This is a genomic window from Bacillus sp. TE8-1 (assembly GCF_008368855.1).
In the GTDB taxonomy this organism is placed as follows: domain Bacteria; phylum Bacillota; class Bacilli; order Bacillales; family Bacillaceae_G; genus Bacillus_A; species Bacillus_A cereus.
Window position 1 is genome coordinate 1 of record NZ_QPET01000013.1, and the last position, 115,343, is coordinate 115,343.

The window sequence follows — 115,343 nt, forward strand, 5'->3', positions numbered from 1 at the left end:
TCATCTGTTTGATCTTTTAACACTTTAAATGGAATGCTGTACGCACCATCTGTAATTGTGTTAGAATTTGGTTGTTGATCTGGGTCAGGCTTTTGGTCGGGCTTCTGACCTGGATCGGTAGTTTCATTTGGATCTGGCTTATTAGCTGGGTCCTCTTTTTCATTTGGTTTTTCTACATGAATTGGTGTAATGCTATTTTGATCAAATGCAATACGAACGTCGTACTCATGATGATAATTTAAAAAATCAATATCTACTTTTACTTTTGCATTTAATACCTTTTCTACATCTTCTACATCAAATTCTACTACTCTTGTATCTTTTTCTTTATCTTCACTAATTACATTTGTCGCAACTAGCTTACCTGCTTTTTCTGTTTCAAACTTCGTAATCCATGAACTATTCGTTAATGTAAAGGATACTTTCTTTTTCCCATCCTTCACTTTTAAAGTTCCCGGACTTACTGAATATTGATTCATCATCGATTCTTCATCTGATGTATCTTTTAAAACTTTGAAGCCAATTGAATATTCACCGTCAGCCAACTTGGTAGCTGCTTGAACTGCAAGTGGTTGTAATGTTGATACGAATGTAAATATCATTAAAAACATAGCAACAATAATTTTTGTATACCTGTTCAATGGAACGACTCTCCCTTTTGAAAATTATTTAATACTGTTCCCATCAAATACAAAGCGAATATCATACGAAGCATTATAATTAATAATTGGAATATTAATTTTCACCTTGCCATTTAGTTTTTTTGACAAGTCAGCAACTTCAAATTCTACAACTCTAGTATTATCTTTTTTGTTTTCACTTAACACGGTTGTTTCTACAAATTGACCATCTTTTTCTACTTGGAAACTTTTAATAGAAGCACTATCTTTCACTTTAAATAAAACATATTGTTTTCCATTTTTAACTGTTAATGTTGCTGGGCTTTCAAAATAACTATTCATTCTAGACGATTCATCTTTATCGCCTTTCCATACAGTAAAAGCAATATTATATTTTCCATCAGCTAGTTTTGTAGCAGCCTTTGCATCTTGTAAACCTAGTGTTGCGATAAATGTAAATAAAACAGCAAATACGGCAATAATCATTTTAAATTGTTTAAACATATATTCATCACCCTTCAAAAGATTTATTTACTCAATTTCACTTTACGAATTAAGAAAGCACCTGAAATAAGAATTAACGCTGCAAACAATCCAATACGTGCTTCATCGCCTGTTTTTGGGTTATCTGTTTTTTCAGCTTTTCCATTTTCATTTTTTGTTTCTTTATTCACTTCTTTAGCTGTTTCCTTACTCTCTACTTTTGTTTTCTCTTCTTTTACTTGTGTATCTGTTTTCGCTTGATCATTATTTTTTGTTGTAGCAGCTACGCCATTATCGCCACCTACAGCTTTTACATTTGCATCAAAAGCAAAACGAATTGTGTAGTGGTGGTCATAGTTTGCATTTGGTACAACAACATGAATTTTTACAGCTGCCGGTTTGGATAAATCATCTACTTTAAACTCTACTGTTCTTTTATCTGCCGATTCATCTTTACTAACAACTTTCGCATCAACAAAATTCCCATTCTCTGGTGCTTTAAATTCTGTAATCCAAGCACTATGATTCATCGGAACTTGTACTCTCATCTCACCGTTTTTCACTATTAATTTTGCCGGCTTTTCAAAATAGTCATTTGCCATTGAAGCTGAATCATTTTCCGCTTTTTGAATTACGTAATTAATATCGTAAGTACCATCAGCTAGTTTTGCTGAAGCATTCCCGTATGGCATTACAAGAAAAGCTAGCATACATACGAACGTTATAATAAAAGCGGGTAATACAGAAACCTTTTTCATTTTTCTTGTTTCCTCCTTGGTTATCTTTCATTTCACTTTTTCTGAAAATGATAATTATTCTCAATTCATAAGAAAAAAAATAATCTCTTCTACCTATTATTTAATTAGCATTCTTTTATGTAACATAAGCGTTATTGATTATCATTCTCATTGGATATTAAAAATAATATCTCACCCTATTCCTTATACGAAGGCATAGAAACTGAGAAAAAATTATAAAACGTATTTATTGATTATCATTCTCAATGTAAGTCAAAAAAAATAAACTTTCTCTTCTCCTCTTCTTTCACCTCTTCCCATAACAACACTATAGTTATAGAAACCCCGTTTCCCTCACTTCCCTTCCAATATTTCCACAACTAAGTCAATCTTAGCCTACTCATAAATTTTTTGTCAACTATATTACGTATAAAATTTTTAATATCTAAATTTCTCTATATGCGGCTTTTTTTACAAAAAAAGAGACTTTCTATTATAGAAAGCCTCTTTTCTCTATTTTTCTACAGCAATTTCCTGCTTTTGAAACTTAGAAACTATATAACCAAATCCTATACCGAATATGCCTGGAACTAACCAACCAATTCCTACACTATATAATGGAATCTTATCTAAAATAGGTGCTAGCGCTGCAATTTGAAGATTTGCATTGTGTAACCCATCAAAGAAACTTATTGCAAATGCTCCTACAATCCCACCCACATACATCGCTAATGGAAGACGAACGTAGTTTTCAACAAGTGATAATACGATAAGTACGATTCCAATTGGATAAATTGCGATTAAGATTGGTAATGCTAATGCATTTAACTGAGTTAACCCAAGGTTTGCTACCATAAATGCTAATACACAGAAAATGAAAACGACTTTTTGATAAGAAAGCTTTGGTAATAAAGAAGAGAAGTAATCACCACAAGCTGCAACAATACCTACAGAAGTTGTTAAACATGCTGCTGTAATTGCGATCCCTAGTAATAAAGTTCCGTAGCTACCAAATAAATGATTCACGACATTTGTTAAAATAATTCCTCCGTTTGCACCCATTCCAAGTGACACACTAGAAGCTCCAAGATAAGCAAGTGCTAAATACACAAGTAGTAGACCAAGCGCTGCAATAAATCCTGCAAAGATTGTTACTTTTGCAATACTGTTTTTATTTGTAATTCCTTTTTCTTTTAACGCATGAATTACAACATTTCCGAATACCAGTGCTGCAAGTCCATCTAAAGTTAAATATCCATCAATAAATCCTTTAAAGAGAGGAGCACTATACGCTTCTGTCGGTGCACCAAATTCTCCAATTGGTGTAATAAGTGCTTTACCTACGATAATTGCAATAACAGCTAATAATATTGGAGTTAGCACCTTACCAATACGACCCACTAATTTCGAAGGATTTAAAGCTAAATAGAAAGTGACTGCAAAGAAAATAAATGTAAAGATAACAAGTGGATATGACTGACCAGCTATCTCACTTGGTAAAAACGGTGCAACACTCATCTCATAAGCTACTGTTCCTGTACGCGGCACACTTACGAATACGCCTAAACATAAATAAATTGCAGTGATAAAAACAAGTGCGAATATAGGATGTACACGTCCTGCTAGTTCATTAATATCTCCCTTTAAAGCTATAACAATTACTCCTAATAAAGGTAGTCCAACGCCTGTTACGATAAAACCAAACAGCGCGATCCATACGTCCGTTCCAGCACCTTGTCCTAACGCTGGTGGAAAAATCATATTACCTGCACCGAAAAATAGTGCAAATAACATTAAACTTATTGCAAACATCTCTGAAAACTTTAAAGATGATTTCATTTCTACTAACCTCCTAAAATAATAAATTAACAAAATATTCTGAACTAAAATCCGTCACATATCCTCTTTCAAGCATACTTCCCCGTAAAAGAACGCAAAAAACACCCGTCCCTAACAAAGGGACGAGTGTTGAAATCGTGGTTCCACCCTTATTCTAATAAAATGAATTCATAACGAAATAAGCTCATTTTATAGCTCGTGTAAATTGATAACGGTTTTATCCGCCAAGAATTACAATGCATCATGTATGCAGTTCACTCTTGAAGTTTAGAGGTGGTAAGCTTGTCTTTTCGTATTAGGAAGCTCACAGCCTAAGGCTTCCCTCTCTGAGAATCGTAAAATACAACTCATGTCCTCATCATTACTTTTATAAAATATCTTGTCGAAACTTGTTGTTTTTTATTATATGGGCTATTTTTTAAAAAATCAATAGTTTTATTTTTTCTGACAAAAAAATATAGGGAGAAAATTTTTCCTCCCTATAACTGCCCTATTAAAATTTCTAACTCTTCAGCTGTAACGCTCCGCCACTTTCCAACTTCAAGCTCATTTAGCTCTATATTCATAATGCGTACTCGCTTTAGCTTTATTACAGTAAATCCGAAAGCACGACTCATTCTACGAATTTGCCTGTTCATTCCTTGCGTTAAAACGATACGAAATGTTGATTGATCGACTCTTGTCACTTTGCACGGCTTCGTCATTCCATCTTTAATCTTTACACCGCTGGACATCTCATTAATAAACCAGTCCGTAAAAGGTTTATCGACTGTGACAACATATTCTTTCTCGTGCTCATGATCACCGTGTAAAATTTGATTCGCAATGCCGCCGTCATTCGTTAATAAAATAAGTCCTTCCGATGCTTTATCTAATCGCCCAACTGGAAAGATTCGCTCTGGGTAATTGATATAATCAATAATATTATCTTCAATATGATCGGCTGCTGTACAAGTAATTCCGATTGGTTTATGAAATGCGATATACACCTTTTCTTTCTCTTCTTTCGCAATAACCTGTCCATCAATCGTTACAACATCACCATCGCTCACAAGTGCACCGTGCGTACATATTTCGCCATTAATAGCCACGCGTCCAGCTTTAATAAGGCGGTCTGTTTCACGTCTTGAGCAGGATTTTGCTTCGCTTATGTATTGGTTGATTTTCATGTTTTGTTCCTTTTCACATATATTAAAAGCGTCAATCTATGGCAATATCATTCTGCCACGATTGACGCTTTTTCACTTCGCAAAAACAACTAAATAAATAACCCCAATCACCAAAAATATTCCACAACAAGCTAACAATACTTTTGCAAGTTTGTCCATAAACATATAATGGTTTCCCCTTTGTTTCGTTGTTTTCTATTTTAATTCGACAACTGTTACGCCTAGGCCTCCCTCGCCCATGTCACCGTAACGGAAGGTTTTTACACCGCGATGCTTCTTCAAGTAATCTTGTACACCTTGGCGAAGTGCTCCTGTCCCTTTACCGTGAATGATTGATACGCGAGGATAGCTTGCAAGCTGGGCATCGTCTAAGTATTTCTCAACGCGCGCCATTGCATTTTCAAATCGTTCACCACGAAGGTCAAGTTCTAATGAAACGTGATAGTCTCTACCTTTTACCGTTGCAACTGCTTTTTTCTCTGTTTGCTTCGGTGTGTTAATGTATTCCATATTAGATTCTTTCACTTTCATCTTCAGAATACCGATTTGTACGCTCCACTCTGTATCGCTTACTTTTTCAAGTAGTTGACCTTTTTGACCGAACGTTAATACTTTCACTTCATCACCTGCACGTAACTGTTGTTTCGGTGCAGTATTTTTCACATTTACTTTTTGTTTCTTAACAAGCTCTGGCGCTGCGCCTTCTAGACGACTCTTCGCTTCAATTAGCTCGTGGTCTTTCACATTTGCAAGCTGTGCTTTACGCAATTGACGAAGTTCTTGAATAATGCCTTCTGCTTCTTTCTTTGCAGCTTCGACTTTTTCTTCTCCTTCTTTTTGCGCTTTTAATAATCGTTCATCGCGATCTTCGTTAAATTCAATGATTTGACGTTGTAACTCACGATGAAGTTTCTCAGATTGTTTGCGAAGCGCTTCTGCTTCGTTCCAGTCACGCTCTGCGTTCTTCTGGCTTTCTTCTAACTTCGCAATCATATTTTCAATTTTATTCGTATCTGTACTAATGTGATTGCGTGCTTGCTCAATAACGCGATCAGATAATCCAAGACGTTTCGAAATTTCAAAGGCATTACTACGGCCTGGTACACCGATTAATAATTTATAAGTTGGACTTAATGTATTTACATCAAACTCAACACTCGCATTAATAACTTGCTCACGGTTATATCCGTATGCTTTTAATTCTGGATAATGCGTCGTTGCAACAACGCGAGCACCGCGATTACATACTTCATCTAAAATTGAAATGGCAAGTGCAGCCCCTTCTTGCGGGTCTGTTCCAGCACCTAATTCATCGAATAAAACTAAACTTTCAAAATCAGCTTTTTCTAAAATATCAACGATGTTCACCATATGTGAGGAGAACGTACTTAAACTTTGTTCAATCGATTGCTCATCACCGATATCAGCAAAGATATTTTTGAATACACAAATCTCTGACTCATCCATTACTGGAATGTGAAGGCCAGATTGCGCCATTAACACACAAATACCAACTGTTTTCAGCGTAACTGTTTTACCACCTGTATTCGGTCCTGTAATAACAATTGTCGTGAAATCTTTACCTAACATAATGTTATTTGGCACGATTATTTCTGGATCGATAAGCGGATGGCGTGCTTGTCTTAAGTCCATGTAACGCTCGTTATTTACAATCGGCTTTGTCGCTTTAATTCGCTTCGCATAAAAAGCTTTCGCAAAGATGAAATCAAGATTTGCAACTACTTCTACGTTTGATAAAACGATATCCGCTTCTACTGCCACTTCTTCTGTTAACATTAATAAGATGCGTTCGATTTCTTGTTTTTCTTTCACACGTGCTTCTTGCAGTGCATTATTTAATTCTACAATGACTTGTGGCTCAATAAATAACGTTTGTCCAGAAGCCGATTGATCGTGAACAATACCACCATATACGCCGCGATATTCTTGTTTTACTGGGATTACGTAACGTTCGTTACGAATCGTTACAATCGAATCAGACAACATCTTTTGCGCGTTTGAAGAGCGCGTCATATTTTCTAACTTTTCACGAATACGACTTTCCGCAGTACGAATTTGAGTACGAATACCACGCAGTTTATCACTTGCGCTATCGACTACTTCACCGCCGTCACCGATGCAATTTGTAATTTTCTTTTCTAAATCATATAAAGATACAATTTGAGCGACGTGAGTTTCTAAAATCGGAAGCTCGACACCGTTATCAGCCATATCTTCAATGAAGCGTTTCATATTACGACTACCATACATCGTATTTGCAATATCAAGTAATTCATTTGGACTTAACATACTCCCAATTTTTGCACGCTTCACATTTGAGCGAATATCCGTAATACCACCTAATGGTGCACTACCTTTTAAACGAATAACTTTCGCTGCTTCATCCGTTGTATCTTGCATTTCTACAATTTCTTCAAAATCAGTGCTCGGCACTAAATGCTTCACTTTGTCACGACCAAGTGAAGATGCTGTATGTTCAAGTAATTGTTCTTTTACTTTATTGTATTCTAATACACGCAACGTTCTTTCTAACATGTTGCAGGTCCCCCTTGTATTACTTATTACGTTTAATATAGTCTAATAAACGTTCAATATCCCACGTGTTAATCACGTTATCTTTTTGAATCCAACCTTTACGTGCTGCTGCTACACCTGTTTCCATATCTTCTAACATTTCAAGCGTATGAGCATCCGTATTAATCGCTACTTTCACACCAGCATCTTGTGCTTGTTTTAATAATTTCGCGCTTAAATCTAGACGGTTCGGATTCGCATTTAATTCTAAAACTGTATTTGTCTCTTTTGCTAGTTCAATTAATAAATCTGTATCTACATCATAACCCTCACGACGCCCGAGAAGACGTCCTGTAGGATGGGCAATCATTGTGACATGTTTATTCTCAAGTGCAGTACGTAGACGCTTCATAATCGTTTCACGGTCTTGTGAGAAGCTAGAGTGAATCGCTCCAATGACATAATCTAATTCTGCTAATACTTCATCATCAAAATCAAGCGAGGCATCTGGTAAAATGTCCATTTCAATTCCGCGTAAAATTGTAATGTCTGGATACTTTTCATTCATACGTTCAATTTCTTTCGCTTGCTCACGAAGACGCTCTTTCGTTAAACCGTTCGCCACTTTCAAATATTGCGAGTGATCAGTAATCGCCATAAACTTATATCCACGAGCACGGCACGCTTGTACCATTTCTTCAATAGAAAAAGCACCGTCACTCCAAGTTGTATGCATATGTAAATCACCTTGTATATCGGAAAACTGAATTAAGTTCGGATACTCTTTAATTAATTCAATTTCTTTTCCATCTTCACGCACTTCTGGCGGAATAAATGGCAAACCGAAATGAGCAAAGAAGTCTTCTTCAGTCTCAAATGTTTTCACTTCACCTGTTTCCAAGTTCTCTACACCGTACTCACTAATTTTCTCGCCTTTATCTTTTGCGATTTGACGCATTTTTACATTATGGTCTTTTGATCCTGTGAAATGGTGAAGAGTTGTAATAAACTCTTCTGGTTTTACTAAACGGAAATCAATTGAAATATCATATTCATATTGAAGACGGACAGAAACTTTCGTATCTCCACTTGCTATTACTTCAATCATATTATCAAATTGTAGTAAATGCTCACGTACCGCTGCTGGTTCTGTCGTTGCAATGATAAAATCTAAATCTTTCACTGTTTCACGAACACGGCGCAAACTACCAGCGCGAGAGAAACGAATTACTTCAGCAATATTCGACAATTTCTCCTCTATTTCCCCGGCAATAGGCAATACCATCGCAATTGGTAAACGCTCTGGACGAGAGCCTACTTGATCGATTGCTTCTAATATTTTCTCTTCTGTCTTCTTACCGAAACCTGCTAAAGCTTGTACTTTATTTTCCTCACAAACAGCTTTTAGCGATTCCATATCAACAACACCAAGTTCTTTATATAACTTAGCTACCTTCTTACCACCAAGTCCTGGTAGTTTTAATAACGGCAATAAGCTACTTGGTACTTCTTTTTCAAGTTCTTGTAATACTTCAGATGTTCCCGATTCTATATATTCTTGAATAACGGCTGCTGTTCCTTTTCCGATGCCTGGAATCTTTGTGAAATCTTCAATTTCAGAAAGACTACGATCATCACTTTCTAACGCTGCTGCCGCTTTACGAAATGCAGATATTTTAAATGGATTCGCGCCCTTTAATTCCATAAAAAGCCCGATTGTCTCTAATAATTTGATCACTTGTTTTTTATTTACTTTCATCATTGTCCCGCCTTTCTTTCATAGAAAAAAACTTCTCTTTCCGAAAAAAGAGAAGTTATACTCTGCTACCTGTCTGCCATAGTTCCTTCACCTTTTCAGAGAGAATCGGTGTATCGTCTACAATTATTTTGCTAATTGATGATTGTTGTAATGGTGTTTGTAATTGTTCAATCGGAAGAATGTTCCCAATGATAATTAAGACAAACAAAATAATATATACTTCTAAAAATCCGAGGATTGCCCCCGCAAACGCATTTACTTGCTTTAAAACCGGTATTTCTGCAAACATATTTAACAAATTACCAAGTAATGAAAGTGCAATTTTAGTGATAATAAACAATATGATAAACGCAAGCGCTTGATAAAATACTGTCTCAATATTATTTGCATCAATCCATTCTGGAACAGATACGTTTTTATCAAATGGATACGGAATAAATTTCGCAAGTGCTGGCGCTAAATCTTTACAGTACCAGTATGCAACAAGGTATGCGATAATAAAGCTTGTTAACTTTACAAGTTGCAGAATAAACCCTCTGCGTAAGCCGAGGAAAAATCCCATAACAAGCAGTAAAATGATAATAATATCAATCATGTTATTCCATTCCTTTTTTTGTCATACTTTCTTTCAATTTCTCATGTTCTTCTTTTAATTTTATGTAATCGTGTATGACGTTTACCGCCGTCAATACCGCTAGTCTACTCGTGTCAAGCGAAGGATTCTTGGCATTGAGTTCGCGCATTTTATCATCCACAATCGCTGCTACCATGCGGATATGACTTGTACTTTCATCGCCAACAACTGAATATTGCTGACCATAGATTTCTACATTAATTCGACTTTTCTTTCCCTTTTGTTGTGACAACTCACCGGCCTCCAATCACGTACAGAATCCTAAAGTTTATCATACCATGAACCTTCATAATATGGAAACAGAAAGAACAATCCGATATGATAAAAATAACAATATAAAAAAAGGGGCGACCATTATGTCAAATTCTATCGTAATTCAAACAAATTCTACAGTAATTGAAGACATGAAACAACAATATAAACATTCGCTTAGCTCAAAAACTCCGCAAGGCGGAATCTTCATGGCAAAGGTACCATCTTGCACGATTACAGCGTATAAATCTGGAAAAGTAATGTTCCAAGGAGGCCGCGCTGAAGCAGAAGCTTCTCGTTGGCAAACTGTCTCTCAAACACCGAAAACAGCTGTAACAAAATCTGTCGATTCCCATCGTTATGCGCCTCCTGCTTCCATCGGTACAATGTCTATTGTAGGGTCTGATGAAGTTGGTACGGGAGATTTCTTTGGACCGATGACAGTCGTTGCTGTATATGTGGATGCAAAGCAAATTCCACTACTAAAAGAACTTGGTGTAAAAGACTCTAAAAACTTAAATGACGATCAAATTACTGCCATTGCGAAACAACTTCTACACGTTGTTCCTTACAGCTCCCTTGTCCTTCATAATGAAAAGTATAACGAGCTATTTGATAAAGGAAACAACCAAGGTAAGTTAAAAGCTTTACTACACAATAAAGCTATTACAAACTTATTAGCTAAAATGGCACCTACAAAACCTGAAGGCGTCTTAATCGATCAATTCACACAACCTGATACATACTATAAATATTTAGCAAAACAAAAACAGGTACAGCGTGAAAATGTTTATTTCGCTACGAAAGGTGAAAGCGTCCATTTAGCAGTAGCCGCTGCTTCTATTTTAGCTCGCTACTCATTCGTAAAACAATTTGACGAACTAAGTAAAAAAGCTGGTATGCCACTTCCAAAAGGTGCTGGTAAACAAGTTGATATCGCCGCTGCTAAATTAATTCAAAAAGTAGGTAAAGAAAGATTACCTGAGTTTGTAAAACTGCATTTTGCTAATACAGAGAAAGCGTTTCGCTTATTGAAATAGTATCGACAAAAACAGGGGCTTACAAACTCCTGTTTTTTGTTTCATGTGTTCTCGATTCAATGTAATTGCATTTACTATTTTCCTCTTCTAACTATATCGCTAAATTAACTCATTTTTAGTAATTCCCCTATAAAAAAGGAGAGCCGCCAAGACTCTCCCTTTTTTATATTAGCTTCGTTTCTGCTTCTTATTTGATGAAGATACTTTATGAGAACCCGTTTCATGTGTTGTTGTCCCTTGTCCTTCCACTTCTGGAGAACCTAGGATTGATCTTGAATGGTCTTTTCTCACTTTTTTACTCATTGCACTCACCCCCAAGGTTACTTTTTACTTAAGGGTAAAAAACTATTCAACATAATAATCTGAACATATACTCGCTACTCTTTTACTCTCGTGTTTGGTTTTCGCTTATGTCCCATAGACGCTTTGCTGCATCCTTATCCAAGGCAGCTTCAGACATTTCCCCTACTTGTTTATCGGCATAGTAATAACCACTCTGATTAGTAAATCCAGTTGATTCTGCTAGCCATACTAAAGTTTCAGCACCTTTCTCCGGCGTACGGGAGAAAGGTTTCATTGCTGCCATAGTTAAGCGAGCAGCTAGACCATTATCCTGGTTAAAATTTGTATTCACTAGCCCCGGGTCAAAGCTATAAGCACTAACACCCGTTCCCTCCAACCGCTGTGCCAATTCAGAGGTGAATAAAATGTTAGCTAGTTTTGTTTGTGCATAACGCATTGTAGGACCGCCCATGAACTTCTTAATACCGCGATACAGTTGTTCTGCATCTAGATCATCGAAATCAATTCCCTTTTTAGCCATTTTATGACCGTGAGATGCAGTGGTAATGACGCGAGCAGGAGCACTTTCTTTTAAACGCTCCAACAACAAATCTGTAAGTAAGAATGGACCTAAATGGTTTACCGCCCAGGTCATCTCCAAACCGTCCTCTGTAATTTGTCTTGTTTGAAATAAAGCACCCGCATTATTTACTAATATATCAATTCTCGGACATCTTTCTAAAATATTGGTAGCTACCTGGCGTATAGATTGTTGGGAAGACATATCAGCGAAAAATATATCTACCACTGCATTCCCATCCGTTATATTTTCAAGTTGAGTCATAACATCATTCGCTTTTGCTTCATTACGTGCAATGATTCCTAGCTTAGCACCGCTTTTTGCAAACACCTTAGCTGCCGCTAATCCAATACCACTTGTTGCACCAGTGATTACTATATACTTGTCACGCAATGTCCACTTTGTATGACTTGGAATTTCCCCCATTGTATAAAAACCCCTTCCCTATATAAATGTCGCATTCATTTTACTTATATATGAAGTGGGAATTGAACTATGAACAACATCTTTTCTAGTCGTGAAATACTTTATAAAGTTCAGGTTGCAATTACAACCTTTCTCAATAAAAAAAGCGAGAGCAGTTGCTCTCGCTTTTTTTATATCTTAAAACTCAGAAGAACCTGGAGTTCTTGGGAATGGAATTACGTCACGGATGTTAGCCATACCAGTGATGTACATTAGGAAGCGCTCGAAACCTAGACCGAATCCAGCGTGTTTTGTACCGCCGTATTTTCTAAGTTCTAAGTACCACCAGTAGTCCTCTTCGTTCATACCTAATTCTTTAATTCTGTCTACTAAAACGTCCATTCTTTCTTCACGTTGGCTTCCGCCGATTAATTCGCCGATGCCAGGAACTAGAAGGTCAGTAGCAGCTACTGTTTTACCGTCTTCATTTAAACGCATGTAGAATGCTTTAATGTCTTTCGGATAGTCAGTTACGAATACAGGGCGTTTGAAGATTTCTTCTGATAAGTATCTTTCGTGCTCTGTTTGTAAGTCAATTCCCCATTCTACTGGGTATTTGAAATCAGCACCTGATTCTTGAAGCACTTTAATTGCTTCTGTATAAGTGATGCGACCGAAGTCAGAGTTAATTACGTTGTTCATGCGCTCAAGAACTGTTTTATCAACGAAGCTGTTGAAGAATTCCATTTCTTCTGGTGCATGCTCTAATACGTATTTCATTGCATATTTCAGCATATCTTCTGTAAGATTCATTACGTCCCCTAGTTCAGCGAATGCAATCTCAGGCTCAACCATCCAGAACTCAGCAGCGTGGCGAGTTGTGTTTGAGTTTTCCGCACGGAATGTAGGTCCGAATGTATATACATCACGGAATGCTAATGCATAAGCTTCAGCGTTCAGCTGTCCACTTACTGTTAAGTTTGTTTCTTTACCGAAGAAGTCTTTTGACTCATCAACTTTTCCGTCTTCACCTTTTGGTAGGTTATTTAAATCTTGCGTTGTTACGCGGAACATTTCGCCAGCACCTTCTGTATCACTACCAGTGATGATAGGTGTATGAACATGTACGAATCCACGCTCTTGGAAGAATTGGTGAATCGCAAATGCTGCGATAGAACGTACGCGGAACGTTGCAGAGAATGCATTTGTTCTTGGACGTAAGTGAGCGATTGTACGTAAGTATTCAAATGTATGACGTTTCTTTTGAAGTGGGTAATCAGAATCTGATAAGCCCTCGATATCAATTTTTTCTGCTTTAATTTCAAATGGTTGCTTCGCTCCAGGCGTTGCGATTACTTTACCTTCTACTTTAACTGAAGAGCTAAGTGGAAGTTTTGCAATTTCTTTGAAGTTCTCTAATTCTGTATCGAAAACGATTTGAACGCTTTTGAAGAAGCTACCGTCGTTTAATTCGATGAAACCAAATGCTTTTGAATCACGTAAGTTACGAATCCACCCTGATACTTGTACTGTTTGATCTGCATACTTTTCTGTATCTCTATACAGACTTTTTACTAATGTGTTTTCCATAGTGAAATTCTCCTTTGCTCATATATTTAAATACAAAAAAACCTTTCATCCATAAAGGGACGAAAGGTTAAACTTCGCGGTACCACCCAATTTGTCATAAAGACCAACTTTAACTCGTATGTAATACATACTTCCCGGTTTATAACAGGCCGGATTCCCGTCTAAGTCTACTCTTGAATACAAGATTCAATTTCGGTTAGCAACTCCAAGGTGTTCTTCACATATACCGCCTCATCAGGCTCTCACCGTCCCTGACTCGCTTTGGATTATAGTATATACTACTTTTCCTTATCATCGTCTTTCATTTTGTTAAACTAAAATTAATGTACTACATTCGAGAGAAAGATGCAAGGTGTCGGAAAATATATGAGCGATTTTTGTAATATATCGACTTACCGATAGTATCCGACAACTAACCCAATAAAAAAATTGCCGGAATGAATCCGGCAATTTTCTAATTACTTACGTAACTCCGCACCGAATTTCTCTTCTACCGTTGTTAGTACACGGTTATGTGCTTCTGTTACTTCTTCGTCTGTTAATGTACGTTCTGCATCGAAGTAAGTCATAGAGAATGCAAGTGATTTCTTGCCTTCTTCCATTTTTTCACCTTCGTATAAGTCAAATAGTGTTACGTCTTTCAGAAGTTCTCCGCCAGCTTCAGCAATGACTTGCTTCATTTCACCAGCTTTTGTTTCTTTTGTTACTACAACAGCCATGTCACGTGTCATAGATGGGAAACGTGGAATTGCTGAGTAGTAAGTTTCTTCAGCGTCTGCACCGAATACTTTTACAAGAGATAATTCAAATACGAATGTATTTTTCACATCTAATTGTTTTTCTGCTTCTGGGTGCAATTGACCGATGAAACCAATTACTTCGCCATCTAATACGATATCAGCTGTACGGCCTGGGTGCATACCTTCACGTTTTGCTGGTGCATATGTGATTTGGTTTGCAACGCCAAGTACGTCGAATAGTCCTTCTAGTACACCTTTCACAACGAAGAAATCTACTACTTTCTTCTCACCTTGCCATGCATGGTGAAGAGCAAGACCTGTCATAACACCTGCAAGATGTTGTTCTTCTTTCGGAAGTTCTCCTTCTTCTGTCGGTAAGAAGATAGAACCTACTTCGTATAAAGCAACGCTGTCGTTTTTACGAGCGACATTGTATGAAACTGCTTCTAGTAATTGCGGTACTAAGCTTAAACGAAGTTGGCTACGTTCTTCACTCATTGGAAGCGCAAGACCTACAGGCGCCTTTTCGTTTGGCTCAACCATATATTGTTTCGCTTTGTCAGCGCTTGTTAATGAATACGTGATTGCTTCATATAAACCAGCACCCTCTAAGAAGCGGCGTACTTTACGACGTTTCGTTTGTGCTGATGTTAATTTACCACGAGTCATCGTTCCAGAAGGTAATGTAACTGGAATGTGGTCATAACCGTATAGACGGCCCACTTCTTCTACTAAGTCTTCTGAAATTGTAATATCAGGACGACGTGCTGGTACATTTACATGGAATGTTCCTTCTACTTCTGTGAATGGGAATTTCAAGTTTGTGAACATTGTACCCATTTCACTCGCAGAAATATTTGTACCTAATACACGGTTTACTTTTTCAGCAGTAACAGATACTGTACGCTCTTGTACTTGTAAGTTGTCAGCTTCTACTACACCTTCAAGTGCTTCACCGCCAGCATATTTCGCCATTAAAGCAGCTGCGTGTTGAATTGCTTCAAATGTACGTGTTGGGTCGATTCCTTTTTCGAAACGTGCACTTGATTCACTACGAAGACCTAAGTCTTTTGATGTACGACGTACTGTTTGACCTGCAAAGTATGCAGACTCAATTAGAACGTTTACTGTCTCATTTGTAACTTCAGAATCCGCCCCGCCCATTACACCAGCAACAGCTAAAGCTTTCTTGCCGTTTGTAATTACAAGGTGGTGGCTTTGTAATGTACGCTCTTGATCATCTAACGTTTCAATTTTTTCGCCTTCTTTTGCAAGACGAACAACGATTTCTTTTGAACCTAATCTATCGTAATCGAATGCATGTAAAGGTTGACCGTATTCCATTAAAATGTAGTTTGTAATATCAACTACGTTGCTAATTGGACGAATGCCAGCTGCCATAAGACGAGTTTGCATCCACATTGGTGATGGACCAATCTTTACGTTTTTAACCATTTTTGCAATGTATAATGGGTTTTCTTCTTTCGCTTCTACACTTACAGAAATATAATCAGAAGTTTTTTCTGCTGTTTCTTGTAAGTCGATAGCTGGAAGTTTTACTTCGCGGCCATAAATAGCAGCTACTTCATATGCAACACCTAACATGTTTAAGCAATCTGCACGGTTTGGTGTTAAGCCAAGCTCAAGTACTTCATCGTGTAAGTTTAAAATTTCAAGTGCATCTGCACCAACTTCAGCGTCACTTGGGAAGATAAAGATACCATCTGCGTATTCTTTTGAAACTAACTTTCCATCAATACCAAGCTCTTGAAGAGCACAAACCATACCGTGAGAAGCTTCACCGCGTAGTTTTGCTTTTTTGATTTTGAAGTTACCAGGAAGTACAGCTCCAACTTTTGCAACTGGTACTTTTAAACCTTTTGCAATGTTAGCAGCTCCACAAATAATTTGAACTGGCTCTTCTTCACCGATATCGATTAAGCATTTGCTTAATTTATCAGCTTCTGGGTGTTTTTCACATTCTAATACGTGACCAACTACAACACCTTTTACACCTTTATTTAATACTTCAACGCCTTCTACTTCAATACCACTTTTCGTGATTTTGTCTGCTAGTTCTTGTGCTGTTACATCTTTAATATCTACATACTCTTGTAACCAACGATATGATACGAACATACTTATCCTCTCCTTCCCTTACGCTCGTTTGAATTGTTGTAAGAAACGTACATCATTTGTATAGAAATGACGAATGTCATCTACTCCGTATTTCAACATTGCGATACGCTCTGCGCCCATACCGAATGCGAAACCTTGATATTCTTTTGAATCATAACCAGCCATTTCAAGTACGTTCGGGTGAACCATACCTGCGCCTAGAATTTCAATCCAGCCAGTTCCTTTACAAGTGCCGCAACCTTTGCCATGACACATCATACAAGAAATATCCATCTCTACAGATGGCTCTGTGAATGGGAAGAAACTTGGACGAAGACGGATTTCACGATCTTCACCGAACATCTTTTTCACGAATACTTGCAGTGTACCTTTTAAGTCACTCATACGAATGTTTTTATCAATTACAAGACCTTCAATTTGCATGAACTGATGTGAATGCGTCGCATCATCGTCATCACGGCGATACACTTTACCAGGACAAATAATTTTGATTGGGCCTTTTTCTTTATTATTTTCCATCGTACGTGCTTGCACAGAAGATGTATGTGTACGTAGTAACGTTTCTTCTGTAATGTAGAATGTATCTTGCATATCACGCGCTGGGTGATCTTTCGGTAAGTTTAGTGCTTCGAAGTTGTAGTAGTCTTTTTCTACTTCTGTTCCTTCAGCTACTTCATAACCCATACCGATGAATACATCTTCAATTTGTTCAACAACAGCTGTTAACGGATGGTGGCAACCTGTTTCAACAGGACGACCTGGCAATGTAACATCAATTGTTTCAGTAGCTAGTTTCGCTTCGATTACTGCTTTTTCTAAGTTACTAATTTTGTCTTCTAGACGCGTTTGAATCGCTTCACGTACTTCATTTACTAATGCTCCCATACGTGGACGCTCTTCTGCTGATAATTTTCCCATGCCGCGTAATACTTCTGTAATTGGGCCTTTTTTTCCTAAATACGCTACGCGTACATCGTTTAAGCCCTTTAGCTCTTTCGCTTCTTCAATAAGCTCTAACGCTTTTTGCTTTAGCTCTTTTAAACGTGCTTCCATTTTGGAACCCTCCTAATTTTAAAAATAAAAAAACCTCGCTCCCAAAAAGGGACGAGGTAAATTCGCGGTACCACCCTAAATTGACAGAACAAGTCTGCCCACTCATTAGTTATAACGATCAATTCTGACCGGAACGCCTTTACATATACATGGTCCTGGCGTCAACTCCAGAGGTGAATTCACTTCCGTCTACCATAAGAATGCTTTCAGTCTACGGCACTCTCTCCCTATATGGCGATTTTGTAAGTTACTCTTCTCTATCAACGTTTTTCGTTATTTAACTTTATAATATAATGTACTTCAACTTATTATAAGAAGTTTTTTATTTGTTCGCAACCGGGCTTTGCAAATAATACGTTAAAATCCCTGCTGCAACCGCAACATTTAATGATTCTGCCCCGCCGTAAATCGGAATATACAAGTTTTGATCCGTTTTTGCAAGAATTTCTTGGCGTACGCCATTTCCTTCATTTCCTACAATTAATGCAAAACTGCCAGCCGGCGTTACTTCACCATACGGAACTCCATTTTCAAGAGCTGTTCCATATACAGGAACGTTATTTTCTTTTAACTTGTCTACCCATTCTTCTAAGTTCCCTTTTACAATTGGTAAGTGGAAAATAGAGCCTTGTGTAGAGCGGAGTACTTTACTATTGTAAACATCAACACAACCTTCTCCAAGCACAACAGCGTGAATACCAGCTGCATCAGCTGTACGAATAATTGTTCCTAAATTCCCTGGGTCTTGCAGGCCATCTAATAAAAGGAATTTCCCATCAGTAAGCGCTACTTCTTTCTCATGCTTCTCACAAACAGCAAATACACCTTGCGTCGTTTCTGTTTCACGAAGTATTTTTACAATCGCCTCAGGTACGATGTACATTTCCACATCATTAACTGTCCAATCTTTCGGAAGGTCTGTCTGATCTGAAACGATAAGTTCTGTTACAATTCCTGTCTTCAAAGCTTCCTCGACTAAGTGGAATCCTTCTACAAAAAATAAACCTTTTTTATCGCGTTCTTTTTTCGTTTGCAGCTTTTTCCACTGCTTTACACGCGGATTTTGTACTGAATCAATGTTTTTCATAATATGTATTTCCCTCTCTTCTTGTCTTATCATTATAGCCTATTTTTCATACATATTTACATAAAAAAGAACAAAAACTAACGTCAGTTTCAATTCTGAAGAAGAGGTGAAAGCAATGAGTTTTAATTTACGCGGTGCCGTATTAGCGAATGTATCTGGAAATTCACAAGATCAATTACAAGAAACAATCGTCGATGCAATTCAAAGCGGCGAAGAAAAAATGCTTCCAGGTCTTGGCGTTTTATTTGAAGTCATTTGGAAAAACGCTGATGAAAATGAAAAGCACGAAATGTTAGAAACACTAGAGCAAGGATTAAAAAAATAAGCAATTTGAAAATCACCTTTGCATAAGCTAAGGTGATTTTTTTGCAGAAATTTTTTTTCTTCTCCTAAACATTTCTACTTTACTAACGAACTATGATGGAGTACAATGTTCAAAATACATTTAAACCGATCGATTTTTCTTCATATACACCATAAGATAAAAGGAGTGAATGTTTTATGCACCGTATTACGCTTGAACAAATTTTTAAACACCACATTACACAAAAATACGTAAACCGTTCTGGAATGGTCCACGCGATCGCTGTCGCTTACCATGCGTTTCACCTAGCCAAAAAGCATCACGCCTCAGTCGATGCTGCCACAAAAGCTGGCTTCCTTCATGATATCGGACATCATACGTGGTACACAGGCGGCGAATGGGATTATGACTTATATAAAAAGAATGATATCCATGCAATTAAAGGCGCTGAAAGAGCACATAAATTACTTATTAGATTAGGAGAACATCCAAAACTAGCAAAAGAAATTTCTATTGCAATTCTTCTTCATACAGATTCTTTCTTAGTGGAACAAGAAATTGAAAGAACATCTCTTCAAAATATTATTAAATGGGCAGACGAAGCAGATGAAGAACCGGGCGGAGCGCATCATTATCGAACAATTTCTTATGAAAAAGCACTTAAAGCAATTCAGCAATTAGATCGATTGGTAGAGCGTGAATTGCAAATAGAGCAAGCAAAATTGAATAACAAGACAGAACATAGTTATCAATGAGAAAGAGGCATCACTACAGGGTGATACCTCTTTTATTATTTTATGGAAAATACACCTTTATATGTAATATTTAAATATTACGCCTGAAAACAAAATACCTTATAATTAAATATACAAATATAAAGAGGTGATTCTACATATGCAACCCGCTACACAACTTTCTAATGAACAGAAATACTCTATGTCATGGGGACAATTTATTAGCTCCGTTGTATTCGCTTTTTTCGGAACCGGACTTATTACTGTGTTCCTCGCAATGCCCTTAACAATTTATACAGCCGGTCTTACAGATAAAAAACAAATTGCCCTGTATGAATCTATCGTAAATACTGCAAGTATTGTATTACAGCTAGCCGTGTTGTTATTCTTCATTTTTAAATTCGAACCCGCAAAAAAATTACTACTACAATCATTTAACTTTAAAGCACTGAGAGAATGGCGTACATACGTATACTTACTTCTTTTCTTCGCTATAAACATTTTACTCAATTACATCTTGTTAAATTATGTGTTCCAAGACGCAACAAAGCAGCAATCTTCCGCACTAAGCTTAGACGTCTTTAAGCAATATCAAATATTATTACTTCTGGGCTTTGCAATACTCACACCCATTTTTGAAGAACTTATTTTCCGTGGTTTTATACTTCGCTTCTTCTCAGAACGCTTTCCATTTTGGATTGCAGCCATCGTAACAAGTTTCTTCTTCGGTATCGCTCATACATACTCACTTGGGGTAATGGTAATTACTTTCTTTATGGGATTATTAATGGCCATTTTATGTAAAAAAACAAAGTCCATTATTCCAGCTATGTTATTTCATATTATGAATAACATGTTGGCATTCTTGAGTTAAAAAGAGGTATCATCGCGATACCTCTCTTTACTCTTTTATCATAACTTCAAACTCTTCTGCGGTTAGCGTTTTTGATAATCCGTATCGTTATTACCCATTCCCTTCAATTTATATATACTCATTAATAATATCCAAAATAAACCTCATGTAGTAAAATATAACTTAATTCACATAAAGGAGTTTACATATGTTCAGTATTATTTGGATGCTTTTCACGCCACTTCTCTTACTATGCGGGATTGCTGGTGGTATTTTTTTAATAGTAACGGGGATTAAATATCGGAAATTACTCGTTGGTTTAATGGGGCTACTTAGCCTATCCTTTGTCACACTACCTTTTGTTCTTTTAAGTGTAGGGATTCATATCGATACAATTTTCCCGATTCCAACTGCTCTTTACTGGACCCTATTTTCTTTAACTGGATTATTAGCAGGGGTAAGTGGAGTACAAGCCAAAATTAAAAGTATACGTAATATGGGATTCATTATTTTTACCATTGGAATATTAGGTGTTATCTTCTGGGAGCTCATGTCTGTAGGTGATTCATTCTATATATAATATTTTTTAGCAACCTACAAATCGGAGGTAATACAGAAGTGTTTGGAATATTAACTTGGATGATTTTAGCTCTTACTTTAATGTTATGCGCATTTATCGTTGGTATTTTTTTAATTATTTATGGTATTAAATGTCATAAATCACTTACTATTATAGCTGGTTTCATTAGCATATTACTTATCGTTGTTCCTATCGTTTGTATAGGTTCTGGAATAGATTTAGAGGGGATGGTTCCAATTTCGGGAACTTTATATTGGTGCTTCTTCTCTTTAGCTGGACTATTAGCTATTATAAGCGGCAGGCAAATATCGAGTATTTGTTCTATGGGGATAATTTTGTTTCTAGCAGGGCTGTGCTCCGTAACTGGTTATCATTTTTTATATCTCACTCTTTAAAAAGACAAAAAAGCAGGGAAATTAATTCCCTGCTTTTCTATTTGGTTTATTGCCTGATGGTAAGAAGAACGATAACACCCAAGCGATACCTGCTAGTATCGTTGCGATTAAGAAGGCATCGTTAATACCGTTAATTGCAGATAGCTTTGAAATTTGTCCATATAATAGTTGTGTGCTCATCGCGTCTCCTGCTTGAGCTGATCCAGCTAAGGCCGCTAAGCTTTGACCCATGCCGTGTACTTTATCAACTAAAATTGGGTTTGATGTTGTTAACATGTTGCCGTAATCAGCTACGTGAGCAGTCGTTTGTTGCGTCATAAGTGTAATTAAAATCGCTGTTCCGATTGAACCCGCTACTTGTCTTGACGTATTTTGCGTTGCTGTACCGTGAGAAATTAATTTCATCGGTAGCGCGTTCATACCAGCTGTCATAATTGGCATCATAATGAATGACATACCAATTGAACGTATAATATAATCCGTCATAATAACGCTATACGGTGTATCCATCGATAATTTTGTAAATTCATATGTCGCATACGTCGTAATTGCCAATCCAATTATCGCTAATGGACGAATGCCATATTTATCGAACAATTTACCCGCTACTGGTCCCATGATCCCCATAATTAATGATCCTGGAAGAAGTAGTAAACCAGATTCAATTGGCGTAAAGCCACGAATGTTTTGCAGATATACTGGAAGCAATAACATACCTCCGAATAATGCCATCGTAACGATTGCGTTAATTACTAAAGTAAAAGTAAATACTGGATATTTAAATACTTGTAAATCAAGCATTTTATTGTCCGTTGTTAACTCTCTCCAAATAAATAACGCTAAACCAATTACACCGATAATAAGTGAAATAACAACTTCTGCACTAGTCCAACTATTATTTCCAGCTTCACTAAATCCGTACAATAAGCTTCCTAGTCCAATACTTGAACTAACCACACCGAATATATCTAATTTCGTTTTAGACACTGGCTGAGCTAGTGTAAAGAATTTTAAAGATAGGAACGTAATAATTAAACCGATAATAAACATCGCATAGAACATTAAGTTCCAGCTATAGTTTTCAATCACCCAACCTGTTACAGTTGGTCCGATAGCTGGTGCTAAAATCATTGCTACACCTAGTAATCCCATCGCCGCTCCGCGTTTATGAGGCGGGAATAACGTCATGAAGATATTCATACCAACCGGCATTAAAATACCCGCACCAACAGCTTGAATTACGCGACCTGTCATCATCATTGTAAAGTTTCCTGAAGTAGCACAAATGATAGATCCTACCGTGAAGAATAACATTGCTGCTACGAATAATTTACGATACGTAAATCGTGAAACTAAAAAGGCACTAATCGGTACTAAAATACCATTTACAAGCATGAAGCCTGTAATTAACCATTGTGCTGTTGAAGTTGATACATTAAATTCATTCATTAACGGAGGTAATGCAACATTAATGATTGTTTGGTTTAAAATAGAAACGAACATGCCTAGAATTAATACAGCTACAACTGCTTTTACGTTCACATTCTCTACAGGCATAGACATTTGTTTTTTCGGCACTTGTTTTACTTCTTCTTGCTTTCCTGTTTCTAACTCAACTACATTAGAAATTTCCGATTCTTGCTTTCGTTCAATTTCTTTCTCTTCTGTTTCAACTTTACTTACTTCTATTTTACTTACGGCTGGGACTTGTTCTTCTCCCATTTTCGTTTTTTTCTTTCGTAAAAGACGATTTACAAGGAAGAAGACGATTATACAAAATAGTGCATATCCTGCAATTACAATTGAGGACATCTCATCTCCCCCTTACTTATGAATACGAACTGTCACATTCATGCCAGGAACAATATTTACTGATTTGCTATGATCTAAAGAAATTTTAACTGGTACTACTTGTGTTACTTTCGTATAGTTCGCTGTTGCGTTGCTTGATGGCAACATAGAGAATGTATTCGCTGTTGTTAAGCCAACTTGTTCTACTTTTCCTGTTAACGTTGTATCTGGGTATGCATCTACATACACATCTACATCTTGACCTTTTTGAACATCATCAACATCTGTTTCTTCAATGTTTGCTGTTACCCATAAATTGTTCATATCAAATGCATAAGCAATCGGGCTACCTGCTCCAACGAAAGCATTTGTTGTCGCGTTTGATTGTACAACTGTTGCATTTTGCGGAATTGTTACATCTACTGTTTGTTCTCCATTAGCTGCCGCTACAGTAACAGTACCTAATTTATCGTTCTCATTATAATTTTTTCCTACTTCAGCTTTCCAGTCAGTTAGTTTACCTGCTACTGGTGAAGCAACCGGAATTACCTTTCCATCAATCTTTGCATTGTCTGTTTTTAAGTAATTTTCCGTTTGATTGTAATAGTAATAACCGCCAATACCGCCGCCAACTAGTACAATTAATGTGATAATGTTGATAATTACCATTCTTCGAAACTGATTCATTGCATTCCTCTCCTTATATCGCATATAATTTTTTTCTAAACTATTTATGTCCTTATTGTTTAGATTGTTTAATTGTTAATTATATTAACCTTTTAACAAAAAAATCACACCATCTGCAGCGTAAATCGAAACTTCTCTACCTGCGAGCGGTGCTGATTTCTGAAGGACTATCGTTTATAATTATAAATAATTATTTTGAATCTACAACCGACAATTTACGTATGAAATGTTGCTTAAACAACAATATAATACCAATATGTTGTTTAAGTATAGAAAATTAAACGAGGAGAAGGAAAATGTCTATTAAAAATACAAATGATCCACGTGTAAAGCGAACGAGACAACTCATTCAGGATGCTTTTGTCGCTTTAGTAGGCGAAAAAGGCTTTGAAAATGTAACTGTGCAACATATCGCAGAACGCGCTCCTGTAAATCGCGCTACATTTTATAGCCATTACCATGATAAATATGACCTATTAGACAAAAGCATTGAAGAAATGTTAGAGAAGCTAGCAGAAGTAATTAAACCGAAAAATAGAAATAAAGAAGATTTTCAACTTACATTTGATTCACCTCATCCTACATTTTTGGCTTTATTCGAACATATCGCAGAAAATGTAAACTTTTATAACGTTATGCTTGGGGATAAAGCTGCCGGAAACTACTCTTATAAAATGATGAAAACAATACAAGTGCATTTAACATTAAGCTTGTCTATTTCACAACCAGATGATGAAGATCTTATGGTTCCTCGTGATATTTTGATTAGTTATGTGACAGGGGCTCACATCGGAATGATTATGTCATGGTTAAAAAAAGGAATGATATATACCCCACATTTTATGGCGATGCAATTAACTCGTTTAATTATTTTAGGTGCTCATACTGCAGCGGGATTAGAACGGCCTTTTTAAAACATAAAAAAGCGAAGGAGAAGCTCCTTCGCTTTTTCTATTAATTAAATGTAATGTTATGTACAGCCTCTTTATCAAGACGTTTAATAACTTCTACAATTAACTTCACTGCATTTTCATAATCATCACGATGTAACATTGCCGCATGAGAATGGATATAGCGCGTTGCAATTGTAATTGCCATAGAAGGAATACCATTTACAGCAATGTGAATCGCACCCGCATCCGTTCCTCCGCCTGCTACTGAATCATATTGATACGGGATTTGTAATTCATCAGCAACATCAACTACGAAATCACGTAAACCTGTATGTCCAATAACAGAAGCATCATATAAAATGATTTGTGGTCCATCGCCCATTTTACTTTGTGCTTCTTTTGACGTTACACCCGGTGTATCTCCAGCGATACCAACATCTACTGCGAACGCGATATCTGGTTTAATATAATTCGCAGATGTTTTTGCGCCACGAAGACCAACTTCTTCTTGTACAGTTCCAACGCCATATACAACGTTTGGATGCTTTTCATCTTTTAATTGTTTTAATACGTCAATTGCAATTGCACAACCGATTCGGTTATCCCATGCTTTTGCAAGTAACATTTTTTCATTCTTCATCACTTGGAATTCAAAGTAAGGTACAACTTGATCTCCTGGTCGTACGCCCCACTCCATCGCTTCTTCTTGGCTAGAAGCACCGATATCGATGAACATGTCTTTAATTTCAACTGGCTTTTTACGAGCTTCTGGAGGTAAAATGTGCGGTGGTTTTGAACCAATTACACCTGTTACATCTCCTTTACGCGTTACAATCGTCACGCGTTGCGCAAGCATAACTTGTGACCACCAGCCACCAACCGTTTGGAAGCGAAGGAAACCTTTGTCATCGATTTGTGTAATCATAAATCCAACTTCATCTAAATGACCTGCAACCATAATTTTCGGGCCGTTTTCTTCCCCTACTTTTTTCGCAACTAAACTCCCTAAATTATCAGTAGAAAGTTCGTCCGCAAACGGCTCGATATATTTCTTCATTACTTCACGTGGTTCACGCTCGTTACCAGCAATACCACGTGCATCTGTTAATTCTTTTAGCATTGTCAATGTCGCGTCTAATTTTGTCATTGCCAACACCCTCCTTTTTCTTCAGTCAATTCATTATACAATAATTAAATTGAAATATTCAAAAATTAAATTAGTATCCTTGTGTTTGACGCTGATGATTTACTTCATTTTTATCTAAATATGCTTTTTCAATCTCTTCTTGTTCAAATTCAAGTGCTTGTCCAAGTCGAAGATAGCTCGTAAATAATTCAATATAGTTTGTAATAGATGGTTGATCTGTAAAACGAATTACTTTCGCATATGTGTCTAAGAAAATTTCCACTTGTGTTTTATTCGTCTGTGCACATTTATAGAATAGGAAGTTTTTATCAATACCTAAATCAATTCCGATTGATAAAATAAAATGCAAACCATCTACGTATTCTTCTAATATTACTTCACGTTCTGATGCTGGTTTGTTGCTCCAATATTTAAAACAACGTGTTTCATTTGCAAGTTCTCCAATTTCTACAAGAAGAGCTAACATTTTTTCTTTTAATAATTTTTTCGGTTGTAAGTCATGTTCTTTTGCAATACGGTCATCTAATTCTTTTTGTAATTTAAATAGTTGTAGTAAGTCCATTCTATTGTCCTCCTCCAACATCGCATTTTACGCAACAATGTTGTTTCATCTCAAAGTTCATTATTATGTTTCAGTTCTTATGAATAAGTCAGCTATCTAACTCTTTATAAAATAGCTTGTCCTTAATTTACAAATACGTTTCAGTCATCGCTCTTAAATTGTTCATCTGATGAAAGTTCCATATCATCTTTCCATTATAGCAGTGTCGTTTCAGCTAGGAAAGATACTCTTCTTTCCAAACGGGCAGAATTGAAAAAAGCCAGGAGTATTCTCCTGACTTCATATGTATATTCTTCTATACTGCTATAACTTTTATATTGATTTTGTCATATTGATAACAACATAGCCGTTAATCTTTAGAATTTCTTTCACTTCTAACTTCTATTTGAATACAAATAAAAAAACCTTAGAAGAAAATTCTTCTAAGGTTTCAACTAATTAATTAGTTAATGTTGTTTTTTGCAACTGTTGCTAATTCAGCGAAAGCTTTTTCGTCATGAACAGCTAAGTCAGCAAGCATCTTGCGGTTAACTTCGATGCCAGCATTTTTAAGACCGTGCATTAAGCGGCTGTAAGAAAGACCATTCATACGAGCTGCTGCGTTGATACGTGTAATCCATAATTTACGGAAGTCACGTTTCTTTTGACGGCGGTCACGGAATGCATACATTAGAGATTTCATAACCTGTTGGTTAGCAACCTTGAATAATGTATTTTTTGAACCGTAGTAACCTTTTGCTAATTTAATTACTTTTTTACGACGTTGACGAGTAACTGTACCACCTTTTACTCTTGGCATAATATTACCTCCTAATTGTTCTATATATCAGCCGAACTTATTTTAAGTTGTCAAGCATTTGACGAATGCGTTTGAAGTCACCAGCGCTTACTACACCAGCTTTACGTAGTTTACGTTTAGCTTTTGTAGATTTGTTAGCGAATAAATGGCTTGTGTAAGCGTGAGAACGTTTCAGTTTACCTGATCCAGTCTTTTTGAAACGCTTTGCAGCGCCGCGATGAGTTTTTTGTTTAGGCATAGGTATTTCCTCCTCTATCTATTACTTATCGTTTTTCGGTGCTAAAACTAAGAACATACTGCGTCCTTCCATTTTAGGCTTAGATTCAACTGTACTAACTTCAGCACAAGCTTCTGAGAAGCGATCTAAAACACGTTGACCGATTTCTTTATGAGTAATGGCACGTCCTTTAAAGCGAATTGACGCTTTAACCTTGTCGCCTTTCTCTAAAAACTTGATAGCATTACGAAGTTTTGTGTTAAAGTCGTGTTCATCAATTGTTGGACTTAAACGAACTTCTTTCATGCTAATTACTTTTTGATTTTTGCGCTGCTCTTTTTCTTTCTTCTGTTGCTCAAAGCGGAATTTACCGTAGTCCATAATGCGGCATACTGGCGGTTTCGCATTTGGAGCAACTAATACTAAATCAAGATTAAGATTTGCAGCTAAGTCTAAAGCGTCATTACGAGACTTGATTCCAAGTTGATCGCCATTTGCGCCAACTAAACGTACTTCACGTGCACGAATTTGCTCGTTAATCATCATATCCTTGCTAATAGTAAGCCACCTCCAAGGTTTTCTCAGAACATATTTTGTAGTCATAGAACCCGAACAAAAAAAGTGCGGGCATACGACACCCACACTTGTAAAATCTTAAGTAAGAAATACATTTACCTGTTAACTGCGAATGCGTCCATCAGGTGAGAAGCGGGTGCTTCTACTTGTTCCACAAAACAATATTCTATTATCCTTGATGAGTTTATCATAGGACATGACGTCTGTCAAGAAGACGCGATGTGTTTTACTAACAACAAGAAATATTGTAACAAACAACTAACATACTTGCAATACTTTTTTATGATAAGTGTTACATGGTTATTTTTTCTAATTTTCCTCAAGTATATTACATAAAAAAGCCGCGGTATACCGCGGCTTTTTCTTATCGTTTTCCTTCTACTTTAATCATGTCAACAAAAGCATCTAATGCGATTGTTTCTGATTTTTGTTCACCATATTTACGTACGTTTACGCCGTTTTCAGTTACTTCATTGTCACCTACTACAAGCATGTACGGAATTTTTTGCATTTGTGCTTCACGGATTTTGTAACCGATCTTCTCTTCACGAGTGTCTAATTCAACACGGATACCAGCACGACGCAATTCGTCTTGTACTTTCTTCGCATAGTCTAAATGTACTTGCGGAGAAACTGGAATTACTTGTACTTGAACTGGAGCTAACCATGTTGGGAATGCACCTTTGTATTCTTCAATTAAGAAGGCTACAAAACGTTCCATAGTTGATACAACACCACGGTGAATTACAACTGGACGATGTTGTTTACCGTCTTCACCAACGTATGATAATTCAAAGCGTTCTGGAAGCAAGAAGTCTAATTGTACAGTTGAAAGTGTTTCGTCTTTTCCAAGAGCAGTACGAACTTGAACGTCAAGTTTTGGACCGTAGAATGCCGCTTCACCTTCAGCTTCATAGTAATCAAGACCCATTTCATCCATAGCTTCTTTTAACATACCTTGTGCTTTTTCCCACATCTCATCATCCGCATAATACTTTTTAGTATCTGCTGGGTCGCGGTAAGATAGACGGAATGAGTAGTTCTCTAAACCGAAATCTTTGTACACTTCTAGAGTTAAGTTTACAACACGTTTTAACTCTTCTTTAATTTGATCTGGACGAACGAAAATATGCGCATCGTTTAAAGTCATTCCGCGTACACGTTGTAATCCAGATAACGCACCTGACATTTCATAACGGTGCATTGTTCCAAGTTCCGCAATACGGATTGGTAATTCACGGTAGCTGTGAATATCATTTTTATAAACCATCATATGATGAGGACAGTTCATTGGACGAAGAACTAATTCTTCGTTATCCATTTCCATTGATGGGAACATGCCATCACGGTAGTGGTTCCAGTGACCAGAAGTTTCATAAAGCTCTCTGCTTCCTAGTACTGGAGTATATACGTGATCATAGCCTAAGCTTGCTTCTTTATCAACGATATAACGCTCGATAATACGACGAATTGTTGCACCCTTTGGTAACCAAAGTGGTAAACCTTGTCCTACTTTTTGGCTATTAGTAAATAGTTTTAATTCTTTACCTAATTTACGGTGATCGCGCTCTTTCGCTTCTTCAAGCATACGTAAGTGCTCATCTAATTCCGCTTTCTTAACGAATGCAGTACCGTAAATACGTTGTAGCATTTTATTATTGCTATCGCCGCGCCAGTAAGCACCTGCAACGCTTAATAATTTAAACACTTTAATTTTCCCTGTAGATGGAAGGTGAACACCACGACAAAGGTCGAAGAATTCGCCTTGCTCATAGATTGAAATAACTGCATCTTCTGGAAGATCGTTAATTAAATCTAATTTCAACTCATCGCCGATTTCTTCAAAGCGACGAATTGCTTCTGCACGTGGTACTTCATGACGAACGATTTCTAAGTTCTCGTTCACGATTTTTTGCATTTCTTTTTCGATTTTCTTGAAGTCTTCAACTGTAATTGCTTCTTCCATATCAATATCGTAGTAGAAGCCATTTTCAATTACTGGACCAATGCCGAGCTCAACCTTAACATCTTTATATAAACGTTTTAACGCTTGTGCTAAAAGGTGGGCTGTTGAATGGCGTAAAATATATAGGCCATCTTCAGAATCTAATGTAATGATAGAAACTGCACCATCTTCTTCGATTGGTGTAACAAGATCGATCATCTCATCGTTTAATTTTCCAGCTACAGCTTTTTTCTTTAAGCCTGGGCTAATAGAAGCTGCGATTTCTTCAGTTGTTACGCCTTTTGGAAACTCCTTCACAGCTCCATCAGGGAAAGTAATTTTAACTACATCTGCCATCACTGGTCACTCCTCTTTTTCTCAAAATAAAAAACACTCATCCCGTAAAAAGGGACGAGTGTTGAATTCGTGGTTCCACCCTTGTTCCAATTAACATAATTGTTAATTGCTCAAGTTCAACATAACGGTGTTGTCCGTTAGCAATTACTAGAAAAACCGTTCACTGCTAAAGTTTAGAGGTGGTAAGTAATAATCCCGTACTAGGAAGCTCACACCCTAAGGCTTCCCTCTCTGAAAATCGTAGAAAACTACTCATGTCCTCATCATGACATTTCAATATATTTCATTTATGTAGGTAATTATATGCTCAAAAACTTAGAAAATCAAGGGCGTTACCTTTATTTTTTAAATTTTTCACATTGCGCTCAAAATCATGTAATCCATGTAATTGGACCCGTTCTTGGAACACATTTCGCAAAGTAATTATCATATTATGGTCTTGTTCTTTCGTATATAAATAAATCTTTTTGGGCGAAATAGAAAGAAGCGGCGCAATTACTTTCGTATCAATATATACATCATTTTGCTTTAATAATTCCTCATCTATATATTGGACCAACTTCTCCTGTTTTAAACGTCTACCTTTATCATCATAAAAGATAAAGCTTTCATCAAAAATAAGATGCATGCAAGACAAACGTGATTTACGGCTACTTACTTGTTGCCGAAGCGTCTCAATGAACATTTGGTATTCTTGCTCCATCTTATATTCATCAATTGCCACTTCCGCAAGTTTAGCCACCATTTCCCTATATGTACGAAGACGAAAACGGATATATGATGAAAACGAGAATGAGAGCGGATCACAAAGCCAATTATTTAAAGAAGACTTAATATATGACTCAAATGCGTTACGCGTTAAATCCTGAGCTACACCTTTTCTTCTTCCCTTTAAAATCTCATGTGCCATGTGCAATATTTGATGACACTCTTCTTGTTCTTCATAAAAAAACTTTTCTTTTAAAATCGTATAAATCCACTCATTTTGTTTCACATTCACAATGAAATACACCATTACTGGCAATAAGATCTTTTCAATATAATTCGATTCACGTACTGGTATGTGAATCACCACTTTTTGTTCCTGTAAATACACACTCGTTTCCTTATATAATACTTCCGCTCTTTTCAGCAATTGTCTATATACGTGCATAGCATCATTTTTTTCTTCGAAGCAAATTTCAATCACTTTTGTCCCCCCTTTTATCCCCGCTCTAAAGGACTGTATCTATACGTTACAAATCCTATAAGAGTCCGTTCCGCGTGAAGTTCACTCTTAGTAGAATTACATTTCCTATCGTTAGAAAATCCACTCAATATGGCTTGCTAATTTTATATATATTAAGGGAGGGAGAAAAAAATGATACAAGCTACTATGAATTTTTATTGTATACTTTACTTATCAATAAAAGGGGGTATCCGAATGTTTGAATATAAATTCGTAAAAATCGAATTACATTGGGGGTTCACTCGCTCAAAACCAGCTGAAGACTACCAAGAAATTATTCAAGAACATGCTAGAAATGGCTGGAGGTTCGTACAGATTATTGCCCCTACGATTGGCAGTTCTGGACAACCTGAATATTTCGACCTCATATTTGAAAAGAAAATATCACTATAATACAAAAGAGCAAGCTTCTCAGCTTGCTCTTTTACTTATGACGACGGTTTTTCCCACCAATCGGAATTGGTTTCGCTAAATATTTAATTCGTTCCATAATACGTGCTGCCTTCATTTCTTCAGCCTCGCCACGCTGCGTATACGTTAAATGGTGTTCCAGTTGTTTAAAATCAAAATTAGACGTAAAGAACGTCGGTAAGTTTTCTAACATACGGAATTGTAAGATTGCACCGAGTACATCGTCACGGACGAAGCTTGACATCGCTTCTGCCCCGATATCATCTAACATTAAAACTTGTACGCGTTTAACCGCATCAATCTTCTCACCAATCGAATTATCTTGAATTGAACTTTTAATTTCACGTAAAAATTCCGGGAAGTATACGAGCATCGAACTTATTTTCTTTCGAGCAAGCTCGTTCGCTATTGCTCCTAACAAATACGTTTTTCCTACACCAAATTTACCGTACAAATATAAACCTTGTGCTTTTTTACCTGGTTCATATGTACTTAAAAATTCATTCGCTGCACCAATCGCATCGATACGTGCATTTAAATCAGAAGGATCTAAGTTTTCCATAGTTGCCTGTAAAATATCCGTTGGCATATATACACTTTGAACAAGTTTTTCATATTTCTTTCTCTCGTCATGCGCTACTTTTCTAACGCAGCGATCGTATTGAATATCAATCATCTTCCCTTGAATAACAAGCTTTGGCTCGTACCCTTGTAGCATATTTTTACATGAGCCTAAATCCGGACAATCCACGCAACCTACACTTTGTCCAATATATTCATATAACTTCACAAGACTGCGCTCAATCATAGAAGTCGTTACTTCACCCTTATGTTCGTCTATAAATTCTTTCACACGCGGATGCGCCATTACTTCTGCCTTTAATACTTCATATCTATTTTTAAAGTTTTCATTTTCCATTAATTTTGCAAATGAATTTTGAATATGCTCCATTTTCTCACCTCAAAGAGCGTTCATTCTCTTCTATTAATCACGCTTATATTTTTTTAACACTTCTTCTAGTCGTTTTCTTTCATCTTCTAGCGTACTTGCATCTTTTTCTACACTTACATCTTTCTTCTCTGTTTCTTTCTCTTGTTCTTTCGGCTCTTCTTCCTTAAGCCAATCTGGCACCATTTCTTTCCGCACCGTTTTCTTCGCCGTACGGCCTTTTTTCTTCGTCTCAGCCCACTCTTGATATTGACGGTTCTCTTCTTTCGCTAACGCCATCGCGTCCGCTACTGTACCGACCTTTTTACGTGCCCAATGCCCAGCAATCTTCTCGACATACGTTTTCGCAAGTTTCATATCTGAGCGTAGCATAACGTAATAAATAAGTACATTCACAACTCCTGGTGTCAATTTTTGATTAATCATGACATCTTCAACGATCTGCAAGTCCGCTTTCGTTGCCTCTGCACCACCAGAAATCTCTTTCAATAGTTGTTTTGGTGAGATTTCCTCTAGCTGCTTTATTAGCATCTCCTCTTGCGATGAAGGCTCTTTCTCTTTCATCGTACGTGCAGCATGAGGCTGTACTCTTTCACTTAATACCGGTAATGCTTGACCATTTTCAAATTGATACCAATCGCGCGCTCCTTTTCTAAGCCTTTCCATATCAATTGTTTGCATCTCTGTCACTGCACCAAGAACGATATTTTGCATCGATAACACATCTACACCATACACGTAAGCAAGTGTTATAACGCAGTCTCTCACTTGATCTGTAATCGCCTTTTTAGGAACAAGAGCGGACAATCCATCTACAAATAAAGAGAAATCAAAGAAATCATTCCAAACTTTCGGAGCGTCTCCCTTCTCGTTACTTGGCATAGTTGTCGTTTTTGGAATACGAAGGTCTTCTTGCGCATGCTCAAGCTGTCCTGGATTAAACGAACCAAACACATCATTGAAAGAACGCGTAACATTTTCATAAGAAGCAAAATCAAATTCTTCTTCTAAGAAATATTGCTTTACTTGATTATATTTTGTCCTGCTCAATCGATTGTATAAAAAGATACTTAAAACAATATCATCAAAAAACTGCTTCGGAGATAAAGGTGGTTGCAACTCATATATGAACATTCGAATATCTTTTTCTTTCTTAATATATACCTTCAAAAGCCCAATTGCCTCTAACTTTACTCGTTCCTCATATACTTCAGGAAGTTGCATTTGCATAGTCACCATAAGGGAATGATGCGTATTCTCTTTTCCAAATACACGATCTTGCTCAAGCTCTCCCCATAGTGTCATGTATAAGCTAAAAGCTCTACTACCTATTAACGGCTGATACAACATCGTTAACACTTTTCGGTCGTAATTGTGCAGTAGTCCTTTCGCACTTACTTTATAACGATCAATCGGCAATAGCTCCATCCATGACTGTTTTTCCATTCTTGCTTTTCCTTTCTCTCATCCAATCTATCCTCTACTTCATTCGTTCTATCTTCATTATATAAATTCTTAGTGAAAAAGAGCTATTAGCTTGCGCTTCTAGCTCTCTTATCCTATTACTTACGGTATGTAAAGAGAATAAAATACAACTTCTACTCTCTTTCTTTTTGCAGTATATCTTTTAATTCTTCAATAAATACATTTAAATCTTTAAATTGACGATATACAGAAGCAAAACGTACGTAAGCAACATCATCAATATCGCGAAGTTCTTCCATAACAATTTCACCAATCATATCACTTTTCACTTCTGATATACCTAAATTACGCAGTTCACGTTCCACGCTTTGTGTTACTTCTTCTAATTGTCTTAAAGATACTGGTCTTTTTTCACACGCTTTAATTAAACCGCGTAAAATCTTTTCTTTATTAAACTCTTCTCGTGTGCCTTCTTTTTTTACAACGATAAGAGGTGACTCTTCTACCCTTTCAAAGGTCGTAAAGCGACTTAAGCAGCTTTCACACTCTCTCCTTCTTCGAATAGAGCGCCCCTCGTCTACCGGACGCGAATCTAACACTCTTGTACCATTATGAGAACAGGATGGACAACGCAATTCATTCACTCCTTTACACTATACTCTTTATTTTTCTCTACTCACTTCACCTAAAATATATATACAATATTATATAACTCATTCTAACTCTCTTACCACTTTAAGTTCCAGCGCATCACTTTATCATCTCATCCTTAAAAATAAGATGGTATATAGGGCACTACCTCATTTGCAAGAGTCCAATTTATTCAACTAACGAGTACGTTATATTTTCCCTTTTTTATAAACTAAAAAAGAGGTGCATTATACACCTCTTTACATTTTAAATCAATTATGTTCTTTTTTAAAGAGCTTTTGTTTCTCTCTGCTTAATTTCGAAGCTACCAGTGCCTCGAGGAAGCTCGATGCTCTCACGCGTTTTCGCGTTTAAACCCTCTGCAATATATTCTGCAGCAACATTTGGATCAATACGATCCCCACAAGTATAAACATCAATACTTGCGTAACCGTGCTCCGGAAAGCTATGAATTGTTAAATGTGATTCTGAGATAATTACTACTCCACTTACACCTTGTGGTGCAAATTTATGGAAAGCAACCTCACGCACTTCAGCACCAGCTCTTAGTGCTGCATCCACAAATAATTGTTCAATATACGGCATGTCATTAAGCTTGTCGAAATCGCAATCCCAAAGTTCAGCGATCACGTGACGACCCATCGTATCCATAGTATCCATTCTACAGTTCCCCCTTGTAAATTTATTCTAACTGTTCGAATTGAAAACTAATTTGCAATTTGGCTTGCTCCACTACCACGGGGGAAAGTTAGTCCAGAGAGGTCCTAACCCTTTAAGTAGTGACTACGTACCTCAGCTCTTAAGTTTACGAGTGTTAGTATACTTTGTTTATTTTCATTTTGCAACAACAGTTTTTTCGATTTTCTGTCATATTTTCCTCTTTACTTTTCCCTAAAAAAAATAAACGATTCACAAATGCAGTAATCACAACGTTTCGTGGTATGTCCACTTTTTAAAATATACTCATATAATTTTTTTCCTTTTCAGAAAAAATTAAAAAAAGAGGGCAAATATTGCCTTGCCCTCTCCTCCCTTATTCACTTAAATGTGTTGCACATTTTCTTGTTTCGCTAACTCTTGAACAACTAACGTTACAAGATCTACAACACGACGAGAGTAGCCCCACTCGTTATCATACCAAGCAAGTACTTTCACTTTACGATCACCCATTACCATTGTAGATAAACCATCGATAATAGCTGAGTGTGTATTTGTATTAAAGTCGATAGATACTAAAGGCTCTTCGCTGAATTCTACAATACCTTTTAACGCACCGTTTGCAACAGTTTTGAATGCATCGTTAATAGCTTCAACTGTCACATCGCGTTTTACATCTACTACTAAATCAACAAGAGACACGTTTGGTGTTGGTACACGAAGTGCCATACCATGAAGTTTTCCGTTTAAATGTGGAAGAACTTTTGCTAGCGCTTTCGCAGCACCTGTCGTTGTTGGAATGATTGATTGTCCGCAAGCACGTGCTCTTCTTAAATCTTTATGTGGGTTATCAATATTTTTTTGGTCATTTGTATAAGCGTGAACTGTCGTCATTAAACCGTTTTCAATTCCAAACTGCTCATCTAACACCTTCACAACAGGCGCTAAACAATTTGTTGTACAAGATGCATTTGAAATAACAGTATGTTTTGTAATATCTAATTGGTCTTCGTTCACACCAACTACAATTGTTACATCTTCATTTTTACCAGGCGCTGTTAAAATAACTTTTTTCGCTCCAGCTTCAACGTGAAGAATTGCTTTTTCTTTTGAATTAAATTTACCAGTTGCTTCAATTACAACTTCAACACCTAAATCTGTCCAAGGCAATTCCTTTGGATCGCGGTTGTTTAAAAGGCGAATCATTTTTCCATCAACTAATAAGTGATCTTCAAATGCTTCTACTGTTCCGTCAAACTTGCCATGAACTGTATCATATTTAATTAAGTGTGCTAACGTTTCAGATGGATAGCTTGCATTGATTGCTACAATTTCGAATGCGCTTTCTTTTATTGCTTGACGAAATACCATTCTCCCAATACGTCCAAATCCATTAATTGCCACACGAGTCATAATATGTTATCCCCCTTGAATGCGTTATACTATTTATCTCCAATCCCAATAATAGTATAACACAAAAAGGGGATATGTCACTAAGCATTTTCATTAATTTCACAATTTTTTAGTCAATAATGTTCCACTTCTTTAAAATTACCTGCAATTGTGTTTTCGTTCCCATAATTGTGCCATCATTATTTATCACTTCATCTGCATTTTCCACTTTTTCTTCTAACGGCATTTGAGATTGAATACGAGCTGTTGCTTCTTCTTCTGAAAAGTTATTTCGTTTCATTAAACGTTCTAATTGCGTATGCGGCTTAACCGCTACAACTAAAATGCGGTCAACGAGACTTGTTAATTTGCTTTCAAATAAGAGAGGAATATCTAACACAACCGCTTGCATACCTTCTTTTATGTACATTTCCTTTTGCCTATTCATTTCCTCACGCACTGCAGGATGAACAATTTTATTTAACTGCAATCGTTTTTCTTCATTATAGAAAACGACACTTCCTAGTTTTGGACGATCTAATTCTCCATCTTCTTGTAACACTTCCGTTCCAAATACTTCTACTATTTTGTTATATGCTGGTTTTCCTCGCTCTACAACTTCTCTTGCGATAATATCTGCATCAATAACTGGTATGCTCAGTTCACGAAACATTTCTGATACTGTACTTTTTCCGCTTGCAATGCCTCCCGTTAATCCAATTACTACTGTCATAATAATCCTCCTCATAATAAAAGGCGCGAAACTAATGTTCCACGCCCATACTTACATTTTCCAAATTCCAATAATGATGAGTAATACTCCAGGCAGGAATGTAAATTTTTGTAACCACTTCATATTTGATAAAACCGTTCCAAGTTTCATTCCAATAAATAAAAACAAAGAACTCATAACTGCAACTAATATCGCCATCATAGCGGGTGCATACCCTAATAAAGATGCACCAATTCCGGCACCAAATGAATCTACAGAAAGAGCTATACCAAGAAGTAATGCTTCTCCTGCAGAAATGGTGCCTGATTTATCAAAATCTGCAACAGTCGGTTTCCGTAAAATTTGAATCACTAGGCCTAGCGAGGCAATCTCTAATTTCCAGACCTTCTCCTCTTGCTTCGGTTCTTCTTTTCTCTCACTTCGAAAAAATTGATATAATACCCAAATCCCTATTCCAATAAGAACAAGCCCACCGATACGCGTTGCGATAACAGGTGAAAATACTTTCGCGATCATATGTCCAATTCCCATTGAAACAAGCATAACAGCCGCTGAACACATTCCGATAATTATAATTGATCTTAGTGGAATTCTTACGCTTCTTAAACCATATGTTAGCCCTACACTACAGCTATCTAAGCTTAATGTAAAAGCTAATAAAATAAGAGATAAATAAAGGTACATCGGTAAGCTCCTCCCTTATACATAGCTCTGCTGTATGTATATGACAAATGCCTATCCGATGTTATCTCTTTTCTATATTCTAGGCTGACAAATTGGGCAGTAATGCGTTCCTCGCCCGCCAACAACTGTTTTTTCTAATATCGTGCCACAAGTTACGCACGGCTCTCCCTTTTTCCCATATACATTTAGGAGTTCTTGGAACGAACCAATTTGCCCTTGTGAGTTGATATACGTCCGAATTGTACTTCCGCCACGCTTTACTGCTTCGCCTAGCGTTGTAACGGTAGCCTCATAAATTCGCTCAATTTCTTCTACTGTTAAAGACGAAGCTTCTCGTTCTGGATGAATTTGAGAACGGAATAAAACTTCATCTACATATATATTTCCAAGCCCTACTAAAAGACGCTGGTCCAGTAGCACAACTTTTATTTTACGATTTGTCTTTTGTAATCTTTCTTGTAAATACTGCGGTGTCATTTCAGCATCAAATGGCTCCGGACCTAAGTCAGCAAGAGGCATTTGGTTCATTTCTTCACCTTTCTTAAAGAGATGCATCGTACCAAACTTTCTCACATCTTTATAATGTAATTCCGTTCCATCTGTAAATAAGAAACGGACGTGCGTATGTTTATCAATCGGCTCATCCTCTTGATGTAATAAAAACTTACCTTCCATACGCAAATGTGAAACAATGACATAATTCGTTACATATAAAAGCAAAAACTTTCCTCTTCGCTTTATATTTTCAATCTTCTCGCCTTTTAGCATTTCTTTAAAGATTTCTGCATCATCCGGTCGTTTCACTATTTTTGGATAAGTAACAATAACATCTTCAATCGTTTTTCCTGTTACAAGATTTTCAAGTGTCCGTCTGACGTTTTCAACCTCTGGTAATTCAGGCATTTCATCACTTCCTTATTTTGCGTCGTACCAAGTTGGACCGTAAGAATAATCAACTTTCAGCGGAACTGCAAGTTCAATCGCATGTTCCATTACTTCAGGTACAAGCTGCTCTAATTTTTCGATTTCTTCTTTTGGTGCTTCAAATATTAATTCATCATGTACTTGCAGAAGAAGACGCGCTTGTAATCCTTCTTCTTCTAAACGATCTGCCATAATAATCATCGCTTTTTTAATAATATCTGCTGCAGTACCTTGAATTGGTGTATTCATCGCTGTACGCTCAGCGAAGCTACGCAAGTTAAAATTACGACTCGTAATTTCTGGAATATAACGGCGACGATTTAATAATGTAGCTACATATCCTTTTTGTTTCGCATCTTTTACGATGTCCTCCATGTATTCTTGTACACCAGGGAAACTTTCTAAATACTTTTCAATAAATTCCGCTGCTGCTTTTCTTGTAATTCCTAAGTTTTGTGAAAGACCATAATCACTAATACCATACACAATTCCGAAGTTAACAGCTTTCGCTTGTCGTCTCATATTTGAAGTTACTTCATCTTTTTCAACGCCAAATACATCCATAGCTGTTTTCGTATGAATATCCATGTCATGTTGGAACGCTTCAACTAGCCCTTTATCATTTGCAATATGAGCTAATACACGCAGTTCGATTTGTGAATAATCAGCCGCATACATAATCCATCCTTCTTCTGATGGAACAAATGCCTGACGAATCTTTCTTCCTTCTTCTAATCGAATCGGGATATTTTGCAAGTTCGGATCCGTTGAACTTAATCGACCTGTTTGCGTTAACACTTGATTAAAGCGAGTATGAATTTTAGATGAATCTTCATGTACAACTTTCAGTAAACCTTCAATGTAAGTTGAATTTAGCTTCCCTAATTGACGATAATGTAAAATATTTGGAATGATTTCATGGTGATTCATAAGCTTATCTAGTACATCAGCTGACGTAGAATAACCTGTTTTCGTCTTTTTAATAACCGGTAAGTTTAAGTTCTCAAACAGAATAACACCAAGCTGCTTCGGTGAATTAATATTAAATTCTGTTCCCGCAAGCTTATAAATTTCCTGTTCCATTTCCTTTAATCTACCCGCAAGTTCTTCTCCCATATTACGAAGACGCTCTGTATCAACTTTTACACCCTTTACTTCCATATCAGCTAATACACGTGCAAGCGGCAATTCTAACTCTGTAAACAGTTCATATTGCTCATTCTTCTTTAACTCTTCAACGAATGTTTGCTTTACATCATATAATACATGCACTTTACGAGCCACATGCTCCGCGACTACCTTTAACTCTGGAACAGCACGTTTCGCACCTTTTCCGTAAACTTCTTCATCTGATTTCACAGCATGCGTTTCTTTCATTTTCGCTACAGTACGGAAATCTTTATCTGTATCAGCCGGGTCAAGTAAATAAGCAGCGATTAATAGATCAAAGTCAATCCCTTGCATATCTATCCCATTCCATTTCAGTGCAACGATTGCACGCTTCGCATCAAATGTATGCTTTCTCATTTCTCCATCTGCAAGCCACTCTTTAAAAGCATCTGACTTAAGAGCAATGTCTGTCTGAATAAAGTAACATCCATTTTCATTTTGAATACCGAAACCTTGAATGTCTGCTTTATGATAGTTATCTTCTTGTACTTCAACGATAAGCGCACTATCTTGCTGAAGCATTTCTTCTGTAACTTCTTCCACAATATCAAATGTAATATCATCTAATTCAGCTGGAGCTGTTTCTTCTGGCGTAACGCCTAATTTATTTAAAAGAGATGTAAATCCTAAACTCTCGAACATTGGAATGACATCACTTGCTTCATATCCTTTATACACCATATCATCCACATGAACTGTAATCGGCGCATCTGTAATAATAGTTGCAAGATCCTTACTCATAAGAGCTTGTTCTTTATTTTCTTCCAGTTTTTCTTTTAATTTCTTCCCACTTACTTGATCTATATTTTCATACACCGCTTCAACCGTTCCAAACTGTGTTAACAATTTAATTGCCGTTTTTTCACCAACTCCTGGTACACCCGGTATATTATCTGACTGGTCTCCCATTAAACCTTTCATATCGATAATTTGCTTTGGTGATAAGCTGTATTTTTCAAATAAAGCTTCTTTCGTATATTCATCCACTTCTGTAATCCCTTTTCGCGGAATACATACAAGCGTGTTATCAGAAACAAGTTGAAGTAAATCTTTATCTCCTGAAATAACTTTTACACTTGCCCCTTGCTCACTCGCTTCTTTCGCTAACGTTCCCATGATGTCATCCGCTTCATAATTTTCTAATTCATAACGCGGTACATTGAACGCATCCAGCATCTCACGAATAAACGGGAACTGCTCTGATAATTCAGGTGGAGTCTTTTGACGTCCTCCTTTATACTCACTATACGTTTTATGACGGAACGTTGTTTTGCCTGCATCAAACGCCACTAACATATGAGTTGGCTTTTCTTCCTCTAATATTCTCATTAACATCATTGTAAAACCGTAAATTGCGTTCGTATGTATACCTTTGTCGTTATTTAAAAGCGGTAGTGCAAAGAAAGCACGATACGCGATATTATTACCATCTACTAATACGACCTTTTTTTCCAAAATTGAAACCTCCCCATACAAATTTGAAATGATTTTTTTCACAGAAAAAAACCGTTCCTTTCCTCTCTCTATATTAACATGACTAATAGAGAGAAGAAAAATAACGGCTATTTTCTTTCATATATAAAACAGACTTATATTGGCATAAAGGGAAGTGACGAGAACAGCTTAACTATTCTCGTCCAAAATTACTCCTTGGATGAAGGGGTTTTCATGTATTATATTAACAGAGCTTTATTAATATTTAATTAAGCCATTGTTAATATATTGTAAACATCCTTCATCCTATTTTTCAGTTGCTGATTTCGGTAAAACAACTGTAAACGTTGTCCCTTCTCCAACTTCACTATCTACTGTAATCGTACCTTGATGCGCCTCAACTAAATGCTTTACAATCGACAATCCAAGGCCGGTACCACCAGTATTTCTACTTCTTGCTTTATCCACCCGGTAGAAACGTTCAAAAATACGCGGAATTTCCTCTTTACTAATACCAATTCCAGTATCCGATACTTTTATATAAGCATTATATTTATCTTCCGCTAACTCTACTGAAACAACGCCTCCAGCCGGTGTATATACGATTGCGTTATTAATTAAATTAATAAAGATTTGTTTCAAACGACTTGGATCTCCAATAACAGAGGCACGTTTTAATACATTCACTTGTAAAGAGATTTCTTTTTCTCCTGCTTTATTATCAAGTACCATATGAATATCTTCAAGCAGCCCCTTCATATCAACGGTTCCCATATTTAATTTAAATCCTTGTTGTTCGATCTTCGACAAATCTAATAAATCTTCAATTAATCCTTGCATGCGCTCACTTTCTTTTAAAATAATGTGCAAGAAATGTTCGCAGAATTTTTTATTATCCATCGCTCCGTCTAAGAGTGTTTCTGAAAAACCTTTAATAGAAGTAATCGGTGTCTTTAATTCATGAGAAACATTCGCTAAAAAGTCTTTTCTCATTTGTTCTAATTTCTTTAACTCTGTTATGTCATGGAATACGAGAACAATCCCTTTCCATTCATGGTTTGTCCCGATAATCGGCGCTCCATATACTTCGAAATGCTTCCGTTCAATTCCAAGTGGCAATAACATTTGTTTACGCACTTTCACTTCTGTCATAAAGATTTCTTCTACAAGCTCAATAATTTCTGTATGATGAAACGATTCATAATATAAGCGATCTAAATATTCTTCATCTGTTACGTGGAAAGTTTCCTTATAAGAGCGGTTTACAAGGTTTATATATCCTCGGCTATCAATTAAAATCATTCCACTTCCCATATTTTCAATTAACGTGTGCAGACGATCTTGCTGCATTTCTTGTTCAAGTGTCATCTCTTGTAAATTTCGTGCTAAAATATTAATCGCTTTACTCAGCATTCCTGTTTCATCCGAATGACTTTCGTATGCACGTGCTTTATAATTACCCTTTGCCAATTCAATTGCAACTTTCGTAACCGATTCAATTGGCCTAATATATTGCCCTGTAATTTTCATACCTAAAAATACAACTACGAGACAAGCAATGACAAATCCGATAATTAATAATCCCCACGTTTTTTGATGTACGTCTCTTAAAGGATCAATTATACTTTTCACCAAAATGTATCCTTGTTTTCCTTCTACATCTTGAACGAACACCGCATGATAAAATTCATTCTTTCGATCCGTTTCTTTCGTAATTACTTTACTTCGTTGTTTTGCCACTTCCGAAGAAAGTTCTTTAATCGTCTCTGGACTAAATGCCAATTCTTGTCCTTTTCTATATTGAACTTTCTTTTTTTCATCCAAAAATACGATAGAAGCTGGTATTTTTTCTTCTAACTTTTCAAATACGTATGGATTTTTTAAGACATTATCAAAACCTTGCTCTTCTGCTAACGTCGCAACATACTCTGTCTCTTTTACCATTCTCTCTTTAGCATGATCTATATAGTAGTTTTCAAACACAGTTTCTAGTAATAAACCTAGTCCAACTAAAATAAATACAATAAGAGAAACAAATGTAAAAAGAAGCCTGGAACGAAATTTATTCATTCCCTTTTGGCTCCTCTAATTTATATCCTAAACCACGTATCGTTTTAATGTACGTCGGTTTTTTCGTATTTTGTTCAATTTTATCGCGCAAATGGCTAATATGAACATCAACAATTCGTGTATCACCAGCAAAATCGTAATTCCATACAGCACTTAGTAATTGATCACGTGTCAACACGCGACTTTTATTTTTCGCAAGATACACAAGTAGTTCAAATTCTTTTGGTGTTAATTCAAGCTTTCTTCCTTGGAAATAAGCCTCATAAAACTCCGGTAAAATTTTAAGTTCTGCAATTGTGATGCTATCTTCATCTGGCGCTTCTGCAACTTGTTCTTCTTGTTGTAATTTCGTACGGCGCAAAATCGCCTTCACACGAGCAACAACTTCTCTTGGACTAAATGGCTTTGTCATATAATCATCCGCCCCAAGTTCAAGGCCTAGCACCTTATCAAACTCATCATCTTTTGCCGTTAACATTAAAATCGGCGTCATAACGCGCTGCAATCGTAATTCTTTACACACTTCCATACCATCCATTTTCGGAAGCATTAAATCTAATATAATTAAATCTGGGCGTTCTGTTGTCGCTTTTTGAAGCGCCATTTCTCCATCCATCGCTGTTATAACTTCAAACCCAGCTTGTTGTAAATTAAATTCGATTAAAGTTAAGATAAATTCCTCATCATCAACTACTAAAATACGATTGTTCATTCTTTTCCTCCAAGTTATAGACTTGAAACCTTCTTCATCCTAGTATTTTCCCCGTTATTCTCATCATACTAGAAAACAAGGTCCCTCTCAATATAATTGTCTATTCATGGAGATCGTTTGTGTAGAATTGAGAAAATAGAAGTAATTACAATTCACCTGCAACTACACAGGATTTTGCCAAACTTTATAGATTGCTCTCTCTTCTTTAAAGCTCACTTCCGTATGAACTATAAAATCTTAATTTTATGCTAGGAAAAACGAAAGAGCATACGCTATTTTATAATCTGGTGTTTCATATCCATCAAATACTCTCCCGTACATTCCATTCGCAACCCGGTCTGCCCACACTTCAGCTTCTCTTACCGTTTCAAAGATCACGTCTTCTCTTTTCCACCTTACCTAAAAAACCATTCCTTTAATTGACTTCAATTACCGATGAGTATATTATTAATCTTAATATATAAATTAATAATATACGGAGATCTATTATGCGACTAATACTATCCATTCTATCTTTAGCAGTCACATGTATCCTTGCTTTTAACGCTCCGAGCTGGGATACGATTAAAACGGGGTGCTCAGAATTTGCTGAAGGGTTCAAAGAAGGGTTCTTCAACTAAAAATAGCGCTAGCATCCTTATGAAAGGTATGCTAGCGCTATTCATATTTTCATCTTTTAAAAATTATCTAATGCTTTTTCCATAATAGAAACAGATTTAAAAGGTGGCGTTACTGTTAATGAACCTTTCACAACAGTTTCTCCTTTTTCATCATGAGCAGATACAAGCATATCAATTGTATGTTCCTCCTCAGAAACAGCCACAACTTCAAAGTGGATTTGTAACGTTTCATAATGGTGAACATGTTTCACGAATGTAAGGTCCTTTCTCGTAATATGACTTCCTGGACCCGGTAAATATTTCGTAACCGCCGTTGTAATCATTCCCGTTAGCATAATGCTTGGTACAATCGGCTTTTCATACGGAGTTTGGGATGCGTAATCATGCTGAATATATAATGGATTGGCATCATTCGTTAACCCTAAGTACAATAACAAATCTTTATCCTCAATTTTTTCAGTGATAGATAATTTCTCTCCTACTGTAATTTCATCCATTTTACGACCAATTTGAACTTTTTTCTTTAACATGTTACAACCCCCTCCGATTTTTTCACCTTATTATCCTACTAAAAGCGATACCTTATCCGAAATTTACTATGATGAGGGCAATGTATAGTATAAATCTACAGTTTCATTATAGGATATTACAAATGATAGCGTTTTCATATTATTTCAAAAAAACAATTCGGTAAATAGTAGAAAAAGATTCGGAATCCCGAATCTTTTTCACTACTATTCAATTATTAAACAAGAACTTTCATTACATTACGTACAGATTCTACAGAGCGATCTAACGCTTCTTTTTCATCTGCAAGAAGTTCTAATTCAATAATTTTTTCAATTCCGTTACCACCTAGAATTACTGGCACCCCTAAGTAAAGGTCACTATAACCATACTCACCTTCAAGGTACGCAATAGCTGGTAATACACGGCGTTGATCTTTTAAGATTGCTTCTGTCATTTCAACTAAAGAAGCTGCTGGTGCGTAATATGCACTACCGTTTCCTAATAAGCCTACAATCTCACCGCCACCTTTACGTGTACGTTCTACGATTGCTTCTAAACGCTCTTTCGGAATTAACGTTTCTAACGGAATACCGCCTGCATAAGAATAACGCACAAGAGGTACCATGTCGTCACCGTGTCCGCCAAGTACAAATCCTGTAATGTCTTTTACAGAAAGATTTAATTCTTGTGCGATGAATGTACGGAAACGAGCTGTATCTAATACACCCGATTGGCCGATTACACGCTCTTTCGGGAATCCTGCTTCTTTAAATACAGAATATGTCATTGCATCAACTGGATTTGTTAACACAACAATAATTGCATTTGGTGAATGTTTTGCAATGTCGCGCGTAATACTTTTCATAATTTTAGAGTTTGTTGCTACTAAGTCATCACGGCTCATACCAGGCTTACGTGCAATACCTGCTGTAATAACGACAACGTCAGAATCAGCAGTATCTGCGTAATCAGATGTTCCAATAATGTTAGCATCAAAACCTTGTACTGGGCTCGCTTCTAACATATCTAACGCTTTCCCTTTTGTTGGATTTTCCAGTTGTGGAATGTCCACTAATACAACATCTGCAAGTTCTTTTTGTGCTAATAAGAATGCCGTTGTTGCTCCTGTAAATCCTGCACCGATGACTGAAACCTTCTTGCGTTTGATTGTCATAATTTACCCCCCGCTTTAATTATGCGTTTTTGATTATCGCTACATCCATGTTTTTAATAAGTTCATTAGCGAACTCAGAACATTTCACTTCTGTTGCACCTTCCATTAAGCGTGCGAAATCATAAGTTACTACTTTTGAAGCAATTGTTTTCTCAACAGAAGCAGTTACTAATTTCGCAGCTTCGTTCCATCCTAAGTGTTCTAATAATAATACACCTGAAAGAAGAACAGAAGATGGGTTTACTTTATCTAAACCTGCATATTTTGGAGCTGTACCGTGTGTAGCTTCAAAGATAGCATGTCCAGTCACATAGTTAATGTTTGCACCAGGTGCAATACCAATTCCACCTACTTGTGCAGCAAGTGCATCAGAGATATAGTCACCATTTAAGTTCATTGTTGCAACAACATCGAACTCACGTGGACGAGTTAAAATTTGTTGTAAGAAGATGTCTGCAATAGAATCTTTTACGATGATTTTTCCAGCCACTTCAGCGTCTGCCATCGCTTTATTCGCTGCATCTTTACCATCTTTTTCAACGATACGATCGTATTCAGCCCAAGTAAATACTTTGTCGCCGAATTCTTGTTCCGCTACTTCGTAACCCCAGTTTTTGAAAGCACCTTCTGTAAATTTCATAATGTTTCCTTTATGAACTAATGTAACAGAAGAACGTTTTTCGTTAATTGCATATTGAATTGCAGCACGAACAAGACGCTTTGTCCCTTCTTCTGAAATTGGCTTAATACCAATACCAGATGTTTCTGGGAAGCGGATTTTATTAACACCCATTGCTTCTTTTAAGAAAGCAAGAACTTTTTCTGCTTCTGGAGATCCTTGCGCATATTCAATTCCAGCATAAATGTCTTCTGTATTTTCACGGAAAATAACCATATCAGTATCTTCCGGACGTTTTACAGGTGAAGGAACACCTTCAAAATAACGAACTGGACGTAGACATACATATAAATCTAATTCTTGACGAAGTGCTACATTTAGAGAACGAATACCACCGCCAACTGGAGTTGTAAGTGGACCTTTAATCGCGATTAAATATTCACGAATTAAGTTTAAAGTTTCTTCTGGTAACCACTCGCCTGTTTGGTTGAATGCTTTTTCCCCTGCAAGCACTTCTTTCCAAACGATTTTCTTCTCACCATCATAAGCTTTTTCAACTGCTGCTTCTAGTACGCGAGATGCAGCTGTCCAAATATCAGGACCAATTCCATCTCCCTCGATAAACGGAATAATCGGATTGTTTGGTACATTCATAACACCATTAGTTACAGTAATTTTTTCACCTGTCGTCAATGTGATAACCCCCATGTTTGAAATTTCATATGTATGAAACTGAGGGAATAACCCCTCAGTTCAAACCGTTAGTCAAATTAAAATATTCTAATCATTACATCTTTCCGAAAAAATCAGACTTTTGAAAGCGTATTTTCACTATCAAAATAGTGTTATTCGCTTATCGTTGTGCAATTGGAACATACACTTGATGCGTTGGTCCATTATAATCAGCACGCGGACGAATTAAACGGTTGTTTTCATATTGTTCTAGAATATGAGCTAACCAGCCTGACATACGGCTAATTGCAAAAATAGGTGTAAATAAGTCATGGTCAATTCCTAAACAATGGTATACAGAAGCTGAATAGAAATCAACATTTGGTGGAAGACCTTTTTCTTTTGTTACAATGTCTTCAATTTTGATAGACATATTATACCATTTCTCTTCTCCTAAAAGCACGCATAATCTCTTAGACATTTCACGTAAGTGTTTTGCACGTGGATCACCCTGCTCATACACACGGTGGCCAAAGCCCATGATTTTCACTTTATTTTGAAGAGCATTATGAATATATGACTCTACATTTTCTTCTTCACCAATCTCAGTTAACATCTTCATTACATTCTCATTTGCCCCACCGTGAAGAGGACCTTTTAATGCACCGATTGCTGCTGTAATACCAGAATATACATCTGAAAGTGTAGCTACGCAAACACGTGCAGTAAATGTAGAAGCGTTTAACTCATGATCTGCATGAAGTACAAGCGCCTTATCAAAAGCTTCAATTTCAACTTCATTTGGCTCGCGATCATTTAACATGTACAAGAAGTTTGCAGCTAATGATAAATCCTTTCTTGGCTCAACAATATCTAAACCTTTACGGATTCTCGCGTAAGCAGCAACTAAAGTTCCGACTTGCGCCTGTAATTTAACCGCTTTCAAATAATTGGACTTTTCATCCATAATTTCAGCGCTCTCATCGTATAATGATAGCATGGAAATTGCAGTTCGTAAAACAGACATCGGATGTGCAATTTTTAAATCTACTTGTTTCAAATATGTTAAAATCTCACCTGGAACTTTATAGTATTCTGATACAATTTCATTAAATTCCGCTAGTTCTTTTTCATTAGGAAGCTTGCGGTGCCATAATAAGTACACTACTTCTTCAAACGTAGCATTCTCAGCTAAATCATCAATATTATACCCAACATAAGTTAATGTATCATCAATAATAGAGCTCACAGATGATGTTGTTGCTACTACCCCTTCTAAACCTCGAATAACAGTCATGACATTCTCTCCTTTTCCTGAAAATTCTCCCAACCTTGCTCCTTATATCTATTTGCTCCCCTTATGAATTATGAACGCCCGTTCACTCTTTAGGCAAGCAAAATGCACGATCATGCAAATTTGTTGCGATGTTCCCCTCTTATTGTCCATTGTCTACATGGAAAGCATGAGCGTGAATGTCTCCCCGAATCCTCACGCTCAAACCAACAAGTTAGTGAGGAAAATACATTCCGAAGAGTTTTATGATAAAAACAACATAAAACAATATCATTATAAAATTGTTTTATGTTATTTTTATTTTATCTGGTGTAAAGTCTCTGCTGTTATGTAACTTTTCAAAGTTTCTAATCCTATTATAAACAATTATCTGACTTTTGTGAACAGAAAGAATTCAAAAATTTTATATTACTATAAAATTTCTTATTTAAACATTTGTATAATACTCATAACCGCATAGGCAATTCCAGCCCCAATTAACGGACCAACAGCAACCCCATTAAATAGCGCAACCGCTATAATTGTCCCAAAAACAAGCGCAGTTGTAATGTGGGGATCCGTTGTCAACAATTGTACGCCGCCTTTCGCTAACAAAGCGACCGCTACACCTGAAGCTAAAGCAATCCACGCATAATAAGATTTTGCCGCTTCTCCAAGTTGTTTAAAACCTATTTCCCCCGTCGCAATCGGTACGAGCACCGCTATTGTAATGACCGTTACACCTAGGTTAATTCCTTTCGTTTGTAAATAAGGAAAGACCTTATCTCCTAAAAACGTAAACTTCAATAAAAATAACACACCAATAGCCACAGTAAGCGATTGGTTTTTCGCAATAAGTCCTATAATAAGTAGTATGAATAAAAATAACGTTGACTGACTAATCATGTTTGCACTTCCTTTCTGAAAATAATGAACTCATTTCCAAACAAAAATACCTTTAAACCTATCGTTATACATGCTATATCGATGCCTATTCAACATGAATCACTTCATTTTTTATGTATTTTAAAATGACAAACTGAGACTTTCACCATCAAAATTTAAGCGTGTATACATTTTAAAAAACAGGCGTCTCTTCTTTCTTTTCTAATTAGAAACAGGTAAAATAAAAAGAAGAGAAAATGAAGTTTTTACCATATAGTAGAAGCATCAACACCAAGCTTTCACAGTCACTCACATACTGAAAAAGCAGGAAAAATCCATCATTCCACTATAACATAAAGTGAAACTTTAATCAGTGGGGCATTTTCCACTGATTATTAGTTGAACCAATCGGGCTTTTACGGGCAGTTTATCTCCAGCTAACTCCTTTGATCCAGCCGCACTTCGGGTAGGAGATTTACTGCCCGTTAATGCGGGGTAAAGTGAAACTTTAATCAGTGGGGCACACTCGTTATAAGTTGAACGAATTAGGATAATCCAAATTGGAATGGGAGGTATACATCTTTGAACCGAAACTTACTATATATGATATTGCGACTCATATTTGTCATTGTAGCAACGGTAGCTGGGTTCTATGTATTACTATACATGTCAGGGCTTATCTATCCTTTTATTATCGCTTTTGCATTTGCTTATTTGATTAATCCTGTCGTCAATTTCCTTAATCAAAAACTACAATTTCCTCGCGCACTAGCAGTACTCGTTAGCTTAATTCTCGTATTTGGAGCTATCGTTGGACTTGTTACATATCTTGTGACTGAAGCAATATCTGCCACAACATACTTACTACAACTTGTTACAGTAAAGTTTCCAGATATCGTTACATTCGCTCAGCAATTTGCACTTAATCATATTATGCCTCTCTACGATGATTTAATCTCTAAATTTAATCATCTTGGAGAACCACAGCGCTATACAATTACACAAAACATTCAAAACTTAGGAACAGAGGCAACAACACAAATGAAAGAACTTTTAACCGCCATTATAAGCGGGTTAACGAATTTCATTAGTGCACTGCCAACAACTTTAACTGTCCTTGTATTCATTTTATTAGCCACTTTCTTCATTAGTTACGATTGGCACCGTCTTGCTCAGAAAGCAAGAAAATTGCTACCGAATCGTGTACATGGCTATGGAAAAACTATTTTTGTCGACTTAAGAAAAGCTTTGTTTGGTTTTGTGAAAGCACAACTTACACTCGTATCTATGACAACTGTCATTGTACTAATTGGGCTTTTAATATTACGCGTACCATACGCCATTACTATCGCGATTATTACAGGAGTTGTAGATTTACTACCATATTTAGGAACAGGCGCAGTCTTTGTTCCATGGGTTATATACGTATTTTTCACTGGCGATACCGCATTCGCCATTGGTCTTCTCATTTTATACATCGTCGTGATTGTCCAAAGACAAATTATGGAGCCGAAAGTACTTTCATCTAACATCGGTCTCGATCCATTAGCAACACTCGTCGCTCTATTTGTCGGCTTTAAACTTTTTGGGTTTTTAGGATTAATCATCGGTCCAGTCACCTTAGTACTACTCAATACATTACACAAAGCTAATGTCTTCCATGACTTGTGGAAATATATTAAAGGTTCACCTTCAAAATAACAGTTTCTAATTCATACACAACAAAAAACTTACATGTAATCAGTGGGAAATTCCTACTGATTATTCCTTGTACTTATTTTTCATGCTCATTACATAAAACAAGAGAATTGCACTCAAAAAAGATAATTCTCTTGTTTTTTTGCATAAAAACCGCATATTTTGTGGCGCTTTTACATATTTATTCTATTTATTTTATAATTATGACTTACATTTATTACTTTTTATGTAAATGAATAAATATACAAAATAACATAAAATAAGACTTCAACTAACAATCTCCGCCTTTTTATATGAATTTTTTACACCAATTATTCCTTTATATACGAAAGCAAAACTTTAATTTAGCAGCGTTTCCCTCCATCTTATTCATCTAAATTAATAGCACTAAAAAATCGCAAATTTAATCGAAGTACAATAAGAATTCAAACGAAAATTATATAGCAAATATAATAAGCGGATGTTTTGTTCATCCTCACTCATCGTTCGCCTCACATCAGACACTTACGAGCAGCCCAGCTTCGAGATAGAAATCCCCCTACAAATAGCGCGGTAAAGCAAAGCTTCAATCAGAAAATCCCTCTCCTCTTACAAGACAAAAAATAGCACTTAGATTTCTACAATCTAAGTGCTATTTCTGAATAATAATAGTAGAATTCTTTCTAAATTTCCATTCCATCCACTTCATAACAAGCGGCTTCAATAAAGCTCTCGTAATAGGGATCACGCAGATAAACCCTAGCATATCTGTCACATACCCAGGAAGCACTAAGAGAATACCTCCTACAAATACAAAAATACCATCTAGTACCGCCTCACCTGGCATTTCCCCTCTATTCAACTTAGATTGAATCTCTCCAAGCACTTTAAACCCTTGTCTTTTCGCCAAATACACACCTACAACACCTGTAAATACAATCATAGCGAACGTAGACCATAAACCTATTACATGACTTGATCCAATTAAGACCGTAATCTCAATCGCCGGTATTAAAATAAACAAGAATAGTAACCACTTCATAGTTCTACACCTCTCTCACATCTCACTTTTAACGTCCTCACAACGCCTATATACATCATATGAAATGTAGATACCCTTTTCATATTAAAACTCATAACAAACAGCTTTTAAAAGCAATTCTAGGCGCTTTAAGCTAATTTTATCTCGTTTTTGTGTAAAAAAAAGAGAAGGACTCCGATCCTTCTCTCCGTATTACTTATAGCACTTCCGCATGTCCATTATAAACAATTCCGCGTGCTGCATCAACTGTTACTTCTTGGCCATTTTTTAAAGTTGCTGTTACGCCGTTTACACCAACGATAACAGGAATACCGATTGATACGCCTACAACAGCTGCATGGCTTGTTAAGCCACCTTCTTCTACAACTAAAGCTGCAGCTTTTTCGATTGCAGGAATCATATCTTTATCAGTGCTTGTGGTAACAAGGATATCACCTTCGTTTACGTTCGCTACAGCTTCAGCAGCTGTTTTCGCTACAACTACTTTACCTTTTGCAGCTTTACGACCGATTCCTTGTCCTTTAGCAATTTCTTCACCAACAACGTGGATTTTCATTAAGTTTGTTGTACCAGTTTCAGCAACTGGAACACCAGCAGTAATCACTACAGTATCTCCAAGTCCGATTAGACCTGCATCCATACCTGTTTGAATTGCTGTATCTAACATTTCGTCAGTTGAAGCTGCGCGCTTCTCAGCCATAAATGCTTGTACACCCCAAACAAGCGCAAGACGACGTCCTACTTGCTCGTCAGATGTTACAGCTACGATTGGAGATTTTGGACGGTATTTAGAGATCATTTTCGCAGTATATCCACTTTCTGTTGGAGCTACGATTGCAGCTACATCAAGAGCAAGTGCTGTATGTGCAACAGATTGGCTAATTGCATCTGTAATTGTTGGAGTGAACTCTTTAATACGTTTTTTGAACATATCTTCATATTGTAATGATTTTTCAACACGTACCGCAATGTTAGCCATCATTGTTACTGCTTCTACTGGGTATTGTCCAGCAGCTGTTTCACCTGAAAGCATGATTGCATCTGTACCATCGAAGATTGCGTTAGCTACGTCACTTGCTTCCGCACGAGTTGGACGTGGGTTGCGTTGCATAGAGTCTAACATTTGTGTCGCAGTAATAACTGGTTTACCTAACACGTTACATTTTTTGATTAGACGTTTTTGTACTAATGGTACTTCTTCTGGTGGAATTTCTACACCCATATCACCACGAGCTACCATTAAACCGTCAGAAACTTCTAAGATTGAATCGATGTTGTCGATACCTTCTTGGTTTTCGATTTTCGGTACGATTTGGATGTATTGAGCGCCATGCTCTTCTAATAATTCACGGATTTCTAATACGTCAGACGCTTTACGTACGAATGAAGCTGCGATGAAATCAACTTTTTGCTCGATACCGAAGATGATATCTTTTACGTCTTTTTCAGTGATACCAGGAAGCTTAATGCTTACGTTTGGTACGTTAACACCTTTTTTATTTTTTACAGTTCCGCTGTTAAGAACTTTTGTACGGATGTTTCCATCAGCTTTTTCGATTACTTCTAGTTCGATAAGACCGTCATCGATTAGAATGCGAGAACCTGGGTCTACATCGTCATAAAGACCAGCATAAGATACAGAGAACTTCTCTGCAGTACCTAATACTTGCTCAGTAGAAAGAACTACTTCTGCACCTGTTACAAGCTCAGCTTGTCCGTCTACGAAGTCGTGAGTACGGATTTCTGGACCTTTTGTATCAAGTAAGATACCAACTGTTTTACCAGTTTTCTTTGAAGCTTCACGAATGTTTTTAATACGAGCTCCGTGCTCTTCATGGCTACCATGAGAGAAGTTTAAACGAGCAACGTTCATACCTGCTTCAATTAATTGCTCTAATTTTTCAATACTTTCACTAGCAGGACCTATTGTACATACAATTTTAGTTTTACGCATATTGCACCTCCGAAAATTATGAAACCGTTCCCAAATATCCGACATTACGCCGATTAGATGGATAATTCTTTAGATAATTGATACATATCTTTATCGATTGTATGCTTTTGAGCTAACGCTTCGATAATATCATGATCAACAAGTTTGTTATCTTGAATACCTACACAACGTCCACCTCTACCAGCAATTAATAATTCAACTGCTCTTGCGCCAAGACGACTTGCTAATACACGGTCTTGTGCACTTGGTGATCCGCCACGTTGTACGTGACCTAATACAGTTACACGAGTATCAAAGTTTGTTGCTTCTTCAATGTGCTTACCAATGTCAATTGCACTTCCAACACCTTCAGCTACAACGATAATACTGTGTTTTTTACCACGTTCACTACCACGCTTCAGACGAGCGATAACATCATCCATGTCATACTCTTCTTCTGGAATTAAGATTGTTTCTGCACCATCAGCTAAACCAGCCCATAATGCGATATCACCAGCGTGACGTCCCATTACTTCGATAACATATGTACGTTCATGAGATGTAGCTGTGTCACGGATTTTATCAATTGCATCAATAACAGTGTTTAAAGCTGTATCGAAACCAATTGTGAAGTCTGTTCCAGGGATATCATTGTCGATTGTACCTGGTACACCAACACATGGGAATCCTTGTTCAGTTAATTTTTTAGCGCCTTGGTAAGAACCATCTCCACCAATAACAACAAGTCCTTCGATACCATGTTTCTTTAATTGCTCGATACCTTTTAGTCGTACTTCTGGGTCTTTAAACTCAGGACATCTTGCTGTATATAATTTCGTACCACCGCGGTGGATAATATCGCCAACAGAACCAAGTTCTAATTTTTCAATGTGACCAGAAATTAATCCAGCGTATCCATGGTAAATACCATATACTTCAATATCATGGAAAATCGCTTTACGAACAACTGCACGAATGGCAGCATTCATACCAGGTGAATCTCCACCACTTGTTAATACACCAATACGTTTCATTTGTACTCACCTCATAAAGATTATTTGCCTTATAATAAAATAACACGAAAAAATATAAAAACACAATGGAGAAGATGTGTCTTTTCATAATAAAAACGTGCATTCGCGAAGAGGAACGCACGCTTTTCTTATTTTATCCCAATGGAAGCGTTTGAAAACGAAACTTGCCCAATTTTCATATATTTTTCATAACGTTTTTCGATTAATTCATCTTTCGAAATTCCGTTTAATTGTTCAAAAGTTTTTCTAATCATTAAGTCTATATTTTCTGACTGTTTTAAAAGATTACGGTGAGCTCCACCTTTTGCCTCTGGAATAATTTCATCAATTACACCTAATTCTTTCAAATCTGCTGCTGTAATTTTCATTGCTTCTGCAGCTTCCTTTGCTTTTCCTGCATCTTTCCAAAGAATTGCCGCTGCACCCTCTGGTGTAATAACAGAATAAGTGGAATTTTCTAGCATATGAATGTAATCTCCTACTCCAAGACCTAGCGCACCACCACTACCGCCTTCACCGATAACGATACAAATAACTGGTACCGTTAAACCTGCCATCTCAAATAGGTTGCGGGCAATAGCTTCACTTTGTCCACGTTCTTCAGCTGCTTTACCAGGATAAGCTCCCTTCGTATCGATGAAACAAATAATAGGACGATTAAACTTTTCCGCTTGTTTCATGAGACGCAGTGCTTTTCGATATCCTTCTGGATGAGGCATTCCAAAGTTACGGCGAATATTTTCTTTCGTATCTTTTCCGCGCTGATGCCCAATTACAGTTACAGGCATCCCTTTATATTTCGCAATGCCGCCGACAATCGCTGCATCATCGCCAAATAGACGGTCTCCATGACATTCGAAAAAATCAGTAAATAAGTGCTCAATATAATCGAGCGTTGTCGGTCGTTCTGCATGACGAGCAATTTGAACACGGTCCCATACTTTTAGATTGCCGTATATATCTTCCTCTAAATTTTCTAGCTTTTCTTCCAAAATACGAATCTCCTCACTGAAGTCCATCTGGCTGTTTTTCGTATAGTCTTTCAGTTCACGAATCTTATTTCTTAGCTCAACAACTGGTTTTTCAAATTCTAGCTCTGCCATACAGCCAATTCCCCTCCTTGATGAACTTCTAAAATCTTGCGAAGCGATTCTCTCATATCATCACGATGCACCACCGCATCTAATTGACCATGATCTAGTAAGAATTCTGCCGTTTGGAAATCTTCCGGTAGTTTCTCACGCACCGTTTGTTCAATTACACGTCTACCAGCAAATCCAATAAGTGCACCTGGTTCTGCAAGATTATAATCACCAAGTGAAGCGAAACTCGCTGAAACCCCGCCCGTCGTTGGGTGAGTCATAACAGAAATAAATAACCCTCCTGCATTACTATGCTTTTTCAAAGCTACGCTTGTTTTTGCCATTTGCATTAAACTTAATATCCCTTCTTGCATACGGGCACCACCCGAAGCAGTAAAGATAATAAATGGAACTTGTAAGTCGTACGCCTTTTCAACCGCACGGGCGATTTTTTCTCCTACTACAGAGCCCATGCTCCCCATTCGAAAACGAGAATCCATTACTGCAACAACAACAAGCATGTCATCAATTGTTCCTTCACCAGTTACAACCGCTTCGTTCAATTCAGTCTTCTTACGATCGCTCTCTAGTTTCTCTTCATAACCTGGAAACTCGAGTGGATTTAATGAAACCATTTCTTTGTCATACTCACGGAATGACCCTTCGTCCAATATACTATCAAGACGTTCCCATGCATTCATAGGATGATGATATCCACAATTCACACATACTTTTAAATTTTTTAGAAGTTCTTTCGTATACATGATTTTTTTACATTCCGGACATTTTGTCATAACGCCATCTGGTACATCTTTTCGTACTTGTTCTGAAGGTATTGCAGCGTACTTTTTCTTTTTCACGAATAAATCTCTTAGCACAATTTGACCCCCTTCGTTGAGAGCTAAGGTTAGCGTAAGAAGAAAATGGGGCTAACACCAAAGTTTGATGTTAGCCTTATCTTCTCAATCTGTCTAATAACCTCACTCTTTACGTTTAACTTTAACCGCTAAGCGGTAGAATGTTTGTCATAACGTGTCATGGTCATTTCGACAAATTTTATACATTACGAGTGAAACTGTATATTCTCTACTAATTCATCGTAAATTTTTAGTGCATCATTTTCTTGTTTTTCTTCCAAAGTAGCATAAAGCTTTCTATACATATCGATAGAATCTCTTGAAACTTTACAAGAAAGAGTTGCTACGTAATCATTTACGATCATCCAAATGCGATATAGTAAATAATTATCGACTTGTTCAATAAGTGTTTTAAAGAACGTTTGATGAAGCGTTGGGACTGAGCTTTCATTTCCTTCAAGTACTTGGTGTAATCTACTTAGTACTTTAGAAAACGTTTCTTTCGGTAAATTACATACAATTCGAATCATATCTTTCTCAAGTAATCGTTTCGTTTGTAATAAATCACGAATTGTTTTCTCATCTTGCAGTAAGAACGGAGCAATTAATTGTACAAGACCGTTATCATAAAAGTTTCGAATAAACGTCCCTTCACCACGTCTCGTTTCAATCAATCCTACCAGTTCTAAAGCACGCAATGCTTCTCTTACAGAGGAACGTCCTACGTTTAAGCGTGAACTTAACTCGCGCTCAGACGGCAAACGATCCCCCGCCACCAAACCATCCTCTTCCATAATGGAACGGATTTTTTTTACAATTTCGAGATATACTTTTGTATTTGATGATGTCAATGGAAATTCCTCGCTTATTCTTTACCAATCAGCGCTAATTGTTTTGTTTTTTCAGCGATCTCATTTGGATCTACTTGACGGCGAGCTACTCCTGTCTCCATTGCTGCTTTTGCAACGTAAGCCGCTACTTGAGGCGCTACACGCGCGTCAAATGGTGCTGGAATGATATAGTCTGCATTCAACTCATCTTCTGCTACAAGCTCAGCAATAGCCTGTACAGCTGCCATCTTCATTTCTTCGTTAATTTGTGTCGCATGTACGTCAAGTGCACCGCGGAAAATACCAGGGAACGCCAGTACATTATTTACTTGGTTCGGGAAGTCAGAACGACCTGTTCCAACAACAGCTGCGCCCGCTGCTTTTGCCAATTCTGGCATAATTTCTGGAACTGGATTTGCCATTGCAAAAATAATCGCATTGTCATTCATTGTACGAACCATCTCTTCTGTTAATGCACCTTCTGCAGATACACCAATGAATACGTCCGCACCTTGTACAACATCAGCTAAAGAACCTTCTATACGATTCTTATTTGTATATTTTGCAACTTCATCCTTCACCGGATTCATACCTGTAGGACGACCATCATAGATTGCCCCTTTACGGTCACACATAATAATGTCGCGTACACCATAGCGATATAAAAGTTTAATAATTGCAATACCTGCTGCACCTGCGCCATTTGCGACAACTTTAATGTCAGACATTTTCTTTCCAACTAATTTCAGTGCATTTACAAGACCTGCTACTGTTACGATAGCTGTTCCGTGTTGATCATCATGGAAGATAGGAATATTTGTTTCTTTTTTCAAACGCTCTTCAATAATGAAGCAGTTTGGTGCTGCGATATCTTCTAAGTTAACGCCGCCAAAAGTTGGCTCCATTAATTTTACAGTTTCAACAATTTTATCTACATCGTTTGTATTTAAGGCAATCGGGAATGCATCTACACCAGCAAAGCTCTTGAATAATACAGCTTTACCTTCCATTACTGGAAGAGATGCTTCAGGTCCAATGTTACCAAGACCAAGTACAGCCGTTCCGTCTGTCACAACTGCTACCATATTTCCCTTCATCGTATATTCATATACCTTACTTTTATCGTCATAAATTTCTTTACAAGGTTCTGCAACCCCTGGAGAATATGCAAGACTTAAATCTTTTGCATTTTCTACTTTTACTTTTGATACAGTTTCTAATTTTCCTTGATGCACTTTATGCATGTGAAGTGCTTCTTCACGAAGTGTTGACAAACTATCCACTCTCCTCAAATTATTCTTGCTGATATCAATTTCTCCAAGTGGTCTGACCACGAACACTACTACTATAATAATCGAAGTGTAGGGAAATTGTCCATTATATTTTCACAACTACATTTTCTTCCCCGACAATTTCACGAAGTGCTCCTAAACATTCTTCACTTGGATGAATCGATAAACTCCGAGATAATTGTACCATTTTATGTTCCTTTTCATAATAAATTAGTACTTTCGCAAAACCTGAATAGTCGAACAATATTTTCGTAACCTGATTTAAAAGCTTTTTCTCATACTGAGACGGCAATTTCACGTAAACAGATGCGTCTTTCTTTTCTTCATAAACACCCATTTCCTCTAGCGGATATAGTCCATTTACAATCCATTGCAGCTTATGATTTCTTAGCTCAATCGTACCGTCAACTAAAACAATTGCTCCTTCTTGCAACTTATCCGAGAAATGTATATACGTTTCCGGGAAGAGGACCGCTTCCATTTCATCATTTTGATCACAGAATGTAATAAATGCCATCTTTTGAAACTTTTTCGTACGAATCACTCTCACACTTGTTATATACACAATAGCTCTTTGTACTTTTTTCTTGTGTCGCATCGCCTGAGCGAGAGATGGAATTTCTAATTCTTTTGCTAACTTCACATATTGCGCTGTCGGATAACTTGATAAATAAAAGCCAAGCGCTTCCTTCTCTTTATTTAGTTGTTCAATAAAAGATAACTCTTCTCCTTGTACATATTTTGATTTTGGAACAGCATCTCCTAAATCACGTGCGAGATTCGCGTACTCTAACGCCCCTTTAATACTTTTCCATAAATTCGTTCTCGAAACACCAAAATCGTCAAAACATCCCGACCAGACGAAAGCTTCTAAATTACGCTCCGTTACGAACTTTGAAGGCATACGAAGACAAAATTCAAATAAATCTTCGAACATTTTTTTCTCTCGTTCTTCTAATAATGCCGTCACTGTAGCCATTCCAATATTTCGGATCGAAAGTAAACTGTAACGTATCGCATTCCCTTCTATTTGGAAGTTGTAGCCACTCCTCTGAAGAGACGGTGGCAAAACGTGAAAACCTTTCCGCTTCGTTTCTCGTATATACTGTACAATCTTATCTTCATTTCCAATTGCGCTTGATAATAATGCCGTCATAAATTCCAGCGTATAATTCGCTTTCAAATAGGCAAGCTGATATCCGATCATACTGTAAGCTACAGCGTGACTTCGGTTAAAACCGTAATTCGCAAATCTTACAATTAAATCATAAATTTTCTCTGCGGATGTCTCATCATAACCATTTCGCAAACATCCTTGGACGAAATGCTTACGTTCCTGATCTAAAATATCACGATTTTTTTTACTCACCGCACGGCGCAGTAAATCTGCTTCTCCGAGCGAAAAACCAGCTAACTTCGATGCAATTTGCATAATTTGTTCTTGGTATACAATGACGCCGTATGTTCTTTCTAAAATTGGCTTTAAATCCGGATGTAAATATTCAATTTTTCTTTTTCCATGTTTCGATTCAATAAAAGTCGGTATCTGTTCCATCGGTCCTGGTCTGTATAACGAGTTAACAGCTACGATATCTTCAAACTCATTCGGTTTTAACCCGCGAAGTACATTTCGCATACCACCCGACTCAAGCTGGAATACACCTGTTGTATCCCCTCTCCCTAATAATTGGAACGTCTTTTCATCTTGAAGAGGTAAGTTTCTTATATCGATTTCTTTCCCTGTTTTGTTCGCGATAAATTTTATAATATTTTCAAGTAACGTTAAATTACGTAATCCTAAAAAGTCCATCTTAAGCAACCCAAGTTCTTCTAGCGCATCGGCTGGATATTGCGTAACATAAACATCGTTATGTCCTTCTTGAATTGCTACACTTCCTGTTAGCGGTTCTTGACTCATAATAACACCAGCCGCATGAATAGACGTATGACGTGGTAAACCTTCTACACGTTTTGCGATTTCAAATACACGCTCATGCAGAAGATTCCCTTGTATAAACTCACGAAGTGATTGTGATTCTTCATATGCATCTTTTAACGTTATACCAAGCTTTGACGGGATAAGTTTTGAAAATATATCAATATCTCGCGGCGGAAGCCCCATTACGCGGGCAATGTCTCTAATTGCCGCTTTTGCTGCAAGCGTACCAAACGTTACAATTTGCGCAACACGGAGCTGACCGTATTTATCTTTCACATAGCGAATCATCTCATCACGTCTTACGTCTGGAAAATCAATATCAATATCGGGAAGCGTCACACGTTCAGGATTTAAAAACCTTTCAAATAATAGATCGTATTCAATTGGATCAATATCTGTAATTTCTAATACGTATGAAACGAGTGAACCAGCTGCCGATCCACGACCTGGTCCTGTTAGAATATGATTTTCATGTGCATACTTCATAAAATCCCATACGATGAGGAAATAATCACTAAATCCCATACGAGAAATAACATTTAATTCATGATCCAAACGCTTTATATGCACTTCTTTCGGTTCACCATATCGTTTCCGCAAACCTTCTTCACAAACACGACGCAAGTATATATCACTCGTTTCATTAGACGGAACAGGAAACTTCGGAAGTTGATTTACATGGAACGGTATTTCTACTTGGCAACGCTCTGCAATTTTTATTGTATTTTGGATTGCTTCCGGCGCATGGGAAAATAGTGCTTCCATTTCATCCGATGACTTTAAATAATACTGATCTGTTTTCAGCCTCGGCCTATCTGGATCAGTCATTTTCGTTCCACTTTCAACAGATAGTAAACATTCGTGAACAAGCGCGTCACTTTGATTAATATAGTGCACATCGTTTGTTGCAACGACTGGAATATTAACCCTACTAATAAATTCAGGTAGTTTCTCTTGTAAAAGCAACTCATCTTGAATCGCATGATGCTGCAAACTCATATAAAAATGGCCAAACATATTTTGATACGTGCGAGCTACTTCTTCAGCCTGACTCTCATTGTCTTCTAGTAATAATTGCTCAATTTCGCCATCTTTACCTGGTGAAATTGCAATTAATCCTTTCGCATAATGCGCAAGCCACTTCTTAGGAATACCTTCTTTGGACTTTGTCATAATACTGCTAGAAATCTTTAATAAATTTTGGTAGCCTATTTCATTCTCAGCAAGTAATACAAGCGGATAAGACCTTTCTTCTTCTTCACTAAAAATAGAAGCGGTTAATCCAATAACAGGCTGTATACCATGTTTCTTACATGCTTTATAAAACGGAATAACGCCATACATAACATTTTCATCCGTAATAGCCAGCGATGAAAAACCGAGTTCTTTCGCCCTGACTACAAGCTCATCAATTTTACAAGCACTTTTTAATAAACTAAAAACGGTTTGACATTGTAAATGCACAAACTTCACTGTTGTACCCTCTCTTTACCTATTTGACTACTTTTATTATAGGTGATGAGGAAAGCGGAAATCAAAACATACTTCTTATACTTTGTCCATATATATGAAGAAGAAAGGGGAATGACGATGGATGTAAGAGAACATACTTTTTTCTCTCTGCTTATTATTAGTTATTTTATTGCCTTTGGGGTTATACTTGGCGGTTCATTAATTGGTGGATTTGGTGCGTTTCTTATCGGAAAACCAGCTCTAACTTACATTAATCAATTCGCCCAAAATTTAAGAATTTGGGCACTCGTTGCAGCAATCGGCGGAACATTCGATACCTTTTATAGCTTTGAAAGAAGTTTCTTTGGCGGAGATATGAAAGATATCGTAAAGCAAATTCTCCTTATTTTTTTCGCAACTGGTGGTATGCAAACAGGTCTCATTATTATTAAATGGCTAACGCAGGAACATGTATGAGAGTACCAAGTGCCAATACAGCAAAAAGATGGTACTTAGTATTAGCTGGGGCTGCTGTTGGAGGCGTGTTGAGCTGGTTTATTTTTTTGTACATATACGGTGTTTTTCAAGAAGAACAAGCTAGTAAAATAGCAGAACAAAGAGAAATTATAGAAAAACAAGAAGCAAAGCTCCACGTCCTTCTCGAAGATCAAGAAAAATTGAACACTGAAAATAAACGGCTCTTAACCATTCAAGAGATTAAAATAAAACTTATCAATCGAGAAAAATACGATTTAGACAATCTCACACTCGAAAATATGACTACATCTATCCATAATGACCTCCAACATCTTTTAACGAAAAACATTCAAAGTATCGCAAAAAATAAAGACCTACTTAAAAAGGTAATCGAAAATAAAACGTACAAACATTACGATCGGCTATACCGTTTTAAAGTCGATACAATATCTTTTGATACAGTGCTTGAAATTAGCATTACTATAGAGAAAGAAAAATAAAGAAGGAGGGCTTTAGCGCCGCTCCTTCTTTTCGTTCTAACATATAGTCTCTTATTTACAAATCTCACGTAAATCAGCAAAAAGACGATCCGCTTCTTCCCAAGAAGATGCCTTCGCACCAGAAGCCATCGGATGCCCCCCGCCGTTATATTGCATTGCTAATTTGTTTATAACTGGTCCTTTTGAACGAAGACGAACACGAATTACGTCGTCTTCCTCTAAAAATAGAACCCACGCCTTTAATCCATCAATATTGCCAAGCGCTCCAACAACACCAGATGCTTCAGAAGGAAGTACATCAAACTCTTCTAATACTTCTTTCGTTAATTTAATGTAAGCTGCTCCTTCTTCTACCATCGTAAAGTTTTGTAAAATATAACCGTTTAAACGAGCAATTTTTTCTTTTGTCTTATACATCTCATTGTATAAATCTGTGAATTTCACACCCATGTCAACAAGCTCACTTACGTAACGAAGTGTTTTTGCTGTCGTATTCGGGAATAAGAAACGACCTGTATCTCCAACAATTCCTGCTAAAATAAGGCGGGCTGCTTCTTTTGTTATTTTTAATCCTTTATCTTTTCCATAGTTATAAAACTCATAAATCATTTCACTTGTAGAACTCGCTGTCGTATCTACCCACGTAATATCTCCATATGGATCTTCATTTGGATGATGATCAATTTTAATTAACATCTTCCCTTTTGTATAGCGTTGATCGTCAACACGTTCTTGATTCGCAGTATCACAAACAATAACAAGCGCATTTTCGTATACACTCTCTTCAATATCATCCATTACTCGTAAGTATGCTAGTGACGGTTCATTGTACCCAACCGTATAAATATTTTTCTCTGGAAACGATTCTTGTAGAATTGTACCAAGACCACCCTGTGAACCTAACGCATCTGGATCCGGACGCACGTGGCGATGAATAATAATTGTATCAAACTCTTTAATTGCTCCTAAAATTTGCTCATGCATATGTATAATCTCCTTTTTAATCAACTTCTTCACTTTATCCTCCATTATAACGGAAAGTATTTCATACATGCGAACAATTGCTTTATAATAAAAGTTAGAAAGTTTAGATATTTCTTTTTCTTTTCTATTATTTTTCACAAAGCGATGGGAGTGTTCATTATGCCAGTATTAGTCTTCTGTATTATCGTCTCATTTATGTTGTACCTCTTTTACAAAACAAAATACTTTCGTACAAACCGCCCAATGGAGAAAGGTTGGCTCTCAGGAAAATCCGCAATGGCACTCGGTTCATTCGTTTTATTTTTCGGGATAAACCAATTCTTTTTAGAACTTTCAACCGCTCGTATTATCGTTGGTGTTTTATTCGTTCTATTTGGTAGTGCAAGTGTATTTAACGGGTTTCGCCAATACAAACATTTCTTGCCATTAGCAGTTAAAGAAGCTGAAGTCTATGAAGCAACGTAAAAAAGCATCAATATTGTGATGCTTTTTTACGTCCCTTAACTTTCAAAATCATATACGCAACAAACGCAGATGGTATATTAAATGGGTTCCCTTGTACGTGAAAATGTAATTGTTCTTCTCCAAAAGACATTTTTTCATATAGCTCTCGCTGAGATAATCCTGTCTTTTCCTTTTTTTCATGTAAACCTTGTAAATATAAATATTGAATCGGTATCATTACAAGAAAGTAAAATAGTGCGATACTACCAAAAAAGAGTACGGCTGACGACATAATGCATACCACCTCTCACGATTCCATTTTCTTACAATATAATCATAACACAATATACAACTGAATTGAATTATTATTCCGTCTTTTCTCACATTACTTTTCCACTCCATCCCATACATATTTCACTAAAACTCCCATCTAAAATCATGCCTTTCAAATTTAAAACAACAAAAAAAGATGGAACAAATCAAAACGATTTGTTCCATCTTTTTATTTATCGATTAACTGAACCATAAGTAATGCTTTTCCAACAACATTACCTTCATGATGCACCTCTACATCGACCTTACCAAATTTACGTCCAATTTCTAATACTTTCGGATGAACAGATACAACATTATCAATTTGAACCGGCTTTACGAAATAAATCGTTAAGTTTTCAACAATTAAATCGCTTTTCTTTTGCGCACGAATGACGCGATTTGTCGCTTCTGTCACAATTGTTGCAAATACACCGTACGATAACGTCCCGATTGAGTTCGTCATTTGCGGCGTCACCGAAAATTGATATAGATGCTCATTCTTCGCTTCTTTTGGTGTCATAAATTGATTCGTTACAATATCATCAATGGTTTCTCCAACTTGTGGCTGACGTTGAATCATTTGCAGTGCCTGAAGTACATCTTGACGGCTAATAATACCTTGCAGTTTGTTTCCTTCCTCAACGACAGGAAGTAATTCAATTCCTTCCCACACCATCATACGTGCCGCAGCTGCGACAGACATTTTACCGTTCACTGTAATTGGGTGTTTTGTCATTACTTTATCAATTGGTGTTTCTTTCGCTACTCCGATCATATCTTTTGAAGTTACGATTCCTAGTACTTTGTTACTTTCATCGACAATTGGATATCTTCCGTGCATTGTCTCTTCGTTATATGCATGCCATTGCTGTACTGTATCACTCGGCTTTAAATATAACGTTTCTTCAATTGGCGTTAAAATATCTTCAACGAGTACAATTTCTTTCTTAATAAGTTGGTCATAAATTGCACGATTAATTAACGTTGCGACCGTAAATGTATCGTAGCTACTTGAAATGATCGGCAGCTTTAATTCGTCTGCTAATTTCTTCACATGATCTTCCGTATCAAAGCCGCCCGTAATTAATACAGCGGCTCCAGTTTCTAGCGCTAATTCATGTGCATTGGTACGGTTACCAATAATGAGTAAATTCCCAGCTTCTGTATAGCGCATCATCGCTTCTAACTTCATAGCTCCGATTACGAATTTATTTAATGTTTTATGTAGTCCTTCTCTGCCCCCAAGTACTTGACCGTCGACAATGTTAACGACTTCTGCATATGTCAGTTTTTCGATATTCTCTTTCTTCTTTTGTTCAATTCGAATTGTTCCGACACGTTCAATTGTACTAACATATCCTTTATTTTCTGCATCTTTAATTGCACGGTAAGCGGTCCCTTCACTTACACTCAAATCTTTCGCAATTTGTCTTACAGAAATTTTATGGCCTACTGGCAGGCTATTAATATGTTCTAAAATTTGGTTATGCTTGGTAGCCAAATGGTTTCACCATACTTTCTTTTCCCTAAATTCTTCATGTGTTGTACTTTCAGTATACTATATTTTCAAAACTGTTACACTCTCTCTTTGCATACCTGTACTATTTTTTTTATAACAAAATGACTCTTACATTCCACCAGTCATTCTATTACAACAATGTAATGCTATTGTCATCTCATTCGATAGTTCGTCCACTTAATTGCCTATACAATTAAGACAAGAAATAAAACAAAGGAGCGAACACATGATGAAAAAATTTTTAGAGGTTGTAGGTGCTGTATTTTTAGCTTTCGTAGATGGGAAAAAAGTTGCAATGGAATTGAATGAAACACCTGAACAACCACGTACCAAAAGAAAAGAATCACCAAAACAAATACAAGCATTAAAAGCTGTCCTACACACGTAAAAAACCCTTCACTTTTCTTTTCAAATGAAGGGTTTCTTTTCTATAGTGTAATACTTTCTCCAGCTTCTAATACTTTCCCTGTACAATTTTGTAGCTTTTCTACAAATTGATATGGATCTTGTTCAATAACTGGGAACGTATTGTAATGCATCGGTACAACAGTTTTCGCATTAATCCATTTTGCCGCTAGTACAGCATCTTCTGGTCCCATTGTGAAATTATCACCAATTGGTAAAAATGCTAGATCAACTTTATTTAATTCCCCAATTAACTTCATATCAGAGAATAGTGCAGTATCTCCTGCGTGGTATACAGTTTTCTCTTCTGCTGTAAATAAAATACCTGCTGGCATACCTGTATATGTAATCGTCTTATTTTCTTCATCAATATAACTAGAGCCGTGGAATGCTTGTGTAAGCTTCACTTTTCCGAAGTCAAATTCATGTGAACCACCAATATGCATCGGGTGTGTATTTACACCTTGCCAACTTAAAAATGTTGCTAGTTCAAATGGCGCTACAACAACTGCATTATTTTTCTTCGCAAGTTCTACTGTATCTCCAACATGATCACCGTGTCCATGCGATAAAAGAATTGCATCCACTTTTACATCTTCAGCTTTTAAATCTGTTTTCGGATTACCTGTTAAAAACGGGTCAATTAAAATAACTTTTCCATTCGCCTCAATTTTCACAACTGAATGTCCATGATAAGATACTTTCATTATTACATTCCTCCCCTATTCACATTCTCACTTTTTATTCTACATGATTTTTCAATTCCCTGTCTTTTCTAACATCTATTTACTTGTCATAACGCTTTCTTCCGAGTTAAAGTTATATTTGTAATTAAATATCTCGGGGGTGCCAATCGATGAATGCTAGATTAGAAAATTTAATGCAATGGCTAAAAGAAAAAAACGTAGAAGCTGCGTTCTTAACTTCTACACCGAACGTCTTCTACATGACAAACTTCCACTGTGAACCACACGAAAGATTACTTGGTATGTTTGTATTCCAAGAAAAAGAACCTATTTTAATTTGCCCTAAAATGGAAGAAGGTCAAGCACGTAACGCTGGCTGGGCACATGAAATTATCGGATTTACTGATACTGACAGACCATGGGATATGATTGCAAAAGCAATTAAAGACCGCGGCATCAATGCAAATGCAGTTGCAATTGAAAAAGAACATTTAAACGTAGAGCGCTACGAAGAATTAACGAAATTATTCCCAAATGCAGCTTTCAAATCAGCTGAGGAGAAAGTTCGCGAACTTCGTTTAATTAAAGATGAAAAAGAACTTTCTATTTTACGCGAAGCAGCTAAAATGGCGGACTATGCTGTTGAAGTTGGTGTAAATGCAATTAAAGAAAACCGCAGCGAGCTAGAAGTATTAGCAATTATTGAACACGAATTAAAAACAAAAGGCATACATAAAATGTCATTTGATACGATGGTATTAGCAGGTGCGAACTCAGCTCTTCCACACGGTATTCCTGGCGCAAACAAAATGAAACGCGGCGATTTCGTACTATTTGATTTAGGCGTAATCATTGATGGTTATTGCTCTGATATTACACGTACAGTAGCATTCGGTGAGATTTCTGAAGAGCAAACTCGTATTTACAACACTGTACTTGCTGGACAACTACAAGCAGTTGAAGCATGTAAACCAGGTGTTACACTTGGCGCAATCGATAATGCTGCTCGTTCTGTTATCACAGATGCAGGTTACGGAGACTTCTTCCCGCACCGACTTGGTCATGGACTTGGAATTAGCGTACACGAATATCCAGATGTAAAAGCTGGTAACGAGTCTCCATTAAAAGAAGGTATGGTCTTCACAATCGAACCTGGTATTTACGTACCAAACGTAGGTGGCGTTCGTATTGAAGATGATATTTACATCACAAAAGACGGATCAGAAATTTTAACGAAATTCCCGAAAGAGTTACAATTTGTAAAATAATAAAAAAGGCAGCGGGAGTGCTGCCTTTTTCTATTTCCCTACTATTTCAAATTTCTCTACAATCATTTTTGCTGGATAACTTTCAAGTATTTGAGAAAACCATACTTTTATTTTATCCCCTGTTTTTAACTGTTTATATGTGTCTTTGTCCTTAAAGCTCAAGACTATATGTGCTGGATGCTCTTTATTCATTTGTTGTTCTATATAATGTTGCAACTCTACTTTTGTTTCAAACGTTTTATCATCGGCAAAAAACACCGTGTCATTTCTTAATATAATATACCCTTCTTTTACCGTTACTTGCTCTACTTGTTTTGTATCACACGCTGATAATACGACTAGAAATACACTTAAAAACATAACAATTTTCATATGCCTATTCATTTTTAACCCCTTACTCTAGGCTATTTCAAATTTAGCACCATCTTCTCCTCATACTTATCATCCCATTTAATCACAACTTCTATAGGTTCATCTTTAGAGATAGGCGCGCAACTTACACAAGAAGACTTCATTTCAATCTTTGCTCCTCTATGAACTTCTGACGTTTGTGTCATTGTACTAAAGGCTCCATTAATAGCAATCTCTAAGTTTTTAAATTCTGCCTTTCCATCCCCGCCCTTATATTGAAACGTAAACATCCCATCTTCACTGTCATCCTTAATATGCCCTTTATATTGTCCAGTCCAACTTTTGCTCTCGCTAGAAAAAGTACATACGAAATGGAACAGCTTCCTAAAAAGAAAATACTAATGAAAAAGAATAATGCTCTCTTCATAATGCCACCCTCCATTCAAAAGCACTTATTTATTGTCTATTTCTTCCTCTTATTATACTATTAAAATACAGAATTTTCTAAAATAGGAGGTTTATATGTTACAACAACAGTTAGAAGAAATTCGTAATAATCATTACGTAATGGATACAATTAACATGGATTCTTTAATTTCCAATATGCTTAAACATATCGGTGTTACCGATAGCTATTTAAGGGACAAACTTATTTGCTCTACTTTTTACCATCTCATCAAAAAGGACTACCTTTCACACACACAATTACAGAAACTATTATTAGAAAGCATCAGTGACAAATATTTATTGTATAAGATTCATTCGGATGACGAAGATGCGGTATTTACCCGTGCATTTACAACATTATTAATTGCACTCATTATTGATACCGATACAAATCATAATTTCTTATCACAGAATGATATTTTAACTGTAAAAGATCAATTAATTCTATATATGAACAACGAGCATGATTTCCGCGGATATGTGCAAGACCACGGCTGGGCACATAGTATCGCTCACGCTTCTGATACATTTGAGGCGCTTGTTCGTAGTCCTAAACTGGAAACTTTATATTATGAAGAAATATTACAAACTTTATTAAACAAAGTTTGTGTCCATTCTATTTACTACAAATATGAAGAAGACGAACGTCTCGTTTATCCGATTGTCGCAATGCTACAAAATGGTCTAAAGGAAGAGGTACTCCTATTAGCCCTTCATGAATTAGTAGCTCAATTACCCGTCAAAAAACAGACATTACATACTGAATCGTACGAGTACCTATACGGAAATATAAAATCTTTCTTACGTAGTTTGTTTTTCCGACTACGCACACTGTCTATATGTGAAGAAACCGAATGCAAAATTGAAAAATTGCTACAAGAACTTCCAAAATATTATTAAAAAAAGAAGGCCACTCAAAAAGTGCCTTCTTCTATTTCACTAATATTTAATTGAAATTTCACGATCCAAACTGAGAAAAGGTGGACAAGAAGCGCAAACGCCATACATGCTCCGCTTAAAAAAGTTAGTATAGGATGCGAATACACGTGCCCCAATCCATAGGATACCGCCACGAAAAACATTGTTATGTAAATATAAATTGCTCCATGTATTTGCCTCATATAAACCTCCTTTTCCCATATTATAACATAAATTTTCTGATTATTCACATTAATTACTTGTAATCAATATTTCTCAACTGTTACACCTCTTACAGCAGCCTTAATATACGGTGACCCTTGTAAACTTTGTAAATCCTCTGTTTTTCCTGTTACGACTACACCGTATATTGGTAAGTTTTTTGGTTTTGTGTTTTTTATTTCTTTATCCCGCATTAACGGGCAGTAAGACCCCACATCAAAATTCAGCGGAAGCAAAGAAGTTAGGTTGGGGGCGAACTGCCCGTAAAAGCCCGATTGGTGAGGGCTGATAATCAGTGGGGGATGACCTCACCACTGATTAAAGTTTCACTTTATAGTTTATCCTAATAGATTCTCGATATCCCTCTTTATTTTCACTTAAAGATATCCAAATGTAGCTTTTATAAATTGTTTCATAGTAAAAAGCACATCCATTTTGATGCGCTTTTCTCTGAAATACTATTCTATTATTTCATCGCGTCCTTCACAACATCTTGAATCATAACGACTTCTGTTTTCATATCAACAGAGGGTGCTTCTTCATCAATACACTCATACCAAAATTCCAAGTGCTTTTTATCAATTTCATAATGAGAATTTTCGACAAGAGCCCCGCCTTCTCCTTGCACAGAATACCAATATAAGTACTCTTCTCCATCTCTTATTTCCCGGAAAATTGTCTCAACGTACATCTTTTCGTCGTTTAATGTCAAAAGTACTTCTTTCATATTGTCATTCAGAAGCTGCATCCATTCATTTACTCGATGACTCTTACCAGGCTTAACTTTAAATCTCGTTAATTCTACATTCATTTTTCTTCCCCCGTTTTCTTACGTACAAACAAACTGTATTCTATTGGATGATAAAAACTTAATTTACTAGCTAATTTTCGCGAAGGAATATTGTCTACATAACAATCCCAGCTCGGTATAATATCATTTTGCATGCAATGTTCAATGAACCGTGTTGCAACAGCTTGAGCTAATCCTTTCCCTTGATGCGCTTCATGTGTTGCAATATCTATTTCAGCATAACCATTCCCGCTAAATATCGAGACACATTCAGCTACAATTATCCCATCTTGTTCTATACAAAATCCAAAACCACCGTTTAAAAACGTTTCTTTTGATCCCCAATATTCTTTGTAGTACTCCTCTGTAAATTCACTGCTTCGTTCTATATCTCTTCTATCAATACGCTTCACTTCATATGTATTTTTGTTACAATCTCGTTTTCTCTCTTCAAAGGTTTCGCTTTGAAATTTCATTCGCGGAATGTTTCGAAGTACATGACTAAAACGTTCTTCTATCATCATTTCCCACTCGTTACTCGAAGAGAACAATGTAAATCTCTTCTCTGTTTTTTCAATAGCCTTTTTTATAAAAGAAAATAAATCTTCGTTATAATTTTGATCATCAGTATCACCAAATAAATAATAAATACCGTTAGCTGTACGAATTAGTCCTGCTGTTAATTTCTCGTTTGCAAAAATCTCACCATCTATCACTTGATCACATACCGCATAAGCAAACGTCGTCGTTTTTGTATGACTTTCTAAAATCGGAAGGATTTTTCTATACTCGGCTACGGATAATTTTTTCATAATTGCTCCACTATAATCGTATCAGCCTCTATATGTTCAAAACAAAGATTTACCGTTCTCTTTAATGCTCTCGTTCTATGAATCGTACATGCTGGAATTAAAATAGAATCATTTGGCTTTAAAACCGCCGTTTCTCCATCTTCAAAATCAATAAGTAACTCTCCCTCTAGCACAATAAATAATTCATCCGAATTAGAATGATAGTGCCAATCATATTCACCAGTAAATACAGCGATTCGTAAGCAATGACTGTTTATATTTGAAACGACGAAGTTTTTATGTTGATCTTTAATATCCTTTGTTAATTCTATTAAGTTCACAGTCTCCATCTTTCGTCCCATCCTTTCATTAGTCGTTCTTCTAAAAAACTAACTTAATCTCCACCACCTCCGCAATCTCCTCCACCATCACTTGAGCTACTACAGTCATTGCTACTGTAGTCACCGAATCCACTTGATGAGCTTGAAGCGTATGAAGATTTTTTGCTTCTTTTTCTATCTTTTTTACTTTCATGACTAGGCCATACTTTATCAAATAATATAAAGAATAAGATTCCTTCTACCATAACAAGTAGAACACCTAAGGTACTTTCAATAACATTGGGGGTTATCCCCAAACTTTTAAATATCCCACATAAATACAAGCAAAAAATCACATACAAGAACATACAAATATACCGAAATGTTTTCTCTATCGTAATGACTACTTTTTGTGAAAAAGGTATGTTCTGTTCCTGTTTTTTCTTTATATACCTTTGTCTCTTTGCCTGTTTTTTCTTCCTCTTTTTGCTCCCCATCGAATCCCCTCTTTTTATTATATAATTCTAAATTATCATAATAAAAATCGTTTTACACCAATAAATAACAATTATTCACATGTTATTTCTCCATATAAAAAAGACCCTCCTCACGAAAAGGAAGGTCTCAAATGTATTTCTATTATGATAAAGCAGGAGCTTTTTCAAGAAGCTCTTTTGCATCAGCGTATTGTAAGCCGTGAGCTTCCGCAACTGCTTCGAATGTTACATAACCATCTAATGTGTTAATACCTTTTAATAATGCAGTGTTGCCTAAGCAAGCTTCTTTGTAGCCCTTGTTAGCAATTTGTACTGCATATGGTACTGTTACGTTTGTTAATGCAAGAGTTGACGTACGTGGAACTGCACCTGGCATATTAGCAACTGCATAATGAACAACGCCATGTTTTTCGTAAGTTGGGTTGTCATGAGTTGTAATACGATCAGTTGTTTCGAAAATACCACCTTGGTCAATCGCGATATCTACAACGACAGAACCTGGTTCCATTGATTGAATCATTTCTTCAGTTACAAGTTTTGGCGCTTTTGCACCCGGAATTAATACCGCTCCAATAACAAGGTCAGATTCTTTAACAGCTTCTGCAATGTTGTATGGATTAGACATTAATGTTTTTACTTGGTTACCGAAAATATCATCTAATTGACGAAGACGTTCTGCACTTAAGTCAATGATTGTTACATCTGCACCTAAACCTACTGCAATCTTAGCTGCGTTTGTACCAGCTTGACCACCGCCGATGATTGTTACTTTGCCGCGTTTTACCCCTGGAACGCCTGCAAGTAAAATACCTTTACCGCCTTTGTTTTTCTCAAGGAATTGTGCACCGATTTGTGCAGACATACGACCAGCCACTTCACTCATAGGTGCAAGTAATGGTAAAGAACGATTGTCTAATTGTACTGTTTCGTATGCGATTGATGCAACTTTGTTATCGATTAATGCTTTCGTTAATTCTGGTTCTGGAGCTAAGTGTAAGTATGTGAATAAGATTAAGCCTTCACGGAAATAGCCGTATTCACTTGCTACTGGCTCTTTTACCTTCATAACCATATCTTGATTCCATGCTTCTTCAGCAGTTTCTACAAGTTTCGCACCAGCTTGTACGTATTCTTCATCTGTAAAGCCAGATCCTAAACCTGCTCCTTTTTGAACAAAAACTTCGTGACCATTTTGTACTAAATGTACTGCTCCCGCTGGCGTCATTGCCACACGGTTTTCATTGTTCTTAATTTCTGTTGGAATACCGATACGCATGATTAGTTCCCCCTTGAGTTATGAAATGACCCCTGAATCATTTTTTAAAGCGCTTTCTACGCTCTTATATTTTAACATAATATCTCAATATTTGACAAAAAAATAACACGAGTTTTCCGATAGATTTAATTTTATATTAAAGGACAGTATTATCCGCACCTCTCAGCACAATGGATAAACTGTCCAATTATTCGAAACTTCATCTTATTTTATTCTATCGATGTCTATGAATAACATCCACTGCACCAGTCACTTCAATAATTGTACCGGTAATCATATCGGAATCGTCCTCACATAAAAACGAAATGGTTCTTGCAATATCTTCACCTGTTCCAGATCTACCAATCGGTGTGTTATGCTCTTTCAGCTGACGTGCTTCTTGAATAGTTGCTTCTTTCATATCGCCTATAATATCACCAGGACATACCATGTTCGCAGTAATACCATACTCCGCTTCTTCATAAGCAACTGTTTTCGTTAATGAAACAAGTCCTACTTTCGCTGCGGCAAAAGCTGAACGATAAATCCATCCCGGTGCACTATCCGCCCCTTGAAATCCGTAATTAATAATACGGCCAAAGTTCTGTTTTCTCATGACCGGAACGACAAGTTTTAATAAATGAAATACCGCTGTTAAATTTCCCTGAATCATTTCATTCCATTCATCTTCTTCATAATCAACTAACTTTTTTCGTTCAAATACATATGGACCAGCATTATTAATTAAAAAGTCAATTTTGCCAAAACGGCTCATCGCTTCTTCTACTATTTTATGTAAATCTTCCTTTTTCGTGACATCAGCTTGCACGAATTGTAGACGCTCTTCCACATCTTTATATGTTTCTTTCATCGTTTCCATAGCCGTGATATCGCTATGGTACGTTACTGTTACTGAATAGCCTTTAGCCAATAACTTTTCTGTTACTTGCTTTCCTAAACCTTTCGTACCGGCTGTAATGAGCGCATGTCTCACAAAACTGCCCCCTTTTAAATTGCTATACTTCATATGTAACAAGTTCTCGCTCCAATTACAACTAAAATGAATTGAAACAGAGTTTTCAAAATTCTGTAACGTTTCTGGCAAGCACGTTACCAAAATTTGTTTTATAATTAAGTTGTAAACAGTTATAAAACAGATTGGGAGGAATTTACTATGAATAATACATATACAAATATTTTAATCGCGGTGGATGGTTCTAAAGAAGCAGAAAAAGCCTTTAAAAAAGCAATTCAAGTCGCAAAACGCAACAATGCAACATTAACAATCGCTCATATCGTTGATGTAAAAGCATACTCAGCCGTAGAAGCTTATAGCCGTGCAATTGCGGAACGTGCAAATCTATTTGCAGAAGACTTATTAGAAGACTACAAAAAAACTGCGCTTGAAGCTGGTCTTGAAAAAATTGAAACTGTATTAGAATTCGGTAATCCTAAATCAAAAATTTCAAAAGAAATCGCTCCAAACCATAAAGTAGATTTAATTATGTGTGGTGCGACTGGTTTAAATGCTGTTGAGCGTTTCCTAATTGGTAGCGTCTCTGAACATATTATTCGCTATGCGAAATGCGATGTCCTTGTTGTTCGTGGTGATGAAGAGCAAGGTGAGCTTTAATTTATAGATAAAACACCAAGTCCACATAGGCTTGGTGTTTTTCATTTTATAAACTTCACTATAAACACAAGACACGCTACGACAACAACGGTAATTGCCAACACATAAGGCGGAAGAAACTTCAAAGACCATAATGCCATCATAATCGTCGCGATCGTTAAGTACGTTTGCTTTGCACCTTCTATCATTTTTTTACGAAATAAGAAAACATACAAATAACCAATTGGCGGCGTAATAAAGCAAAGAACGTATATGATTTTTGATTTTAAATACCACTTTTGTTCTCCAAGTTTCTTTATATCCCCTTCTATTCTCTTATGCTCTTGTTCTTTCGCTTCTTCTACAAGCGGATTTTCCTCTTCTCCTCGCTTTTCTTTCATATAAGGAAGAAAGTGCATAAAAAAATAGTATGCGAATACGAATGCTCCAAATCCAATATTTACTCTTTCTAATGGAATATGTTCACTAAAAAAAGCAGCAGTAAGCACTAAAGACAAACAGTATGTCATCATCCAAAAGGAACGTTTTCTCTTTTTCCGTTCCATTTCTTTTTTGCCTTGTATATCTTTTCTTTTCGAAAGCCATATAGAAATAAAACAATCTACTACAAATAGAGCAAAAGTAAATATCGCAACGTGTACTGTTTCTAAATCCTCAAATGAAAAGATATTTGGGAATGCAACATGTAATACAATGAATGTGTACAAAATTAGTCCTATAAAATAAATACGTCTCATTTTCCATCCCTTTCTTATTTCCTAACATTACGTTAACATACATTTTTTAGAAATAGACGGACAAAATATATATATGTGTAAAAAAGGAGGATGCTATATGGATGATTCTGAACGCATTATTTTAGATGTGAACGGCAAAGAAATTGAAATGCTAGATACGATTCGCACTCATTTTAAAGAGAAGCACGGCGTTGAACTAAGTAATGGTGCATTACTTCGTGATTTGATGGATATAGAGTATATTCGAATTACGGAAGATCGACATAAGTATAATTAAAAGAAAACGACTGCAGGCGAATGCCATCAGTCGTTTTCTTTCTTTATTTAAGCTCTTGATGCTTCCCGCCCATACCACCTGGCTCATTACTATCTTGGTGTACAGTTAGTTTATTTGTTTTCGCATCTTTTAAAACTCTATATGTATATGATTCATTTGGTTCATCTTTAAACTGTACATTCATACCATACGAATCCATTTTGCTATAAAAGGCCGGTTTTATATATAAAATATCACTTTCTTTATATCCTTTATCTTGCAAATGCCACATCGTTGCGATAACCGCTTCTTCTCGCTTTTCTTTTTCACCAACATACATATATTTGTCCAAAAGAAACACTTTAGCATTTGCAATTAAGCTAATTAACAGTACAATGATCAACACTATTTTTTTCATAGACTTCCCCTAAATTGTTATTTTTTACTACATTGTAACTTAAATGCTAGTAAAAAATAAAGTACGCCAGACTTTAATAGACTAGCGTACTTCCCAACTCAACTCTTAATAACTTCTTTCGTTAACCCCTTCGCCTTCTCCAAAGCGTTTTTGATTTGTTCAAACCCAGTCCCGCCAGCACTGTTACGACGCTTTACAGCTGCATATGGTGACAGCACTTCATACAAATCTTCTTCAAATAAGGAGCTCATTTCTTTATATGTTTCAAGAGAGACATCTAATAAATAAATTCCTTTTTGTGTGCAATATAGCACTAACTTTCCAACAATTTCATGAGCTTGACGGAATGGTAGTCCTTTGTTCGCTAAATAGTCAGCAATTTCTGTTGCGTTGGAGAAATCTTGCGTCACAGCTTGCCCCATTTTTTCTTTGTTTACAGTCATCGTTTCAAGCATGCCCGCCATAATATGAAGGCAGCCTTCTACTGTTTTAACTGTATCAAACATTCCTTCTTTATCTTCTTGTAAGTCTTTATTGTAAGCGAGCGGTAATCCTTTCATTACTGTGAGTAAACTGAATAAATTACCGTATACTCTGCCTGTTTTACCACGGATTAGTTCCGCCATATCCGGATTTTTCTTTTGCGGCATAATGCTGCTTCCCGTTGCATATTGATCGCTCATTTCAATAAATTGAAACTCTTGGCTACTCCATAAAATAAGTTCTTCGCAAAAGCGTGATAAGTGCATCATAAGCATAGAGGAGTTACTTAGGAACTCCAGTATGAAATCACGATCACTTACTGCATCTAAACTATTTTCATAGATTCCATTAAATCCAAGAAGCTCCGCACTATACTCTCGGTCGATCGGGAATGTCGTTCCAGCTAACGCTCCTGCTCCTAATGGCGAAATGTTAATACGTTTTAACGAATCTTCATAACGATTCACATCACGCTCTAACATCCAAAAGTAAGCGAGAATATGATGAGCAAATGAAATCGGCTGAGCACGTTGCAAATGCGTATAGCCAGGCATAATGGTTTCAATATTATTTTCTGCTTGATGAACAAGAACAGTTTGCAATTGCTTTGTAGCTTTTATAATATGTTCTACCTTTTCTTTTAAATACAAATGCATATCTGTCGCTACTTGATCATTACGACTTCGGCCAGTGTGAAGTTTTCCTCCTACTTCGCCAATTTGTTCAATTAACATTTTTTCGATGTTTAAATGAATATCTTCTGCTTCTACTGAAAATTGTAGCTTATTCTCTTTTGCTTCTTTCAATAAATATTGAAGACCTATCTTTATTTTCTCTGCTTCTTCTTGCGTAACGATGCCTTGCTTTGCTAGCATCGTTACATGTGCCATACTCCCATTTATATCTTGATTTACTAATTGTTGATCGAAGGAGATGGATGCTCCGAACTCTTCAACCCATGCTTCCGCTTCTTCTGTAAAACGTCCGCCCCAAAGTTTGCTCACGCTTCCACCTTCTTTTGATTCACTTGGCTGTATACTTTCGTCGGTAAACCGAATAATGAAATGAATCCAACTGCTGCATCATGATTAAATTCATCTTGAGCAGTATATGTTGCTAATTTTTCATCGTATAAAGAGTATTCAGATTTACGTCCTTCTACAATCGCATGACCTTTAAATAATTTCACACGCACTGTACCTGTTACATTCTTTTGCGTTTCTTGTAAAAATGCATGAAGCGCTTGTTTTAAAGGCGAGAACCATAAACCATTATAAATAAGTTCTGTTATTTTCTGTTCAATCACTGGTTTAAAATGTGCTACTTCTTTTACGTGTGTTAAATCTTCCAACTCTTTATGCGCAGTGATTAACGTCATTGCTGCTGGGCATTCGTATACTTCACGAGATTTAATACCGACAAGACGATTTTCTACGTGATCAATACGTCCAACGCCGTGTTTTCCAGCAAGCGCATTTAACGTTTTAATTAATTCTGCAAGTGAATATGCAGTGCCATTTAAAGTAGTCGGTACGCCTGCTTCAAATCCGATTTCTACAAACTCTGGTTTATTCGGTGTATCTTCTAATGCCAATGTCATCTCATATGCATCTTCTGGCGGCGCTGCCCATGGATCTTCTAAAATTCCACATTCATTGCTGCGTCCCCATAAGTTTTGATCGATTGAAAACGGGCTATCTAAATTAATCGGAATTGGTACATCGTTTTCTTTTGCATAGGCAATTTCTTCTTCACGTGACCACTTCCATTCACGTACAGGTGCAATCACTTCTAAGTAAGGATTTAATGCTTGAATAGAAACTTCAAAACGAACTTGATCATTTCCTTTCCCTGTACATCCGTGTGCAACTGCAGTTGCGCCTTCTTGTTCTGCGATTTCTACTAATTTCTTCGCAATAAGCGGACGAGATAATGCAGAGACAAGAGGGTATTTCCCTTCGTATAATGTGTGTGCTTGCATCGCCATCAATGCATATTCGTTTGCAAATTCTTCTTGAACATCAATCATATATGATTTAATTGCACCTACTGAAAGTGCCTTTTCTTTTACAAATGCTAAGTCTTTACCTTCCCCTAAGTCTAAACAAAGCGCGATAATATCATAATTCTTCTCTTGTAACCATTTAATTGCAACGGAAGTATCAAGACCTCCGGAATATGCTAATACAACTTTTTTCTTCTCCATTTTGCATCCCCCTAAAGAATAAATATTCATTTTCTTTTATAATAATTCACACTTTACCACCTTTCACAAAATGTATCAAGAGTCATTTTCAAATTTTTTCAAACAATTTCTTCGAACTTCTTTCTGTTTTTATGTACAATATAAGCAGGAAAACGGGGGTGAACTTATGGAAAAGTATTTCTTATACGATGAACATCTAGGAATTGAAATTCCACATTTACAAGAAGACTGGGAAGAAATCCCCGAAAAAATGCAACATGCTATTTTACTAAAATGGGAACAAGTTCGCGGGAAAATTCCTGATCGTATAAAAGAACTTGAGCACTATATTAATACAAAACAACATTATTTAAATAACGAAGAAGACTTCGAAGTTTCTTGTAAACTAAATTCAGAAATTGCCGATCTTGCTTCCATCATTAATGACCTTTGGCTTTGGTATCGACTCACTCAAAATGTATCTGAGGGGAAAGCACACCAATGAAAAAAGCATGCCCCTCAATAACTTTGGGTCATGCTTTTTTTGTCATAACATGATTTACAATATATTTCTTGTGCTGTTTTCGCCAAACATACATCGAATGGACCAACTAATATACTTCTTTCTTTCGGCAACTTTACAAAAGCAACAAGCTCTTCTTCATATTGAATTTTTTTCTGACATGAAATGCATATTAATTCTTTTCTTTTGAACATGTCTTTTAGCATACCTTCACTCTCCCCTTCATCTATCTATATTAATATACTCTCATAATAGTTAAGACTTGTAAAAAAATGACACATTCTGAATCGAATGATTCATATACTATGTACAAAAGGAGGTTTAAAAATTATGCGTGCTTTCGTTATTATCACTTTAACTTTTTTAAGTGTAATTAGTTGGGATGCGTTTTTTAAAGATAAAAGTGATGAAAAGAACACAACGGAATAAAACCCTTTTTTCTTACTTATTGGACAAACCGTTATAAACTGTCCAATCCTCCGAAATAACTTAGGCTTTTCTACAAAAATATTTAAACATAACATTTTTTGTAGATTCCCTCCGTTTATTGTCGGTTTCCATCCGCATACATTTTTTAAAAGTATGATATAATAGTATAAATCTTGAAGGAAGGGATTTTGATATCATGATCGCTCGAAGGAGCATGTGGCATCGTATTGACGAATCATACACGTAGCGTATTTTTCAGCTCAGATACTTTAGTCTAGCGAAAAAAATACGAGAGTGGGGAAATTATGATTGCCCGAAGGATAATTTGGCAAAAAAAAGACTCTTCTTACACATAGCGTTTTGTTTAGGACTTAATTGTTACTAACTAAACAAAACAAAGAAGAGCAGGATTGCTAAATGACGAATCCTACTCCACGTTTTGTTTAGTCGTTTTAAGACTTAAACTAAAACGAAGGTAGGGAGAATTGATGGACGAGAGGATTATTCGTTATTTCTTCAGCGACATATAGCGTAGTTAGTTTTTTCGTAAACTAACTGAAAGCTACATGTGAGCTCGTAGTTAGTTTACAACACAAAAAGGACTACTAACTACGGAAAGAAGGAATAACGATGAGGAACATCCAAAGTCGGCAAATTATTAAAGAAATTTTTATGGTTTTAATCGGTTCATTTATTTTAGCAGCAGCGCTATATCACATTCACTTCCAAAACCACTTAACAGAAGGTGGATTTGTAGGAATTGCACTATTCATTCAAAACTTTTATGATATTTCACCATCTATTTCAACTGTATTAATGGATATCCCAATTATTTTACTGTGCGCTTCATTTTTAGGTAGAAAAATGGTTGGTTATTCATTCCTAGGTTCAATTTCATTCGGAGTATTTTATTCCTTTATGGAAAATTATTCTCCATTTACGGTAGATTTATCAAATAACTTATTTATAGCTGCAGTAGTTGGCGGTGCGTTAGCTGGTATTGGACTCGGTTTTATATTACGATTTGGCGGTGCAACCGGTGGAGACGATATTTTAACAATTGTATTAAGTAAACGAACTCGTTTTACAATTGGGCAAATTTTCTTCGTCTTTGACGCGATTGTTCTTGCGCTTTCATTATATTATTTAAATTGGACAGAAATTGCTTTTACTATTCTTTCGATTGCCGTACAGGCAAAAACATTGGATTTAATTTATTATCCAAAAACAGAAAAAACAGCAGAAAAGCAGCCAGTATCTGTTCCAATGTCCAAAAAACATGCAACAAATTAAAAAAGCGAAAGGCTTCGGCCTCTCGCTTTTTTTATGCTCTTTTTTCTTTCTCGACTATATGGCGCACTTGATAAAATCTATTTGCAAATTCAGTAACGTTTCTTGTTAAACGATAATTCACTGTAGATCCAATTGCCATTCCAATTACCGGTATACCTTGGAATAATTTACGACGAAGAGCATAAATCGAAAATGTCTTCAAAATTTGTTTTAACACAACCTCAGTAGAAGCTGTTTGTAGCACTGCTTCGTCTCCTTCGTAAAAGAACGAATCTTCTTGCTCCAGCTCTTGCAATAAATTGTACCATGCATATTGCTGAAGTCTTCCTGGTAGTAATGACGCATGAAACACCTTTAACGCAAGCATCATTTCATACGGCTTGTTCACATCATGTCCAAATGATGTTGCAATAAGTTGGACTGCCTTCACATTTAACGCGATCATAACCGGAAAATCCGCCGTTAATAATAATAAACCTCCAGCACCTGTTGCCCCACCTTGTACAAATGAATATAGACGATGACGTGCTGTTTGCTGCTCTGCTATGTATGTTAATTGATCAATAGATAATGCTTTCAAATCTTCAAGCTGTTCAATCGATTCATCAAATAACCTTGATGTTCCTAAAATCCGATTACGTGCATCTAACTGTGCTTGTGAACTTTGAATAAATGCATGCAAATGAAAGAGCCATCCATCTGCTTTCGTGAAGAATTCTTTTCGCTTTTTCTCAGGTAATTTCGCAACTGTAGCATGTAACCATTTATCAAACACTTTTTGAAAATCGGTCGCTTCTTGCTCAACTAATTGCGCTTCCCATTCTTTTATATTGTCTAAAATGGCTTGTTCTCGCTTCGATCGCATCGTAACAACCACCTCGTTCGATTTTTTTCTATTGTAACATATTTCTGCTTATTCTTTGCAAATATGCTTGTCTATCTTTATTCACATACCATTTTTGAATGGCATAAAATATTAACAAAAAGGATGAGATAAATCACATGAATCTATCCGATATAAAAAAAGAATATAATGCGGTATTCAGCTTAGGACAAAACTGCTGGCCCGCTTGGGCATTATATCAATTAGAATTATCACCATTTTTTGGCGTTATTGATTTTATGCTAAGTCCCTCATTAGAAAAAGTGAATGTATTATTACAAAATCGATTTGACCGCTTTTTAAATTTCGAAAATTTATCCTTCATCTCATTTTGGGATGATGATGCAAAATTAAGATTAAGGGACAACCTTTATGAAATTGACTCCTGTCATGACTTTAAAACAGATGTAAATACACCAACTTCTTGGCCTTCTTATACAGAAATTAAGTTAAACTATGAACATCGTATTAATCGTTTTCTAGCTACAATTGAAACGGCAGAATCCATATTATTTATTCGAACTGGAGGAACATATGAAGAAGCATGTTCCCTAGAACAAAGTTTATCTCAAATCGTTACACATACATTCTCTGTCCTGTTACTAATTCCTGCCGATATACCAACTATCACCCAAGAAGATTGGGGATTACAACGTATTTGCGTTATGAAATGTCCTATTATGGATGTATACCAATACAATGAAGCATTTTGGAAAGACTTATTTGATGGAATTACGATTAGACCACATTCTTAAATACATGACACCTTTACTACAAAAAATATTATAATCTTCCTTATACAAAAAAATAAGGAGTGATTGTATATGTATCCACGTGCAAAGGCTTTTGGCATTGCTATACATCACGGGCGTCTTCTCGTACAAGAATATTATTCAGCCGATGAAACATTTTACCGACCTCTTGGTGGTTCAATTGAACTTGGTGAACAATCAGCACATACCGTTATTCGTGAATTTAGGGAAGAGCTTCATACAGAAGTGGAAATCACCGATTATTTAGGTTGTTTAGAAAATGTCTTTCATCTCGATGGAGACATTGGTCATGAAATTATTCAACTATATTCTTTGCGTTTATTAGACACGTCACTATATGAAATGGAAATATTAAATATACAAGATGAGGAAACAGTAGCGTATGCGAAATGGATTCCTATTACGGCATTCATTCAGAAAGAAAAAATATTATATCCGGATGGAGTTTTAAAATACATCCAAAAGAAAAAAGACGAAATCCTATAGGATCTCGTCTTTCTTTTCATATATTAACCAATATCTCCAAGACGTAGTACGTCACGAGCAATCATAACTTCTTCGTCAGTTGGAATTACGATAATTTTTACTGGAGAGTGTGGGAAGCTGATGAATGCTTCTTCACCGAATACGTTATTACGTTTTGCATCGAAGTATACGCCCATGTACTCAAGGCCTTCTAATACGCGCTCACGAATAATCGCACTGTTTTCACCTACACCAGCTGTGAAGATGATTGCGTCTACACCTTTCATACGAGCAGTGTAAGAACCGATGTATTTGTGGATACGGCTTACGAATACATCAAGTGCTACTTTCGCACGGTGGTCGCCTTCTTCTTCTTTCGCAATGATGTCACGTAGGTCACTAGAGTAACCAGTAAGACCTAACATACCACTCTTCTTGTTTAATACGTTAACTACTTCTTCTACTGTTTGGCCTGTTTTTTCCATGATGTATGGAATTAACGCAGGGTCAAGGTTACCAGAACGTGTACCCATTGTTACACCAGCAAGTGGAGTGAAGCCCATAGAAGTATCGATAGATTTACCGCCTTCTACTGCTGCGATACTTGCACCGTTACCTAAGTGACAAGAAAGTAAGCTTAAGCTTTCAATTGGACGACCTAATAATTCAGCCGCACGCTCAGTTACATATTTATGAGAAGTTCCGTGGAAACCGTATTTACGGATGCCGAATTTTTCATAGTACTCATATGGTAAGCTGTATAGGAATGCAGATTCCGGCATTGTTTGGTGGAATGCTGTATCGAATACTGCTACTGCTGGTACGTTTGGTAATACTTCTTGGAATGCTTTAATACCAACAACGTTTGCTGGGTTATGAAGTGGTGCTAAATCGCTTAATTCTTCGATATCAGCTAATACTTCATCAGTAATTAAAACAGAGTCAGCAAATTTTTCGCCGCCGTGAACGACACGGTGACCGATACCGCCAATCTCATCTAGAGATTTAACGATTCCGTTTTCAGTTAACTTTTTAAGAAGCATATTAACTGCTACTGCGTGATCTGGAATGTTTGTAATTTCTTTTTGTTTTTCGCCATCTACAGTAATAGTGAAGATACTATCTTCTAAACCGATACGTTCTACTAAACCTTTTGTTAATACTGTTTCACTTGGCATTTCAAATAATTGGAATTTTAAGGAAGAGCTTCCTGCGTTAATCGCGATGATTTTTGACATCTAGTCTTTCGCCCCTTTTTCTCTTGGTAGTTGTGTGGATGTTTCCACAAACCGCTCGATTTTATCTGATCAAATTCACCAAATATGAAAACGTTTCATCATTAGCAAATTTTATACTCACGATTTTAATTTAAACATCGTACGACATATATTTCAAGTGAAAAAATTGTAACACCAAGAAAAAATATATATTACAGATTTCAAAAAAATTCAGTTAAATCTTGTATATATTTAAAAATATGACATATTATATAAAACTGTACTACATAAATCACTAATGCTGTTACATATACCTAGCTTTATTTATGTGTTGCAAACCAAGTATTTAATTGATCCATAATGTCTTCCATCGCCTTCATGTTAGAGAATTTAGGCAACTCCACTAATAACGCCTGTTTTGGCATTGTTACATTAGCGCCTTTCTTTTGGAGAACAAATATACTTTTTGCATTTTTCTCGTTTTTAAACATGGAAACAGGAAGCTGTAATAACCCTTGAATAAAGCATGTTTCTTTAATAAATGCATGTAATTTCGGTGCTTGGTCACTTTCAAAAATGAAGTTTGGTACTAAGAAGAATAAGTAACCGCCCTCTTTCGTATGTTTCACACTTTGTTCAATAAATAAGTGATGGGCATACGACATTCCTTCATCTGCTTTTAATTTATATTCACTTGCACCGATTTCGTTTGGATAATAACCAACCGGTAAGTCTGAAACGACTGCATCAACTGGATCGATATAAAGTGGTGCTAGTCCATCTTGATGGAAGAATTCGATTGCATGCTTTTGTAAATTTGCATTTACTAAAGCAAGTTTAATTAGCACTTCATCCACTTCTACACCAAATCCACTCATTGTTAGTCCTTCTTTGGCGCTATTAAACACTGTAGTCATTAAATTACCTGTTCCAATTGCAGGATCTAAAACTGTGATCTCGTTTTGACCTTGCATAAATTTATGGAATAAGTAACTCATGAACATTCCAACTGCATCAGGCGTCATTTCATGATTCGCTTGTACGCCTTCTTTCATTCCTTTTAAGATGGCTAACTGAAATGCTTTACGAATTTCTTCACCTTTATATGTTTCTTCATTAAACGTACTATATTCACGATTCAGCCTTTCAATTGCTGATTCGGATAATTCCTCTTGTAAAATCGCTCCCTCAAACAAGTTATCACCTGTTTCTACAAGCGCCTCTAAATATGTTACATCTAATTCTTTACGTAAAACTACCGCAGAAGAATCAAAAATAGAAAATAATGTTTCTACTGTCTGACTCACGTACATTCCTCCTTCTCTCTTTTACACATAACTTATATCATACCACAAAGTGATTTTTTCCAAAAAGAAAAAGCGACCTCCTGTAAAGAGCTCCCCTTTAGTTATATATGATATAACGTTTTTTCTCATATATCGATGCTGTTACAGAGCAATATATGAGAAAAAACGACCTCTTTATAAGAGGTCATTCTCTTCACATTACTTCGCAGATTTAGCTGCTTCTAATGCTGCTTCATAGTTTGGATGGCTTGTACCTTCGCTTACGTATTCTGCGTAAACTACTTTGTCATTGCTATCTACTACGAATACTGCACGAGCAAGTAAACGAAGCTCTTTCATTACTAAGCCGTAAGCTTCACCGAATGAAAGGTCGCGGTGGTCAGAAAGTGTTACAACATTTTCTAAACCGTTTGCTGCACACCAGCGTTTTTGAGCGAATGGTAAATCAGCGCTAATTGTTAATACTTTCGCGTTTTCAATACCTGCTGCATCTTGGTTAAAACGACGAGTTTGTGCATCACACACACCCGTGTCGATTGAAGGTACAACACTAATTAATTTCACTTCACCTTTGTATGTTTCTAAACTTACTGGAGATAAGTCGTTTGCTAATACTTGGAAGTTTGGCGCTTGATCGCCAACTTTAACTTCTGTTCCAACTAAAGTCATTGGATTACCTTTAAAAGTTACGTTTGCCACTTGAAAATCCTCCCTTATTTAAACAAAATATGTACAATGTAAATGATAGTTTGTCCCTATCGATAATGCAAATAAAATCGCTTTATTTACAAAAAAATTAAAGAAGCTAACCTATTGATTAGCTTCTTTATTCGTTAAATTTGAAATTCAGGATCATCTTCTTTTCGTTTATCCATCATTTCTTTCACTTTATCAACAGCTTGTGGCGCTAATTCAATTATCTTATCGATGACGTGTGTTTGTTTATCTAAGTGCAATACTTTCACACCATCTCCATTTATAACAAGAAAGGCAACAGGATTAATAGAAACTCCTCCACCACTTCCCCCGCCAAATGGATGACGGCCTGAATGTTCTACTTTACCAAATTCACTTCCACCAGCAGCAAATCCGAAACTTACTTTCGAAACTGTAAGAATTACGCTTCCATCTGCCGCTTTAATTGGGTCACCAACAATTGTATTTACATCAGTCATTTGTTTTAAATGCTGCATTGCTGTTGTCATTAAACCTTGAATTGGATGGTCCATTCTATATCCCCCCTATGCTTGAACAGATTTTTCTGTCATACCAGATCTTTGTCTTCTCATAAATACGAGTAATTTGACGCCAGTTTTTATAGCGCGGAATATACGAAAAGATGCTGTTAACTCGCATCTTGATGCAAATCCTTTCCCTTGAAAAACTGGGGTAATTTCAAATTCTGGTACGTCGACAATATGCATATATTGTCCGACAACTCCAGCAGCCATACCTTTTGTCCCCCATGCATATCCAGTGACAATTCCAGTACTAGCTGCATCGCCTGCTCCAATTTGTGTATGCCATTTCCAACCATTGATTTTCACTCGTTTGAGAAAATCTTTAACAATAGTATGAACTTCTTGAAGCTTTTTTATCAGTTCACCAATGCTGTCAAGTTGCGCCATAATTTTATTATCGAGTCCGCCGTCCTCTTCAGCTTTTTCGATTTTCTGTCCTGTCTTTTTCTGCTGTTTTTCAATTCTTTCCAACACATCAAATGTATATCGAATCATCCATATTTTCACTTGAAGCAAACATTGCTTTTCCATTTCTGAATATAAAAATGTCACCTTAAGCTTTATTTTCGACAATAGTATAAACAAAATAAAAAGAAGAAGAATTATTATTCCAATTACGAGCCACTTCATACGTATCATCCTTTCACTCCGTACCCATTATCGACAAGTTTATTCATCGTTAAACAGAGTTTTATAAGATTGAATATAAAAATTTTTCTAAAAATAAAAAGGTATTTTGACAATTTATATCGAAATATATTATTTGAACATATCATCAGGGAACGGACTCTAATGATATGTAGCACGAAAAACAGAAAATTTAACTGCAGTGGAGGGATACATAATGGCAGATCGTCGCAATTTATTTTTCTTTTATGGTGATGACAAAGCAACGCTCGTTGAAAAAATGAAACCAATCTATCGTATTTTAGAAGAGAATGGATTTACCATATTAGATCATCCAAAAAATGCAAACGCTATCGTCAGTGTTGGAGATGATGCAACCTTCTTACAAGCCGTTCGTAAAACTGGTTTTAGAGAAGATTGCTTATACGCAGGGATTTCTACGAAAGATGAAATTTCTTTCTACTGCGATTTCCATATTGATCACGTTGATACAGCCCTTCAAGAAATTACAAAAAATGAAATTGAAGTGCGAAAATATCCAACAATTCAGGTAGATGTAGATGGCAGTACATCTTTCCATTGTTTAAATGAGTTCTCATTACGTTCTAGCATTATTAAAACATTCGTTGTAGATGTTCATGTTGATGATTTATATTTCGAAACATTTAGAGGGGACGGTTTAGTAGTTTCTACCCCAACAGGAAGTACTGCTTACAATAAATCATTGCATGGTGCAGTTGTTGACCCGCTTATCCCATGTTTCCAAGTAAGCGAACTAGCATCTTTAAACAACAACACTTACCGTACGCTCGGTTCACCTTTCATTTTAAATCACGAACGTACATTAACTTTAAAACTAAGACCAGACGGTAACGATTATCCTGTTATCGGCATGGATAACGAAGCGCTTAGCATTAAACAAGTGGAAAAAGCTGTTGTACGCTTAAGCGATAAACAAATTAAAACAGTTAAATTAAAAAACAACTCTTTCTGGGAAAAAGTACAGAGAACGTTTTTATAAGATTAAAATAACCGCAGAATTATGGAATTCCATAATTCTGCGGTTATTTATTTCCCCCGATTGGCGCGAACAATAATCTCTTACTATCCGGCCGTTATTCTTGTCAGTTTTTGTCGGTAAGTCGATATATTCCGAAAACCGCTCATATATTTTTACGCATCTTTTCTATAGACAACTTGGCCATCTATTACGGTCATTTCTGCTTGTACTTCTTTTATTTCTTCTGCCTCAATTTCAAAAATATTGCGGTCTAATATTGTAAAATCTGCTTCATATCCTTTTGCAATTTGCCCTCGCTTCGCTTCTTTTCCGATTGCATAGGCACTTCCTGTTGTAAATAAAGAAACAGCCTCATAAACCGTTAATCTTTCCTCAGGCATATAGCATATACCGTCAATAAAACTTCTACGTGTAACAGCGCTATATATGCCTAAAAACGGATTCACTTGTTCAATGGGAGCATCTGAGCCACCGTTGCAGTGTAATCCTGCTTCCAGTAACGTCTTCCAAGCGTACGCATAACGAAGACGGTGCTCGCCTAGTTTTTCAATGACTGACGGAAAATCTGATGAAAGAAAGACTGGCTGTATATCGATAATGGCTTGCAAGTTTTTCATTCTTTCTATCAACTCTTCACGAGCAAGCTGACAATGAATAATACGGTCACGTAACCCTTCTGCTGGTGGATATAATTCGAGTGCATCAATGACATATTCAAGCGATAAGTCACCGATAGTATGAATCGCAACTGGCATATGTAAATCTCGTGCTTTCTTTACTAATTCCGCAAGTTCTTCACGTGAGAAAATCGCAACTCCATTTGTTTCCTTCGCATCTTCATACGGTTCACTTAATAATGCTGTTCTTCCGCCAAAAGAACCGTCAGAGAAAATTTTCATTGCTCCAAATTCAATACAATGTTCATTTTCATATTCTTTTCGTTCATGTGCTACTTCATGGTGAACGAGCAAATGGGCTTTAAATGGCATTTCTTTTATAACGTGAGAAAACGCATTATATGTTTTTCTAAAACCACCATAATAATTTAAATCTTCCGTATGCCCGCCAACAAGTCCGTATTTCCAGCAATCTTTAATCGCTGTTTGCAGAGCTCTTTGTAAATAAGCTTCATCAATTTCTGGCTGAACATGTGTAATTAATTCTTGCCCTTGTTCATATAAAAGCCCTGTTAACTTATTTGATGAATCTCTACCAATTTTCCCGCCTTTTGGATCTTCTGCCTTTTCTGTTATATTCGCTTCTTGCAGTATGTATGAATTTACCCATGTAACGTGACGACAAACTCGCTTTAATAAAATGGGATGTTCTTTCGAAATTTCATCTAAATCACGCGCATGAACATCTTTCGTATCTGTAAAGTTATTTTCATTCCATCCTTCTCCAATAATCCAAGAGCCCTTTGGAGCTTCTTCCACTCGCTTCTGAACAAGAGTAAGCACTTCGCCATAAGATGTACAATTTGATAAATCTAGACGGAGTAATCTCTCTCCATGCCCAATAAGATGCATATGACTATCAACGAGACCTGGGATCATTGTTTTGCCTTTTAAATCGTACAATGTAACCGCGGCATATTGGTTTTCTAACTCTTCTTTACTTCCAACATCAACGATCGTACCGTTTTCAACGTAAACAGCGTCCACTTTTTCATTTTCTTCTCTCACTGTGTAAATGGTGCCGCCATACCAAATTTCTCCCATATATCCCATCTCCTTTATTTTTTATTGTATAAAAAAAAGCACCATTTCAAAACATGGTGCTTTTCTAAAAATTACTTTTGTTCGGTAGTAGATGTTGTAACTTGCCATTCAATATTAAATTTATCTTTTACTTGTCCGTATGCTGGGCTCCAGAATGTTTCTTGAAGTGGCATGATAACTTCTCCACCTTCTTGTAACTTATCGAATACTTCTTTTGCTTTTTCTGCATTACTAATTTGAATTGCGATTGTTACTTGAGATCCGATTGCATGCCCTTGACCTGGGAATGTATCAGAAATCATAAGATCCGTATTACCAACTTTTAAAGTAGCGTGTAAAACGCGCTCTTTCGCTTCAGCTGGAATCGGGTATTCTGGATTTTCAGGCATGTCACCAAAAGTTTGCATGACTTCTACTTTTGCATCTAAAGCCTCTTTATAAAACTGTACAGCTTCTTGCCCACTACCATCTAAAACTAAGTACGGATTAATACCTAAAATCATACGGACACCTCTTTTTTAAATTTATAAAATCGAACTTGTGTTCGTTTTTATTTTATCATTGATTTACATTTCATTCAACTATTTACTTCACTGTTTTCAAAATTATTTTGACGGAATCTCCATCTCTTGTTTTCTAAGTTCAATACGGCGAATTTTTCCAGAAATCGTTTTTGGTAGTTCATCTACAAATTCAATTTTGCGAGGGTATTTATATGGTGCAGTGAGTTCTTTGACGTGTTGTTGGAGTGTTGGAATTAATATTTCTTCGTTCTTTTCTATATTCTCTCTTAATACGATAAATGCCTTCACGACACTTCCACGAATTTCATCAGGACTTGCGACAACTGCACATTCTCTTACGTAAGGATGTTTTACAAGTGCATCCTCTACTTCAAACGGCCCGATTGTATAACCAGAGCTAATAATGATATCATCGCCGCGCCCTTCAAACCAGAAGTAGCCGTCTTCATCTTTCTTCGCTTTATCACCTGTAATATAATAATCACCGCGAAATTGCATCGCTGTACGCTCATCGTCTTTGTAATATTGTTTAAAGAGGGCCGGCGTTTCAATGTGAACTGCAATATCACCAACTTCGCCTACTTTAACTGGAGTACCTTCCTCATTTACGATATCGACATGGTTACCTGGCGTTGGTTTCCCCATTGATCCTGGTCTAATATCCATCCCTTTCATTACACCAACAAGTAATGTGTTTTCCGTTTGCCCATAGCCGTCTCTCACTGTAATATGAAAGTGCTTTTTGAACGTTTCAATGACTTCTCTATTTAACGGCTCACCTGCCGATACAGCGCTATGTAGTGCCTCTAAATTGTACTGGCTTAAATCTTCTACCTTTGCCATTAATCTATACTCAGTCGGTGTACAACAAAGTACATTCACCTTATTATCGTCTAATAAGTTTAGGTACGTTTTCGGTTCAAACTTACCGTGATATACAAACCCTGTTGCCCCTGATCCTAAAGTTGCTAAAAACGGGCTCCAAATCCACTTTTGCCAGCCTGGACTAGCTGTTGCCCATACAATATCATTCTCTTCAATTCCGAGCCAATTTGGAGCGCTCGTACGTAAATGAGCGTATGCCCACGCATGTGTATGAACGACACCTTTTGGATTTCCTGTCGTTCCTGACGTGTAAGATAAAAAGACCATATCTTCTTTATCTGTCTTCGCCATTTCTAACATGTCACTCTCTGTTTCTAACGCTGTTTTTAAATTAATCCATCCATCTACTGACTGCTCGCTCAGGACAAATTTTCGAAGAGATTCCATCGCTTCTATATCATCAAACTGCCTAATATACGGCTCATAGCTTACTATCGCTTTTACTTCTCCATGTCCAATTCGATATTCTATATCTTTTTTACGTAACATTTCCGAGCTTGGAATTACGACAAATCCTGCTTTAATAGCAGCAATATACGTCATGTACGCTTCAATTAAACGCGGCATCATAATGAGAAGCTTGTCCCCTTTTTGCAAACCACTTTTTATAAAAGCGTTTCCAATTTTATTCGCACCTTGCATTAATTCAGCGTATGTAACTTCCCTTCGATTCCCTTTATCATCTTGCCAAATTAAAGCTAACTTCCCTTTATCACCTGTATATTTCTCTATTTCAGAAACTAAATTATAAGACGGTGGCGCCAACAATTCTTCTCGCTTCATAAAATATCCTCCCTTTTCTTTATGCCTCCTTTATATAATAAAGAATTTTCAGTTAATTTTGAACCCTCTTCTTTTGACAAATTTTTCAGTTCTGTCGAATTAGTAAACGAAATTACATCGACTTACCGACAAATAGCGACACAACACAAAAAAAGAAAGAGCGGGAGAACCCGCTCTTTCTAAGCCATCATATGGGATTATTTTTGGTAACCGCCTAATTGTTGCTCAGCTAGTGAAACTAGACGTTTAGTGATTTCACCACCAACAGAACCGTTAGCGCGAGCTGTTGCATCAGCTCCAAGTTGAACACCAAACTCTTGAGCGATTTCGTATTTCATTTGGTCTAATGCTGATTCAGCACCAGGAACCGCTAATTTATTTGTGCTACGTGACATGTTATATCACCTCCTTGTGAGTATAGAGTGTGATAAATAACATGACTTCATACACGTTTTAGATATGGTAATTTATGGTTTTAGAAAAGTTCTTCAAATTTTTCTTCTTCCGCCACTACTTCTACCGTTTGTAATACCATTGTTTCTTTGTTCGCTACAGCTTCATCGATTAATGGTGTGAAATCGTATTTCGCTTCAAAACGATTTGCTTTTTCACGTTTCGGCTTCGTCGCTGGGCTTGCTGGTGTGAATACAGTACAGCAATCTTCATATGGACGAATTGAAATATCATACGTGCCGATTTCTTCAGCGATTTTAATAATCTCTAATTTATCCATCGTAATAAGCGGACGAATAACTGGGTAGTTTGTTACTTCGTTAATCGTATGCATACTATCTAACGTTTGGCTTGCTACTTGTCCAAGACTTTCACCAGTCGTAATTGCAAGTGCGTTACGCTCCTCAGCAATGCGTTCTGTAATACGCATCATCATACGGCGCATAACCGTCATTGAATAGCTAGATGGGATTTCTTTATTAATCGTTTTTTGCACTTCTGCAAACGGAACAAGGTGAAGCGTTACTCGTTTACAATACTTCGTTAACTCTTGTGCTAAATCGATTACTTTTTGTTTTGCACGCTCACTTGTGAAAGGTGGACTATGGAAGTGAACTGCTTCCACAGATACGCCGCGTTTCATCGTTAAGTAAGCTGCTACTGGGCTATCAATACCACCAGAAAGAAGTACCATTACTTTTCCGCCAACGCCAACTGGTAAACCGCCAGCTCCCATACGCTCATCGCACATGATATAGCTATAGCCACTGCGGATCTCTACGCGTACATTTACATCTGGATTATGAACATCTACTGTAATATCTTCTGTATTTTCTAGAATGTGTCCGCCAATCTCAGGTAATAATTCCATCGTTCTCATTGGGAAATGCTTATAAGAACGGTGTACAGTAATTTTAAATGTTTTCACATCACCTTTTACTTGTAAGAAAGCTGCTAATGCACCTTCTTTAATGTCTTCTAATTCTGATGGTACTTTCATCGCTAAGTTAAACTTATGAATACCAAATACATCCTTCAATCTTTCAGAGACTGCTTCATGATCTTCACCATTTAACTGGATGTACATACGATCATGTGTTGCATCGATTTTAATATTTGGGAATTTTTTCAGTTTGAACTTCACGTTATCTTTTAATGTGCTTACAAACTTAGAACGGTTCTTACCTTTTGTCGTCATTTCTCCGTAACGCACTAAAATATATTCATATTTCAACATAATTTCTTTACCTCATCACTTCATATAATTTTGGCATCGTCTCTTTTACAATACCTTCAAATTGTTTTACTTCTTCCATTGTGTTTTCTGGTGCCAAACTAATACGAATAGCGCTTGCAGCTGCTGCATGCGGCACTCCCATTGACACTAACACTCTGCTCACTTCATTTGCTTTTGAAGAACAAGCAGATTTCGTTGACACATATACACCGTGTTCTTCTAAAGCATGAACGACTACTTCTGGTTTTAAACCAACAAATGATACATTTAAAATGTGCGGTGCTGCATATGCAAGCGACGTGTTAATCGTTACATCTTCCATCTCTTTAAAGAAACGAACAAGCTCTGCTTGTAAACTTTGCAAATGAGCTACCTTTTCTTTCACTTGTTCCATTGTCATACGAAGTGCTTTCACCATCGCTACAATGCCAGGTAAATTCTCTGTACCAGAGCGATACTTAAGCTCTTGTTGACCACCTGATAAAATCGGATCTAATCTTACGCCATCGCGTACATAAAGAAGACCCGTTCCTTTTACACTGTGGAATTTATGTCCAGATATTGAGCAAAGATCAATATGAGAAGCATATAAATCAAGCGGTACTTTCCCTATCCCTTGTACATGATCTACATGGAATCTTATTTTCGGATGATTCGATAATAACGTTCCAATTTCAGCAACGGGCTGAATTGCTCCAGTTTCGTTGTTCACATGAATAATTGACACAAGAATCGTATCTTCACGAAGTGCTCGTTTCACATCTTCTACCGACACAACACCATGCTCGTTAACCGGTAAATATGTTACATCAAACCCGAGTTCTTCTAATTGCTTATATGCCTCAAACACAGACGCGTGTTCAATATTTGTTGTAATGATATGTTTGCCGCGCGAACGATTCCTCATCGCTATCCCTTTAATCGCAAGGTTATTCCCTTCCGTTCCACCTGATGTGAAAATAATTTCAGAAGGTTTAACACGAAGAAGCTGCGCTGCAATCGTTCTTGATTGTGTTAATAGACGCTCTGCCTCTCCTCCAAGCGAATGAATAGAAGAAGGATTACCAAAATATTTCCCAGCAACCGTCACGTACGATTGAAGAGCTTCTGGATATGGCTTCGTCGTCGCACTATTATCAAAATAGATCATCGTTCTTCCCCTTTCAGCGCTATCACATCGTATAATCATATCATAAATACGTGTCATTACGCTAAGACTACGCAAAGGTTCCATTTTATCTCGATTGGTGAAGGCTAATAATTGTCGAGGATGCCCTCCTATTACAGTTTCACTTTATCCCGCATGAACGGGCAATAAGACTCTCACCTCAAAATCCAGTTAGAGCAAAGAAGTTAGGTAGGAGTCGGGCTGTCCGTAAATGCCCGATTGGTGAAGGCTAGTAATCAATGGGGATGAATCCTCCTACTGATTACAGTTTCACTTTATTTTGAAACGAATAACCTTGCTGTATTCCGCTATTCATTATAGCAACATCGTCTGCAAAATTACACAAAAAAACAAACCCTTTTATGAAAGGGTTTGTTCATTGTCTACATATTCAGCTATTTTTTGAACAACGCCAGGTTCAAGTTGCTCTAATACTGAAGCCGCTTGTTCTAAAGCTGCATCGTATTGGTATTCACGGAATAATTTCTCAGCATAATTTAAACTTTCTGCTAGGTTTTCATCATGACTACGGTAACGGTTACCGTACTGAATTAATTTTTCCACTAAATATGCTTGTCCAATTAACTCTTCTGTCATTTCAGCCACACCGTTCACAGTTGTGTATGCTTCTTCTAAACTGCTATTTACAGCGTTCATATTTAACGGCTTCACTTCTAATTGTTCATATACAGCTTGCATTGCCATTTGCCCTCTTTTTAAATCTTCCATAATACTCTCTGGAAGACCTGGCAAATTCGACTTTTGCATAAAGCGTTTCGTTTCGAAAATAGTATTTCGCATTTCTTGTAACTTCTCACGTGCTTCAAATTCTTCTTTGCGCATCGCTTGCAGCATTTCTTTATATTCTGCATGAAGTACTTTTAACGTTTCACATTGCTCATAAACCTCTTCTAGTTCCTCACGAATAATAGAGAAGGCAATATCTTGTTCTGCAACGCGTAATTGTAGCATTTCAAAACGTTTCGTTAAAATGTGCATTTGCTTTTCAATTACTTTTTGAGACTCAATGTCTTTATCTTGTAACTGATAGCTTTGTTTCACAAGTTGTGTTTCTGTTTTCGTTTCAATCGTTTCGATACGCATTTCTTCTAAGTCATCGTAAACAGAAAGTGTTTTTTGCTCCACATAATGTCTCGCATGTACTTCTTGTTCCAATTGATCGTAGAAGCCATCTAAACGTGTTTTTAAGTTTTCTACTTTTTCAGCCGCTTCTGTTATATGAAGCTCCTGTATATCCATTAAACATGTTTGTAGTTGTTTCGTCATATCGCGAACTTCTTTAGGGACTTCCAAATAATCTAATACATAACCTTGTCTTACCATATCATTATGTCCGTGTAATAAATCTTCCAGCTGAACTGGTAACGTCGCTTGACACTCTACCAATAAATCTGGAATTTGGTGAATAATGATTTCTAAATCTGCTAAACCTTCTTCCAAACTAATAACAATTTCTCTCGCTTTTAAATAGTCGCCATTGTTTGTTGCTTCTTCAAAGGTTTTAAATTTCTCAGATTCAGCGTCTAGCATCTCTTCGATTTTCTGCTCTGCTGCTCCATACATATGTCTATGAGCAAGAACACTCTTTTTCATACTACGATATGTATCACGTAACCCTTCAATTTCCGAGCTATTTTTCTCATGGCTTTCTAACAATTGCTGTAATTCATTTAAAATGTCAGTAATACGATTATCAGCGTCATCTAAACCACTTATGGATTCGTTCATCGCATGCTTTGCTTTTCGGAAGGAGAATTGCGAGGCGAATTTTCGCGCTTGCGCTAAATCTTTGTCAGCTTTCGGAAGGGTTGTTGATACAATTTCATCCCATTCTTCACGCCATTTACCAAACAGTTCTTCTGTTTGACCCGTCATGTTTAAATCTTTTACCCGTTTTAGTTCATCTGCCACAGGTTTATCTTTTATCTCTTGTTTCCACTGCTCCAGTGCTTCAATATCTTTATATGAACGATTTCTTATCACAAGCTCTATCATGAGCAGCACTAGAATAGAGCTTACTACAATGATAACGATCGTCAGGATAGAATCCATGCAAAAAAGCCTCCTAGTTATATCTCTTTTTTTGTCCGTTCCGTTTATGAAATGGAAGGCATTATGTATAAAAAGGGAATTCCCCTATATTTAACAACTAACAATGTACTAATCATACCATGTAATGGTTTGTTTTTGACCTAGTTTTTTTTAAAATTTCATGTTTCTTTCAATGTGATTGTAATCTTTCTCAATATTCCGCCTACCTCACTCCCTATCCTCAAATGATTGTAATAACAAACAATCTTTCGTATGGGATACGAAATAAATTTTCCGCATGAGTGGTGGTTCAACAGAAATTACATGTACATTTCCTTGCCTTACAGACTGCTCTACTGCCCTTTCTGGAAGTAACGTGATACCAAGGCCAGCTTTTACCATTGCAAGCATCGGTTCTGCGTAAGATGTTTCCACAGCTATAGTTGGTTTTACACCTATTTCATGAAACATGTTCATAATCATTTTCCTTACATCACATATTTCTGGATATACAATTAATTTTTCATTGTGCAGCTCTTCTATTTGAATGACTATCTTCTCTTTGTACGGATGATTATTTGAAACGGCACAAACAATTTTCTCTTGTTGCACTTCTTTTATATACGTAGCACCTTCTACTACTGAATCGATGAACATCGCGTCAATCTCCCGCGCTTTAAATAAATCTCTTAATACTTCCGTATGCCCGATTTGCCATTCCACTTCGAACTCATCACCTAATATATCTTTACATTCTGATATGTAATGCTCCGCTAAACTCGGTAGTATACCAATTGAAAACTTCCGGTTCTCTTGATACCCCCTCATTTCTGTTTTCACTTCATTTATTTGCTCCAAAATCGGTAACATTCTTTTTATAAATAACTCTCCTGCCTCCGTTAACTCTACTCCTTGCGCAGAACGTTTAAGTAAAGTAACCTCTAAATCCGCTTCTAACTTTTGAATTTGTTTACTAAGCGCTGGTTGTGATATATGTAAAATCTTACTTGCCTTTGATAAACTTCGCGTATGCTTCACTTCAATAAACGATCGTACTGCCTCCAAATCCATCGTACACACCTCTAACAAAAAGTTATAACCGTTATAAGAAATCGATATTTCCTCCTATAAACAATTACTCTTTATACTTATTTCATCAACTTACTATAACGAAATGTAAAGGGGAAAGATACTCTTGAACAAAAAACAAATGCTACTCGGATCCTTTCTATGCTTACTCGCCGTCACTGCCTGGGGATTTATGTTTCCTGTAATGGCAAGTGCTCTGCAATTTATCGATCCATTCTTCTTCACAACGCTTCGCTATGGATCAGCAGCTATTATTTTTCTTATTTTGCTATTAATTACTGAAGGAAAGACTTCACTCCGCTTAGAAAAAAGAACACTTTCTCTATTCTTTTACGGGACAGTCGGTTTCGCGGGGTATGGTTTTCTCGTTTTCTACGGACAGCAACTTGCCGGACCTTCCGGAGCAATCCATGCAGCTATGATTCAATCCCTTATGCCACTGATTGCCTTATCACTGCAATGGATAACCCAAAATCGCCGCCCACAAAACTATACATTCCTTTGTATGTTCGTTGCATTACTTGGTGTTATGCTTGTCATTTCAAAAGGAAATATTGAATTACTATTTGGAGCTGCAAGCCACTTATCAACAAATATATTGATGCTATGCGGCGTTACTTGCTGGGTCATTTATACAAACGGGGCTGCTCGTTTTCAATCTTGGTCACCACTTAGGTACACGACATTAACTTGTTTATTTGGCTCCATTTCACTCATCGTTATTGTTACTTTCTTAACGTACACAAATATAGTTACTATGCCGTCACTGCGTACAGTTGTGAGCGTTCGTTTTGAGCTCTTTTATATGTCGATTATCGCAGGCGTTATCGCTGTATTTTGCTGGAATATGGGAAATCGCTATATTTCATCTATTAACGGCATATTATTTATGAATTTAGTTCCTATCCTTGCACTCATTGGTTCTATCTTTCGAGGTTATACAGTCGATAAAATTGAAATCGCTGGAGCTGCATTAACAATTATCGCGCTATTATGTAACAATTTATGGCAAAGAAAAGTAAACATAAAAATCCCCACCTCAGTTCGTTAGGTGGGGATTCTTCACATATGAACAGCTCTTGGCCATTCATGGTACATATTCGCTTTACATAATGCTTGTTCCATCCATTGCTCAATCTCTTTCGTATACATTTCTATGAAAAATGTCTCAGACGGGAAAGAATGGAGTACTTCTGATATATATTGTGGATATAAAAACGGCATACTTATCATACCTTTTAATTGCGTCATAAACATTGTAAATGATACTTTCTGAAATTCTTGTTTCATTTGTCCTTGTCTAATCATTTGTTCTATATAATATCTTTCTTTAGAAAAATAAACGGTCATCACTTCACGAATTAATGTCGTATCAAGCGAAAGCTCTCGGTAGAAGAAACGTGTTAGTTCTCTATTTTCAAATTGATATCGTAAAATCCCGCGCACCATTTGCACCATTACATCTTTAGCCGACAAATACTCTCTCTGTTCAAACGACATTTCAATCACATGAATATATCCTTCTAAAAAATCAGTAATAAGCTGTTCTAATAAACCTTGCTTCCCAGCAAAATAATATGAAATATTCGCTACATTCACATCCGCTCGCTTTGCAATGTCTCGCACCGACGTTCCATCATAACCTTTCGTATTAAACAACGATATTGCCGCATCAATTACTTTTTGTTTCGTCTGCTTCATGCGCTCACTTCCCCTCACTGAACAGCTATAGTTTAAATTTCTTGACTTTTAAGACAAATTCCTTTAATTTTCTATCGACAAAGTCATGTGAAATACATCGTATTTTGCTAATATTTTACACATCTCGATAAAAAAGGAGCTGTTTCCATGTTTACTAAAGAAAGTTATGCAGGATCTCGTGTGCAGCAATATGAGACAGTAATTAAACAACTGGATGCGTTATTAACTGGCGAATCAAACGTAGTCGCAAACTTATCAAATGCTTCCGCATTATTAAACCAATTTTTAGATCGCGTTAATTGGGTTGGCTTTTACGTAACAGAAGGAAATCAGCTTGTCCTTGGACCGTTCCAAGGAATGCCTGCTTGCGTACGCATTCCATTTGGACGAGGCGTTTGCGGCGTAGCAGCTGAAACGAAAACAACACAGCTTGTAGCAGACGTTCACCAATTCCCAGGTCACATCGCTTGCGATAGTGCTTCTAATTCAGAAATCGTTGTACCAATTGTGAAAGAAGGAGCTGTCATTGGTGTACTTGACATTGATAGTCCCGAAAAGAATCGTTTCGATGAAGTAGATCAGCGCTATTTAGAAAAGTTTGTGGAAACACTCCTAAAACATATGTAAAAAGAAAAGAGCGAGTTATCGATTTAGTACGTCCTGTACAAAACCGATAGCTCACTCTTTTTTTATTGATTAACAGTAGATATTTTCTTTAATGCCTGCTCTAAATCAGAAACGATATCCTCCCACGATTCTAAACCGACTGATAAGCGTATTAAATTATCGAAAATGCCCATTTCTTTTCTTAGTTCAGCTGGAATCGCAGCGTGCGTCATCGTTGCTGGATGCTGAATTAACGTTTCTGTATCTCCTAAACTCACCGCAATTGTAATAAAGTGAAGATCATTAATAAACGCTTGCGTCTCTTCTTTTCCGCCTTTTACTGAAAAAGAAATAACACCGCCCCCGCGTTTCATTTGACGAGATGCTAACTCTCCTTCTGGATACCAAACATCTTCTACCGCATCATGTTTTCTTAAGAACGATACAATTTTTTCTGCATTATCACAATGACGATCCATTCTTACTGCTAACGTCTTTAACCCGCGTAATAATAACCATGCATCAAACGGTGCCATAATACCGCCGATATCCTTTCGCATCGGGCGAATCTTTTCAGCTAATGCTTTCGTTTTACAAATCGTTACACCCGCCACAACGTCGCCATGACCACCAATATATTTTGTCGCACTATGCACAACAGCATCACAGCCAAGCTCAAGCGGTCTTTGTAAATAAGGTGAACAAAATGTATTATCAACAATAACAAGTAAACCTTTTCGCTTCGCAACCCGAATCACTTGTTTTAAATCAATTAATTTCATTGTCGGATTAATTGGTGTTTCAACGAAAATAAGCTTTGTATTTGGGCGAATTTTATTTTCAATATCAACCTCTGTCTCCATATCACAAAACGAATGCGTAATCATAAATTTTTCTTCTAACACTTCTAAAAAACCGTACGTGCATCCGTATAATCCATTTGAACAAATAATATGATCTCCAGCCTTTAAAAAACCGATTAAAGTCGCTGAAATAGCTGCCATACCAGATCCGAAGGCAAGTGCCTCTTCTCCTCCTTCTAACACCGCCATACGTTCTTCAAATAATTTCACAGTTGGATTTCCAAGCCGTGAGTAAATATAAGATGGATCCACTCCCGCAAAACTCGCCTCTCCTTGCTGCGCAGTCTCAAATGTAAATGTAGAAGTTTGAAATAAAGGTGGTGTTAAACTTCCTTTATGTTCCTCAGGTGTATAACCGTGATGAATTAACGCTGTCTCCATATGCTTCTTTTTCATAAAAACATCCCCCTTATGTTTTTATTGCCGCATATTCATCCATAAAAATTTGATGAACGTTTTCCTTCATTTTATGTAAGCGTTTTATTTGTGTTTCTATCTCTTCTTCTATATTGTTTTAAATTCCTTCTTATATTAACTTCCAAAATTTATATGCATAAAACAAAAACGTACTCGCTTGACGAAACTCTGGGTAAAAGATATAATAGCGTTTGTGTAAAATAAAAAGGCAGCCTTGTAATGTGAGTTTATCGTTTGTATTTTGTTCCTCTACGGAGGTGTATCTCGTAACTCCCTGCTGCTGGAGCGAAGGTACATGAAAACAAAATGCCCGTAAATATCGATTACGTCTGTTTTTATTTTACGTAAATAAAAACATTTTTAAAGGAGGAGTCAACTATGGCTCGTTATACAGGTCCAGCTTGGAAACTGTCTCGTCGTCTTGGAATCTCTCTAAGCGGCACAGGAAAAGAATTAGAAAAACGCCCTTACGCACCAGGTCCTCACGGTCCTAACCAACGTAAGAAACTTTCAGAATACGGTTTACAATTACAAGAGAAACAAAAACTTCGTCACATGTACGGCATGACTGAGCGTCAATTCCGTCGCACATTTGACCAAGCAGGTAAAATGCCTGGTAAGCACGGCGAAAACTTCATGATCCTTCTTGAAGCTCGTCTTGACAACTTAGTTTACCGTATGGGCTTAGCTCGCACTCGTCGTGCAGCTCGCCAATTAGTAAACCACGGTCACATCATGGTTGATGGCGCTCGCGTAGATATCCCATCTTACCGTGTAAAACCTGGTCAAACTATCAGCGTTCGCGAAAAATCTAACAGCCTTGTTGTTGTTAAAGAAGCGATCGAAGTTAACAACTTCGTACCAGAATACTTAACTTTCGATGCTGACAAATTAGAAGCTACTTACACTCGTCACGCTGAGCGTTCTGAGTTACCAGCTGAAATCAACGAAGCATTAATCGTAGAGTTCTACTCTCGTTAATCTCGGTACTCTGAAAAGAGTCGTATTAAAAGCCTTAGGAACCTTGTTTATCAAGGGGCCTGGGCTTTTTTTATTGAATATAACCGATTATATGTATAGAAACAGACCAATGTAACAAAATAAAAAAGAACTGCAAGTCTATAGTTAATAAAACTTAACCCCCTCTCTAGAATTCCATCCATTTTTTATCCACATTAATAAAAACCTCCCTCTTCTTCTAACACTTAAAAACACTACATTCTATCCCATAACTCATTTTTCTTTGCTATACTCTCCTTTTCTTAACATTATTTTTACAACGTATTTATTTGCACATAATCTATATCTTCCCTTTTCTATTTACATTCAACCTTAAAAACCTCTTCATTACCAGATCATCCGAATGAGATTAAAAAACTTAATGGACGAGTACCTCTTTAATCGTTAAATCATCAGAATATTACGTTTACAATCCCCCTCTTAAATTGGTATTATTTTCTTGTAAGGGGAGGGAAAGTTCATGTCTTTAAATATGTATCTCGGTGAAGTACAAACTAAAGCAGAGGGTTTTGCAAAGGAAATGTAAAAAGTAACTCTGATTATGGAAAAGGATAAAACTTTACTAACAAACCAAGAAAAAGTAAAAGCACAACTTGAAAAGGTGTATGCGGAGTCTAAGAAATTACAAGACATTAAACCGCCTAAACAATACGAAAACTTGCAAATGGAATTGAAAAAGTCTTTAATTCTTTATGAGAAGTCAAGGGATAAGATATTAGAATCGGTAGACGAAATAAGTGAGACTAAGGCAGACATTGGTACAAAGAGTCTAAATGAAGCAATGGGGATGTTTGGTAAAGCAATAGACGATATTCGAGCATTAGACGAACAAAGTGTAAGTGAAGTAGAATAATAAATACTAAAGGGGTATGAGAAAATGAAACGTAAACTATTAACTTTAGCGATTCCAATGTTGTTAATAACAGGGGTAGGTTGTGAGTCAAACGATAAAAAGAAAGACGAAGTAATGGAAGCTTCTGTTAAAGAAAACAAGAAAGAAGACTATAATAAGAATGCAACATACTTACTTAAAGATTACACTGAACAAACGGAAGAAATAAAAGACCTTGTAGATAGCAGAAAATCTAATAAGAAGAAGGCTGAAAAGTTAAAAGAGTTATCGAAACCTTATTTCGAATTAATTGATAAGATTGATAAACTAGATTATAAGTTAGCTGAAGACAATAAAACACCGATAAACATAAGTAAAGCAATGTTATTCTCGAAATCAGGGGTAGAAAACATGCAGACAGGTTTAGAAGAGGATGATAAAGATACAATTGAATTCGCTAAAAAGGATTTAGACGAAGCTTCTGAGTTAGTAGACAAAGCAACAAAAGAACTAAGTAAAAAGAAATAACACAAAGGGGTATATGTCAATGAAACGTAAACTATTAACTTCAGCTATGCCTGTTATGTTGTTAGCAGGTTGTACAACAGAGGCATATGGACTTACACAGTCAGAGTTACGAAAAGTGGACAAAGAATATTAATCAAATAAACTAACAATAAATTAGAAGGTCTTTTCATGAGTTGTGGCTTTTATTATGTAATACTTACAGAGTTTCATAGACATTTCACCCCCCTTCATTTTTAAAAAAATAGTGCAGCTATTGATGTGCCCCTACGCTACCTACCCTCCTCAGAGGACAAACTTTTTTTGACAGGGGGGACTTAATATTAAAAAGATTAAATCAAAAAAACAGCCTTTGAGATGCCTCACTATGTTCCATACAAATCCTCCTGTTTATAACGGTTTATTTTTATCAATTTATCAGTTCATATTAATTATACTTGTTTCTTCTACAAACCCTCTATTAAATAGCTCACTTACTAAATTTGAATCCTATGCATACAAAAAAGCTACCGAAGACACCAAAACAGTTACTTCGAGTAGCTTTTATTTATATATATTAAAATTATTTATTTTCCTCTTTTTGAACATATACATAAGCATCTTTCTGCTCTTTATGTACATCCATCTTCGAATTCTCTGCAAGTTGACCCGCGTTTAGCAAAGAAAAAATAATGAGCGCTTCTAGTGACATTTTGTTTTACCACTCCTTTCTATTTGTTATACATTTATCATACCGCTTACATGTGATTTCCGTATGAACTCGAAAAGGAGATTACAACAAAAAGGTTACAGGAATATGAATGCACGCTATAATAACCATTAAATAGGAGGTTGATTCGTTTTGACAATAAATCAAATGGTTCAGTTGGGTAGTGCATGTATGTTGTTTATTACTTCCGCACTTATTAATTGGTATCAGGGAAGTAATTTAATAGATGATCCTGATGAATGGAAATATAGTGCCAAGTTTACGAATTACTTTAAAGGCACCGTTTCAAATTACGAAGATATTTATCAAATCGATTTCTTTATATATGCGGCAAAATTTTATCCAACAGCATTTATTGTTATGCTTATTAGCTTACTTTATATGCTCGTATTAATTCTTCATATTCTATTTACAAGATCTCGTGAGGCAATCTAAATTTATACATAAAAAACCCCGAATCATAGAATTTTCAGCCTACAATTCGGGGTACTATTTGTTTTATATTCGTTTCTGATTAGTAACGAATTAAGAAATATTTCTTTTTACCGCGGCGAATGATTGTGAATTTACCTTCGATGCGGTCGTTTTCTGTTACAACGTAGTCTAATGCTTGTGTACGCTCACCATTTACGTAGATTGCACCGTTCGTTACATCTTCACGTGCTTGACGTTTTGATGGAGAGATTTTGCTTTCTACAAGTAAGTCGATTAATACTGTATCTTCTGCAGTACGTTCTACAGATGGTACGTCTTTGAATCCTTGCTCGATTTCGCTTGCAGTCAGTTCTGCTACAGAACCGCTGAATAATGCAGCTGAAATTTTAATCGCTTGCTCTAATGCTTCTTCGCCGTGAACAAGTTTTGTCATTTCAGAACCTAATGCCTTTTGTGCTGCACGTTTTTCTGGCGCTTCAGCTACTTGCTTTTCAAGCTCAAGAATTTCTTCATGAGATAAGAATGTGAAGTATTTTAAGTATTTAACAACGTCGCGGTCATCTGTGTTAATCCAGAATTGGTAGAACTCGTAAGGAGTTGTTTTCTCTGGGTCTAACCAAATTGCGCCGCCTTCGGTTTTACCAAACTTCGTACCGTCAGATTTAGTAACTAGTGGAATTGTTAAACCGAATGCTTTCGCATCTTCTTCTGATTTACGGATTAATTCAAGACCAGCTGTAATGTTACCCCATTGGTCACTACCACCGATTTGTAGACGGCAATTATGTTGTTGATATAAGTTTAAGAAGTCGTATGATTGTAAAATCATGTAACTAAACTCAGTGAATGAAATACCAGTTTCTAAACGAGATGCTACTGTATCTTTTGCTAACATATAGTTTAAACCGAAGTTTTTACCGATATCGCGTAAGAATGAAATTACATCTAAGCTACCAAGCCAGTCGTAGTTGTTAGCCATCGTTGCTGGGTTGTCCACGTTTTCAAACTCTAAGAAGTTTGAAAGTTGGTTTTTAATGCTTTCTGTGTAGTAAGCAACTGTATCTTTCGTATTTAATGTACGTTCTGCTTTTTTACCACTCGGGTCACCGATCATACCAGTACCACCGCCAACAAGTGCGATTGGTTGGTGACCAGCTAATTGGAAACGACGTAACATTAATACTGGTAACATATGACCAATGTGTAAGCTATCCGCTGTCGGGTCGAAACCACAGTATAATTTAACGCTTTCTTTTTCTAATAATTGCTCAAGGCCCTCAGCATCTGTTTGCTGATTAATTAGACCGCGAAATTCAAGATCTTGTAAAATACCCATATCCTACATACTCTCCTTTAAGTTCATTACTGGCGTGAAGGTTGAAAACATAAAAAAATCGCCCCTTCAAATAAGGGACGATTTTGATTATCGCGTTACCACCCTAGTTGCAGGCAAAAAAGCCTACCACCTTATTTACATAACGGCTTAGCACCGTCTTTTCCCTTTTGAATAAAATTCAATCGAAAAAAGATGCTCTAGGGGCGTAATTCGCGATCATCTATGTGCTGATTTTCACCGGCCATCAGCTCTCTAAAACAGGGAAATGATCACTACTTCTCCCTTTCCACGCTCAATTATTCATATACTTTTCTTTATACCATCATTTATATAGGCATGTCAAATAGAGGTCAGGTTTCCCTTCTTGTCAATCCTTTACAACACCATAAAGAGTATCGTAATAAGAGAAAGAATTGGAACCCCAACTAATAACGATACATGAAACACAATCGATAAATCATTCCCAATGGTCGCCTCCACAGGATCTTTCGCTGGGGAACCAAGAAACCCGATTAATCGATCGAATCGACTTACCGTTTTTGGAAAGTCTGGTATTTCTACATGATCACTATCTAAATGTTGCTTTAACTTATATTCACTCTTAAAGGGATTTTCGCTCAATTTCGTCCACCTCCAGCAATTGTTTCAATTTCTTTATCCCGTTATGAAGTCTCGATTTCACCGTTCCAATCGGAATGTTTAATATCTCTGCAATTTCTTTTTGCTGCATGTCATGATAATAAGAAAGGATTAGGACCGCTCTTTGCTCTTCTGGAACTTTCAAAATTGCTTCTCTTACTGTGAGCCGATCTTCGTGAGAAAATTCTTTTTCCGGAATCGGCACTAAAAATGGCAAAAGCGTACGCCACTTTTTTCTCCTATTTAATTTATTAATCATAAGACGATAACCAATTTGAAATAAATACGTTTTTATTTTACCTTTTTCAAGTTCATACATATGTTTCTTACGCTCTAGCGTCAAAAACGTATCTTGCACAAGATCGATACTTAATTGTTCATCTCGGTTAAATCGATATAAAAATGTGTATAGCGCTGGTTTGATTAAAACATATAGTCTTTCTCCCGCTTGTTTATCTCCACTTTGATACGCAAGCATGAGCTCCTCCTCAATCCCAATCTGCGCCATGATTTTTGATCTCCTTTATTCCTTTTAACGTTAATGAAATACGGGAAATTAAATATGCAATCGCAATAAAAATCCACAATTGTGATTGATTTGTAAAAAATTGCACATATGGGTTTTGAATCGTAAATCCCATTGTAACTAAAGTATTTAACGCTTGCACACATATGCATGCATACAACGCAAGGCAGATAGAAATAGTGTCAAATACATTCCAGCGAAAATACACTTTTGTTTTTGTAAAATCAATTTTATATCCATTTTTCCGTACTATATGTTTTCTATCAAATGGAATAATGATTGAAAACATAACACCCATTATAACTCCAGCTGTAAGCATTGATACTCTATATCCAATTGGTATCGGTAAGAAAAGACCACAAGAAAATACAACTATAATTCCAATTACAGCAAAAGTAAGAAGTAATTTATTAGACATATAAAAGCCTCCCTCATCTATTCTTTCATAAATGTATACAGACGAGGAAGGCACTTCGTTCAAATATTATTTTAGTTTTTTTATAATCTTTGCAGGATTCCCGCCAACTACTACATTATTAGGCACATCTTTCGTTACGACAGCACCAGATGCGATCACCGCATTGTCTCCAATTGTTACACCTGGATTAATAATTGCTCTTCCGCCAATCCATACGTTATCGCCAATTGTAACTGGTTTTCCGTATTCTGATCCGCTTATACGCTCTACCGGATCAAGTGGGTGCGTTGCTGTATAAATGTGAACACCTGGAGCTAACATACAGTTCACTCCGATTGTTACCGGGCATACGTCTAAAATCGTACAGTCAAAGTTCGCGTAAAAATTTTCGCCAACGTGAATGTTATAGCCGTAATCACATCTAAAAGAAGATTCAAGATGAATATTATCTCCTGTCGTTCCGAATAATTCTTTTACGATTTCGCTACGCTCTTTTAATTGCTCTTCTGGCGTATCATTTAATTTTCTCGTTAATATACGTGCTTGCTCTCTTTCTTGTACTAAAACTGGATCAGCCGGTATGTACATTTCTCCTAGTATCATCTTTTCCTTTTCTGTTTTCATCATACTATCCCCTTTAACTTATATATACAAGTTCATGATATCATAAAAAAGAAAGGCCTGAACATTTTTCGTTCAGACCTTTCCCTCTTAATCTTCCATCGTTGATAAGTCACCTGTTGGTAAATTCAGCTCCCACGCTTTTAATACGCGGCGCATAATTTTACCACTTCTTGTTTTCGGTAATTTATCTCTAAATTCAATTTGTCGTGGCGCTGCATGAGCTGCTAGGCCTTTCTTTACAAATTGACGAATTTCTTCTTTTAATTCATCAGATGGTTCGTATCCTGCTCGAAGTGCGATAAATGCTTTAATAATTTCGCCGCGCACCGGATCAGGAATACCAATTACACCAGCTTCTGCAACAGCAGCATGCTCGATTAATTTACTTTCTACTTCAAACGGACCAACGCGCTCACCTGACGTCATAATTACATCGTCGATACGTCCTTGGAACCAGAAGTATCCATCTTCATCCATATAGGCAGAGTCACCTGATACGTACCAATCTCCCGGCATGAAATAAGATTCATATTTTTGCTGGTTATTCCAGATCCCGCGCATCATAGATGGCCAACCTTTCGCAATTGCTAAGTTACCCATTGTGTAAGGAGGCACTTCATTTCCTTCATTATCAACAATCGCTGCTTTCACACCTGGAATTGGTTTACCCATTGAACCTGGACGGATTTCCATACAAGGGTAGTTACAAATTACTTGTCCACCTGTTTCTGTCATCCACCACGTATCATGAATACGAAGTCCAAATGCATTCATACCCCAGCGAATTACTTCTGGATTTAACGGCTCACCAACGCTTAATACGTGACGAACTTGTGATAAGTCATATTTTTTAATTGCGTCTTGTCCAGCTCCCATTAACATACGGAATGCTGTTGGTGCGCTGTACCAAACCGTCACACCGTAATCTTGCAGTGCTTCATACCAAGCTTCTGGACTAAAGCGTCCACCTAAAATAACATTTGACGCTCCAACTAACCACGGTGCGAAAATACCGTAAGCTGTTCCAGTTACCCAGCCCGGGTCAGCAGTACACCAATATACATCGTCTTCTTTTAAATCTAATACCCACTTCGCCGTTTGATAGTGCTGAACCATTGCGTTTTGCGCATGAAGCACACCTTTTGGCTTACCAGTAGAACCAGACGTGTAATGTAGAATCAAACCGTCTTCACGGCCTAACCATTCAATATGTAATTCTTTTGAAGCTTGTTCAAATAACGGATTGAACGCTACCGTTTTACCGCCTTCTTCTACATTATCTCCAACAAGGAAAACTGTTTTTAAAGCCGGTAAATCATTTAATGGTACGCGCTCTAATAATTCAGGCGTTGTAATTAACACCTTTGCTTCGCTATCTTCTAAGCGATCGCGAACTGCGCCTTCCATAAATGCTTCAAATAGCGGTCCAACAATTGCTCCTAATTTCACTGCACCTAAAAGTGCGAAATATAACTCTGGAGAACGTGGCATAAAAATAAAAACGCGATCGCCTTTTTCTACATCGCCATAATTCTTAAGGACGTTTCCTGCTTTATTAGAAAAATCCTTCATTTCCTTAAATGTATATTTCTCTTTTCGCGATCCATCTTGATAATAAAGAGCTACTTTATTCTTTCGATCGGATTTCGCATGCTTATCAATTGCCTCATACGCCATATTTACTCGGCCTGTTTCATTCCAAGTAAAGTTTTTATTAACCTCTTCCCAGTTAAAATTCGCGTATGCCTCATCATAATTCGGCAAATTATTTTCTCCTTTAATGACAGGAAGCGTTTCTACTTTCATACTTTACATCCCCCTCCTATGTATTCTATTATCTATTATAATGACATTATTTAAAATTTTCAGTATATTTGTTGATTTTTAGACAAATTTTTAATGACAAATTTCGATTCACATCGCATATATTATAAAGTACGATATTAATAGATTCACAAACCCTCAAGGTGGTGAGCAATACATTGATTCATAAAAAAATATATAATGCTAGAAACTTAAAAACAGCGAAAGGCACTTTAATTATTGAAGGTCCTGTCTCTACACATAACTTAGAAATGTATGAGTTTCATCCAGACTTAATTGCGTTTCGTCCTGCCGAGCAACAATATAAAGCAATTGTCGAAATTTCTAAATTACCAGAAGCTCGTCTCATTATTGCTAGACATGACCAAACAATTGTTGGATATGTTACATACTTGTATCCTGATCCACTTGAACGATGGTCAGAAGGAAAAATGGAAAACTTAATTGAGCTTGGGGCAATTGAAGTAGTCCCAGCCTTCCGCGGGAGTTCTGTCGGAAAGAACTTACTAGAGGTTTCTATGATGGACGATTATATGGAAGATTACATTATATTGACGACTGAATATTATTGGCACTGGGATTTGAAACAAACAGGTTTGAATGTGTGGGAATACCGAAAAGTAATGGAGAAGATGATGAATGCCGGCGGGTTACAATGGATGGCTACAGACGATCCTGAAATTTGTTCACATCCTGCCAACTGTTTAATGGTCCGCATCGGTAAACGCGTTGATACGGATTCTATTCAAGCTTTTGATCGTCTACGTTTTCACAATCGTTTTATGTATTAATAAAGGGGGCAACTGGAATGATTGTAGAAGAAATTATGAATCAAAATGTAGTTACATTACATCCAAACGATACAATCGAAACAGCAATCCGAACGATACGCACGAAAGGCATTCGGCACATTCCAATTGTCGATCAAAATAATCACGTCGTAGGCATTATTTCTGATCGGGATGTAAGAGATGCAAGTCCGTCTATTCTAGATGAACAAGTTTCACTCGATATGCTACAGCAACCTCTCGAACTTATTATGAAACATCCTGTTATGACTTGCCATCCTCTCGATTTCGTTGAGGAAATTGCTACTTTATTTTTTGAAAATAAAATTGGCTGTCTTCCTGTTACAAAGGCCGGGAAGTTAGTTGGAATCAT

Annotated in this window: 119 protein-coding genes, 3 pseudogenes and 6 other annotated features (1 of these 128 running past the window's edge); of the genes and pseudogenes, 31 read left to right on the forward strand and 91 right to left on the reverse strand. The window is 36.7% G+C overall.

All coding sequences use genetic code 11. The features are described from left to right. The 9 genes from DN404_RS10840 to zapA form a co-directional block, all read right to left on the reverse strand. Nucleotides 1–641, reverse strand: a 641-nt coding sequence (locus DN404_RS10840) for an NEAT domain-containing protein (protein ID WP_149215061.1), incomplete at its 3' end; no start/stop codon positions are given. Between the two features lie 24 nt (nt 642–665). Beyond that, nucleotides 666–1,124 (reverse strand): NEAT domain-containing protein, encoded by a 459-nt coding sequence (locus tag DN404_RS10845; RefSeq protein ID WP_149215062.1) that lies wholly within the window; start codon nt 1,122–1,124, stop codon nt 666–668. Between the two features lie 23 nt (nt 1,125–1,147). Then, nucleotides 1,148–1,861, reverse strand: a complete 714-nt coding sequence (isdC, locus tag DN404_RS10850; RefSeq protein WP_000757950.1) for a heme uptake protein IsdC — start codon at nt 1,859–1,861, stop codon at nt 1,148–1,150. A gap of 492 nt (nt 1,862–2,353) precedes the next feature. Then, the gene (brnQ6, locus tag DN404_RS10855; protein WP_000842639.1) at nt 2,354–3,679 is read right to left on the reverse strand and encodes a branched-chain amino acid transport system II carrier protein BrnQ6; all 1,326 of its coding nucleotides are present in this window, start codon (nt 3,677–3,679) and stop codon (nt 2,354–2,356) included. 115 nt (nt 3,680–3,794) lie between these two features. Further along, nucleotides 3,795–4,050 (reverse strand) — a binding site (T-box leader). Between the two features lie 108 nt (nt 4,051–4,158). Further along, nucleotides 4,159–4,848: a 23S rRNA pseudouridine(2604) synthase RluF gene (locus DN404_RS10860; RefSeq protein ID WP_149215063.1), complete on the reverse strand. Its 690-nt coding sequence runs from the start codon at nt 4,846–4,848 to the stop codon at nt 4,159–4,161. Between the two features lie 195 nt (nt 4,849–5,043). Next, entirely contained in the window at nt 5,044–7,404 is a 2,361-nt protein-coding gene (locus DN404_RS10865; protein WP_000893715.1) for an endonuclease MutS2, read from the reverse strand. A 19-nt stretch (nt 7,405–7,423) separates the two neighbouring features. Beyond that, on the reverse strand, nt 7,424–9,142 hold the full coding sequence (polX, locus tag DN404_RS10870; RefSeq protein ID WP_000867532.1) for a DNA polymerase/3'-5' exonuclease PolX: 1,719 nt from the start codon (nt 9,140–9,142) through the stop codon (nt 7,424–7,426). Nucleotides 9,143–9,197: 55 nt separating this feature from the next. Next, the gene (locus tag DN404_RS10875) at nt 9,198–9,737 is read right to left on the reverse strand and encodes a CvpA family protein (RefSeq protein ID WP_000565408.1); all 540 of its coding nucleotides are present in this window, start codon (nt 9,735–9,737) and stop codon (nt 9,198–9,200) included. A gap of 1 nt (nt 9,738) precedes the next feature. Beyond that, nucleotides 9,739–10,008, reverse strand: coding sequence for a cell division protein ZapA (gene zapA, locus DN404_RS10880; protein ID WP_000082701.1), 270 nt, complete (start codon nt 10,006–10,008; stop codon nt 9,739–9,741). Nucleotides 10,009–10,132: 124 nt separating this feature from the next. Between zapA and rnhC the strand changes: the two genes are divergently transcribed. Continuing rightward, a complete protein-coding gene (gene rnhC / locus DN404_RS10885; RefSeq protein WP_000071601.1) occupies nt 10,133–11,068 on the forward strand; it encodes a ribonuclease HIII in 936 nt (311 codons plus the stop codon). Between the two features lie 168 nt (nt 11,069–11,236). Here the strand turns inward: rnhC and DN404_RS10890 are convergent, their stop codons facing one another. The 6 genes from DN404_RS10890 to DN404_RS10915 all read right to left on the reverse strand — a co-directional run bounded on the left by DN404_RS10890 (nt 11,237) and on the right by DN404_RS10915 (nt 18,977). Beyond that, entirely contained in the window at nt 11,237–11,371 is a 135-nt protein-coding gene (locus tag DN404_RS10890; protein ID WP_149215064.1) for a YuzL family protein, read from the reverse strand. Nucleotides 11,372–11,453: 82 nt separating this feature from the next. Next, nucleotides 11,454–12,356, reverse strand: coding sequence for an SDR family oxidoreductase (locus DN404_RS10895; RefSeq protein ID WP_000503915.1), 903 nt, complete (start codon nt 12,354–12,356; stop codon nt 11,454–11,456). 177 nt (nt 12,357–12,533) lie between these two features. Beyond that, on the reverse strand, nt 12,534–13,925 hold the full coding sequence (gene asnS, locus DN404_RS10900; RefSeq protein WP_000432177.1) for an asparagine--tRNA ligase: 1,392 nt from the start codon (nt 13,923–13,925) through the stop codon (nt 12,534–12,536). A gap of 52 nt (nt 13,926–13,977) precedes the next feature. After that, nucleotides 13,978–14,229: a binding site (T-box leader), on the reverse strand. A 154-nt stretch (nt 14,230–14,383) separates the two neighbouring features. Beyond that, nucleotides 14,384–16,804: a phenylalanine--tRNA ligase subunit beta gene (gene pheT, locus DN404_RS10905; RefSeq protein ID WP_149215065.1), complete on the reverse strand. Its 2,421-nt coding sequence runs from the start codon at nt 16,802–16,804 to the stop codon at nt 14,384–14,386. Nucleotides 16,805–16,822: 18 nt separating this feature from the next. Beyond that, complete coding sequence (gene pheS, locus DN404_RS10910) at nt 16,823–17,857, reverse strand: phenylalanine--tRNA ligase subunit alpha (RefSeq protein WP_000388222.1); 1,035 nt, start codon at nt 17,855–17,857, stop codon at nt 16,823–16,825. A gap of 44 nt (nt 17,858–17,901) precedes the next feature. Next, nucleotides 17,902–18,130, reverse strand: a binding site (T-box leader). A gap of 49 nt (nt 18,131–18,179) precedes the next feature. After that, the gene (locus DN404_RS10915) at nt 18,180–18,977 is read right to left on the reverse strand and encodes a TrmH family RNA methyltransferase (protein WP_002026395.1); all 798 of its coding nucleotides are present in this window, start codon (nt 18,975–18,977) and stop codon (nt 18,180–18,182) included. A gap of 82 nt (nt 18,978–19,059) precedes the next feature. On the opposite strand from DN404_RS10915, the gene sspI reads away from it, so the two are divergent. The 5 genes from sspI to DN404_RS10940 all read left to right on the forward strand — a co-directional run bounded on the left by sspI (nt 19,060) and on the right by DN404_RS10940 (nt 21,810). Further along, entirely contained in the window at nt 19,060–19,269 is a 210-nt protein-coding gene (gene sspI / locus DN404_RS10920; protein ID WP_000009509.1) for a small acid-soluble spore protein SspI, read from the forward strand. Between the two features lie 176 nt (nt 19,270–19,445). Beyond that, nucleotides 19,446–20,003 carry an HD domain-containing protein gene (locus DN404_RS10925; RefSeq protein WP_000554786.1) on the forward strand — a complete coding sequence of 186 codons (558 nt, stop codon included), beginning with the start codon at nt 19,446–19,448 and terminating at the stop codon, nt 20,001–20,003. 139 nt (nt 20,004–20,142) lie between these two features. After that, nucleotides 20,143–20,856, forward strand: a complete 714-nt coding sequence (locus tag DN404_RS10930; protein ID WP_149215066.1) for a CPBP family intramembrane glutamic endopeptidase — start codon at nt 20,143–20,145, stop codon at nt 20,854–20,856. A 187-nt stretch (nt 20,857–21,043) separates the two neighbouring features. Next, complete coding sequence (locus DN404_RS10935) at nt 21,044–21,415, forward strand: hypothetical protein (RefSeq protein ID WP_000491395.1); 372 nt, start codon at nt 21,044–21,046, stop codon at nt 21,413–21,415. A 38-nt stretch (nt 21,416–21,453) separates the two neighbouring features. Next, the gene (locus DN404_RS10940; protein ID WP_149215067.1) at nt 21,454–21,810 is read left to right on the forward strand and encodes an ammonia permease; all 357 of its coding nucleotides are present in this window, start codon (nt 21,454–21,456) and stop codon (nt 21,808–21,810) included. A 21-nt stretch (nt 21,811–21,831) separates the two neighbouring features. Here DN404_RS10940 and DN404_RS10945 read toward each other — a convergent pair whose 3' ends face one another. Beyond that, nucleotides 21,832–23,622, reverse strand: coding sequence for a DHA2 family efflux MFS transporter permease subunit (locus DN404_RS10945; protein WP_149215068.1), 1,791 nt, complete (start codon nt 23,620–23,622; stop codon nt 21,832–21,834). Between the two features lie 12 nt (nt 23,623–23,634). Next, on the reverse strand, nt 23,635–24,288 hold the full coding sequence (locus DN404_RS10950; protein ID WP_001071419.1) for an HlyD family secretion protein: 654 nt from the start codon (nt 24,286–24,288) through the stop codon (nt 23,635–23,637). A 296-nt stretch (nt 24,289–24,584) separates the two neighbouring features. Here DN404_RS10950 and DN404_RS10955 point away from each other — a divergent pair, with 296 nt between their 5' ends. Continuing rightward, nucleotides 24,585–25,202, forward strand: coding sequence for a TetR/AcrR family transcriptional regulator (locus DN404_RS10955; protein WP_000023660.1), 618 nt, complete (start codon nt 24,585–24,587; stop codon nt 25,200–25,202). Nucleotides 25,203–25,242: 40 nt separating this feature from the next. Here DN404_RS10955 and DN404_RS10960 read toward each other — a convergent pair whose 3' ends face one another. From DN404_RS10960 to ytxC, 7 genes are all read right to left on the reverse strand, one after another. After that, nucleotides 25,243–26,328: a M42 family metallopeptidase gene (locus tag DN404_RS10960; protein WP_000163555.1), complete on the reverse strand. Its 1,086-nt coding sequence runs from the start codon at nt 26,326–26,328 to the stop codon at nt 25,243–25,245. A gap of 70 nt (nt 26,329–26,398) precedes the next feature. Continuing rightward, a complete protein-coding gene (locus DN404_RS10965; protein WP_000365050.1) occupies nt 26,399–26,890 on the reverse strand; it encodes a dUTP diphosphatase in 492 nt (163 codons plus the stop codon). A gap of 442 nt (nt 26,891–27,332) precedes the next feature. After that, nucleotides 27,333–27,689 (reverse strand): 50S ribosomal protein L20, encoded by a 357-nt coding sequence (rplT, locus tag DN404_RS10970; protein WP_001138362.1) that lies wholly within the window; start codon nt 27,687–27,689, stop codon nt 27,333–27,335. Nucleotides 27,690–27,726: 37 nt separating this feature from the next. Further along, nucleotides 27,727–27,927 carry a 50S ribosomal protein L35 gene (gene rpmI / locus DN404_RS10975; protein ID WP_001125945.1) on the reverse strand — a complete coding sequence of 67 codons (201 nt, stop codon included), beginning with the start codon at nt 27,925–27,927 and terminating at the stop codon, nt 27,727–27,729. 21 nt (nt 27,928–27,948) lie between these two features. Continuing rightward, a complete protein-coding gene (gene infC / locus DN404_RS10980) occupies nt 27,949–28,452 on the reverse strand; it encodes a translation initiation factor IF-3 (protein ID WP_000973215.1) in 504 nt (167 codons plus the stop codon). Between the two features lie 63 nt (nt 28,453–28,515). Continuing rightward, nucleotides 28,516–28,636 (reverse strand) — a sequence feature (ribosomal protein L20 leader region). A gap of 210 nt (nt 28,637–28,846) precedes the next feature. Then, nucleotides 28,847–30,784, reverse strand: a complete 1,938-nt coding sequence (gene thrS / locus DN404_RS10985; protein ID WP_000786083.1) for a threonine--tRNA ligase — start codon at nt 30,782–30,784, stop codon at nt 28,847–28,849. A gap of 47 nt (nt 30,785–30,831) precedes the next feature. After that, nucleotides 30,832–31,060 (reverse strand) — a binding site (T-box leader). Nucleotides 31,061–31,091: 31 nt separating this feature from the next. Next, nucleotides 31,092–31,973, reverse strand: coding sequence for a putative sporulation protein YtxC (gene ytxC / locus DN404_RS10990; protein WP_000569628.1), 882 nt, complete (start codon nt 31,971–31,973; stop codon nt 31,092–31,094). Between the two features lie 234 nt (nt 31,974–32,207). Here ytxC and DN404_RS10995 point away from each other — a divergent pair, with 234 nt between their 5' ends. After that, a complete protein-coding gene (locus tag DN404_RS10995; protein WP_149215085.1) occupies nt 32,208–32,405 on the forward strand; it encodes a DUF4177 domain-containing protein in 198 nt (65 codons plus the stop codon). A gap of 31 nt (nt 32,406–32,436) precedes the next feature. Here DN404_RS10995 and dnaI read toward each other — a convergent pair whose 3' ends face one another. The 12 genes and pseudogenes from dnaI to DN404_RS30945 form a co-directional block, all read right to left on the reverse strand. Then, nucleotides 32,437–33,375 carry a primosomal protein DnaI gene (gene dnaI / locus DN404_RS11000; protein WP_000400104.1) on the reverse strand — a complete coding sequence of 313 codons (939 nt, stop codon included), beginning with the start codon at nt 33,373–33,375 and terminating at the stop codon, nt 32,437–32,439. A 33-nt stretch (nt 33,376–33,408) separates the two neighbouring features. Continuing rightward, complete coding sequence (locus tag DN404_RS11005) at nt 33,409–34,818, reverse strand: replication initiation and membrane attachment family protein (RefSeq protein WP_074618857.1); 1,410 nt, start codon at nt 34,816–34,818, stop codon at nt 33,409–33,411. Nucleotides 34,819–34,970: 152 nt separating this feature from the next. After that, nucleotides 34,971–35,432, reverse strand: a complete 462-nt coding sequence (gene nrdR / locus DN404_RS11010) for a transcriptional regulator NrdR (RefSeq protein WP_001203687.1) — start codon at nt 35,430–35,432, stop codon at nt 34,971–34,973. Between the two features lie 283 nt (nt 35,433–35,715). Beyond that, nucleotides 35,716–36,099, reverse strand: coding sequence for an adenosylmethionine decarboxylase (gene speD, locus DN404_RS11015; protein WP_002003660.1), 384 nt, complete (start codon nt 36,097–36,099; stop codon nt 35,716–35,718). Nucleotides 36,100–36,489: 390 nt separating this feature from the next. Continuing rightward, nucleotides 36,490–37,518, reverse strand: a complete 1,029-nt coding sequence (locus DN404_RS11020; protein ID WP_000198975.1) for a glyceraldehyde-3-phosphate dehydrogenase — start codon at nt 37,516–37,518, stop codon at nt 36,490–36,492. Between the two features lie 109 nt (nt 37,519–37,627). Then, nucleotides 37,628–38,230, reverse strand: a complete 603-nt coding sequence (gene coaE, locus DN404_RS11025; RefSeq protein ID WP_016123436.1) for a dephospho-CoA kinase — start codon at nt 38,228–38,230, stop codon at nt 37,628–37,630. A gap of 51 nt (nt 38,231–38,281) precedes the next feature. Next, on the reverse strand, nt 38,282–38,914 hold the full coding sequence (gene ytaF, locus DN404_RS11030; protein WP_000281747.1) for a sporulation membrane protein YtaF: 633 nt from the start codon (nt 38,912–38,914) through the stop codon (nt 38,282–38,284). A 72-nt stretch (nt 38,915–38,986) separates the two neighbouring features. After that, a complete protein-coding gene (mutM, locus tag DN404_RS11035; RefSeq protein ID WP_001114478.1) occupies nt 38,987–39,817 on the reverse strand; it encodes a DNA-formamidopyrimidine glycosylase in 831 nt (276 codons plus the stop codon). A gap of 12 nt (nt 39,818–39,829) precedes the next feature. Continuing rightward, the gene (polA, locus tag DN404_RS11040; protein ID WP_149215069.1) at nt 39,830–42,463 is read right to left on the reverse strand and encodes a DNA polymerase I; all 2,634 of its coding nucleotides are present in this window, start codon (nt 42,461–42,463) and stop codon (nt 39,830–39,832) included. A gap of 285 nt (nt 42,464–42,748) precedes the next feature. Continuing rightward, complete coding sequence (phoR, locus tag DN404_RS11045; RefSeq protein ID WP_001032106.1) at nt 42,749–44,512, reverse strand: sensory box histidine kinase PhoR; 1,764 nt, start codon at nt 44,510–44,512, stop codon at nt 42,749–42,751. Then, nucleotides 44,505–45,224: a two-component system response regulator PhoP gene (gene phoP / locus DN404_RS11050; RefSeq protein ID WP_001065220.1), complete on the reverse strand. Its 720-nt coding sequence runs from the start codon at nt 45,222–45,224 to the stop codon at nt 44,505–44,507. The genes phoR and phoP overlap by 8 nt, the downstream gene beginning before the upstream one ends. Nucleotides 45,225–45,386: 162 nt before the next feature. Continuing rightward, nucleotides 45,387–45,602, reverse strand: a pseudogene (locus DN404_RS30945) (hypothetical protein). Nucleotides 45,603–45,712: 110 nt separating this feature from the next. On the opposite strand from DN404_RS30945, the gene DN404_RS30950 reads away from it, so the two are divergent. After that, the gene (locus DN404_RS30950) at nt 45,713–45,844 is read left to right on the forward strand and encodes a hypothetical protein (RefSeq protein WP_001237022.1); all 132 of its coding nucleotides are present in this window, start codon (nt 45,713–45,715) and stop codon (nt 45,842–45,844) included. 56 nt (nt 45,845–45,900) lie between these two features. Here the strand turns inward: DN404_RS30950 and DN404_RS11055 are convergent, their stop codons facing one another. The 5 genes from DN404_RS11055 to DN404_RS11080 form a co-directional block, all read right to left on the reverse strand. Continuing rightward, nucleotides 45,901–46,374 carry a MaoC family dehydratase gene (locus tag DN404_RS11055; RefSeq protein WP_000914180.1) on the reverse strand — a complete coding sequence of 158 codons (474 nt, stop codon included), beginning with the start codon at nt 46,372–46,374 and terminating at the stop codon, nt 45,901–45,903. A 215-nt stretch (nt 46,375–46,589) separates the two neighbouring features. Beyond that, on the reverse strand, nt 46,590–47,528 hold the full coding sequence (gene mdh / locus DN404_RS11060; RefSeq protein ID WP_000153232.1) for a malate dehydrogenase: 939 nt from the start codon (nt 47,526–47,528) through the stop codon (nt 46,590–46,592). Nucleotides 47,529–47,547: 19 nt separating this feature from the next. After that, a complete protein-coding gene (icd, locus tag DN404_RS11065; protein ID WP_149215070.1) occupies nt 47,548–48,840 on the reverse strand; it encodes an NADP-dependent isocitrate dehydrogenase in 1,293 nt (430 codons plus the stop codon). A 160-nt stretch (nt 48,841–49,000) separates the two neighbouring features. After that, on the reverse strand, nt 49,001–50,149 hold the full coding sequence (gene citZ / locus DN404_RS11070; protein WP_000503652.1) for a citrate synthase: 1,149 nt from the start codon (nt 50,147–50,149) through the stop codon (nt 49,001–49,003). Between the two features lie 387 nt (nt 50,150–50,536). Beyond that, complete coding sequence (locus DN404_RS11080) at nt 50,537–50,998, reverse strand: DUF441 domain-containing protein (RefSeq protein WP_000625507.1); 462 nt, start codon at nt 50,996–50,998, stop codon at nt 50,537–50,539. Nucleotides 50,999–51,559: 561 nt separating this feature from the next. Here DN404_RS11080 and ytvI point away from each other — a divergent pair. After that, nucleotides 51,560–52,678, forward strand: a complete 1,119-nt coding sequence (ytvI, locus tag DN404_RS11085; RefSeq protein WP_001081388.1) for a sporulation integral membrane protein YtvI — start codon at nt 51,560–51,562, stop codon at nt 52,676–52,678. A gap of 628 nt (nt 52,679–53,306) precedes the next feature. On the opposite strand, the gene DN404_RS11090 is transcribed toward ytvI, so the two are convergent. From DN404_RS11090 to dnaE, 8 genes are all read right to left on the reverse strand, one after another. Next, nucleotides 53,307–53,696 carry an FxsA family protein gene (locus DN404_RS11090; protein ID WP_000871628.1) on the reverse strand — a complete coding sequence of 130 codons (390 nt, stop codon included), beginning with the start codon at nt 53,694–53,696 and terminating at the stop codon, nt 53,307–53,309. Between the two features lie 196 nt (nt 53,697–53,892). Beyond that, a complete protein-coding gene (pyk, locus tag DN404_RS11095) occupies nt 53,893–55,650 on the reverse strand; it encodes a pyruvate kinase (protein ID WP_113304713.1) in 1,758 nt (585 codons plus the stop codon). A 53-nt stretch (nt 55,651–55,703) separates the two neighbouring features. Continuing rightward, nucleotides 55,704–56,663 (reverse strand): 6-phosphofructokinase, encoded by a 960-nt coding sequence (gene pfkA / locus DN404_RS11100; protein WP_000821158.1) that lies wholly within the window; start codon nt 56,661–56,663, stop codon nt 55,704–55,706. 128 nt (nt 56,664–56,791) lie between these two features. Then, on the reverse strand, nt 56,792–57,766 hold the full coding sequence (accA, locus tag DN404_RS11105) for an acetyl-CoA carboxylase carboxyl transferase subunit alpha (protein WP_000818801.1): 975 nt from the start codon (nt 57,764–57,766) through the stop codon (nt 56,792–56,794). Beyond that, nucleotides 57,754–58,623 carry an acetyl-CoA carboxylase, carboxyltransferase subunit beta gene (gene accD, locus DN404_RS11110; RefSeq protein WP_000942855.1) on the reverse strand — a complete coding sequence of 290 codons (870 nt, stop codon included), beginning with the start codon at nt 58,621–58,623 and terminating at the stop codon, nt 57,754–57,756. Before accD ends, accA begins: the two co-directional genes overlap by 13 nt. Nucleotides 58,624–58,808: 185 nt before the next feature. Further along, a complete protein-coding gene (locus DN404_RS11115) occupies nt 58,809–59,453 on the reverse strand; it encodes a FadR/GntR family transcriptional regulator (protein WP_000204448.1) in 645 nt (214 codons plus the stop codon). A gap of 14 nt (nt 59,454–59,467) precedes the next feature. Then, nucleotides 59,468–60,676: an NADP-dependent malic enzyme gene (gene ystJ / locus DN404_RS11120; protein ID WP_161114790.1), complete on the reverse strand. Its 1,209-nt coding sequence runs from the start codon at nt 60,674–60,676 to the stop codon at nt 59,468–59,470. Between the two features lie 133 nt (nt 60,677–60,809). Then, nucleotides 60,810–64,136 carry a DNA polymerase III subunit alpha gene (gene dnaE / locus DN404_RS11125; protein WP_149215072.1) on the reverse strand — a complete coding sequence of 1,109 codons (3,327 nt, stop codon included), beginning with the start codon at nt 64,134–64,136 and terminating at the stop codon, nt 60,810–60,812. 42 nt (nt 64,137–64,178) lie between these two features. Between dnaE and DN404_RS11130 the strand changes: the two genes are divergently transcribed. Further along, a complete protein-coding gene (locus DN404_RS11130) occupies nt 64,179–64,592 on the forward strand; it encodes a YtrH family sporulation protein (RefSeq protein WP_002005839.1) in 414 nt (137 codons plus the stop codon). Then, nucleotides 64,589–65,092, forward strand: coding sequence for a sporulation membrane protein YtrI (gene ytrI / locus DN404_RS11135; RefSeq protein ID WP_001265736.1), 504 nt, complete (start codon nt 64,589–64,591; stop codon nt 65,090–65,092). The genes DN404_RS11130 and ytrI overlap by 4 nt, the downstream gene beginning before the upstream one ends. Nucleotides 65,093–65,143: 51 nt before the next feature. On the opposite strand, the gene DN404_RS11140 is transcribed toward ytrI, so the two are convergent. Continuing rightward, nucleotides 65,144–66,076: a DHH family phosphoesterase gene (locus DN404_RS11140; protein WP_149215073.1), complete on the reverse strand. Its 933-nt coding sequence runs from the start codon at nt 66,074–66,076 to the stop codon at nt 65,144–65,146. Between the two features lie 159 nt (nt 66,077–66,235). Between DN404_RS11140 and DN404_RS11145 the strand changes: the two genes are divergently transcribed. Next, entirely contained in the window at nt 66,236–66,541 is a 306-nt protein-coding gene (locus DN404_RS11145) for a YtpI family protein (RefSeq protein ID WP_001144776.1), read from the forward strand. 7 nt (nt 66,542–66,548) lie between these two features. Here DN404_RS11145 and DN404_RS11150 read toward each other — a convergent pair whose 3' ends face one another. Both DN404_RS11150 and DN404_RS11155 read right to left on the reverse strand, forming a co-directional pair. Then, a complete protein-coding gene (locus tag DN404_RS11150; protein ID WP_000093045.1) occupies nt 66,549–66,812 on the reverse strand; it encodes a DUF3949 domain-containing protein in 264 nt (87 codons plus the stop codon). Between the two features lie 210 nt (nt 66,813–67,022). Continuing rightward, nucleotides 67,023–68,336, reverse strand: a complete 1,314-nt coding sequence (locus DN404_RS11155; RefSeq protein ID WP_000201572.1) for a CBS domain-containing protein — start codon at nt 68,334–68,336, stop codon at nt 67,023–67,025. A gap of 244 nt (nt 68,337–68,580) precedes the next feature. Between DN404_RS11155 and DN404_RS30530 the strand changes: the two genes are divergently transcribed. Further along, a complete protein-coding gene (locus tag DN404_RS30530; RefSeq protein ID WP_000976017.1) occupies nt 68,581–68,742 on the forward strand; it encodes a hypothetical protein in 162 nt (53 codons plus the stop codon). A gap of 40 nt (nt 68,743–68,782) precedes the next feature. Here DN404_RS30530 and DN404_RS11160 read toward each other — a convergent pair whose 3' ends face one another. Then, entirely contained in the window at nt 68,783–69,466 is a 684-nt protein-coding gene (locus tag DN404_RS11160; protein ID WP_000868926.1) for a metal-dependent hydrolase, read from the reverse strand. Nucleotides 69,467–69,615: 149 nt separating this feature from the next. On the opposite strand from DN404_RS11160, the gene pepQ reads away from it, so the two are divergent. After that, nucleotides 69,616–70,713 (forward strand): Xaa-Pro dipeptidase, encoded by a 1,098-nt coding sequence (gene pepQ / locus DN404_RS11165; RefSeq protein WP_000994033.1) that lies wholly within the window; start codon nt 69,616–69,618, stop codon nt 70,711–70,713. Nucleotides 70,714–70,743: 30 nt separating this feature from the next. Here the strand turns inward: pepQ and DN404_RS11170 are convergent, their stop codons facing one another. Next, a complete protein-coding gene (locus DN404_RS11170; RefSeq protein WP_149215074.1) occupies nt 70,744–71,097 on the reverse strand; it encodes a DUF3221 domain-containing protein in 354 nt (117 codons plus the stop codon). Nucleotides 71,098–71,117: 20 nt separating this feature from the next. Beyond that, nucleotides 71,118–71,491, reverse strand: a pseudogene (locus tag DN404_RS11175) (hypothetical protein). A 95-nt stretch (nt 71,492–71,586) separates the two neighbouring features. Between DN404_RS11175 and DN404_RS11180 the strand changes: the two are divergent. Then, nucleotides 71,587–72,411, forward strand: a complete 825-nt coding sequence (locus DN404_RS11180) for a DUF2785 domain-containing protein (RefSeq protein ID WP_149215075.1) — start codon at nt 71,587–71,589, stop codon at nt 72,409–72,411. A gap of 14 nt (nt 72,412–72,425) precedes the next feature. On the opposite strand, the gene DN404_RS11185 is transcribed toward DN404_RS11180, so the two are convergent. From DN404_RS11185 to DN404_RS11220, 8 genes and pseudogenes are all read right to left on the reverse strand, one after another. Next, the gene (locus DN404_RS11185; protein WP_001248908.1) at nt 72,426–72,632 is read right to left on the reverse strand and encodes a hypothetical protein; all 207 of its coding nucleotides are present in this window, start codon (nt 72,630–72,632) and stop codon (nt 72,426–72,428) included. Between the two features lie 63 nt (nt 72,633–72,695). Continuing rightward, nucleotides 72,696–72,836: pseudogene (locus DN404_RS11190) on the reverse strand (anti sigma factor C-terminal domain-containing protein); the annotation flags it as partial. 281 nt (nt 72,837–73,117) lie between these two features. Further along, a complete protein-coding gene (locus DN404_RS11195) occupies nt 73,118–73,462 on the reverse strand; it encodes a DUF6176 family protein (RefSeq protein WP_001100217.1) in 345 nt (114 codons plus the stop codon). Then, nucleotides 73,459–74,253, reverse strand: coding sequence for a GNAT family N-acetyltransferase (locus DN404_RS11200; protein ID WP_149215076.1), 795 nt, complete (start codon nt 74,251–74,253; stop codon nt 73,459–73,461). Before DN404_RS11200 ends, DN404_RS11195 begins: the two co-directional genes overlap by 4 nt. Then, nucleotides 74,250–74,582 carry a cupin domain-containing protein gene (locus DN404_RS11205; protein WP_000450926.1) on the reverse strand — a complete coding sequence of 111 codons (333 nt, stop codon included), beginning with the start codon at nt 74,580–74,582 and terminating at the stop codon, nt 74,250–74,252. The genes DN404_RS11200 and DN404_RS11205 overlap by 4 nt, the downstream gene beginning before the upstream one ends. A 44-nt stretch (nt 74,583–74,626) precedes the next feature. Further along, a complete protein-coding gene (locus tag DN404_RS11210; protein WP_086389540.1) occupies nt 74,627–75,049 on the reverse strand; it encodes a hypothetical protein in 423 nt (140 codons plus the stop codon). A gap of 142 nt (nt 75,050–75,191) precedes the next feature. Beyond that, nucleotides 75,192–76,325, reverse strand: coding sequence for an alanine dehydrogenase (gene ald / locus DN404_RS11215; RefSeq protein WP_001219403.1), 1,134 nt, complete (start codon nt 76,323–76,325; stop codon nt 75,192–75,194). A 214-nt stretch (nt 76,326–76,539) separates the two neighbouring features. Continuing rightward, nucleotides 76,540–77,331 carry an SDR family oxidoreductase gene (locus DN404_RS11220; RefSeq protein WP_002024902.1) on the reverse strand — a complete coding sequence of 264 codons (792 nt, stop codon included), beginning with the start codon at nt 77,329–77,331 and terminating at the stop codon, nt 76,540–76,542. A gap of 147 nt (nt 77,332–77,478) precedes the next feature. On the opposite strand from DN404_RS11220, the gene DN404_RS11225 reads away from it, so the two are divergent. Then, nucleotides 77,479–77,937: a universal stress protein gene (locus tag DN404_RS11225; RefSeq protein WP_001066673.1), complete on the forward strand. Its 459-nt coding sequence runs from the start codon at nt 77,479–77,481 to the stop codon at nt 77,935–77,937. Between the two features lie 41 nt (nt 77,938–77,978). Here DN404_RS11225 and DN404_RS11230 read toward each other — a convergent pair whose 3' ends face one another. After that, nucleotides 77,979–78,674: a hypothetical protein gene (locus DN404_RS11230; RefSeq protein ID WP_006926471.1), complete on the reverse strand. Its 696-nt coding sequence runs from the start codon at nt 78,672–78,674 to the stop codon at nt 77,979–77,981. Nucleotides 78,675–78,771: 97 nt separating this feature from the next. On the opposite strand from DN404_RS11230, the gene DN404_RS11235 reads away from it, so the two are divergent. Then, nucleotides 78,772–78,951 carry a hypothetical protein gene (locus tag DN404_RS11235; RefSeq protein WP_000342761.1) on the forward strand — a complete coding sequence of 60 codons (180 nt, stop codon included), beginning with the start codon at nt 78,772–78,774 and terminating at the stop codon, nt 78,949–78,951. Between the two features lie 43 nt (nt 78,952–78,994). Here DN404_RS11235 and DN404_RS11240 read toward each other — a convergent pair whose 3' ends face one another. The 3 genes from DN404_RS11240 to DN404_RS11250 all read right to left on the reverse strand — a co-directional run bounded on the left by DN404_RS11240 (nt 78,995) and on the right by DN404_RS11250 (nt 82,037). Next, nucleotides 78,995–79,348: a DUF3139 domain-containing protein gene (locus tag DN404_RS11240; RefSeq protein WP_000725031.1), complete on the reverse strand. Its 354-nt coding sequence runs from the start codon at nt 79,346–79,348 to the stop codon at nt 78,995–78,997. A 98-nt stretch (nt 79,349–79,446) separates the two neighbouring features. Further along, nucleotides 79,447–80,835 (reverse strand): argininosuccinate lyase, encoded by a 1,389-nt coding sequence (argH, locus tag DN404_RS11245; RefSeq protein WP_000041295.1) that lies wholly within the window; start codon nt 80,833–80,835, stop codon nt 79,447–79,449. After that, nucleotides 80,832–82,037: an argininosuccinate synthase gene (locus tag DN404_RS11250; protein ID WP_000412315.1), complete on the reverse strand. Its 1,206-nt coding sequence runs from the start codon at nt 82,035–82,037 to the stop codon at nt 80,832–80,834. The genes argH and DN404_RS11250 overlap by 4 nt, the downstream gene beginning before the upstream one ends. 166 nt (nt 82,038–82,203) lie before the next feature. On the opposite strand from DN404_RS11250, the gene DN404_RS11255 reads away from it, so the two are divergent. Beyond that, nucleotides 82,204–82,521: a hypothetical protein gene (locus tag DN404_RS11255; protein WP_000417218.1), complete on the forward strand. Its 318-nt coding sequence runs from the start codon at nt 82,204–82,206 to the stop codon at nt 82,519–82,521. Between the two features lie 14 nt (nt 82,522–82,535). Here DN404_RS11255 and DN404_RS11260 read toward each other — a convergent pair whose 3' ends face one another. After that, nucleotides 82,536–82,745, reverse strand: a complete 210-nt coding sequence (locus DN404_RS11260; protein WP_000910274.1) for a hypothetical protein — start codon at nt 82,743–82,745, stop codon at nt 82,536–82,538. Nucleotides 82,746–83,598: 853 nt separating this feature from the next. Here DN404_RS11260 and DN404_RS11265 point away from each other — a divergent pair. After that, nucleotides 83,599–84,261, forward strand: coding sequence for a YitT family protein (locus DN404_RS11265; RefSeq protein ID WP_001244515.1), 663 nt, complete (start codon nt 83,599–83,601; stop codon nt 84,259–84,261). A 31-nt stretch (nt 84,262–84,292) separates the two neighbouring features. On the opposite strand, the gene DN404_RS11270 is transcribed toward DN404_RS11265, so the two are convergent. Then, nucleotides 84,293–85,126, reverse strand: a complete 834-nt coding sequence (locus tag DN404_RS11270) for an EcsC family protein (protein ID WP_001256850.1) — start codon at nt 85,124–85,126, stop codon at nt 84,293–84,295. Nucleotides 85,127–85,263: 137 nt separating this feature from the next. Here DN404_RS11270 and DN404_RS11275 point away from each other — a divergent pair, with 137 nt between their 5' ends. Both DN404_RS11275 and DN404_RS11280 read left to right on the forward strand, forming a co-directional pair. After that, entirely contained in the window at nt 85,264–85,899 is a 636-nt protein-coding gene (locus tag DN404_RS11275; protein ID WP_001053733.1) for a DUF1796 family putative cysteine peptidase, read from the forward strand. Nucleotides 85,900–85,968: 69 nt separating this feature from the next. Further along, nucleotides 85,969–86,403 (forward strand): NUDIX hydrolase, encoded by a 435-nt coding sequence (locus DN404_RS11280; RefSeq protein ID WP_000283473.1) that lies wholly within the window; start codon nt 85,969–85,971, stop codon nt 86,401–86,403. A 23-nt stretch (nt 86,404–86,426) separates the two neighbouring features. On the opposite strand, the gene ackA is transcribed toward DN404_RS11280, so the two are convergent. The 5 genes from ackA to DN404_RS11305 all read right to left on the reverse strand — a co-directional run bounded on the left by ackA (nt 86,427) and on the right by DN404_RS11305 (nt 90,786). Beyond that, complete coding sequence (gene ackA, locus DN404_RS11285) at nt 86,427–87,620, reverse strand: acetate kinase (protein ID WP_000034575.1); 1,194 nt, start codon at nt 87,618–87,620, stop codon at nt 86,427–86,429. Nucleotides 87,621–87,919: 299 nt separating this feature from the next. Next, nucleotides 87,920–88,906, reverse strand: a complete 987-nt coding sequence (locus tag DN404_RS11290; protein WP_000084367.1) for a class I SAM-dependent methyltransferase — start codon at nt 88,904–88,906, stop codon at nt 87,920–87,922. Nucleotides 88,907–89,104: 198 nt separating this feature from the next. Continuing rightward, a complete protein-coding gene (tpx, locus tag DN404_RS11295; RefSeq protein WP_000024525.1) occupies nt 89,105–89,605 on the reverse strand; it encodes a thiol peroxidase in 501 nt (166 codons plus the stop codon). A gap of 134 nt (nt 89,606–89,739) precedes the next feature. Beyond that, entirely contained in the window at nt 89,740–90,135 is a 396-nt protein-coding gene (ytfJ, locus tag DN404_RS11300; protein WP_000350003.1) for a GerW family sporulation protein, read from the reverse strand. Nucleotides 90,136–90,147: 12 nt separating this feature from the next. After that, a complete protein-coding gene (locus DN404_RS11305) occupies nt 90,148–90,786 on the reverse strand; it encodes a DUF2953 domain-containing protein (protein WP_002164419.1) in 639 nt (212 codons plus the stop codon). Between the two features lie 205 nt (nt 90,787–90,991). On the opposite strand from DN404_RS11305, the gene DN404_RS11310 reads away from it, so the two are divergent. Beyond that, nucleotides 90,992–91,795: an NAD kinase gene (locus DN404_RS11310; protein WP_000785177.1), complete on the forward strand. Its 804-nt coding sequence runs from the start codon at nt 90,992–90,994 to the stop codon at nt 91,793–91,795. Nucleotides 91,796–91,947: 152 nt separating this feature from the next. On the opposite strand, the gene DN404_RS11315 is transcribed toward DN404_RS11310, so the two are convergent. The 8 genes from DN404_RS11315 to DN404_RS11350 all read right to left on the reverse strand — a co-directional run bounded on the left by DN404_RS11315 (nt 91,948) and on the right by DN404_RS11350 (nt 101,689). Then, nucleotides 91,948–93,516 (reverse strand): amidohydrolase, encoded by a 1,569-nt coding sequence (locus DN404_RS11315; protein ID WP_000504021.1) that lies wholly within the window; start codon nt 93,514–93,516, stop codon nt 91,948–91,950. Nucleotides 93,517–93,587: 71 nt separating this feature from the next. Next, nucleotides 93,588–94,019, reverse strand: coding sequence for a VOC family protein (locus tag DN404_RS11320; protein ID WP_000600350.1), 432 nt, complete (start codon nt 94,017–94,019; stop codon nt 93,588–93,590). Nucleotides 94,020–94,121: 102 nt separating this feature from the next. Beyond that, entirely contained in the window at nt 94,122–95,708 is a 1,587-nt protein-coding gene (gene mbcS / locus DN404_RS11325; protein WP_000817766.1) for an acyl-CoA synthetase MbcS, read from the reverse strand. A gap of 197 nt (nt 95,709–95,905) precedes the next feature. After that, a complete protein-coding gene (locus tag DN404_RS11330) occupies nt 95,906–96,103 on the reverse strand; it encodes an alpha/beta-type small acid-soluble spore protein (protein WP_000091640.1) in 198 nt (65 codons plus the stop codon). A gap of 80 nt (nt 96,104–96,183) precedes the next feature. Next, complete coding sequence (thiI, locus tag DN404_RS11335) at nt 96,184–97,398, reverse strand: tRNA uracil 4-sulfurtransferase ThiI (RefSeq protein ID WP_149215077.1); 1,215 nt, start codon at nt 97,396–97,398, stop codon at nt 96,184–96,186. A gap of 7 nt (nt 97,399–97,405) precedes the next feature. Continuing rightward, entirely contained in the window at nt 97,406–98,548 is a 1,143-nt protein-coding gene (locus DN404_RS11340; RefSeq protein ID WP_000638992.1) for a cysteine desulfurase family protein, read from the reverse strand. A gap of 378 nt (nt 98,549–98,926) precedes the next feature. Next, complete coding sequence (ezrA, locus tag DN404_RS11345; protein WP_000377303.1) at nt 98,927–100,639, reverse strand: septation ring formation regulator EzrA; 1,713 nt, start codon at nt 100,637–100,639, stop codon at nt 98,927–98,929. A gap of 207 nt (nt 100,640–100,846) precedes the next feature. Further along, a complete protein-coding gene (locus tag DN404_RS11350) occupies nt 100,847–101,689 on the reverse strand; it encodes a LysR family transcriptional regulator (RefSeq protein ID WP_000362529.1) in 843 nt (280 codons plus the stop codon). 124 nt (nt 101,690–101,813) lie between these two features. Between DN404_RS11350 and DN404_RS11355 the strand changes: the two genes are divergently transcribed. After that, nucleotides 101,814–102,758, forward strand: coding sequence for a DMT family transporter (locus DN404_RS11355; protein WP_016123448.1), 945 nt, complete (start codon nt 101,814–101,816; stop codon nt 102,756–102,758). 11 nt (nt 102,759–102,769) lie between these two features. Here DN404_RS11355 and refZ read toward each other — a convergent pair whose 3' ends face one another. Beyond that, entirely contained in the window at nt 102,770–103,408 is a 639-nt protein-coding gene (gene refZ / locus DN404_RS11360; RefSeq protein ID WP_000814923.1) for a forespore capture DNA-binding protein RefZ, read from the reverse strand. A 147-nt stretch (nt 103,409–103,555) separates the two neighbouring features. Here refZ and DN404_RS11365 point away from each other — a divergent pair, with 147 nt between their 5' ends. Beyond that, complete coding sequence (locus DN404_RS11365; RefSeq protein ID WP_000494340.1) at nt 103,556–104,035, forward strand: GAF domain-containing protein; 480 nt, start codon at nt 103,556–103,558, stop codon at nt 104,033–104,035. A 62-nt stretch (nt 104,036–104,097) separates the two neighbouring features. On the opposite strand, the gene megL is transcribed toward DN404_RS11365, so the two are convergent. After that, nucleotides 104,098–105,273, reverse strand: a complete 1,176-nt coding sequence (gene megL / locus DN404_RS11370; protein WP_000726570.1) for a methionine gamma-lyase — start codon at nt 105,271–105,273, stop codon at nt 104,098–104,100. Nucleotides 105,274–105,672: 399 nt separating this feature from the next. On the opposite strand from megL, the gene rpsD reads away from it, so the two are divergent. From rpsD to DN404_RS11385, 3 genes are all read left to right on the forward strand, one after another. Then, nucleotides 105,673–106,275 (forward strand): 30S ribosomal protein S4, encoded by a 603-nt coding sequence (gene rpsD, locus DN404_RS11375; protein WP_000135317.1) that lies wholly within the window; start codon nt 105,673–105,675, stop codon nt 106,273–106,275. A 580-nt stretch (nt 106,276–106,855) separates the two neighbouring features. Then, on the forward strand, nt 106,856–107,167 hold the full coding sequence (locus tag DN404_RS11380; RefSeq protein ID WP_049106949.1) for a hypothetical protein: 312 nt from the start codon (nt 106,856–106,858) through the stop codon (nt 107,165–107,167). Nucleotides 107,168–107,191: 24 nt separating this feature from the next. Then, nucleotides 107,192–107,674 carry a hypothetical protein gene (locus tag DN404_RS11385; RefSeq protein ID WP_000823777.1) on the forward strand — a complete coding sequence of 161 codons (483 nt, stop codon included), beginning with the start codon at nt 107,192–107,194 and terminating at the stop codon, nt 107,672–107,674. A gap of 559 nt (nt 107,675–108,233) precedes the next feature. Here the strand turns inward: DN404_RS11385 and DN404_RS11390 are convergent. After that, on the reverse strand, nt 108,234–108,362 hold the full coding sequence (locus DN404_RS11390; RefSeq protein ID WP_053514539.1) for a hypothetical protein: 129 nt from the start codon (nt 108,360–108,362) through the stop codon (nt 108,234–108,236). A gap of 150 nt (nt 108,363–108,512) precedes the next feature. Here DN404_RS11390 and DN404_RS11395 point away from each other — a divergent pair, with 150 nt between their 5' ends. Then, the gene (locus DN404_RS11395) at nt 108,513–108,815 is read left to right on the forward strand and encodes a YjdJ family protein (protein ID WP_000154632.1); all 303 of its coding nucleotides are present in this window, start codon (nt 108,513–108,515) and stop codon (nt 108,813–108,815) included. Nucleotides 108,816–108,894: 79 nt separating this feature from the next. On the opposite strand, the gene tyrS is transcribed toward DN404_RS11395, so the two are convergent. From tyrS to acsA, 6 genes are all read right to left on the reverse strand, one after another. Continuing rightward, on the reverse strand, nt 108,895–110,151 hold the full coding sequence (tyrS, locus tag DN404_RS11400) for a tyrosine--tRNA ligase (RefSeq protein WP_000512092.1): 1,257 nt from the start codon (nt 110,149–110,151) through the stop codon (nt 108,895–108,897). Nucleotides 110,152–110,221: 70 nt separating this feature from the next. After that, nucleotides 110,222–110,449: a binding site (T-box leader), on the reverse strand. Nucleotides 110,450–110,526: 77 nt separating this feature from the next. Further along, entirely contained in the window at nt 110,527–110,772 is a 246-nt protein-coding gene (locus DN404_RS11405; protein ID WP_001293778.1) for a hypothetical protein, read from the reverse strand. Continuing rightward, nucleotides 110,753–111,298 carry an RNA polymerase sigma factor gene (locus tag DN404_RS11410; protein ID WP_000057201.1) on the reverse strand — a complete coding sequence of 182 codons (546 nt, stop codon included), beginning with the start codon at nt 111,296–111,298 and terminating at the stop codon, nt 110,753–110,755. Before DN404_RS11410 ends, DN404_RS11405 begins: the two co-directional genes overlap by 20 nt. After that, on the reverse strand, nt 111,279–111,734 hold the full coding sequence (locus DN404_RS11415; protein WP_000066457.1) for a hypothetical protein: 456 nt from the start codon (nt 111,732–111,734) through the stop codon (nt 111,279–111,281). The genes DN404_RS11410 and DN404_RS11415 overlap by 20 nt, the downstream gene beginning before the upstream one ends. 66 nt (nt 111,735–111,800) lie before the next feature. Next, nucleotides 111,801–112,361 carry a maltose acetyltransferase domain-containing protein gene (locus DN404_RS11420; RefSeq protein WP_002026426.1) on the reverse strand — a complete coding sequence of 187 codons (561 nt, stop codon included), beginning with the start codon at nt 112,359–112,361 and terminating at the stop codon, nt 111,801–111,803. 84 nt (nt 112,362–112,445) lie between these two features. Continuing rightward, nucleotides 112,446–114,164, reverse strand: coding sequence for an acetate--CoA ligase (acsA, locus tag DN404_RS11425; RefSeq protein ID WP_000862049.1), 1,719 nt, complete (start codon nt 114,162–114,164; stop codon nt 112,446–112,448). Nucleotides 114,165–114,340: 176 nt separating this feature from the next. Between acsA and acuA the strand changes: the two genes are divergently transcribed. Further along, a complete protein-coding gene (gene acuA, locus DN404_RS11430) occupies nt 114,341–114,973 on the forward strand; it encodes an acetoin utilization protein acetyltransferase AcuA (protein WP_000581388.1) in 633 nt (210 codons plus the stop codon). 17 nt (nt 114,974–114,990) lie between these two features. After that, a protein-coding gene (locus tag DN404_RS11435; RefSeq protein ID WP_000634583.1) for an acetoin utilization AcuB family protein crosses the window boundary here: on the forward strand, nt 114,991–115,343 show its 5' portion. It continues 292 nt past the right edge of the window; only the first 353 of its 645 coding nucleotides appear in the window; its start codon is at nt 114,991–114,993; the stop codon falls past the right edge of the window.

Coding starts and splice junctions, on each gene's coding strand:
- DN404_RS10845 (WP_149215062.1), bottom strand. CDS start 1,124: ATGTTTAAACAATTTAAAATGATTATTGCCGTATTTGCTGTTTTATTT.
- isdC (WP_000757950.1), bottom strand. CDS start 1,861: ATGAAAAAGGTTTCTGTATTACCCGCTTTTATTATAACGTTCGTATGT.
- brnQ6 (WP_000842639.1), bottom strand. CDS start 3,679: ATGAAATCATCTTTAAAGTTTTCAGAGATGTTTGCAATAAGTTTAATG.
- DN404_RS10860 (WP_149215063.1), bottom strand. CDS start 4,848: ATGAAAATCAACCAATACATAAGCGAAGCAAAATCCTGCTCAAGACGT.
- DN404_RS10865 (WP_000893715.1), bottom strand. CDS start 7,404: ATGTTAGAAAGAACGTTGCGTGTATTAGAATACAATAAAGTAAAAGAA.
- polX (WP_000867532.1), bottom strand. CDS start 9,142: ATGAAAGTAAATAAAAAACAAGTGATCAAATTATTAGAGACAATCGGG.
- DN404_RS10875 (WP_000565408.1), bottom strand. CDS start 9,737: ATGATTGATATTATTATCATTTTACTGCTTGTTATGGGATTTTTCCTC.
- rnhC (WP_000071601.1), top strand. CDS start 10,133: ATGTCAAATTCTATCGTAATTCAAACAAATTCTACAGTAATTGAAGAC.
- DN404_RS10890 (WP_149215064.1), bottom strand. CDS start 11,371: ATGAGTAAAAAAGTGAGAAAAGACCATTCAAGATCAATCCTAGGTTCT.
- DN404_RS10895 (WP_000503915.1), bottom strand. CDS start 12,356: ATGGGGGAAATTCCAAGTCATACAAAGTGGACATTGCGTGACAAGTAT.
- asnS (WP_000432177.1), bottom strand. CDS start 13,925: ATGGAAAACACATTAGTAAAAAGTCTGTATAGAGATACAGAAAAGTAT.
- pheT (WP_149215065.1), bottom strand. CDS start 16,804: ATGTTCGTATCATATCGTTGGTTACAAGAGTATGTAGATATTAAAGAT.
- pheS (WP_000388222.1), bottom strand. CDS start 17,857: ATGGAAGCACGTTTAAAAGAGCTAAAGCAAAAAGCGTTAGAGCTTATT.
- DN404_RS10915 (WP_002026395.1), bottom strand. CDS start 18,977: ATGATAAGACAAGAAGAGAGGGAAATACATATTATGAAAAACATTGAT.
- sspI (WP_000009509.1), top strand. CDS start 19,060: ATGAGTTTTAATTTACGCGGTGCCGTATTAGCGAATGTATCTGGAAAT.
- DN404_RS10925 (WP_000554786.1), top strand. CDS start 19,446: ATGCACCGTATTACGCTTGAACAAATTTTTAAACACCACATTACACAA.
- DN404_RS10930 (WP_149215066.1), top strand. CDS start 20,143: ATGCAACCCGCTACACAACTTTCTAATGAACAGAAATACTCTATGTCA.
- DN404_RS10935 (WP_000491395.1), top strand. CDS start 21,044: ATGTTCAGTATTATTTGGATGCTTTTCACGCCACTTCTCTTACTATGC.
- DN404_RS10945 (WP_149215068.1), bottom strand. CDS start 23,622: ATGTCCTCAATTGTAATTGCAGGATATGCACTATTTTGTATAATCGTC.
- DN404_RS10950 (WP_001071419.1), bottom strand. CDS start 24,288: ATGAATCAGTTTCGAAGAATGGTAATTATCAACATTATCACATTAATT.
- DN404_RS10955 (WP_000023660.1), top strand. CDS start 24,585: ATGTCTATTAAAAATACAAATGATCCACGTGTAAAGCGAACGAGACAA.
- DN404_RS10960 (WP_000163555.1), bottom strand. CDS start 26,328: ATGACAAAATTAGACGCGACATTGACAATGCTAAAAGAATTAACAGAT.
- DN404_RS10965 (WP_000365050.1), bottom strand. CDS start 26,890: ATGGACTTACTACAACTATTTAAATTACAAAAAGAATTAGATGACCGT.
- rplT (WP_001138362.1), bottom strand. CDS start 27,689: ATGCCAAGAGTAAAAGGTGGTACAGTTACTCGTCAACGTCGTAAAAAA.
- rpmI (WP_001125945.1), bottom strand. CDS start 27,927: ATGCCTAAACAAAAAACTCATCGCGGCGCTGCAAAGCGTTTCAAAAAG.
- infC (WP_000973215.1), bottom strand. CDS start 28,452: ATGATGATTAACGAGCAAATTCGTGCACGTGAAGTACGTTTAGTTGGC.
- thrS (WP_000786083.1), bottom strand. CDS start 30,784: ATGGCAGATGTAGTTAAAATTACTTTCCCTGATGGAGCTGTGAAGGAG.
- DN404_RS10995 (WP_149215085.1), top strand. CDS start 32,208: ATGTTTGAATATAAATTCGTAAAAATCGAATTACATTGGGGGTTCACT.
- dnaI (WP_000400104.1), bottom strand. CDS start 33,375: ATGGAGCATATTCAAAATTCATTTGCAAAATTAATGGAAAATGAAAAC.
- DN404_RS11005 (WP_074618857.1), bottom strand. CDS start 34,818: ATGGAAAAACAGTCATGGATGGAGCTATTGCCGATTGATCGTTATAAA.
- speD (WP_002003660.1), bottom strand. CDS start 36,099: ATGGATACGATGGGTCGTCACGTGATCGCTGAACTTTGGGATTGCGAT.
- DN404_RS11020 (WP_000198975.1), bottom strand. CDS start 37,518: ATGACTCGTGTGGCAATTAATGGATTTGGACGTATTGGGAGAATGGTA.
- coaE (WP_016123436.1), bottom strand. CDS start 38,230: ATGACAGTAGTAATTGGATTAACGGGAGGCATTGCAAGCGGAAAAAGT.
- ytaF (WP_000281747.1), bottom strand. CDS start 38,914: ATGTACCTTTATTTATCTCTTATTTTATTAGCTTTTACATTAAGCTTA.
- mutM (WP_001114478.1), bottom strand. CDS start 39,817: ATGCCTGAATTACCAGAGGTTGAAAACGTCAGACGGACACTTGAAAAT.
- phoR (WP_001032106.1), bottom strand. CDS start 44,512: ATGAATAAATTTCGTTCCAGGCTTCTTTTTACATTTGTTTCTCTTATT.
- phoP (WP_001065220.1), bottom strand. CDS start 45,224: ATGAACAATCGTATTTTAGTAGTTGATGATGAGGAATTTATCTTAACT.
- DN404_RS30950 (WP_001237022.1), top strand. CDS start 45,713: ATGCGACTAATACTATCCATTCTATCTTTAGCAGTCACATGTATCCTT.
- DN404_RS11055 (WP_000914180.1), bottom strand. CDS start 46,374: ATGTTAAAGAAAAAAGTTCAAATTGGTCGTAAAATGGATGAAATTACA.
- mdh (WP_000153232.1), bottom strand. CDS start 47,528: ATGACAATCAAACGCAAGAAGGTTTCAGTCATCGGTGCAGGATTTACA.
- DN404_RS11080 (WP_000625507.1), bottom strand. CDS start 50,998: ATGATTAGTCAGTCAACGTTATTTTTATTCATACTACTTATTATAGGA.
- DN404_RS11090 (WP_000871628.1), bottom strand. CDS start 53,696: ATGAAGTGGTTACTATTCTTGTTTATTTTAATACCGGCGATTGAGATT.
- pyk (WP_113304713.1), bottom strand. CDS start 55,650: ATGCGTAAAACTAAAATTGTATGTACAATAGGTCCTGCTAGTGAAAGT.
- pfkA (WP_000821158.1), bottom strand. CDS start 56,663: ATGAAACGTATTGGTGTATTAACAAGTGGTGGAGATTCACCTGGTATG.
- accA (WP_000818801.1), bottom strand. CDS start 57,766: ATGGCAGAGCTAGAATTTGAAAAACCAGTTGTTGAGCTAAGAAATAAG.
- ystJ (WP_161114790.1), bottom strand. CDS start 60,676: ATGCATAAAGTGCATCAAGGAAAATTAGAAACTGTATCAAAAGTAAAA.
- ytrI (WP_001265736.1), top strand. CDS start 64,589: ATGAGAGTACCAAGTGCCAATACAGCAAAAAGATGGTACTTAGTATTA.
- DN404_RS11140 (WP_149215073.1), bottom strand. CDS start 66,076: ATGCATGAGCAAATTTTAGGAGCAATTAAAGAGTTTGATACAATTATT.
- DN404_RS11145 (WP_001144776.1), top strand. CDS start 66,236: ATGCCAGTATTAGTCTTCTGTATTATCGTCTCATTTATGTTGTACCTC.
- DN404_RS11150 (WP_000093045.1), bottom strand. CDS start 66,812: ATGTCGTCAGCCGTACTCTTTTTTGGTAGTATCGCACTATTTTACTTT.
- DN404_RS30530 (WP_000976017.1), top strand. CDS start 68,581: ATGATGAAAAAATTTTTAGAGGTTGTAGGTGCTGTATTTTTAGCTTTC.
- DN404_RS11160 (WP_000868926.1), bottom strand. CDS start 69,466: ATGAAAGTATCTTATCATGGACATTCAGTTGTGAAAATTGAGGCGAAT.
- pepQ (WP_000994033.1), top strand. CDS start 69,616: ATGAATGCTAGATTAGAAAATTTAATGCAATGGCTAAAAGAAAAAAAC.
- DN404_RS11170 (WP_149215074.1), bottom strand. CDS start 71,097: ATGAATAGGCATATGAAAATTGTTATGTTTTTAAGTGTATTTCTAGTC.
- DN404_RS11180 (WP_149215075.1), top strand. CDS start 71,587: ATGTTACAACAACAGTTAGAAGAAATTCGTAATAATCATTACGTAATG.
- DN404_RS11185 (WP_001248908.1), bottom strand. CDS start 72,632: ATGAGGCAAATACATGGAGCAATTTATATTTACATAACAATGTTTTTC.
- DN404_RS11195 (WP_001100217.1), bottom strand. CDS start 73,462: ATGAATGTAGAATTAACGAGATTTAAAGTTAAGCCTGGTAAGAGTCAT.
- DN404_RS11200 (WP_149215076.1), bottom strand. CDS start 74,253: ATGAAAAAATTATCCGTAGCCGAGTATAGAAAAATCCTTCCGATTTTA.
- DN404_RS11205 (WP_000450926.1), bottom strand. CDS start 74,582: ATGGAGACTGTGAACTTAATAGAATTAACAAAGGATATTAAAGATCAA.
- DN404_RS11210 (WP_086389540.1), bottom strand. CDS start 75,049: ATGGGGAGCAAAAAGAGGAAGAAAAAACAGGCAAAGAGACAAAGGTAT.
- ald (WP_001219403.1), bottom strand. CDS start 76,325: ATGCGTATCGGTATTCCAACAGAAATTAAGAACAATGAAAACCGTGTG.
- DN404_RS11220 (WP_002024902.1), bottom strand. CDS start 77,331: ATGAAGTATAGCAATTTAAAAGGGGGCAGTTTTGTGAGACATGCGCTC.
- DN404_RS11225 (WP_001066673.1), top strand. CDS start 77,479: ATGAATAATACATATACAAATATTTTAATCGCGGTGGATGGTTCTAAA.
- DN404_RS11230 (WP_006926471.1), bottom strand. CDS start 78,674: ATGAGACGTATTTATTTTATAGGACTAATTTTGTACACATTCATTGTA.
- DN404_RS11235 (WP_000342761.1), top strand. CDS start 78,772: ATGGATGATTCTGAACGCATTATTTTAGATGTGAACGGCAAAGAAATT.
- DN404_RS11240 (WP_000725031.1), bottom strand. CDS start 79,348: ATGAAAAAAATAGTGTTGATCATTGTACTGTTAATTAGCTTAATTGCA.
- DN404_RS11250 (WP_000412315.1), bottom strand. CDS start 82,037: ATGGAGAAGAAAAAAGTTGTATTAGCATATTCCGGAGGTCTTGATACT.
- DN404_RS11255 (WP_000417218.1), top strand. CDS start 82,204: ATGGAAAAGTATTTCTTATACGATGAACATCTAGGAATTGAAATTCCA.
- DN404_RS11260 (WP_000910274.1), bottom strand. CDS start 82,745: ATGCTAAAAGACATGTTCAAAAGAAAAGAATTAATATGCATTTCATGT.
- DN404_RS11265 (WP_001244515.1), top strand. CDS start 83,599: ATGAGGAACATCCAAAGTCGGCAAATTATTAAAGAAATTTTTATGGTT.
- DN404_RS11270 (WP_001256850.1), bottom strand. CDS start 85,126: ATGCGATCGAAGCGAGAACAAGCCATTTTAGACAATATAAAAGAATGG.
- DN404_RS11275 (WP_001053733.1), top strand. CDS start 85,264: ATGAATCTATCCGATATAAAAAAAGAATATAATGCGGTATTCAGCTTA.
- DN404_RS11280 (WP_000283473.1), top strand. CDS start 85,969: ATGTATCCACGTGCAAAGGCTTTTGGCATTGCTATACATCACGGGCGT.
- ackA (WP_000034575.1), bottom strand. CDS start 87,620: ATGTCAAAAATCATCGCGATTAACGCAGGAAGCTCTTCCTTAAAATTC.
- ytfJ (WP_000350003.1), bottom strand. CDS start 90,135: ATGGACCATCCAATTCAAGGTTTAATGACAACAGCAATGCAGCATTTA.
- DN404_RS11305 (WP_002164419.1), bottom strand. CDS start 90,786: ATGATACGTATGAAGTGGCTCGTAATTGGAATAATAATTCTTCTTCTT.
- DN404_RS11310 (WP_000785177.1), top strand. CDS start 90,992: ATGGCAGATCGTCGCAATTTATTTTTCTTTTATGGTGATGACAAAGCA.
- DN404_RS11315 (WP_000504021.1), bottom strand. CDS start 93,516: ATGGGAGAAATTTGGTATGGCGGCACCATTTACACAGTGAGAGAAGAA.
- DN404_RS11320 (WP_000600350.1), bottom strand. CDS start 94,019: ATGATTTTAGGTATTAATCCGTACTTAGTTTTAGATGGTAGTGGGCAA.
- mbcS (WP_000817766.1), bottom strand. CDS start 95,708: ATGAAGCGAGAAGAATTGTTGGCGCCACCGTCTTATAATTTAGTTTCT.
- DN404_RS11330 (WP_000091640.1), bottom strand. CDS start 96,103: ATGTCACGTAGCACAAATAAATTAGCGGTTCCTGGTGCTGAATCAGCA.
- thiI (WP_149215077.1), bottom strand. CDS start 97,398: ATGTTGAAATATGAATATATTTTAGTGCGTTACGGAGAAATGACGACA.
- DN404_RS11340 (WP_000638992.1), bottom strand. CDS start 98,548: ATGATCTATTTTGATAATAGTGCGACGACGAAGCCATATCCAGAAGCT.
- ezrA (WP_000377303.1), bottom strand. CDS start 100,639: ATGGATTCTATCCTGACGATCGTTATCATTGTAGTAAGCTCTATTCTA.
- DN404_RS11350 (WP_000362529.1), bottom strand. CDS start 101,689: ATGGATTTGGAGGCAGTACGATCGTTTATTGAAGTGAAGCATACGCGA.
- refZ (WP_000814923.1), bottom strand. CDS start 103,408: ATGAAGCAGACGAAACAAAAAGTAATTGATGCGGCAATATCGTTGTTT.
- DN404_RS11365 (WP_000494340.1), top strand. CDS start 103,556: ATGTTTACTAAAGAAAGTTATGCAGGATCTCGTGTGCAGCAATATGAG.
- megL (WP_000726570.1), bottom strand. CDS start 105,273: ATGAAAAAGAAGCATATGGAGACAGCGTTAATTCATCACGGTTATACA.
- rpsD (WP_000135317.1), top strand. CDS start 105,673: ATGGCTCGTTATACAGGTCCAGCTTGGAAACTGTCTCGTCGTCTTGGA.
- DN404_RS11380 (WP_049106949.1), top strand. CDS start 106,856: ATGGAAAAGGATAAAACTTTACTAACAAACCAAGAAAAAGTAAAAGCA.
- DN404_RS11385 (WP_000823777.1), top strand. CDS start 107,192: ATGAAACGTAAACTATTAACTTTAGCGATTCCAATGTTGTTAATAACA.
- DN404_RS11390 (WP_053514539.1), bottom strand. CDS start 108,362: ATGTCACTAGAAGCGCTCATTATTTTTTCTTTGCTAAACGCGGGTCAA.
- tyrS (WP_000512092.1), bottom strand. CDS start 110,151: ATGGGTATTTTACAAGATCTTGAATTTCGCGGTCTAATTAATCAGCAA.
- DN404_RS11410 (WP_000057201.1), bottom strand. CDS start 111,298: ATGGCGCAGATTGGGATTGAGGAGGAGCTCATGCTTGCGTATCAAAGT.
- DN404_RS11415 (WP_000066457.1), bottom strand. CDS start 111,734: ATGTCTAATAAATTACTTCTTACTTTTGCTGTAATTGGAATTATAGTT.
- DN404_RS11420 (WP_002026426.1), bottom strand. CDS start 112,361: ATGATGAAAACAGAAAAGGAAAAGATGATACTAGGAGAAATGTACATA.
- acsA (WP_000862049.1), bottom strand. CDS start 114,164: ATGAAAGTAGAAACGCTTCCTGTCATTAAAGGAGAAAATAATTTGCCG.